General features: G+C 57.1%; 102 protein-coding genes and 5 tRNA genes (1 of these 107 running past the window's edge). 81 read left to right on the plus strand and 26 right to left on the minus strand.

Features of this window, described 5'->3' with window-relative positions; all coding sequences use genetic code 11:
• Positions 1-181: 181 nt before the first annotated feature.
• Positions 182-841, minus strand: a complete 660-nt coding sequence (locus QZR18_RS00885; protein WP_295910039.1) for a hypothetical protein — start codon at positions 839-841, stop codon at positions 182-184.
• A 457-nt stretch (positions 842-1,298) separates the two neighbouring features.
• Between QZR18_RS00885 and QZR18_RS00890 the strand changes: the two genes are divergently transcribed.
• The 3 genes from QZR18_RS00890 (at position 1,299) to QZR18_RS00900 (ending at position 4,846) form a co-directional block, all read left to right on the plus strand.
• A complete protein-coding gene (locus QZR18_RS00890; RefSeq protein ID WP_009408533.1) occupies positions 1,299-2,033 on the plus strand; it encodes a glycerophosphoryl diester phosphodiesterase in 735 nt (244 codons plus the stop codon).
• A 28-nt stretch (positions 2,034-2,061) separates the two neighbouring features.
• On the plus strand, positions 2,062-3,396 hold the full coding sequence (locus QZR18_RS00895) for an MFS transporter (protein WP_178706195.1): 1,335 nt from the start codon (positions 2,062-2,064) through the stop codon (positions 3,394-3,396).
• A gap of 277 nt (positions 3,397-3,673) precedes the next feature.
• A complete protein-coding gene (locus tag QZR18_RS00900) occupies positions 3,674-4,846 on the plus strand; it encodes a hypothetical protein (protein WP_178706192.1) in 1,173 nt (390 codons plus the stop codon).
• Here the strand turns inward: QZR18_RS00900 and QZR18_RS00905 are convergent.
• The gene (locus tag QZR18_RS00905; protein ID WP_178706189.1) at positions 4,843-5,994 is read right to left on the minus strand and encodes an alpha/beta fold hydrolase; all 1,152 of its coding nucleotides are present in this window, start codon (positions 5,992-5,994) and stop codon (positions 4,843-4,845) included. The genes QZR18_RS00900 and QZR18_RS00905 overlap by 4 nt on opposite strands.
• Positions 5,995-6,177: 183 nt before the next feature.
• On the opposite strand from QZR18_RS00905, the gene QZR18_RS00910 reads away from it, so the two are divergent.
• From QZR18_RS00910 to QZR18_RS00930, 5 genes are all read left to right on the plus strand, one after another.
• Positions 6,178-7,467: a C40 family peptidase gene (locus QZR18_RS00910; protein ID WP_178706186.1), complete on the plus strand. Its 1,290-nt coding sequence runs from the start codon at positions 6,178-6,180 to the stop codon at positions 7,465-7,467.
• A 336-nt stretch (positions 7,468-7,803) separates the two neighbouring features.
• Positions 7,804-8,628, plus strand: a complete 825-nt coding sequence (locus tag QZR18_RS00915) for an ABC transporter ATP-binding protein (RefSeq protein ID WP_178706184.1) — start codon at positions 7,804-7,806, stop codon at positions 8,626-8,628.
• Positions 8,625-9,257, plus strand: a complete 633-nt coding sequence (locus QZR18_RS00920; RefSeq protein ID WP_178706181.1) for an ABC transporter permease — start codon at positions 8,625-8,627, stop codon at positions 9,255-9,257. Before QZR18_RS00915 ends, QZR18_RS00920 begins: the two co-directional genes overlap by 4 nt.
• Positions 9,257-9,928 (plus strand): ABC transporter permease, encoded by a 672-nt coding sequence (locus QZR18_RS00925; protein ID WP_178706178.1) that lies wholly within the window; start codon positions 9,257-9,259, stop codon positions 9,926-9,928. Before QZR18_RS00920 ends, QZR18_RS00925 begins: the two co-directional genes overlap by 1 nt.
• A 60-nt stretch (positions 9,929-9,988) precedes the next feature.
• Positions 9,989-10,906: an ABC transporter substrate-binding protein gene (locus tag QZR18_RS00930; protein ID WP_048711474.1), complete on the plus strand. Its 918-nt coding sequence runs from the start codon at positions 9,989-9,991 to the stop codon at positions 10,904-10,906.
• 395 nt (positions 10,907-11,301) lie between these two features.
• Here the strand turns inward: QZR18_RS00930 and QZR18_RS00935 are convergent, their stop codons facing one another.
• Together QZR18_RS00935 and QZR18_RS00940 are read right to left on the minus strand one after the other, a co-directional pair.
• Positions 11,302-11,913 (minus strand): DUF559 domain-containing protein, encoded by a 612-nt coding sequence (locus tag QZR18_RS00935; RefSeq protein ID WP_178706175.1) that lies wholly within the window; start codon positions 11,911-11,913, stop codon positions 11,302-11,304.
• 716 nt (positions 11,914-12,629) lie between these two features.
• Positions 12,630-13,127, minus strand: a complete 498-nt coding sequence (locus tag QZR18_RS00940; RefSeq protein WP_009408546.1) for an inorganic diphosphatase — start codon at positions 13,125-13,127, stop codon at positions 12,630-12,632.
• Between the two features lie 117 nt (positions 13,128-13,244).
• Here QZR18_RS00940 and dacB point away from each other — a divergent pair, with 117 nt between their 5' ends.
• The 10 genes from dacB (at position 13,245) to QZR18_RS00990 (ending at position 24,694) form a co-directional block, all read left to right on the plus strand.
• Positions 13,245-14,624: a D-alanyl-D-alanine carboxypeptidase/D-alanyl-D-alanine-endopeptidase gene (dacB, locus tag QZR18_RS00945; protein ID WP_178706172.1), complete on the plus strand. Its 1,380-nt coding sequence runs from the start codon at positions 13,245-13,247 to the stop codon at positions 14,622-14,624.
• 95 nt (positions 14,625-14,719) lie between these two features.
• A complete protein-coding gene (locus tag QZR18_RS00950) occupies positions 14,720-15,547 on the plus strand; it encodes a hypothetical protein (RefSeq protein ID WP_178706169.1) in 828 nt (275 codons plus the stop codon).
• Entirely contained in the window at positions 15,529-16,644 is a 1,116-nt protein-coding gene (gene tilS, locus QZR18_RS00955; RefSeq protein ID WP_178706166.1) for a tRNA lysidine(34) synthetase TilS, read from the plus strand. Before QZR18_RS00950 ends, tilS begins: the two co-directional genes overlap by 19 nt.
• Positions 16,645-16,710: 66 nt before the next feature.
• Complete coding sequence (gene hpt / locus QZR18_RS00960; protein WP_178706164.1) at positions 16,711-17,265, plus strand: hypoxanthine phosphoribosyltransferase; 555 nt, start codon at positions 16,711-16,713, stop codon at positions 17,263-17,265.
• An 11-nt stretch (positions 17,266-17,276) separates the two neighbouring features.
• Positions 17,277-19,346 carry an ATP-dependent zinc metalloprotease FtsH gene (gene ftsH, locus QZR18_RS00965; RefSeq protein WP_178706162.1) on the plus strand — a complete coding sequence of 690 codons (2,070 nt, stop codon included), beginning with the start codon at positions 17,277-17,279 and terminating at the stop codon, positions 19,344-19,346.
• Positions 19,343-19,915 carry a GTP cyclohydrolase I FolE gene (gene folE, locus QZR18_RS00970; RefSeq protein WP_178706159.1) on the plus strand — a complete coding sequence of 191 codons (573 nt, stop codon included), beginning with the start codon at positions 19,343-19,345 and terminating at the stop codon, positions 19,913-19,915. Before ftsH ends, folE begins: the two co-directional genes overlap by 4 nt.
• Positions 19,912-20,772: a dihydropteroate synthase gene (folP, locus tag QZR18_RS00975; RefSeq protein WP_295910046.1), complete on the plus strand. Its 861-nt coding sequence runs from the start codon at positions 19,912-19,914 to the stop codon at positions 20,770-20,772. Before folE ends, folP begins: the two co-directional genes overlap by 4 nt.
• 7 nt (positions 20,773-20,779) lie before the next feature.
• On the plus strand, positions 20,780-23,278 hold the full coding sequence (gene folK / locus QZR18_RS00980) for a 2-amino-4-hydroxy-6-hydroxymethyldihydropteridine diphosphokinase (RefSeq protein WP_295910048.1): 2,499 nt from the start codon (positions 20,780-20,782) through the stop codon (positions 23,276-23,278).
• Complete coding sequence (locus QZR18_RS00985; protein ID WP_178706153.1) at positions 23,275-23,814, plus strand: DUF3180 domain-containing protein; 540 nt, start codon at positions 23,275-23,277, stop codon at positions 23,812-23,814. The genes folK and QZR18_RS00985 overlap by 4 nt, the downstream gene beginning before the upstream one ends.
• 4 nt (positions 23,815-23,818) lie before the next feature.
• Positions 23,819-24,694, plus strand: coding sequence for a phage prohead protein (locus QZR18_RS00990; RefSeq protein ID WP_295910050.1), 876 nt, complete (start codon positions 23,819-23,821; stop codon positions 24,692-24,694).
• 88 nt (positions 24,695-24,782) lie between these two features.
• Here the strand turns inward: QZR18_RS00990 and disA are convergent, their stop codons facing one another.
• The 4 genes from disA to QZR18_RS01010 all read right to left on the minus strand — a co-directional run bounded on the left by disA (position 24,783) and on the right by QZR18_RS01010 (position 29,674).
• A complete protein-coding gene (disA, locus tag QZR18_RS00995) occupies positions 24,783-25,853 on the minus strand; it encodes a DNA integrity scanning diadenylate cyclase DisA (RefSeq protein WP_178706150.1) in 1,071 nt (356 codons plus the stop codon).
• 70 nt (positions 25,854-25,923) lie between these two features.
• Positions 25,924-27,282: a DNA repair protein RadA gene (gene radA / locus QZR18_RS01000; protein WP_178706147.1), complete on the minus strand. Its 1,359-nt coding sequence runs from the start codon at positions 27,280-27,282 to the stop codon at positions 25,924-25,926.
• A 124-nt stretch (positions 27,283-27,406) separates the two neighbouring features.
• Positions 27,407-28,075, minus strand: coding sequence for a TrkA family potassium uptake protein (locus tag QZR18_RS01005; protein WP_178706144.1), 669 nt, complete (start codon positions 28,073-28,075; stop codon positions 27,407-27,409).
• Positions 28,076-28,126: 51 nt separating this feature from the next.
• A complete protein-coding gene (locus tag QZR18_RS01010; protein ID WP_178706141.1) occupies positions 28,127-29,674 on the minus strand; it encodes a TrkH family potassium uptake protein in 1,548 nt (515 codons plus the stop codon).
• A gap of 189 nt (positions 29,675-29,863) precedes the next feature.
• On the opposite strand from QZR18_RS01010, the gene QZR18_RS01015 reads away from it, so the two are divergent.
• From QZR18_RS01015 to QZR18_RS01025, 3 genes are all read left to right on the plus strand, one after another.
• Positions 29,864-30,082, plus strand: coding sequence for a helix-turn-helix domain-containing protein (locus QZR18_RS01015; RefSeq protein WP_009408561.1), 219 nt, complete (start codon positions 29,864-29,866; stop codon positions 30,080-30,082).
• An 82-nt stretch (positions 30,083-30,164) separates the two neighbouring features.
• Positions 30,165-30,263, plus strand: a complete 99-nt coding sequence (locus tag QZR18_RS01020; protein WP_003792170.1) for a 30S ribosomal protein bS22 — start codon at positions 30,165-30,167, stop codon at positions 30,261-30,263.
• Positions 30,264-30,378: 115 nt separating this feature from the next.
• Positions 30,379-31,044, plus strand: a complete 666-nt coding sequence (locus QZR18_RS01025; RefSeq protein WP_178706138.1) for a histidine phosphatase family protein — start codon at positions 30,379-30,381, stop codon at positions 31,042-31,044.
• Here QZR18_RS01025 and QZR18_RS01030 read toward each other — a convergent pair.
• From QZR18_RS01030 to QZR18_RS01040, 3 genes are read right to left on the minus strand one after another with little or no spacing between them, the layout of a single operon-like run.
• Positions 31,041-31,424, minus strand: coding sequence for a phospholipase (locus QZR18_RS01030; RefSeq protein WP_178706135.1), 384 nt, complete (start codon positions 31,422-31,424; stop codon positions 31,041-31,043). The two genes, QZR18_RS01025 and QZR18_RS01030, sit on opposite strands and share 4 nt — an antisense overlap.
• 22 nt (positions 31,425-31,446) lie before the next feature.
• Complete coding sequence (locus tag QZR18_RS01035) at positions 31,447-32,370, minus strand: 1,4-dihydroxy-2-naphthoate polyprenyltransferase (RefSeq protein WP_178706132.1); 924 nt, start codon at positions 32,368-32,370, stop codon at positions 31,447-31,449.
• Positions 32,367-33,695: an AMP-binding protein gene (locus QZR18_RS01040; protein WP_178706129.1), complete on the minus strand. Its 1,329-nt coding sequence runs from the start codon at positions 33,693-33,695 to the stop codon at positions 32,367-32,369. The genes QZR18_RS01035 and QZR18_RS01040 overlap by 4 nt, the downstream gene beginning before the upstream one ends.
• Before the next feature lie 162 nt (positions 33,696-33,857).
• Here QZR18_RS01040 and QZR18_RS01045 point away from each other — a divergent pair, with 162 nt between their 5' ends.
• Entirely contained in the window at positions 33,858-35,303 is a 1,446-nt protein-coding gene (locus tag QZR18_RS01045) for a L,D-transpeptidase family protein (RefSeq protein ID WP_295910051.1), read from the plus strand.
• An 18-nt stretch (positions 35,304-35,321) separates the two neighbouring features.
• Here the strand turns inward: QZR18_RS01045 and QZR18_RS01050 are convergent, their stop codons facing one another.
• Complete coding sequence (locus QZR18_RS01050) at positions 35,322-35,618, minus strand: helix-turn-helix transcriptional regulator (protein WP_366921404.1); 297 nt, start codon at positions 35,616-35,618, stop codon at positions 35,322-35,324.
• 176 nt (positions 35,619-35,794) lie between these two features.
• On the opposite strand from QZR18_RS01050, the gene fbaA reads away from it, so the two are divergent.
• Both fbaA and QZR18_RS01060 read left to right on the plus strand, forming a co-directional pair.
• Positions 35,795-36,820, plus strand: coding sequence for a class II fructose-bisphosphate aldolase (fbaA, locus tag QZR18_RS01055; RefSeq protein ID WP_178706124.1), 1,026 nt, complete (start codon positions 35,795-35,797; stop codon positions 36,818-36,820).
• A 153-nt stretch (positions 36,821-36,973) separates the two neighbouring features.
• Positions 36,974-38,161, plus strand: a complete 1,188-nt coding sequence (locus QZR18_RS01060) for a hypothetical protein (RefSeq protein WP_178706121.1) — start codon at positions 36,974-36,976, stop codon at positions 38,159-38,161.
• 181 nt (positions 38,162-38,342) lie between these two features.
• Here QZR18_RS01060 and QZR18_RS01065 read toward each other — a convergent pair whose 3' ends face one another.
• Complete coding sequence (locus QZR18_RS01065) at positions 38,343-39,998, minus strand: hypothetical protein (RefSeq protein WP_178706118.1); 1,656 nt, start codon at positions 39,996-39,998, stop codon at positions 38,343-38,345.
• 221 nt (positions 39,999-40,219) lie between these two features.
• A complete protein-coding gene (locus tag QZR18_RS01070; RefSeq protein WP_178706115.1) occupies positions 40,220-41,197 on the minus strand; it encodes a 1,4-dihydroxy-2-naphthoyl-CoA synthase in 978 nt (325 codons plus the stop codon).
• Between the two features lie 93 nt (positions 41,198-41,290).
• Here QZR18_RS01070 and QZR18_RS01075 point away from each other — a divergent pair, with 93 nt between their 5' ends.
• A complete protein-coding gene (locus QZR18_RS01075) occupies positions 41,291-42,655 on the plus strand; it encodes a family 20 glycosylhydrolase (protein ID WP_295910054.1) in 1,365 nt (454 codons plus the stop codon).
• Positions 42,656-42,757: 102 nt separating this feature from the next.
• Here the strand turns inward: QZR18_RS01075 and QZR18_RS01080 are convergent, their stop codons facing one another.
• The 4 genes from QZR18_RS01080 to QZR18_RS01095 are packed head-to-tail and all read right to left on the minus strand — an operon-like array spanning position 42,758 to position 46,329.
• Positions 42,758-43,594 (minus strand): class II fructose-bisphosphate aldolase, encoded by an 837-nt coding sequence (locus tag QZR18_RS01080; RefSeq protein WP_178706108.1) that lies wholly within the window; start codon positions 43,592-43,594, stop codon positions 42,758-42,760.
• 22 nt (positions 43,595-43,616) lie between these two features.
• Positions 43,617-44,543 carry a 1-phosphofructokinase family hexose kinase gene (locus tag QZR18_RS01085; protein WP_178706105.1) on the minus strand — a complete coding sequence of 309 codons (927 nt, stop codon included), beginning with the start codon at positions 44,541-44,543 and terminating at the stop codon, positions 43,617-43,619.
• Positions 44,540-45,460: an ROK family protein gene (locus QZR18_RS01090; RefSeq protein WP_178706102.1), complete on the minus strand. Its 921-nt coding sequence runs from the start codon at positions 45,458-45,460 to the stop codon at positions 44,540-44,542. Before QZR18_RS01090 ends, QZR18_RS01085 begins: the two co-directional genes overlap by 4 nt.
• A complete protein-coding gene (locus tag QZR18_RS01095; protein ID WP_178706099.1) occupies positions 45,457-46,329 on the minus strand; it encodes an SIS domain-containing protein in 873 nt (290 codons plus the stop codon). Before QZR18_RS01095 ends, QZR18_RS01090 begins: the two co-directional genes overlap by 4 nt.
• Before the next feature lie 150 nt (positions 46,330-46,479).
• Here QZR18_RS01095 and gnpA point away from each other — a divergent pair, with 150 nt between their 5' ends.
• The 8 genes from gnpA to QZR18_RS01135 all read left to right on the plus strand — a co-directional run bounded on the left by gnpA (position 46,480) and on the right by QZR18_RS01135 (position 58,692).
• Positions 46,480-48,774, plus strand: a complete 2,295-nt coding sequence (gnpA, locus tag QZR18_RS01100) for a 1,3-beta-galactosyl-N-acetylhexosamine phosphorylase (protein WP_178706096.1) — start codon at positions 46,480-46,482, stop codon at positions 48,772-48,774.
• Positions 48,775-48,929: 155 nt separating this feature from the next.
• On the plus strand, positions 48,930-50,252 hold the full coding sequence (locus tag QZR18_RS01105) for an extracellular solute-binding protein (protein WP_366494424.1): 1,323 nt from the start codon (positions 48,930-48,932) through the stop codon (positions 50,250-50,252).
• Between the two features lie 98 nt (positions 50,253-50,350).
• Entirely contained in the window at positions 50,351-51,283 is a 933-nt protein-coding gene (locus tag QZR18_RS01110) for a carbohydrate ABC transporter permease (protein WP_178706090.1), read from the plus strand.
• On the plus strand, positions 51,280-52,188 hold the full coding sequence (locus QZR18_RS01115) for a carbohydrate ABC transporter permease (RefSeq protein ID WP_178706087.1): 909 nt from the start codon (positions 51,280-51,282) through the stop codon (positions 52,186-52,188). Before QZR18_RS01110 ends, QZR18_RS01115 begins: the two co-directional genes overlap by 4 nt.
• 46 nt (positions 52,189-52,234) lie before the next feature.
• Positions 52,235-54,394 (plus strand): beta-galactosidase, encoded by a 2,160-nt coding sequence (locus tag QZR18_RS01120; protein WP_178706084.1) that lies wholly within the window; start codon positions 52,235-52,237, stop codon positions 54,392-54,394.
• A gap of 10 nt (positions 54,395-54,404) precedes the next feature.
• Positions 54,405-55,466 (plus strand): o-succinylbenzoate synthase, encoded by a 1,062-nt coding sequence (locus QZR18_RS01125; protein WP_178706081.1) that lies wholly within the window; start codon positions 54,405-54,407, stop codon positions 55,464-55,466.
• Positions 55,467-55,489: 23 nt separating this feature from the next.
• Complete coding sequence (menD, locus tag QZR18_RS01130) at positions 55,490-57,214, plus strand: 2-succinyl-5-enolpyruvyl-6-hydroxy-3-cyclohexene-1-carboxylic-acid synthase (RefSeq protein WP_178706078.1); 1,725 nt, start codon at positions 55,490-55,492, stop codon at positions 57,212-57,214.
• Positions 57,215-57,258: 44 nt separating this feature from the next.
• The gene (locus tag QZR18_RS01135; RefSeq protein WP_178706075.1) at positions 57,259-58,692 is read left to right on the plus strand and encodes a S1C family serine protease; all 1,434 of its coding nucleotides are present in this window, start codon (positions 57,259-57,261) and stop codon (positions 58,690-58,692) included.
• A 1-nt stretch (position 58,693) separates the two neighbouring features.
• Here QZR18_RS01135 and QZR18_RS01140 read toward each other — a convergent pair whose 3' ends face one another.
• Positions 58,694-59,986, minus strand: coding sequence for an isochorismate synthase MenF (locus tag QZR18_RS01140; protein ID WP_295910058.1), 1,293 nt, complete (start codon positions 59,984-59,986; stop codon positions 58,694-58,696).
• 74 nt (positions 59,987-60,060) lie between these two features.
• Between QZR18_RS01140 and QZR18_RS01145 the strand changes: the two genes are divergently transcribed.
• Both QZR18_RS01145 and QZR18_RS01150 read left to right on the plus strand, forming a co-directional pair.
• A complete protein-coding gene (locus QZR18_RS01145; protein WP_178706072.1) occupies positions 60,061-60,777 on the plus strand; it encodes a class I SAM-dependent methyltransferase in 717 nt (238 codons plus the stop codon).
• Positions 60,778-60,908: 131 nt separating this feature from the next.
• Positions 60,909-62,090, plus strand: coding sequence for a Gfo/Idh/MocA family protein (locus QZR18_RS01150; protein ID WP_178706069.1), 1,182 nt, complete (start codon positions 60,909-60,911; stop codon positions 62,088-62,090).
• Between the two features lie 62 nt (positions 62,091-62,152).
• On the opposite strand, the gene QZR18_RS01155 is transcribed toward QZR18_RS01150, so the two are convergent.
• A complete protein-coding gene (locus tag QZR18_RS01155; RefSeq protein ID WP_178706066.1) occupies positions 62,153-63,313 on the minus strand; it encodes an ROK family transcriptional regulator in 1,161 nt (386 codons plus the stop codon).
• Between the two features lie 114 nt (positions 63,314-63,427).
• Positions 63,428-65,125, minus strand: a complete 1,698-nt coding sequence (locus tag QZR18_RS01160; protein WP_178706064.1) for a DUF4832 domain-containing protein — start codon at positions 65,123-65,125, stop codon at positions 63,428-63,430.
• A 147-nt stretch (positions 65,126-65,272) separates the two neighbouring features.
• On the opposite strand from QZR18_RS01160, the gene QZR18_RS01165 reads away from it, so the two are divergent.
• The 22 genes from QZR18_RS01165 (at position 65,273) to htpX (ending at position 91,069) form a co-directional block, all read left to right on the plus strand.
• Positions 65,273-66,280 carry a carbohydrate ABC transporter permease gene (locus tag QZR18_RS01165; RefSeq protein WP_295910064.1) on the plus strand — a complete coding sequence of 336 codons (1,008 nt, stop codon included), beginning with the start codon at positions 65,273-65,275 and terminating at the stop codon, positions 66,278-66,280.
• Between the two features lie 11 nt (positions 66,281-66,291).
• Positions 66,292-67,170, plus strand: a complete 879-nt coding sequence (locus QZR18_RS01170; protein ID WP_178706062.1) for a carbohydrate ABC transporter permease — start codon at positions 66,292-66,294, stop codon at positions 67,168-67,170.
• A 31-nt stretch (positions 67,171-67,201) separates the two neighbouring features.
• Complete coding sequence (locus tag QZR18_RS01175) at positions 67,202-68,557, plus strand: sugar ABC transporter substrate-binding protein (protein WP_178706060.1); 1,356 nt, start codon at positions 67,202-67,204, stop codon at positions 68,555-68,557.
• Positions 68,558-68,688: 131 nt separating this feature from the next.
• Positions 68,689-70,185 (plus strand): glycoside hydrolase family 36 protein, encoded by a 1,497-nt coding sequence (locus QZR18_RS01180; RefSeq protein ID WP_178706058.1) that lies wholly within the window; start codon positions 68,689-68,691, stop codon positions 70,183-70,185.
• Between the two features lie 209 nt (positions 70,186-70,394).
• On the plus strand, positions 70,395-71,651 hold the full coding sequence (locus tag QZR18_RS01185) for a geranylgeranyl reductase family protein (protein ID WP_178706207.1): 1,257 nt from the start codon (positions 70,395-70,397) through the stop codon (positions 71,649-71,651).
• A 34-nt stretch (positions 71,652-71,685) separates the two neighbouring features.
• Positions 71,686-72,045 (plus strand): NADH-quinone oxidoreductase subunit A, encoded by a 360-nt coding sequence (locus QZR18_RS01190; protein ID WP_009408598.1) that lies wholly within the window; start codon positions 71,686-71,688, stop codon positions 72,043-72,045.
• Between the two features lie 15 nt (positions 72,046-72,060).
• Positions 72,061-72,615 (plus strand): NADH-quinone oxidoreductase subunit B, encoded by a 555-nt coding sequence (locus QZR18_RS01195; protein WP_009408599.1) that lies wholly within the window; start codon positions 72,061-72,063, stop codon positions 72,613-72,615.
• On the plus strand, positions 72,612-73,307 hold the full coding sequence (locus QZR18_RS01200) for an NADH-quinone oxidoreductase subunit C (RefSeq protein ID WP_178706056.1): 696 nt from the start codon (positions 72,612-72,614) through the stop codon (positions 73,305-73,307). Before QZR18_RS01195 ends, QZR18_RS01200 begins: the two co-directional genes overlap by 4 nt.
• Complete coding sequence (locus QZR18_RS01205) at positions 73,307-74,656, plus strand: NADH-quinone oxidoreductase subunit D (RefSeq protein WP_178706054.1); 1,350 nt, start codon at positions 73,307-73,309, stop codon at positions 74,654-74,656. The genes QZR18_RS01200 and QZR18_RS01205 overlap by 1 nt, the downstream gene beginning before the upstream one ends.
• Positions 74,653-75,351, plus strand: coding sequence for an NADH-quinone oxidoreductase subunit NuoE (nuoE, locus tag QZR18_RS01210; RefSeq protein WP_178706052.1), 699 nt, complete (start codon positions 74,653-74,655; stop codon positions 75,349-75,351). Before QZR18_RS01205 ends, nuoE begins: the two co-directional genes overlap by 4 nt.
• Entirely contained in the window at positions 75,344-76,639 is a 1,296-nt protein-coding gene (nuoF, locus tag QZR18_RS01215; RefSeq protein ID WP_178706050.1) for an NADH-quinone oxidoreductase subunit NuoF, read from the plus strand. Before nuoE ends, nuoF begins: the two co-directional genes overlap by 8 nt.
• A complete protein-coding gene (locus tag QZR18_RS01220; protein WP_178706040.1) occupies positions 76,636-79,200 on the plus strand; it encodes an NADH-quinone oxidoreductase subunit G in 2,565 nt (854 codons plus the stop codon). Before nuoF ends, QZR18_RS01220 begins: the two co-directional genes overlap by 4 nt.
• Positions 79,197-80,519, plus strand: coding sequence for an NADH-quinone oxidoreductase subunit NuoH (nuoH, locus tag QZR18_RS01225; protein WP_178706037.1), 1,323 nt, complete (start codon positions 79,197-79,199; stop codon positions 80,517-80,519). The genes QZR18_RS01220 and nuoH overlap by 4 nt, the downstream gene beginning before the upstream one ends.
• A complete protein-coding gene (nuoI, locus tag QZR18_RS01230) occupies positions 80,512-81,171 on the plus strand; it encodes an NADH-quinone oxidoreductase subunit NuoI (RefSeq protein WP_178706034.1) in 660 nt (219 codons plus the stop codon). The genes nuoH and nuoI overlap by 8 nt, the downstream gene beginning before the upstream one ends.
• Entirely contained in the window at positions 81,168-82,115 is a 948-nt protein-coding gene (locus QZR18_RS01235) for an NADH-quinone oxidoreductase subunit J (protein ID WP_178706031.1), read from the plus strand. The genes nuoI and QZR18_RS01235 overlap by 4 nt, the downstream gene beginning before the upstream one ends.
• A complete protein-coding gene (nuoK, locus tag QZR18_RS01240) occupies positions 82,112-82,411 on the plus strand; it encodes an NADH-quinone oxidoreductase subunit NuoK (RefSeq protein ID WP_009408608.1) in 300 nt (99 codons plus the stop codon). Before QZR18_RS01235 ends, nuoK begins: the two co-directional genes overlap by 4 nt.
• A 13-nt stretch (positions 82,412-82,424) precedes the next feature.
• Positions 82,425-84,401, plus strand: coding sequence for an NADH-quinone oxidoreductase subunit L (gene nuoL / locus QZR18_RS01245; RefSeq protein WP_178706028.1), 1,977 nt, complete (start codon positions 82,425-82,427; stop codon positions 84,399-84,401).
• Positions 84,402-84,430: 29 nt separating this feature from the next.
• Entirely contained in the window at positions 84,431-85,969 is a 1,539-nt protein-coding gene (locus tag QZR18_RS01250; RefSeq protein WP_178706203.1) for an NADH-quinone oxidoreductase subunit M, read from the plus strand.
• Complete coding sequence (gene nuoN / locus QZR18_RS01255; protein ID WP_178706025.1) at positions 85,966-87,537, plus strand: NADH-quinone oxidoreductase subunit NuoN; 1,572 nt, start codon at positions 85,966-85,968, stop codon at positions 87,535-87,537. The genes QZR18_RS01250 and nuoN overlap by 4 nt, the downstream gene beginning before the upstream one ends.
• Positions 87,534-88,544 (plus strand): polyprenyl synthetase family protein, encoded by a 1,011-nt coding sequence (locus QZR18_RS01260; RefSeq protein WP_178706022.1) that lies wholly within the window; start codon positions 87,534-87,536, stop codon positions 88,542-88,544. The genes nuoN and QZR18_RS01260 overlap by 4 nt, the downstream gene beginning before the upstream one ends.
• A 119-nt stretch (positions 88,545-88,663) precedes the next feature.
• Entirely contained in the window at positions 88,664-90,166 is a 1,503-nt protein-coding gene (locus tag QZR18_RS01265; RefSeq protein ID WP_178706019.1) for an FAD-dependent oxidoreductase, read from the plus strand.
• Positions 90,167-90,187: 21 nt separating this feature from the next.
• Positions 90,188-91,069: a zinc metalloprotease HtpX gene (htpX, locus tag QZR18_RS01270; protein ID WP_178706016.1), complete on the plus strand. Its 882-nt coding sequence runs from the start codon at positions 90,188-90,190 to the stop codon at positions 91,067-91,069.
• Between the two features lie 136 nt (positions 91,070-91,205).
• Here htpX and QZR18_RS01275 read toward each other — a convergent pair whose 3' ends face one another.
• Positions 91,206-91,709 (minus strand): YajQ family cyclic di-GMP-binding protein, encoded by a 504-nt coding sequence (locus QZR18_RS01275; RefSeq protein ID WP_026066683.1) that lies wholly within the window; start codon positions 91,707-91,709, stop codon positions 91,206-91,208.
• A gap of 103 nt (positions 91,710-91,812) precedes the next feature.
• On the opposite strand from QZR18_RS01275, the gene QZR18_RS01280 reads away from it, so the two are divergent.
• The 14 genes from QZR18_RS01280 (at position 91,813) to QZR18_RS01345 (ending at position 104,264) form a co-directional block, all read left to right on the plus strand.
• A tRNA-Tyr gene (locus tag QZR18_RS01280) sits at positions 91,813-91,894 on the plus strand.
• 85 nt (positions 91,895-91,979) lie between these two features.
• Positions 91,980-92,052 (plus strand) — tRNA-Thr (locus QZR18_RS01285).
• A 29-nt stretch (positions 92,053-92,081) separates the two neighbouring features.
• A tRNA-Met gene (locus tag QZR18_RS01290) sits at positions 92,082-92,158 on the plus strand.
• Positions 92,159-92,208: 50 nt separating this feature from the next.
• Positions 92,209-92,379, plus strand: coding sequence for a 50S ribosomal protein L33 (rpmG, locus tag QZR18_RS01295; RefSeq protein WP_019126956.1), 171 nt, complete (start codon positions 92,209-92,211; stop codon positions 92,377-92,379).
• A gap of 82 nt (positions 92,380-92,461) precedes the next feature.
• The gene (locus QZR18_RS01300; protein WP_178706013.1) at positions 92,462-93,511 is read left to right on the plus strand and encodes a sialidase family protein; all 1,050 of its coding nucleotides are present in this window, start codon (positions 92,462-92,464) and stop codon (positions 93,509-93,511) included.
• Between the two features lie 150 nt (positions 93,512-93,661).
• Entirely contained in the window at positions 93,662-95,233 is a 1,572-nt protein-coding gene (locus tag QZR18_RS01305) for an ABC transporter substrate-binding protein (RefSeq protein WP_295910075.1), read from the plus strand.
• Between the two features lie 118 nt (positions 95,234-95,351).
• Positions 95,352-96,308 (plus strand): ABC transporter permease, encoded by a 957-nt coding sequence (locus QZR18_RS01310; RefSeq protein ID WP_178706007.1) that lies wholly within the window; start codon positions 95,352-95,354, stop codon positions 96,306-96,308.
• Positions 96,309-96,311: 3 nt separating this feature from the next.
• The gene (locus tag QZR18_RS01315) at positions 96,312-98,366 is read left to right on the plus strand and encodes a dipeptide/oligopeptide/nickel ABC transporter permease/ATP-binding protein (protein WP_178706004.1); all 2,055 of its coding nucleotides are present in this window, start codon (positions 96,312-96,314) and stop codon (positions 98,364-98,366) included.
• Positions 98,366-99,184: an ABC transporter ATP-binding protein gene (locus QZR18_RS01320; RefSeq protein WP_178706001.1), complete on the plus strand. Its 819-nt coding sequence runs from the start codon at positions 98,366-98,368 to the stop codon at positions 99,182-99,184. The genes QZR18_RS01315 and QZR18_RS01320 overlap by 1 nt, the downstream gene beginning before the upstream one ends.
• Entirely contained in the window at positions 99,184-100,101 is a 918-nt protein-coding gene (locus QZR18_RS01325; protein WP_178705998.1) for a dihydrodipicolinate synthase family protein, read from the plus strand. Before QZR18_RS01320 ends, QZR18_RS01325 begins: the two co-directional genes overlap by 1 nt.
• 105 nt (positions 100,102-100,206) lie before the next feature.
• Entirely contained in the window at positions 100,207-101,127 is a 921-nt protein-coding gene (locus tag QZR18_RS01330; protein WP_178705995.1) for an ROK family protein, read from the plus strand.
• An 8-nt stretch (positions 101,128-101,135) separates the two neighbouring features.
• The gene (locus tag QZR18_RS01335) at positions 101,136-101,810 is read left to right on the plus strand and encodes an N-acetylmannosamine-6-phosphate 2-epimerase (RefSeq protein ID WP_178705992.1); all 675 of its coding nucleotides are present in this window, start codon (positions 101,136-101,138) and stop codon (positions 101,808-101,810) included.
• Between the two features lie 105 nt (positions 101,811-101,915).
• Complete coding sequence (locus QZR18_RS01340; RefSeq protein ID WP_178705989.1) at positions 101,916-103,166, plus strand: MFS transporter; 1,251 nt, start codon at positions 101,916-101,918, stop codon at positions 103,164-103,166.
• A 9-nt stretch (positions 103,167-103,175) separates the two neighbouring features.
• Positions 103,176-104,264, plus strand: coding sequence for a UDP-N-acetylmuramate dehydrogenase (locus tag QZR18_RS01345; protein WP_178705986.1), 1,089 nt, complete (start codon positions 103,176-103,178; stop codon positions 104,262-104,264).
• 52 nt (positions 104,265-104,316) lie between these two features.
• Here the strand turns inward: QZR18_RS01345 and QZR18_RS01350 are convergent, their stop codons facing one another.
• The 4 genes from QZR18_RS01350 to QZR18_RS01365 form a co-directional block, all read right to left on the minus strand.
• Positions 104,317-105,183, minus strand: a complete 867-nt coding sequence (locus tag QZR18_RS01350) for a helix-turn-helix domain-containing protein (protein WP_295910082.1) — start codon at positions 105,181-105,183, stop codon at positions 104,317-104,319.
• Between the two features lie 45 nt (positions 105,184-105,228).
• Complete coding sequence (locus QZR18_RS01355; protein ID WP_178705983.1) at positions 105,229-106,320, minus strand: adenosine deaminase; 1,092 nt, start codon at positions 106,318-106,320, stop codon at positions 105,229-105,231.
• The gene (locus QZR18_RS01360; RefSeq protein WP_178705980.1) at positions 106,320-107,129 is read right to left on the minus strand and encodes an alpha/beta hydrolase; all 810 of its coding nucleotides are present in this window, start codon (positions 107,127-107,129) and stop codon (positions 106,320-106,322) included. Before QZR18_RS01360 ends, QZR18_RS01355 begins: the two co-directional genes overlap by 1 nt.
• Before the next feature lie 134 nt (positions 107,130-107,263).
• A complete protein-coding gene (locus QZR18_RS01365; protein WP_178705977.1) occupies positions 107,264-108,478 on the minus strand; it encodes a pyridoxal phosphate-dependent aminotransferase in 1,215 nt (404 codons plus the stop codon).
• Between the two features lie 144 nt (positions 108,479-108,622).
• On the opposite strand from QZR18_RS01365, the gene QZR18_RS01370 reads away from it, so the two are divergent.
• From QZR18_RS01370 to groL, 10 genes are all read left to right on the plus strand, one after another.
• A tRNA-Trp gene (locus QZR18_RS01370) sits at positions 108,623-108,698 on the plus strand.
• Positions 108,699-108,725: 27 nt separating this feature from the next.
• On the plus strand, positions 108,726-109,028 hold the full coding sequence (secE, locus tag QZR18_RS01375) for a preprotein translocase subunit SecE (protein ID WP_178704994.1): 303 nt from the start codon (positions 108,726-108,728) through the stop codon (positions 109,026-109,028).
• Between the two features lie 91 nt (positions 109,029-109,119).
• Positions 109,120-109,932, plus strand: coding sequence for a transcription termination/antitermination protein NusG (gene nusG / locus QZR18_RS01380; RefSeq protein ID WP_178704989.1), 813 nt, complete (start codon positions 109,120-109,122; stop codon positions 109,930-109,932).
• A gap of 234 nt (positions 109,933-110,166) precedes the next feature.
• On the plus strand, positions 110,167-110,601 hold the full coding sequence (gene rplK / locus QZR18_RS01385; RefSeq protein WP_009408634.1) for a 50S ribosomal protein L11: 435 nt from the start codon (positions 110,167-110,169) through the stop codon (positions 110,599-110,601).
• A gap of 65 nt (positions 110,602-110,666) precedes the next feature.
• Complete coding sequence (gene rplA / locus QZR18_RS01390) at positions 110,667-111,383, plus strand: 50S ribosomal protein L1 (RefSeq protein WP_178704986.1); 717 nt, start codon at positions 110,667-110,669, stop codon at positions 111,381-111,383.
• Between the two features lie 371 nt (positions 111,384-111,754).
• Positions 111,755-112,276, plus strand: a complete 522-nt coding sequence (gene rplJ, locus QZR18_RS01395) for a 50S ribosomal protein L10 (protein WP_009408642.1) — start codon at positions 111,755-111,757, stop codon at positions 112,274-112,276.
• 86 nt (positions 112,277-112,362) lie between these two features.
• On the plus strand, positions 112,363-112,746 hold the full coding sequence (gene rplL, locus QZR18_RS01400; RefSeq protein ID WP_019126974.1) for a 50S ribosomal protein L7/L12: 384 nt from the start codon (positions 112,363-112,365) through the stop codon (positions 112,744-112,746).
• A 208-nt stretch (positions 112,747-112,954) separates the two neighbouring features.
• Complete coding sequence (locus QZR18_RS01405) at positions 112,955-113,749, plus strand: MerR family transcriptional regulator (RefSeq protein ID WP_178704997.1); 795 nt, start codon at positions 112,955-112,957, stop codon at positions 113,747-113,749.
• An 86-nt stretch (positions 113,750-113,835) separates the two neighbouring features.
• Positions 113,836-113,907 (plus strand) — tRNA-Asn (locus QZR18_RS01410).
• Positions 113,908-114,113: 206 nt separating this feature from the next.
• Positions 114,114-115,343: the 5' portion of a chaperonin GroEL gene (gene groL / locus QZR18_RS01415; protein ID WP_178704983.1), read on the plus strand. 396 nt of this gene lie beyond the right edge of the window; the window shows 1,230 of its 1,626 coding nt (coding positions 1-1,230); its start codon is at positions 114,114-114,116; the stop codon falls past the right edge of the window.

Below are 115,343 nucleotides of genomic sequence, written 5' to 3' on the forward strand. Positions count from 1 at the left end.
ACACCGTGAAGTGGGGGTCGGCAGGGACCGTCCGGCGCTGATATAGCGCGGTGCCCCGCCAGCTTCGGCTGGCGGGGCACTTGCGTTTCAGGGTACTTGTGTTTCCGGGGTACCTTGCGTTTCCGGGGCACTTGCGGCGAATTTTTATGACAGCCTATGGAGCCAAGAGATCGCCCGAGCGTCAGTAATTCTTGAATCCGCCCTTACCGGGTGGCGGCGGGAAAGCGCCGGGGGCCGGCGTAGGTGGAGTCGCTGGGGGCGAATACGGTGACACGGGCGGTGCATACGATATCGCGGGCGGCGTATAGGGCGACGTGGGCGTGGGACTGCTGCTCTCCACCACCATCACATTGCCGTTGGTTAGCACGATGTTCGTGGGGGAGTGTAGCTGGGCCATAGTCGTTTGCCGTTTGCGCCATGCATAAACGGCAATGATCAGGGCAAGCACAGTATAAATGGCGTGTTTGATGGTTGGATTATCTGCAAGATTGGGTGCGAATTCTTCCAAGAACATCAAAACAACAGTCAGCATGAGGATCAGGCTAGATATAACCACGATCGGGAAACTGACAATCGCATAGATGCGTCGAGAGGCCGCGTACAGCAGGTTATTGAGCTTGTGATAGGCGAATCCGACAATAACCATTGCAACAACAGCCCAAATGAAGTGGGCCGTTTCTGAGGATGTCAGCCATGTCATGTGGCCCATTGTGAAAATGCCGGTAAGCCCTATGGCAAGTACGTAGTCGGGGGAGAAGAGCATCCACAGCAGTAATCGCATGTAGAAAAAGAGGAAGGCGATGATGATCGCGAAAATGAGCAGTATGAACAGCAAGGGCATGCCTTCATCCTAACAATGTGAAATTTGTGCTAGCTGATACCTTGATGAGCGCGGAAATTGGTGCTTGAACAGTATTTGTTCTGCTGGATTTAGCGCTCTTTGCTGGTACCTTTTCCAATTTTTAATCGAGAAATTAAGACCTGACGGGTTGTCCGCTTCTCTAGAGTGGCGAATAGTACAACTATGTATCCGCACATAGGTGCAGATGTCACTGCACATAAGTGCACAAAGCTGGGTAAATGCTGCGCAATTTCTTTGGAATAGCTTTCGACCTGCGAAAATGCAGTTTAGCTATCGATGTTCGCGTTTAGCAAATATGCAAATCTGTGTGCGGGAACACATTTGTAAGCATGAAACTCGAACATACCAGTCACATAATTAACAGCGGAGATCGGAGACTATTAGTCCCTGATCTTTAGGTTTTGTCCATCCTCGACAAGGAAGTCAGTGAACTTCTATGGAACGTCGCATTTTTGCACACCGCGGTTTGAACCGTGTCGCACCCGAGAACAGTCTTGCAGCTTTTGAAAAGACTGCAGATGCTGGTCTCACCTGGATTGAGACTGACGTCGACATCCTTGGTGACGGTACTCCAATCGTCATCCACGACACGTCGCTTGATCGTACGACCAATCGCAGCGGGTCGTACTACGGCCTCGAGAAGGCAGATCTGGCATCGATTGATGCTGGTTCATGGTTCTCTCCGGAATTCGCCGGGCAGCCCCTGCCTACCCTTGAGCAGCTGATCGAGCTCCTCAACCGTCGTGGACTGAATGCCAACATTGAGATCAAGTCGAATGAGGCCGGTGGCGCCATGTCCATGCGCCTCATTGATTCGATTCTTGATGCGCTGACTGGACTCGACCCCGAACGAGAGGTTTTCTTCTCCTCCTTTAATCACGTGTTGCTGGCGAAGATTAAGGAACGCGCACCTCAGTACGAAGTGGGCTGCCTGTACGAGACTTGTGCTCTCTACGACGACTGGAAGTCCATGCTCGAGCTGGTTGGCGCGTCATACATTCACCCCGAGGACCGCGGTCTGACCAAGTCCAAGGTTGAGGCCTTCCGTGAGGCAGGCTTCGGTGTCAACGTGTGGACCGTGAACTCGATTGACCGAGCACATGAGCTCTTCAATTGGGGCGCAACCGGTGTCTTCACCGATGTTGCGGACTCTTTTGCCCATCTTCAGTGAGTGAATCTCGAAAGGTAAATTCAACAACATGTCTGAAACCTCAGTAGGCACAAAGTCGCGCCTCCCTAAGTTCATGCAGAAGGGACGCCTGGGCGGCTTCCTCTCTGTCGTGTTGACCGGCCAGCTGGTCTACGTCTCCTTCGAGGCGTTTAAGGGATCTCTGCTGATCCCCGTGACCAATGCTCTTGGCATTACGGTCGCTGACTTCGGTACCATCATGGGCTGGCTTGGCATCGCCATGTTCATGTACGTGCCCGCCGGCTGGGTGAACAACCGTTTCCCCATCCGTAACATTCTGATCGCCTTCGCCTCTTGGCGACTGCTGACCTTCCTGTTCCTGTGGCTCTCCCCGGTCTTGGGCTACCACCTGAACATCAAGATGCTTGTTGGCATTGCAATTACGTGGGCAATTTGGGACGCCATCGGTTGGCCCGCCGTCGTCAACGGCGTTTCCTTCATGGCATCCGACTCTGACTCCAAGGGCCGTGGCCTCGCAATGGGCCTCCTCGAGTCCATCCGTCGTGGCGTTGAGTTCTGCATGAACCTCATCATCATCGGCTTCATGGCTATCTTCCCGACCCACGCAAACGGCATCATGATCGGCTTCGGTCTTGCATACTCGCTGCTGCTGATCCCGAACATCATCGCCATCCTGCGCTTCGTTCCCGCCAACGCTGTTGCCGAGTCCGAAGGCCACTCCAAGAACACCGCAGCTCTCATGGGTCTGCTCAAGGTTCTGGCACAGCCCGGTGTCTGGTTCGCAGGTATCGCCGGCATGTGTGTTTACTGGAGCTACGTCAACCTGATCTACTCCTCGGCTCCTTACCTGAAGCTGGTCTTCCACGCATCTGACGCGGCCTCTGGTGCATTCGGTATCTTCTCGACCGGTTTCGTTGGCATCATCGCCGGCCTCGTTGCAGGTGTGCTCGCTGACTACGTCTTCAAGTCCTCGACCACCATGGTCGCAGTCGCTCTGACCGTTATCGCCATCGGCGTTGGTCTGGTTTACCTGCTGCCCGCATCCGACTCGATGATGTGGCCTGCAATGATCCTGCTGGTCGTCATGGCATTCGGTGTCTTCCTTGGTAAGTCCGTGCTGCTTGCTCCTATCGCCGAGCTGCACCTGCCCGAGGAAATCAACGGCTCCGCAATGTCGGTCGGTTCCTTCCTGGTCTACGCCTCCATTCTTTGGGGCAACCCGACCACCGCTGGAATCATCACCGCTCACGAGGCCAACCCCTACGATGGCTACCGCATCATCTTCCTGATCACGCTCTGCGTGGCACTCGTTGGTGCTGTTTGCGCCTACGCGCTGGTGTTCTCGAACCGTCGCAAGAAGGCTCTGAGCGCCGAGGTTGAGTGATCCTTTCGAGGACACTTTCCGCTGAATCCAAACCAGTTGGCCTCTCGAGGCTGAACTGACTGAGGCGGGTCCTTATCGTCCCAGGTACTTCGGTACCGGACCTAGACGATGAGGACCCGTCTTTTACATGTCCTCAAGCCCTTGCTTCCCCGTCATCACTCTCAACTTCTCCGGCCCGTCTTCGTCCACGCCTCGGCGTGATTGTGGAACAATAAGACCAGATCGCATCTACCATTCATCAACACATCTAGCATCAGCGCGAGGGGTTGGAAGCTTCATGGCTCTCTTTGAATTCGACGAGGGGCGTTTGATCCCTGCCCAATTCGGCCGCTCAGTATCCGACGGTTTGACCCCCGAAATCGTTGATGCCGTATGTAATCAGGTGCTCGAGATCGTTTCGCGCCCACTTTTCCCCATCACTTGGCGAGATATTTCCCCCTTTGAAGGTTCGGCCTTTGTCGATGGCTCCACAGAAGACGAAGCTCCTCGATTGACTGCCCTTGATCCTTCGGGTCAAGTTGTTTCGGTCGAGATTCTTGATTTCCTTGACTCAGATACGCTGATTCAGTCCCTTTCGCGCCTTGCTGGAACTGCCGCGCTGTCGTGGTCGGATCTGGCTCGTGAATATCCCGGAGGCGTCGCAGCTTTCAAGTCCGGGTGGATTCAATTCCGCGATTCAATGCCGCCCTCGCCCGGTGCGGGGCCGCGTCTGGTCATGGTTGTTGGCCGCATCGATCCCGCAGTTCGTCCGGCGCTTGAAGTTCTGGCTGCCTCCGGCGTTGAGGTTCATGAAATGAGCTTGCGCGAGATGAGCAATGGGCGTTCTTTCCTCGAAGTTCACGCTGTGGGCCCGCGTACCTACGCGCACGCTCCTCACCTGCTGGCCGGGCGCTCTGATGACGTCCCCGCGATCGCCTCGTCAATCCGGGACGTGTCCGCTCCCGTGACCATTGAATCCTCCGCGGCCGTTGACTTTGTTCCTTCCGAGCCTGCTGCCGACGCTGAGACCTTAGAGCCGCAAGCTCCTGAAATGGAAGCTGAGCACGCGCTCGAAGGAAGCGATTTGCATCATCATGCTGCGCCAGTCGTTGGTGAAGATGGTGACGACGACCTCGAAGAGGAGAGCGAAGAGCTCCGCGCCGCACGCGAGGCGGGGATCCCCATCCTCTCGCGAGATGCGGCTGCCCTGCGTGTCCTTGGACAGATTATTGCCGAGGATGTTCCCGCAATTATCGTTAAGGTTCCTCAGGCAGAGTGTGAATTCACTGCCGAGGGTCTGTTCCGCTCGGGCGAAGAGAGCTGGGATGACCCGCAGGATGCGCTTTCCTACTTTGGTGTTTCCGGTAACGGCTGGACGCTGTGGCACCTGGGTGGGGAAGAAGGCCCGACCTTGGGTGAGTCCCTGGCAGAGGTCAACCGAGAGATCATTCGCGAGTACTCACGCGATTAGATAAACGCCTTAATCCAGCGATCCATTGTTTCGTAGACCCGTGCGCGCACCTGAGGGTCAGAGAGCAGCAGGTCGTGCTTGCCCGGGAAACTGGCAATGGTGACCAGTGGCCCTAAGCGCGATGAGCGCTCCAAGATGACTTCCCGATCTAAGACGACGTCACTTGAAAAGGTTTCTGGCGTGAATTCTTCGCTGAAGAAACTTGATGTCGACATCATCGAAAGCACTGGAATATCCAATTTGACCGAAGTTGCAACACTGTCGTGGCCTTCAAGGATTGCCTCGAGCCAGGCTGCGTAAACCGGGTAGGAGCCGGGACGCTTCCACTCCAGCGCGTAATCCCATCCCTGAACAGCGGGGTCGTCGGCGTAGGCCTTGAGAGATTCCGGTAGGGGGGCTTCTAGCGAGTTCCAGCCCTCGTGGAGCGAGCGTGCGTAGTTATCTGGGCCGCTGCCTCCTCCTGGAACCGCCCACATCGGATTTCGAGAGGCAATGCGTTCAAGAATTGGAGCCATGGTTGAACGCATGGAAGCCATTGTCTGCATTTCAAGCCACGCAGAATTCAAGATGAGGCCGTCGATCGCGCCGGGATGGCGATTTGCCCACAGTGTTGCAAGCAATCCGCCCGTTGAGTGACCCATGAGAACAAGTGGAAGGTCGGGATAATCATTGCGGATCAGATCCAGAGCTTCTCCGAGTTCCTCATCGTACAAGCTGAGGTTCGAAACGAATCCCATGCGCTGGCCGGGGCGTAGCGAACGGCCGTACCTGCGTAGGTCGATTGCGTAGAAGGCCCCTGCGCAGTCGGCTATATTTTGGGCTAGCTCGCGCTGGAAGAAGTAGTCGTTGCGGCCGTGAATGTACAGGGTAATGAAACGGGGGGAGGGGGAAGAAGCTGCGTGGCCTTGGTAGCGAACCAAAGTTGCAACAACAGGACCTGCGTCATCATCCATGAGGGGGATGGTGCGCGATTCGTAGCCCTCACCCAGCACGTCGCGTCGCCACTGGCCAACGGGGGCTGGACCTTCTTCTCCCCAGGGGGCCAGCACGGCCTCGTCGACGAGGCCGTCGAAGCCATCGGTGCTGCTTGGGGACTCGGGGAGCTCGGTTTCGTCCACTGTTCTCACTCCTGTGTTGGGGATCTGCATTGATTTTATGTGGATCTTCGCGTGAAAGATATCGTTATTTGGGGCAAATGTTACAAATGTTGCGATCGTGATTTATGTGGCTTCGGTTAAACATTGTTGCGAATGTTGCCTAAGTGAACTACTCTCGAATGCTGTATATGACGACGCACGCCCTTATCCCGGCGTACAACGACAGGTGGACCAGTGAGACGTGAGACAAAGCGCCGCGGTATTCGCGCAATCAGCGTGACCGCGCTATTTGCATCACTCGCTGCAGCAACTCCCGGTATCGCTCTTGCAGCTCCCAGTGACGAAGAGATCGCACGAGCCCGCGAAGCCGAAAATGCGGCAAAAATGTCGGTCGCTCAGATCGAAGTAGAACTTGCAAGCGTAAAAAGCGAAGCTGAAGTTGCACTTCAGAAAGCCATGAGTGCTGAGGAAGAGCTGAATGGTGCCCGCTACTCGCTTGAACAGGCGACTCAGACCGCGCGTCAAGCGCAAGCGGATGCTGATAAAGCGAAGGCTGATTACGAGGCGGGGAAGCAAGAGATCGCCTCCATCGCACAGACAGCATACCGCGATGGTGGTTCATCCCTTGACGCCATCGCCCCCTATCTTTCCGCCGACGGGCTGCGCACGGTCGAAACCAAGCAGGCTACGCTCAACTCCTTCTCGGCCTCGGCGAACGTCAAAATGCAAAAGGTTGCCGCGCTCGAGCAGGTCGCAAACGTCATGAACGACGCTGCGATCCAGGCGCAGGCAAAGCAGGCGGAAGCAACCGCACAGGTTGAAACTCGTACCGCTGCGGCTCAGAGCGCTGCAAATAACGCAAGTAATGCACAGGCAATAACTGCTGCTCGCCGTGATGCTCTGGTTGCGGAGCTCGCGCGCAAGCAGAACACAACCGTTGAGCTGATTAATCAACGCGAGGCCGAGCTTGAGGCGCAGCGTCAGGCGGCAGCAGCTGAAGCCGCACGCCAGGCTGCCGCAGCAGAGGCTGCGCGCCAGCAGGCAGCTGCCGAATCTGCACGTCGCGCACGTGAACAGCAGAACTCGTACACGCCAGCTCCTGCCCCGGCAGCCAGCTATGACGATGACACTCCATCGCGGGGTGGCGGTGGCGGCGGTAATTCTGATGCCGCTGCAGGCGCCATCGCTTGGGCGAAGAGTAAACTCGGTGCGCGATACGTGTGGGCGGGCGAAGGCCCCGGCTATGACTGCTCCGGTTTGGTCACCATGGCGTACCGTTCGCAGGGTATTTACCTGACCCACTGGTCGCAGGCACAGTACTCGGAAGGTACTCGCGTGCCGGTCAGCCAAGCCCAGCCCGGCGATCTGATTTTCTGGAACTGGGATGGTGGCAACATCGACCATGTTGCGATCTACCTGGGTAACAACCAGATCATCGAGGCGCCCACCTTTGGTGTTCCGGTTCGAATCACCTCGATCTACGGATGGAGCGCGGTTCTGCCCTACGCAGTGCGCGTGGTATGACGGTGTGAGTCGGGGGCATTCTCCTCTAATTCACACACGAAGTTGGTGAATGACACGTGGCATAGCCTGTGACATTTCGCGACGTCCTGTGGAGGTGGCTGGACAATCGGCCCGGGCGTTTGGGGAAGACGCCCGGGCCTCGTTTTATCTGCGTGGGACGACTAGTTCTGAGCCGCAGCGCTGAGATGTTTATGCTGAGGGCGCTACAGATCCGTTTGTGAGTTGGCTCAACTTAGAGCAAACAAGAAATAAGTTCCCGTAAATGGTCGTTTTCTCTGGTGACGCCACAAATTGGCAACGACGCATCAGCGTTTCGTCATCGCGAAGAGGAATGTCATGATCACCTTCGACCACGTGTCGAAAACATATTCACCCGATACGAAAGCGGTTGAGGATTTTTCTTTAACGATCGCCCCGCACACAACAACGGTGTTCCTGGGGACCTCAGGCTGCGGCAAGACAACACTCATGCGAATGGTGAACCGTATGGTGACTCCCACCTCCGGAACTGTTACAGTCCGTGGCCGCGATGTCGCGCATGAAGATCCTGTCGCCCTTCGCCGCTCTATTGGCTATGTCCTTCAAGATGGCGGTCTTTTCCCACATCGAAATATCGTTGACAATATTGCAACCGTTCCAGTTCTAGAAGGCGCGTCAAAGGCAAGCGCGCGAGCAGATGCGCTGAAACTCATGGAGCTCGTCGGCCTCGACCCCTCGATGGCGACGCGCTACCCCGCCCAGCTTTCCGGAGGTCAGCGTCAGCGCGTCGGTGTTGCACGAGCCTTGGCAAACCGTGCAGACATTCTCTTGATGGACGAACCCTTCGGAGCCCTTGATCCTCTGGTACGCGCCGACCTCCAGCGCCAACTTCGCCGCATTCAAAAGTCCCTGGGCACCACGATCCTCTTCGTCACTCACGATATTGACGAGGCCATTCTTCTGGGAGATCGCATTGCACTCCTTCGTGAGGGAGCACAGATTGCACAGGAAGGGACTCCGCGCGACCTTCTCTTAAATCCAGCCAATGACTTTGTTCGCGAGTTCCTCGGAACCTCCGCAATCAGCGAGCGCGAACGAATCTTGGAAGGTGCAACCGGCGGAGACCAAGCGAAGAAACCCGGTACGGCCTCGGAAAACCACGCCCAGGGGGAACGCGCGTGAATTGGCTCTCCGCTTCCTGGGCACTCATTGGCGAGCTCACCCTCACCCATCTCACCATCGCAGTGCCCGCGATTATTGCTTCGGTGCTGATTGCAGTTCCTATAGGAGCGTGGGCGCAGCGTTCGAAAGGGTTTGGGGGTGCAGTTCTTTCTTTCCTGACAGTTCTCTACGCGGTGCCTTCGTTGCCCCTCCTGATTGTCATTCCTGTTCTGTCAGGAATTGCTCTTCGCTCGCGAGTCAACATGGTTGTTGTGCTAACGATTTACGGAATCGCCGTGCTGATTCGTCAGTGCGCCGAGGCCTTCGCCGCTGTTCCTGCTGACGTCCTCGAGTCCGCCGATGCACTGGGAATGTCGTGTTTCCGCCGATTCTGCACGGTTGAGCTTCCTTTGGCCATTCCCGTGATCGTTTCTGGGACACGAGTGGTCATTACCTCGACGGTATCTTTGGTCACAATTGGTGCGTTCATTGGTGTGCGCTCGCTGGGAACTCTGTTTACCGATGGCTTCCAGCGTGGATTAACCGTTGAAGTTTTGGCTGGTCTGGTAATGACGATTGCCTTGGCTCTGCTTTTGGATGCACTTGCAGCCGGTCTGGGAGCGCTAATGACACCGTGGAGGCGAAAGTAATGAACCTCCTATTTGAAGCCTTTCAATGGCTGGTGGATGGACACAATTGGCTAGGGCCATCCGGGATTCTCGAACGAGTGGGTCAGCACATCGTCTTCGTTGCAGCTGTTGTTTCTATTTCGGCACTCATTGCATTGCCAATCGGAGTGTATATCGGGCACACCGGACGTTGGAAGAACCTCGTCATGATCGGGACCGGCGCCGCGCGTGCGGTGCCTACTCTTGGCCTCCTCACCCTGGTTGGCTTGTGGCTTGGAATCGGTTGGCAAGCTCCCTTGATTGCTTTGGTTGCACTTGCAATCCCGCCGATTATCGCAGGTGCATATTCCGGTGTGATCTCTTCTCAAGGATCATCCGATGCGGCGCGAGCGATCGGTCTGACTGAAGGTCAGATCCTCACACAGCTTGAGATTCCAGCGGGCGCACCACTGATTCTTGCTGGTGTGCGCTCAGCGGTACTCCAGGTGATCGCGACGGCCACACTGGCTGCATACACAGCGAACCTTGGATTGGGACGTTTCCTCTACACAGGGCTGAAGACGCGTGATTATGGACAGATGATCGGAGGCGCAATCGTTGTCGTTGCGCTGGCACTCGTCACCGACGCCATACTTGCAGGGTTCATACGTCTCCTGCGCTCCAGAACCCATTCGGATTCACAAGCTTTATAACTTCATCACATTCGCTTACAGACTTTTCTGCACTCAGAAGACAAAACCAAAGGAGAGATAATGAAACGCTCTGCTCTCGCCGCCGTTGTAGCGGCATTTACTGCCGTTGTACTCACCGCATGCAGCACAGGGAAGTCCCTAGAAGGTGGTGAAAAAGCAGAGGAAGGTGCGGCCTCGTCAAAGATCGTGGTTGGCTCCCAAGACTACTACTCGAATGAAATCCTGGCCGAGGTCTATGCCCAGGCGCTTGAAGGATCAGGCTTCACGGTCGAGCGTCAGCTGCGCATTGGTCAGCGCGAGGTCTACATGCCCGAGCTGGAATCCGGTTCGATCGATGTTTTCCCCGAGTACACGGGCAACTTGCTCCAGTACTTCGATAAAGATGCGAGTGCTCGTACGGATGCTGAGGTTTACCAGGCACTGGGTGCGGCCCTGCCCAAGGGGTTGCGCGTATTGGACGAAGCCCCCGCAACCGACCAAGACTCCTATGTTGTCACCACTTCTTTCGCTTCCGAGCACTCTCTAAGCTCAATTGGCGACCTGGCGAATGCTGGACAGATCACTCTTGGAGGCAACTCTGAGCTTGCCACGCGTCCGTATGGGCCGAAGGGACTGGAATCGGAATACGGTGTGAAGGTTGGTTTCACGCCGATTGAAGACTCGGGCGGGCCGCTGACGGTAAAGGCGCTGAATGATGGTTCGATTCAGCTGGCGAACATCTACTCTTCGGACCCCGCCCTTGCAGACGGAAGTCTGACGGTCCTCAAGGACCCGAAGGGCCTCTTCTTGGCATCGCACGTTGTGCCAGTTGTTTCCACGAAGATCAACCAGGATGCAGCCGCTGTTATCAACAAGGTCAGTGGGGCTATGGATGCCAAGGATTTGATTGAGATGAATCGGCAGTCGACTGTTGAGGCGCAGTCTGCCTCCGCGATTGCGTCGAAGTGGCTTGAATCAAAGGGGCTGCCGCACAAGTAAAAGGCTTGATGCGCAAGTAAGGCACTTGCTGCGTAAGTGAGGTGCTCGCTGCACAAGTAAGGCACTTGCTGCACAAGTAAGGCACTTGCTGCACAAGTGAAGCGGGCACTTCACGCTTGCTGTGGTTGTTCGGGGGCGCTTGTGTGGTGTCAGGTGCCGCCAGCTCATCCCGAAATGCCACACGAAGTTGGCAATTCTCTCATCTAATTGCACACGAAGTCGGTGAATGTCATGCGCTATAGCCTGTGACATTTGGCGACAACGTGTGGAGGTTAGGCGAGCGTAGAGCTTTCGTGTGGAGGTAGTTGGGGTGCTGCTCGTGATGCTCTCGCCGCTTTCGCAACAGGGCGTTCGTTCTCTGCTGCCACACGAAGTTGGTGAAAGACGCTGGATACTCAATCGATATACCCCTTGTCCCACAGCTGGCTAGAAGTCGTTGGTATGGCCTCGAGCAAGTCGAGCCGTTGGGCAAGATCGATCTGAAGACGAGGCAGGTTCTTTAGCTGCTCCCACGAGTATCGAATGACATTCCATCCGCAGTCGCGCAGGTCCTGTTCTCGACGAATCCACCGTTGTTTTGCGCGGTAGAGGTCTTCATTCGTACTTCCCAGTTTGCTCATCCCATCGAATTCGATCGCGACGTCTTTCTCTGGAAGGGTGAAATCAATGAAGTACCTCCCTGTACTGCCATTAATTTCGAACTGAGTCAGCACGGGACCGCTGTAGATGCTTCGAATCGCGTAGAGCATTGCCGCTTCGGCGGGGTTATCGCATCCTGCATCTGCGTTCTTCACAATGAGCTTCGCGGTAGAGATTCCATATTTCCAGCCGTTTTCCTGGGCAATAGATAATCGTTGAGTAAGTTCCTCGCGTAGGTTGTTTTCACGCTTCCTTGAGTCCCCGATGCACTGTAGCGAAAAATTAGATTCGGTGTGCAGTGTCATGCACATGGCGACAAAAGCCTCAAAGTGTTGCGACCCCATCGCAAGACGAAGAGCTGCATCCAATTTGTCTTCTACGAGAACACCATTCTCTGTTAACCGGTGATCTGTCAGCGGAGGTCTGCGCAGTTTCCTCACCTTCACACGTGGAATGGTGAAACCTGAGTAGCGCACCGATGGGAGAGTGGAATTTGGATAGGGCTGAGGACACCAAAAGGTGATGTCGTGGTTCGATGACCACAGTGGAACTCTCTGGACACAAAGCGAGCTGGTTCCAACGTATACAATCCGCGGATCTCGTGATTGTGCGAGAGAAACAATACGTGCACGATCAATGTATTGATTAACTTCCCACCGAGCTAATCCCGCCGGAATGGTCAGTATAAATCCGCGTTTCACCCTGACTTGTGAGTGAGAGCTTCCGTCTATTGGTGCTAAATGAACTTCTCGTGTCGATCGGGAGAGCACGCTCCCTTCTGTCTCTTCTTCGTTCATCTATTCAGTGTTTAATAGCGGCATCCAAACGTACGAACGTTGGAAAGATCTGTGGAAAACGCCGATTGTATGTACACCCTATGGATCGCTCTTGGGCGAATCGTATGAGTGGCGCTTATGGCTTGGCTGCTCCCGTTCGTTATCTCAGAAAAGTCACATGAAGTCGCTAAACGTCACGGGTTATAGCCTGTGCCATTTGCCGACTTCGTGTGTCTGTTTTGTAAACAGGATTGGGCTGGTGTTCGTGAGAACACCAGCCCAATCCCGTTGAAAAAGTGTTTAAGCGATCAGTGCGCGTTGAAACCGTGCTCTTCTGCGCGCTGGTAGGAACGACGAATTTCTTCCTCGGCCTCTTCGCGTCCAACCCAGTGTGCGCCCTCAACGCTCTTGCCGGGCTCCAGGTCCTTGTAGACCTCGAAGAAGTGCTGGATTTCAAGACGGTGGAATTCTGAGACGTCTTCGATCTCGGTACGCCATGCTGCACGCTGATCGGATGCGGGAACACACAGGACCTTATCGTCACCGCCTTTTTCGTCGCGCATACGGAACATGCCCAGTGCGCGGCAGCGGATCACGCAGCCCGGGAAGGTCGGCTCTTCAAGCAGAACCAACGCATCCAAGGGGTCGCCGTCTTCGCCCAAAGTATCGTCGATGAAGCCGTAGTCATCGGGATAGCGAGTCGAGGTGAAGAGCATACGATCCAAACGGATGCGTCCCGTTTCGTGGTCAATCTCGTACTTGTTTCGGTTTCCCTTAGGAATCTCGATGGTCACGTCGAATTCCATTAGAGCCTCTCCTGACTGGTTGAGTCGTTGATCCACCACGTGGATGTCGATTACGTATTACTACCCCTCGAAGCATTAGGGTTGTTCCTAGACCATTGATGGAAGGACAATCCCCACATGCGACGCGGGACTACTGCTGCGATTGTAGGCGCTACTAGCGCCGTGGTGCTGATCGCAGCCTATTTTGTGGCAGATGTGCATGATATCGCACCTGGCATCTTCACACTTTCTCAAGCATCCGCGCCATCTGCAGCCCCCACAGCCTCTGCTGTGCCCGCTCCTACATTGAATGTTTCACAGTCGCAGAGTGATAGTCAAGCTCCCAGCGCCCAACAACTCCAAGAAGCGTGGGCTCCCGCGGCCTCGGCAGCCGAAGAAGGCGGGTGGAACGCATGGGCGCTCGTCGTTGATGCGAACAACGGTCAGACGCTCTTCCAAAGTAATGCGGAAAGCGCCCACACTCCGGCTTCAATCACCAAGATCCTCACGGCCTATACCGCACTCAGCCACCTGGACCCCAATGCGCACCTGACCACTTCGGTCGCGCAAAGTGATGATGACATCTACCTCGAAGGGGAAGGCGACCTTCTCTTGGGTGAGGGAACCAACTCCCTTGAGGTCAGTGGGCGCGCAGGCCTCGAAACCCTTGCAAAAGACACGGCAAATGCCTTGGTCTCTCAGGGAATTTCTCACGTCGAACTTCACGCGGCTCCCGCGCTCTTTGCCGACACCAAGCGTCCCGCCTCGTGGAGCGAACAGCAGGTTGCCGGCTACGAAGGCCAGCTTGCTCCCTATGCGATCGATGCGGGTCGCACCTACCCGAAGTCCAATGAGTTCTACCCCGACTCAATCTCCAATGTCGCGGAGGTTTTCGCACAAAAGCTCAGTGACCAGGGGATCTCCGTCGATTTTGGTGTCCGAGGCGCAGCCCCGCAGGGTGCGAACCGGATCGCATCCGTTCAGTCTGCAAGCCTTGATGAGCAGATTCGCTGGATGCTCTACCACTCAGATAACACCCTTGCAGACCAGTATTGTCACCTTGCGGCGCGCCAGGCAGGCTCTGAAGTGACATTCGATGGTGCGGTCAAGAATCTTGAAAAAACTTTGGCCGATCGCGGAATTCCCACGGATCAACTCTCGCTGGAGGACTGCTCGGGCCTGTCCTCGAATGACCGGATTGCGCCAAAGACCTTGGCGGCAATTCTTTCCCAGGGTTTTGAGGCCTCGCAGCCCGTTGCGCCACGAGTGGTCCGAAACCTGCCCTGGGCGGGCGTGCAGGGAACCCTCGCACACCGCTTGAATGACGAGGTCGTTGCTGGCAATGCGCAAGCGAAAACGGGATCTCTTTCGCAGGTCTCTTCACTTGCGGGCGTGGTGTCGACCTCGAAGGGACATCAGGTGATTTTCATCGTCGGTTTCGACAAAGTCCCCGATGATGGCGCGTATTCAACTCGCAGCTATCTGGATGATTTTGTCACTGCCATTGCAAAGATGTGAGTGCTTCCAAGCATTCGCTGAGCGGTGCCGGTGAAGCTGTGGCTTCAGTTGAAAAGGCTGCATACAAGCGCAGAGCAATTCGATAGCATAGAGACATGCCGTTGTATCCCTCACTCACACAGATCGCGCGCCTGAGCGCGATGGGCATGTTTTCTGGACCGCGGGCTTCAGCCTCATCGGCGCAGGCGATTGTCTCGCGTCTTCGACGCGGACAAGAATGGGCTTCTGGGCGTCTACCTTCCCTGATCACTCGCTTCGCTGAGTTTTCCTCTTCTGATGTGCAGGACAGCGTGCACGTGGACCTGCCGATCATTGAGCGTCGCAGCGCAATGATCCAGTGGGCAGATTTTGCCGATGAATGGGGAGCGCGCCCGCGCAGTCTTCCCAGCGCAGCCACCCTGTGCACGGCTTTAGGAGTGCTGGCCAAACATTCTCTGAGTGTGAGCGGACCTAGCGGTGCTGCTGCCTATATTGTCGCCCCGAATGTTTTAGAGGCGGGTGTGCGCGCCAAGTTTGATCTGGGAGATTGGGCAAAGTGGGTGTCTTTGCGCGCGGGGGTTGACACTTGGCTGTCCATGCGAACGCCTTTTTATCGGGAGTACTGCCGCGAACTTGTTACCGCCGCGCCGATTGATGCCATTGATGCTGAAGAGCTTGCACGTCAGCTGCTTCTTCGTGAGTGTCTCATCGATGTTTTTATGGATTCATTGACTCCGAAAGATCTGTCTTCGGTCAATTGGATTACTGCGCATCGGCCTGCAGATTTTATGGTTGATGGGGCTCTGATTAGCCTGCTTGGGGGAGTGGCTCCCGGAGGAATTACTCAGCTTCGCCGTGAGATGGCGAATGAAGTCCATCAGATCTTGATCGGTCCTGGCCTTGAATCGATTTTCAACAACCGGATGTGGCCGAGCTTCCAGTGATCACAATTCCCGCTAATCCCAAGGGAGATGTACGTACACTCTCGCTGGAAGTGCGTCCGCACGTTCAGTGGGCCGTTCAGCACTGCGATGCTTTACTCATTGCCGTATCCGGGGGCGCAGACTCAACTGCGCTCGCGGCGGTGACCATTGATCACTGCTTGCGCGCGGGCTCTACTCCCCACACCTTGACCGTTGATCACGGGATCCGTGCTGGATCGGATATCGAGGCGCGTGAGGTGAGTGAGCGCATGGCTTCGCTCGGTGCCCACGCCGAATGGGTGAGCGTCACGCTTGCGGCAGAAGGGGGGCCCGAGGCCTCGGCTCGCGATGCGCGTCGGCGTGCTCTTGTGGACCATGCCAGATCTTTGGGAGGGCGCGTTGCGGTCTTCCTCGGACACACGATGGATGATCAGGCTGAAACCGTGCTTTTGCGTTTGGCGCGCGGCTCTGGAGTTGGGTCATTGAAAGCGATGAGCTCACGTGATGACGCGGGAGAGATCGTCTGGATCCGACCAATTATAAAATGTCGACGTATTGAGACTATTGGTGTATGCCGCGAACTTGGTCTTCCCTGGGTTGATGATCCTTCGAACGCTATGGATGGTCCTTGGAGGGCCGCTGATGGAAGTGCACTCCGTCGAAGCGCGATCCGAGAATGTGCGCTTCCCAGTTTGCGCAGCAGCTTGGGGATCGACCCCGTACCCGCCCTTGCACGCACTGCGGAGCTGTCCGCAGCCGATGACGAGGCCTTGGATCAGTGGGCGAACCAGGTGTGGACATGCGCGTGGGAAGCAATGCCGCCAGGGGAGGATACGGCCTCGGGAATGGGAATCCTCAAAATCGAGTGCCTGCGGCAGGTTCCCCAGGCGGTGCAGATGCGCGTCCTACACCGCTACCTGAGCGCACTTGGCGCACCGAGCTATGTGCATCTGCAGGAAGCGCGCGCACTTATCGACCACTGGACGGGACAAGGGCCCATCTCGGTTCCAGGGGGAACACTCTTACGCAAGGGGAAGGGAAAGCAGGCGTATCTCATTGCCATGACACCTGCTGACTCCTCCTTGTTGCGCCAAGAGCGAGAAACTCTGCCACGCTGAGCGCCTCTTTGCGCACATGTGGCACTCTTATAAAGTCGGGACCCGCACAGGAAAGGACATGGGACTGTGGACGCACAGGACATGGGAAACGCACTCGAACGCATTCTGGTTACGGAAGACGAGCTGGCACGCCGAATGGCTGAGCTTGCCGCTGAAATTGATGCCGATTACCAGGGTAAAGAAATTCTTCTTGTGGGTGTCCTCAAGGGCGCGGTCATGGTTGTCGCCGACCTCTCGCGCCACCTCCACACTCCTCTCTCGATGGACTGGATGGCTGTTTCCTCCTATGGTGCGGGCACTAAGTCGACCGGCGTTGTCCGTATTCTCAAAGACCTTGATGCAGACGTCACCGGTCGTGATGTCCTGATTGTCGAAGACATCATTGACTCTGGACTGACTCTGTCGTGGCTTCGCGAAAACCTTCTGGCTCGAGGCGCAGCCTCTGTGGAAATTGCTGCTGCCCTGCGCAAGCCCGACGCTCTCAAGGTCCCGGTCGAGGTCAAGTACGTCGGTTTCGATATCCCGAATGAATTCGTCGTGGGCTACGGACTGGACTACGCAGAGCACTACCGTCAACTTCCCTTCGTTGGGACCCTGGCACCGCACGTATACGGCGGCTGAAAGGTAAATCCATGGCAGATAACACTCAGAACAAGAAGAAGAGGAATACCTGGGGGCTTGTTGCAATCCCATTGCTTCCCCTGGTGATTGCCCTGTTCTTCCTGTGGACGTGGTTCCAGCCGCAATCGGTGGATACTTCCGAAGGTCTTCAGATCCTGAAGGAAGCTCAGATTGAACGCGTCGTTGTTAACGATGGAACTCAGCAGGTCAACTTGGTGTTGAAGGACCCGTGGACCCACAAGTCCACCGGTGTCAATGACCGCGAACGGAGCCTAGGCCGGAACATCAGCTTCACCTATGCACGCACGCAATCGCAGTCAATTGTTGAGTCGGTTGAGAAGGTTAATCCCGGTAAAGGCTGGGATGCGTACTACCCGCAGTCCTCGTTCCTGAGTTCAACTCTTGCCGCGATCTTTCCCTTGGCGCTGGTCATGGGTCTTTTCTGGTTCTTTATGAGCCGTATGGGTGGATCCCAGATGATGGGTCCCTTTGGCCAGACCCGTACCAAGGACTTTAACCAGGAACGCCCGAACGTTACCTTTGCAGACGTGGCCGGTGAAGACGAGGCCGTTGAGGAACTTGAAGAAGTTCGCGAGTTCCTGATTGCCCCCGAGAAGTTCCGCAAGGTCGGTGCTCGCATTCCTCGCGGTGTGCTGCTCTACGGCCCTCCCGGAACCGGTAAGACCTTGCTGGCGAAGGCTGTAGCGGGTGAAGCTGAGGCTCCCTTCTTCTCCATCGCAGGTTCGGAATTCCTTGAGATGTATGTCGGTGTTGGCGCTTCGCGTGTGCGTGATCTTGTATCTCGGGCAAAGAAGGTTGCTCCCGCGATTATCTTCGTCGATGAAATTGATTCGATCGGTCGTCACCGCGGTTCTGGTTATGGTGGCGGTTCAGATGAACGCGACCAGACCCTCAACCAGCTGCTCGTTGAGATGGACGGCTTTGACGATTCCTCGAACCTGATCTTCATCGCGGCGACAAACCGTCCCGATATTCTTGATCCCGCCCTCCTGCGTCCGGGCCGTTTTGACCGACAGATTGCGGTTGAAGCCCCCGATCTGAAGGGACGCGAGGCAATCCTGCGCGTGCACTCTGCGGGCAAGCCCCTGACCGATGATGTCGATCTGCACATGATCGCAAAGCGCACTCCCGGCTTCACCGGTGCGGATCTGGCAAATGTCTTGAACGAGGCCGCTTTGCTGACTGCTCGTTCAAATGCTGACTTGATTGATAACCGCGCGATTGACGAGGCCATTGACCGTGTGATTGCCGGCCCACAGAAGCGCACTCGTGTCATGAATGACCACGACAAGCTGGTAACCGCGTACCACGAAGGCGGCCATGCCCTGTGTGCAGCGGCATTGCGCTACACGGATCCGGTCACGAAGGTCACCATTCTGCCGCGTGGACGCGCGCTGGGTTACACCATGGTGCTGCCCACCGAAGATCGCTACTCCAAGACCAGGAATCAGATTCTTGACGATCTGGTCTATGCAATGGGGGGTCGCGTTGCCGAAGAAATCGTGTTCCGTGATCCTTCAACCGGTGCGTCGAACGACATCCAGAAGGCCAGCTCTCAGGCTCGTGCGCTCGTTACTGAATACGGCATGTCCGATCGCGTGGGTAACGTCCGTTTGACTGCGGATGATTCGGACCCGATGACCGGTTATGGTACCGGTCGAGGCGCTGAGCGTGCCTATTCTGATGAGCTTGCTTCTGTCGTTGACCAGGAAGTGCGTGCGCTCTTGGATAACGCAACCCGTGAGGCTTGGGAGATTCTGACTAAGAACCGTGCGGTTCTGGATCGCTTGGCCCAGCGTCTTTTGGAAGAAGAAACCCTGGATGAAGCTCAGCTTGCTGAGATCTTCAAGGATGTCATCAAGCAAGATGAGCGTCCGGTGTGGAATTACGGTGCGGAAGGCGCAGTTCAGGGCGCGGTTATGGGAAATCCCATCGCTATGCCCCTCAGTGATCGCGCGCAGTCCGAATCTGCGGATGATCCTTCGGCTGATCCGGCTGCTCCCGCAGAGGTTTTGGATGACCCCGATGGTGGTATCGCGCCCGAGGAGAATGCCCAGTGAGTTACGATCAACAAGGCGTTGAAGAGGCCTCACGCGCACTTCTTGAAGCCGTCGGCGAAGACATTAACCGCGAGGGGCTTCACAATACTCCCGCGCGGATGGGCCGTGCGTGGCGTGAACTTCTCAGCGGCCTCGAAGAAGATCCTCGTGACCATCTCAGAACCACCTTCGAAGTGGGTACTGATGAGATTGTCATGGTCCGCGATATTCCCTTCTACTCTGTGTGCGAGCATCACCTGCTGCCTTTCTATGGGCATGCGCACGTGGGATATATCCCCAAGGGTGGCCGTGTCACGGGGCTCTCAAAGCTCGCGCGCGTCGTCGAAGGCTATGCGCGTCGCCCGCAGGTTCAGGAACGTCTGACAGCTCAGATCGCGGATGCGATCGATGAGGTTCTTGCGCCTCAGGGTGTCATTGTTGTTGTCGAGGCCGAGCACATGTGTATGACGATGCGAGGTATTTCCAAGCCGGGGTCCTCGACCGTGACCTCTGCTCTTCGTGGAATCGTCAAGCGCGACGCCACTCGCGCGGAAATGATGTCTTTGGCATTGGGTGGGGTCCGCCGATGATTTCTGTCGAGGCATCTTCCTCATGGGCGCTCGCGGGAGGTGCACAACCGCCTCGTCTTCCCGAAGGGATTGATCTGCCACGGGATCGAATGCTTGTCATGGGCATTTTGAATGTCACCCCAGATTCCTTCTCGGATGGGGGACGTTTTCTAGATCCGGGAGCGGCACTCGACCACGCTCAGGAAATGCTTGACGAAGGTGCGGACCTGGTCGACTTGGGCGGTGAATCAACGCGTCCGAACTCCACGCGAATCAGCGAGGATGAAGAATGGGAGCGAATCGGCTCGATTATTCAACGCCTTGCTGCATCCGGGGTTGTTGTTTCTGTCGATACCCTGCACGCATTGACAGCGCGTCGTGCGGCAGACGCGGGTGCTGCCATCATCAATGATGTCAGTGGAGGACGCTGGGATCCGCAGATGAATGCGGCCGTTGCATCGACCTCCTGTGCCTATGTTATTCAGCACTATCGCGCGCTTCCGGGGATGCCTGAAGAGTCTTTCGACTACGGTGATCAGCCCATCGCAGTTGCCTTGAGAGAGCGTGTTTCCCAACAGGTTCGTGATGCTCTCGAGGCCGGGGTTGAGCCCGAGCGCATCATTGTTGACCCGGGACTGGGTTTTTCACTGAATAACGAACAATGCTGGTCTCTCGTCGCGTCGCTGCCGATTTTTGCTGAGCTTGGGTACCCTGTTCTTATAGGTGCGTCCCGGAAACGCTTCCTCGGTCAGTCCCCCCTTTCGGACCGAGATGAAGCAACTCTCGATATATCTCGGCGCGCGCTTTCAGAAGGAATATGGGCCGTCAGGGTCCATGCCATAAGCCAACAAGCAAAGCTTGTACGTGCAGGGAGGTGAGGGCACGGTGGGACAGCTCGATGTGATCGCGTTGCGCGGTATTACAGCTGAGGCTGTCCACGGAGTTCTCGAAAAGGAGTGGGACGCTCCTCAAACCTTCACTGTTGACCTGCTTTTGTGGGTTGATACCGATCGCGCTGCACTTAGTGATGATATCGCCGATACGGTTTCTTACGCCGAAATTGCAGAGAAAGCTCACGCGATCCTTGGGGGCCCCTCGGTTCGTCTGATTGAAACACTTGGCCACAAGATCGCTGATGCAGCTCTTGAAGATTCGCGTGTTCGCGGCGTTGAGGTTATTGTCCACAAGCCTGAAGCGCCCATCGACGTTCCCTTTACCGATGTTTCGGTGACAATCCGCAAGGGTGATATCCCACTTCCTTTCGTCGCGGCATCGAATGTTGTTCCCCCCAGTGCTCCCGATACTGATGGGGATCTGCCCCCTGCTCCCTCTGCACCCAGTGCACCATCAGATGTCGTAACTTCCCAGGAAAAGGAATCCCAGCCCCCTGATTCGGATAAGCCTGTTCAGCTGCACTCTCCCGCGGCGCCGCAGCAGCCCGCCACGGCCTCGGAGCTAGTGGCGGACACGGTTCAAGAGGAAAACGAAGCGGCACGCCGCGAAGAGCCTGCCGAGGATGAGCTTGACGCACCCTCGTTTCCACGTGCAGTAGTGCTCGCACTTGGTGGAAATCTGGGCAATGTTCCCGTCACCCTCAAGCGAGCAATTGACGAAATGTCCAGCTGGGATGGCCTGGAAATTACGCAAGTTTCGCCTCTGGTTCGTACTCGCGCGGTATTGCGTCCCGACCAAAAGCCTCAGCCTGATTATTGGAATGCCGTCGTTTTGGGAACGCTGTCCATGGCACCCCTCGACCTTTTGGATCGGATCCACGAGCTTGAAGCACGCTTGGGTCGTGTACGTCATGAAGTCTGGGGCTCGCGCACCATCGATATCGACATCATTCAAATTGACGGTGTGAGCTCGGATGACCCGCGTCTGACGCTGCCACATCCGCGTGCACATCAGCGTGCTTTTGTGCTCTCTCCGTGGCTGATGGCCCAGCCCAAGGCTGAGCTTTCCGGCTTCGGCGCCGCATCGGAGCTTATCGCACAGGCTCCGGATCGTGGTGGAATTCTTGACGCAGTGGGGGACTGGCTCGAAGATCCCGGATCGGTGATCACTGATTCGGATGAACTTCTTCACCGGATGCGCCTTCCTCGCCTCGATCATGCTGAGCAGTTGCGTCCTTTGAAGCTTGAGACAAATTCCCAATCCTCGCGTCCGAGTCGCCTGGACATGCTTCCCGAAGCATCGCGTTCTGGCCTTGCTCCCACTGATGAAGGCGCCGATGTGACCTGGCATCGCTTGTGGGATCGCTGGGGTGCCCCGGTTGAATCCGTTGAATCGCGCCATGTCGAGCTTTCGAAGCCTTCTGCCTCAGCAGTTTCCGCCGCTCAACCCGCGCCTGCGCCCAAAGAAACGTCCGTGTCCTCTCCGGTGGATACTTCCGGTGAGGTACCCGCGCAGCTCGCAAGCCGCCAGGTTCCTGCACCTTCTCCCGTGAGTGCACCTCCGCTTCGTCGACTGCACCTGTCGGCCACCCCGTCTCCGGCAGATACGACTGCGGCTTCCGCCAACCTTGCTCAGGGCATGGTCTCTTTGGAGCCTCGTCGTCCTGTCCCTTCTGCGGAGCCTGAGCGCCCCGTCGTCGAGCGCCAGTCGCTCCTCGAACGCCTGCAGGGCAGCACGCTTCCACACCCCATTCCCGAGGCCGCACCGCAGTCTTCCGATACCCCGAGCGCACAAGAGCCAGCGCAGAATTCTCCCTCAACTTCACCGATTACAGCTGAGGTTCCCGTTGGGCGTCGGACTCGTCGCCCGCGTTGGCGTCCGGTAACCGAAGAAGGAACGGGTATCTCGACGGCTAATTCGCCGCGTCCATTCCGTGCGCGTACTGATCGTCTTGCTGCACAATCTCATCGTGCAAAGCTCTCGCACCGCGCACCTGCTCCTCAAGAGCAACAGACGCTCGGAGTGGAAGCGACCCAGCCAAGGCGGAGCTCGCTCTTTGCTCGCCGTCCCGAGCCGGCCTCGTCAGCGGGAAGTCAGGCCTCGGCTCCCACGCAGGAGCGCGCGCGTACAGAGAATGCTGCACCTGCACAAAACGCTTCGGGGGCGAAGCCTTCGGCTGGCTCTGCCCAGCGGAAGTCCGCTTCACTGGCTCGCGCCTCGCGCGCGCTGCCGGGCTGGAACTTCTCTGAGGACGTCCGTGTTGTGGATGACTCCAGTGCGCTGAGTCCGCGTGAGGAAGTGGATCGTCCTTCGCCGAGCTTGCCGCCTCGCTACAGCCATGTTCTTGATCCCAAGCTCGATGACTCCATTGATCAGGGACCAATGACTCCGGGCTCGCGGACCCCCTCCTCTGTCAACCGCGACGTGACAATCCGTCCAAGCATTACCGGTCAGATTCCAGTCTTCCGTCGTCGTCCTGAGGATTCATGAAGCCGCTGAGTATTGTGCTGTTGATCGCCGAGGCAGCCGCTGCTTCGGCGCTTGCCGCAGCCGCAACCGCCTTTGCGATTCGCCAGGGTGCGGGGCCGTGGATTATTCATCCCGCCCTGGCTCTGGTTTTTGTTGTTGTTGCTGGCGTACTTCTCTGGATGGGAATCCAGGTTCGGCGCTTTCGAGTACATAAGGCTACTTGGGTTGACGCCGTATCGGCCTTCCGAATTGCAATGTTCGCTCGTGCGAGTGCGCTTGGCGGTGTGATCAGTGCTGGACTTTTAGCAGGTATGTCATTGGCCTTCCTCGCTCGCTGGGAAGCGCAGACCAGTGTTTACGCTGGAATTTGCGGACTGATGTGTGCGCTCGGTGCTGGTTTGTGGGGCATTGCCGGAGTGATCGTTGAACGCTGGTGCGTCATCGACCCAAAGGATGATGACACTGAGGTGATGAAGTCGCGCGCTCGGCGTGACAAAGGCGCTCTTGGGGCACAACGGAATGCTCGGAAGAGCGATTTATCTGAGGGGAGAAGGTAGTCTCATGCCCAATAGACCACGGTCTTCTTCAGCCTCAGCATCACGCTCACGCGCTCCTCGCGCAGGACGTCCAGGTGCTCGTCCCACAGTCCGTTCGGCTGGGACTCCTCCAAGAAAACCGGCTGGGGGACAGGTGCCCCCTTCCCTGTGGGTCAGGCGTATTATCACCGGATTTGGATTGCTTGTGATCATCGCACTTGTTGTGTGGGGGATTGCAAAGGCCGTTTCAGCGGTCACTCACTCTTCCGTGCCTAAGGCCACTCCAAGCGCCTCTGCAACCCCTTCGCCGACGCCCACTGCCACAGTGACACGCTCTGGAACCGCAGCGCTTCAAGATGGTGAACAGGCCACAGCCGATGGAATTGTCGATGCGGAAGGGCGAGTTCGTATTCCCGCCTGCGCTTCAGCGGATCTGACTGTTCGACCGACCATTTCTGGTGGCGAGGTTGGCCAAGCCAGGAACATCTCGGTCGCCATTGAAAACCGTGCGGGAGTCGCCTGTTCGTTTGAGTTCGGACACATTGATTTTAAGATCTCTAGCGGCGACGAAACGGTTTATGACGGTTCGAAGTGCCAGCGTGATCGCGAGAGTGCGACGTTGCTCTTGATCCCCGGGGATACCTGGAATGGTGGTCTGACGTGGGATGGTGGGCTCTACTCGGGGTGCGATGCGAAGGACCGGAATTCCGATGGTGCGACCGATCCTGCTCCAGCTGGAACTTATCGTTTACAACTGCTGTTGAATGGCCAGACGGTCGGAGACGAGCGGGTATTCACTCTCACTCAGCCGGTTCAGCCAACGACTGGAGCAACGCCGGAACCTTCGCAATCCAGCACTTCTGAAGCGACTAGCGCTCCGCGGGGTGAAGAAGGACATTAAAATTCTTCCCCACTGAGGTGAGGAGCAATGAGGGATGTCCAAACGTGGGGCTAGTTGAGGTATAGCTTGCAGTCGTATTGCTAGCTAATTACCAGCCGACAATTCCCGTGGCAGCCATTGAGAATTGGTTCTCAAGCGTTTCGCGGATGAGCTTTGCGCGGTAGGGGCCAATGCCTTCGATTTGCTGCAGATCCTCAACTGATGCCTCACGCAGGTCCGCAAGGTTCTCCCAATGGCTGGTGATGTCTTTGATGACATTCCACGGAAGACGAGGAACCAAGGAGAGAGCTCGCACGCCACGAGGTTGGATGGTGCGATCCAGATCAGTAGGATCATAGACGCCCAAGCCCAGCACGTTAGCGATAGCCGCGAGATCAACCAGACGATCGCTGGCAAGCTCCGAGAGGGCAGCTTCTGCGGTTGAGACCGCGGAAGCATCACGGGTGTAGTCGCGAAGAACCAATGCGCGTTCGGACCCTGAACCGCGAACCAGATCATCGACCTGCAGAGCCAAAAGGCGTCCCTCTGAACCGAGTTCTTCAAGGTATTCGTTGATTTCAGAGGTGATGCGTCGGATCATCTCCATGCGCTGCATGACGGTCGCGACATCACGGACCGTTGCAGAATCGCGCATTTCCAAGATCGTCAGCGTCTGAAGGACCTCATCCAGACGCTGGCTGTAGCGGTCTAGGGTGTCGACGGCCAGATTAGCGCGAGACAGCAGTGCTTCGGGTTCTTCAACGATGTGATGGTACTTGCCGACGTAGATGGAAATAAGGCGCATTGATGCCGAAACTGAGAGCACCGGAAGGTGGGTTTGGTAGGCAGTGCGTTGTGCAGTGCGGTGACGCATACCCGATTCATCGGTAGGGATGCTCTGATCGGGGAAAAGTTGGACGTTTGCCTTGCGGATTCGCCAATCGGTGGGGTCAATGATGACGGCGCCGTCCATCTTGCACAATTCGCGCAGACGTGAGGCCGTGAATTCGATATCGAGATCGAAACCACCTGAGCACATTTCCTCAAGCTGAGGAGAGACACCAAGAACAATCAAACCGCCGGTATGGGAGCGCTGGATGCGTTCCAATCCTTCGCGAAGGGGCGTGCCCGGCGCGATATCTTGAAGTGCGCTGCGCAGAAGAGCGGCATCTGATGTCATGAATCCTGCCTTTCGATGCGTGATTCCTGCTCTAAGTGTATTCGAGTATCCGCACAATGAAGGAAGAGACTCAGTGAATAGCGGCACGTAGCGCGCCGGCAAGGTCCGAGATTGGCAGAACCGTAATTCCGTCGATCCCCATGGCTTCTTCACTTCCCTGTGCGGGAATGATGGCAACCTTGAATCCAAGGCGTGCAGCCTCTTGAATTCTGCGACGTACGCCAGTACATGCCCGGACTTCCCCTGTGAGCCCCACTTCACCGAAAGCAATCAGAGCGCTGCGTGTTGGAGTTCCCCGAATGGCCGAGACAATTCCGATTGCTGTTGCCAAGTCGGCAGCCGGCTCACTGATGCGGGCACCTCCGACAGTTGAGGCGTAAACGTCGCAATCCGAGGTATCGATACCCAGGCGTGCCTGAAGGACTGCCAAAATCATCGCTACGCGTGAGTGGTCAACTCCGACGGTGGTTCGACGAGGGGAACCAGCAGAAGTGTGAGCAACAAGAGCTTGGATCTCGGTGGGGAGGGGACGACGCCCCTCAAGAGTGACGGTGACGCACGAGCCTGGAACCGCAGACTGGGACTGGGAAAGGAACAAACCAGAAGGATCTGTCAAACCAACAATTCCAGTGTCACTGAGTTCAAAGCAGCCCACTTCATCGGTGGGTCCATAACGATTTTTAACAGCTCTGAGTAAGCGAAGCCGCGTGTGCCGATCGCCTTCGAATTGGCAGACGACATCCACCAAGTGTTCGAGTAGGCGAGGCCCGGCAATGCCGCCATCTTTAGTCACATGGCCTACAAGGAGAATTGGGATTGACCGTTCCTTTGCAACGCGGATCAGCGCTGTTGCAACGGCGCGAACCTGTGCAACGCTACCAGCACTGCCGTCGAGCTGGTCGGATTGAAGAGTTTGAACCGAGTCGATGATGACCAAAGAAGGGCTGGTCGCATCAATTTGGCCAAGAGCCGTGGAAAGTGATGTTTCATCTGCGAGGAAAAGCTGTGGGTGCAGGGCGCCAATACGTTCTGCGCGCCCCCGGACCTGTGAGGCAGACTCTTCGCCGGTGATGTACAAGACTGGCGCATCCGCGGCGCAGGTCGAAGCAACATCCAGAAGAAGAGTGGACTTTCCGACCCCGGGTTCACCGGCAAGAAGGATGACAGCTCCGGGAACAATACCCCCACCAAGAACACGGTCAAACTCGCTGATTCCCGTCGGCTTGGACCGCGCGCGCTCCGCACTGATGTCGTTGATGGGCTGAGCAGGCTGACGAGGCGTGAGCGCGACAGCGGCACCCGGAACGGAAGCAGAGGGGCCGGACTCTTCCATGGAGTTCCATTGGTGGCATTCTCTGCACTGGCCAACCCATTTGGGTGAGGTCCAACCACATTCACTGCAGCGGTACACACTTTTTTCTTTCGCCATATCCCTACGCTAAACCACACCACCGGCATCTGCGTCCAGTTTGGCCTCGTGCGCACATAAAATTCCTATCCGTGCACGCTAACAACACGGCGCATCCACAGAACAGGAAAAGTGAAGCTGCCACTTAGGGCCGGTTTGCGAAATACTCCAAAAGTCGCGTATCGCCTGAAACCACAATGGTGTCTTCGCGGTTAATTCGAGTCGTCGCGTCGGCGTACTCAAAGGGCGCCCCCGGACGAAGAATCCCCAACACATTGACGCCGTAACGGCCTCGAAGATCGAGCTCGCTGAGGGTAAAACCGCACACTTCTTTCGGCGGACGGAGCTTCATGATGGCAAAGCCGTCCTTGTCCATTTCGATGTAGTCGATCATGCGTCCACCAACGAGGTGGGCCGTACGCTGACCGGCATCGAATTCGGGAGCAACAACGTGCTGGGCGCCGATGCGTCGAAGAATGCGACTGTGTTCGCGCGAGATCGCCTTCGCCCAAATATTTGTCATTCCAATATCGACAAGGTTTGCAGTAATGAGCACCGAGGCCTCCAAGGAGGATCCAATTCCCACGACCGCAGAGTAGAAATCCCTGGCTCCCAACTGGTTCAGTGCTTCGATCGAGGAGGCGTCGGCCTCGACTACGGGAATACGACCCGAGAACTGCTGGACGCGGCGGCTATCTTTTTCAACTGCCAACACTTCGTAGCCAAGCTTGTCCAGAGTGAGGGCAACGGCGGAACCGAAACGTCCCAATCCGATGACCAGGGTTCCCGATGCAAGGGTCTTTTCTTCTGCCATAGTTGTATTCTCCCACGAGTGAGGGCTTTTGCTCGTGGGGCGACGCGGCTCTTAGCCGATCAATGGAGACTCGGCTGGTTGGCGAATTGCCCGAGGCCGATCGCGCAGAGCGAGCGCAGCCGCGAGGGTCATGGTTCCAGTACGTCCGGCAAACATCAGGGCTGCAAGAACGTATTTTGCAATTGCTGGGAGATCGGGAGTAATACCTGTTGAGAGCCCAACGGTCGCAAATGCAGAAATCGATTCAAAGAGAACGACATCAAGACTGTAGCCGGTCAACGTCAGCAAAACGACGGTCGAGAGAGCAACCAAAAGTGATCCCAAGAGGGTCACTGCAACGGCCAGGCGAAGCACCGAGTGGGGGATGCGACGGCTGAAGATTTCGATGTCGCGGTCGCCTCGGGCTTCGGCAGCAGCAGCCAACAAAAGAACGGAGAAGGTCGTGACCTTGATACCACCTGCGGTTGATACGGAACCGCCACCGATCATCATCATGATGTCTTGAATGAAGTGGGTCTGCGGGCGCATATTTGCGACGTCCAAAGAGGATAAACCTGAGGAGCGGGTGTTGACCCCTGCCAAGAGGGAGTTCAACAATCGTGAGGAAATATCAAGATCGCCAAGGGTTGCCGAATTCGTCCATTCGGTGATGGCGAAAGTGATGGTGCCGAAGAAAACCAGAAGAATGTATGTCGAAAGTGTGAGTTTCGTATGCAGGGCCCATCTGGAGGGAGTGCGCCAGTGTTGTGAGAGATCGGAGATGACAGGAAAGCCGATAGCCCCGACAAAGGTTCCCAGAATAATGGGGCTGAGCATCCACCAGTCCGTGTGGTAGGGGACCAAACCACCGCTCAAGATGACAAAGCCGGCATTATTGAACACCGAGATTGCCATAAAAGCCGCATGGAAGAGCGATTCCCATACTGTCTCATGGCCCAGGGTAAGGAAGCGGGGAACGAAAGTAATCGTGAGCAAAATCTGAGCGATAAATGAGGTGCCGATGACCGCTTTCAGCAGAGCGGTCAGCCGCCCCATACCGCTGGTTTTTGTCTCCACAGTTGCCAACATTCGCTGCGTGAGCCCGAGCTGCCGCGAAACGGCGTAGCTCAAAATAGTTGCCAGGGTAACGACACCTAGGCCACCGATAAAGATGCCCATCGCAATGACGGTTTGGCCAAAAACTGACCAATATGTCGCGGTATCAACAACGGTCAGGCCGGTCACGCAGACCGCGGAAATTGCAGTGAAGAGGATATCTACGAAAGGTGCGCGTTCATCAGATGTCGTTGAGATGGGGAGGGCAAGAAGACAGGTGATGAATGCGATGAGCATGACGAAGACGATGAGCACCAGTCGTGCGGGTGAAAAGCGTGCTTCATGTGCAAACCAGACGCGGAAGCGAGTGAGAATTCCGGAATCTTCAAGGATGTAGGGCTTGACTCCGGCGGGATAGACAACGGTAGGTGACGGCCGATCTTCCGGGATGCCTGTTGGTCCGTAGCCTCGGCTTGAGTGAGCAAGCGCACGACGATGTGACGCAGAGGAATGCTGATCGGATGCCCGATCAGGCGTGCTAGGACGCCGATTTCTACGAGCCATGTCACCTCCAAAATCACTCGTAAGCTTCATCCTAATGCCCTAAAAGTCTATTGGCTGAAACGTATGTGAATAACGTGACACAGGGGACAACAGTGATTGAAGAAAATTGAAGTGGAGAAAGTTGCCAAATGGGGGGATCTTTCCAGTATCATGAGACCGAATTAATCTTTGCACGTCTGGGAGTCATCAATGGATCAGCACTCTGCCCCGCGTTTTATGACGGTATCTGAGGTGGCGGATATTATGCGCGTCTCGAAGATGACTGTTTATCGTTTGATTCACAGCGGAGAAATGCCGGCGATTCGTGTCGGTAAGAGCTTCCGAGTTCCCGAGTCTGCGGTTGGCCAGCTGATCCGCGCCGGTCTGACTGATCACATCGATGAACGCGTTGCGGGGATTAACGGGTAATATAAACCTGCTGTGCCTTTTGGCACCTGACGTCAGGCGGTAGTCACCTCTGCCGCACCTACACACTCGAGGGAGGAACCCCATGGGCTCCGTCATTAAGAAGCGCCGCAAGCGCATGGCGAAGAAGAAGCACCGCAAGCTGCTGCGCAAGACGCGTCACCAGCGTCGCAACAAGAAGTGATCTTCTTGAAGGGTCCCTCCACTGGTGGGGCCCTTCGGCATATCTCCCGCAACGCATGCGCTGAATACATCGCAGTATTGCCTCAGCGCAGTGGTACCTCCAGAAAGGCACTGTCATGAAGACTGTTATTCACGTGATGCGCCACGGTGAAGTTGATAATCCCGATGGTATTTTGTACGGCCGCCTTCCCGGTTATGGCTTAACTGACCTTGGAATTGAGATGGCCGAGGCCGTCGCTGAGTATTTTGTCGACAGCGGTGCTGATATTACCCACGTCATCGCCTCGCCCCTGTTGCGTGCCCAGATGACCGCAGCGCCAACCGCGCTTGCCTACGAGCTTGAGATTGAACATGATCACAACCTCATTGAGGCTGAATCGGTTTTTGAAGGTGTAGCGGTCAATGCGAATCCGTGGGTTCTTGCACGCCCTGAATACTGGCGCTACTACGTGAACCCTTTGCGCCCCTCTTGGGGAGAGTCCTATGCGCATGCTGCTCAGCGCATGACCCGTGCGGTTGCTCGCGCATTGCGTGAGGCGCGCGGCCATGAAGCGCTGCTGGTTTCGCACCAAATGCCGATCGTTTCGCTTCAGCGTTTGATCCGTCACCAGCCCCTGGGGCACTCACCGCTGTCAAGGCAATGCTCCCTTGCTTCGCTGACCTCGCTCATTTTTGACGATGATGTGCTGGTTGGAATGGCCTATCACGAGCCGGCTGCGCACCTGCTGTCCAAGGCATCGGATATGGTCCCCGGGGTGTCCGAGGCCCAGCTCAAGCGCTAGTTCGTCGTTTGCCCTTCTTCGGGCCCATCCCCTTCATCCTCAGTGGTGGAGGGGTTTTCTTTATTCTTCCGTTCTTCTTCGCGTTTACGCTTCATCTGAAGATCGCGCTCTATGCGGAAGAGGAATTCAGGATCATCGTCTGGGGCGATTGGGGCTTTGGGAGCGGATTGTGCCTGACGATCCTCGGCATTTGCGACCATCTTGAGGACAATCCACGCAATCGCTCCAAGAGAAACGAATGGAACTGTCACGACCAAGATGACCAGCCAGGTCATCCGAGAAAGCTTCATGGGCATTCTATCGGCAGGCGTTGTTGCCCAATCTGAAATTGCATAAATCGATGCGGCGAACCACGCGACGATGAACAGAATGCGTACCATGTTTTGAGTTTAGAGCAGTTGTTCAGGCAAATGTACTTGAGATCAAGAGCGCACTCACGAAAAGTGCCCACCCCAAGGTTAAAAAGCCGGTGTGCTTGAGGACGATGATGAGGTCCCTTCCCTTCACGCCACTCAACACCAAATAGACCGGCTGGAAGATCGCCAGAATCCACGCGAGCGACGCCAAAATGCAGATGATGACATGGGTGCCGATCGCTGCGGGAAGCGCAAAGAAGACGGAGATTGGTGCCAGTAGGCACAGGGAAAAGAGGATTCGAGAAGCTCGCTGTCCCAAGCGAACAGCCACGGTTTTCTTCCCGGTGACGCTATCGGTAGGAATGTCGCGGATGTTGTTGACCATGAGCATTGCCACCGACATCAGACCCAAGCACGAGGCCATAAGCCACAGCCACCAAGGTGCTGAAGGGATATGCGTCCATGTCGTTCCAACGGTCGCCATCAGTCCGAAGAAAACGAAGACAAAGAGTTCCGATAGGCCGATTCCCATATAGCCGTAGGGGTGTTTCCCACCCGTGTAGAACCAGGCTGCTGCAACCGCAGCAATACCTGCGGCGATCAGAGGCCAAGTTCCACTGATTGCAACAAGGATCAAGCCAAGGACACCGGCTGTGGCAAAGCACCCCAGTGCTGCCTTCAAAACAGTACGAGGCCGTGCAAGCCCAGAACCCGTCAAACGCTGGGGACCGCTTCGCTGGTCATCCGTTCCGCGGATGCCGTCGGAGTAGTCGTTGGAGTAGTTCACGCCAACTTGAAGCAATAGAGCGACAAGAAGCGCCAAGACTGAGCGTTCTGGATGAACAGCGCCCAAGGTGAAAGCAGCGGCAATGCCGACGAGGACTGGGGCTGCAGCAGCAGGAAGGGTGCGTAGCCTGGCACCTTCAATCCAATCGCCCAGGCTTGCTTGTCGCCTATTTTCAGTGCTCATCGGCGCCACTCAGACTCTGTCCCGGTGAGCGATTCAGCGAGCTGGCGTGCGGCAATGCGATCGACCTTGCCGGAAGAAAGCTGTGGAATCGAAGAAACGAAGATCACGCGACGCGGTGCCTGCGGGCGACCGATCTGGGAAGAAACGGCCTCGCGAATGCGATGCCCCTGTTCCTCAACAAATTCAGGTGGGGGAGGGAAGGAAGGAGCGTCCTCGGGGACAACAAGACAGGACAAGGCCTGTCCCCATTTGTCATCGTCTAAGCCCAGCGCCCAGGCGTCCTTGATGCCGGCCACGTTCTTCAGGGCATCCTCGACTCGGATTGGCGGAATGTTGAGTCCTCCGGAGATGATCATGTCGTCGGCGCGCCCCAGAACTTTCAAACGCCCGCCGGCGTCGATCATGCCGGTATCTCCGCTGATAAACCAGTGGGTACCGGCCTCGTCGTGGAATGGGGTGTCGCCGACAAGGTAGCGCGTCAGTAAGACGGGGCCGGCGATAGCAATACGGGTGGCACCGTCCCAATCGAGGGTGCGGACCATAACTCCGGGGAGCGGAACTCCGTCGTATACGCAGCCGCCGCAGGTTTCGGTCATTCCAAAGGATTCGACGATGGTGAGTCCTGCATCCTCGGCGCGTTGGCGCAGCGCAGGATCAAGACGAGTCCCGCCGATCAAGATGGTGTGGAGGCGCGCCAAGGCGCTCACGACTTCATCGCCAGCGTTCAGACAATTAACCAATTGGGTGGGGACTAGTGACAGATAGCCCGGCAGAGAGGGATCGGAGGTTGCCCCCGCAATCGCGGGAAGCAGATCCTTTGGATTGAAACCATGGGAACAATCGACGATCTGAGGTGAAATTTCGGTTGCGGCGGCGCGCATGAGTACCTGAGCGCCCGCGATGTGGTGGGAACTCAGCGCCAAGATCCAACGCCCCGGTCCCCCTAGAACGGAGTGCGTCGCCTTGACCGAGGCCATCAATGCGTCGATGGAGAGGCCAACTAGCCGCGGTTCGCCAGATGAACCAGAGGAGGCTAAGACCAGATCGATGTTGTCAAAAAGAGCGGGGTCGTCGATGCGGTCGGCAAGCTCTGGGTAGAGCTCGGGTGGGAAGGCCTCACGGGGTGTGGTCGCCGCTGTGCGCAAACTCGATGGGGGGACAAGCTCTGGGTCTCGAATAACAACAACGGTGTGCGGCGCAGGATGATCGGGGTCTGCCTGACGCTCTTCATACAACTCTGCGAGCTTGTGTAGCGAGGCATGAGCCATCGCTACAGATGCCGGGGAAGTGCCCCCCGGAACGACAAGAAGACGAAGCTCACTCACGTTTATCCCTCCTGGGGTCCGCCTGCTTTAACAGTACCCCTGACCAGTTGGAATAGGGTAACAGGAAACGATCTGGCCTGTCTGAAGATATATGGGTTACATAGGTGCGTACAATCTGAGAATTTCAAGCAAAAATGATGTGAAATCAGTAGGATGGAAGGGATGTCTGAACATAAATCTTTACGGTCTCGTAAGCCGCTTGTGATCGGTGGGATGCTTGGATGCGTCCTGATTGCTCTGTGTGCGGCTGGGGTTGCTTATGCCCTGCACTATTCGACGCGTGCACTGCCCAACGTCAGCGTGGCAGGTCAGTCGGTATCGGGAATGACCCGGGATGAAATCGCACAGATGGTTGATCAACGTGCGAAGGCGGTGCAGGTCAATGTTGTAGTTGAGGGACATTCGACACCCCTGACGCTTTCCGATATGGGAATAACCGTTGACCCGCAGGGGAGTGCGGACCAAGCGCTTGCCGCGAATTCGAACCTGTTTAATCGGTTCAAGGCGATTTTCGTTCACAATGACGTACCGGCTGCAATCAGCGTCGACGACCTGAAGATGAAAGATCTGTCGAACTCGATCGCCTCCTCACTGGGAACTCCGGTGGTTGACGCTACTGTTCGTCCAGCCGAGGATCAAGAGTCCTTTGTTTCAACCAAATCCCAGGCTGGGCGTGGTGTTCCCTATGACGCCCTGCGCAATTCCTTGGACGAGGCCGCGCGGATGCTCCGTGGGGGAGAAGTGCAGTTGAGTGCAACTAACCTTCTTCCCGTGGTTGATGATGCGAGTGCGAAGACCATCGCCGAGGCCGCAAATAAGCTTGCGCAGATTCCCGTTGAGATCTCCGATGGTGAAGAAACGGTCGAGGCCAGCTCGAAGGATCGGGTTGGGTGGGTGAAGATTGCTCTGGCCGATGATGGTTCCTTGAAACAGCCCGCGGTTGATGAAGAGCGCGTCCGCGAGTGGGTACGTTCTCGGGGTGAAGAAACAAACCGAGATCCTGTGAATGGCCGCCAGAATGTCAACTCTGCTGGCGATATCGTTCAGACTCCGAAGAAGGCTGTTGATGGGCGCAAGGCCAAGGATCTTGATGCACTCGCTACCTCGGTGATTACTTCGCTCAAGGACAACAAGAAGTTCGAAGGAAACTTCAGCTACGACGTCACTCCGGCTACCTATGAACGCAAGCTCATTGCTGACGGAGCTGAAAACCTGGTTTATCAGGCGGCCCCGGGTGAGAAGTGGCTTGAGATCAATCTTGGAAATAACTCCGTTACCGCTTATGAAGGTGCCACCGTTGTCCACGGTCCGGTCGCAATTGTTCCCGGTTCGCCTGGTCATGAGACTGTCACGGGACTCTACAACGTATACCTCAAGTATCAGGCGCAGGATATGGGGTGTACTCCAGATTGGCCCTACTGTGCGAAGGGAGTGCCGTGGGTGACTTACTGGACTGGCTCCTACGCATTCCATGGTGCCCCTTGGCAGCATTCATTCGGCTGGAGTGGACCCGGCGGTTCACACGGCTGCATCAATATGCCAGTTGAAGAGGCGCATTGGGTGTATCAGTGGTCGGAGATTGGCACTCCGGTCATGTCGCACTACTAAATCGCTAGAGTTTTTAGTTTAGAGTCCAGCCTCGGCAAGGAGTGCGGAGACGCTCATACCGAGCGCCTGTGCAATCCCGCTGAGTGTTGTCATGCGTGGATTGGAGGCGCGGGCTTCGCCTTTGCGTCCCGAAGCGCGTCCTGATTCCAGTAGTTGAATTTGGTTTTTCGTCACGCCAGAACGGTAGGCCAAGGTTTCTTGTGAGAGTTCGTGTTCCTCACGAAGTCTGCGGAGAGTAAAGCCAAATTCGCGCGCGTTTGAATCGTTCCAAAAAAGCACCCACCTATATTGAGAAAAGGGACAAGAAGAGTACACCCTATATAGAAGGCGTATTTTAGTAGGTCTAATCCTGGGCCCTGATCAGTGTTGAGCAGGGGGGATGATACCTTGCTCAAACTACTTCGATCTGAGGGCCAATAGTCCAGTGTTGTTCTTCTGCAAATGTGGGACAATATGAAGCGACAGATGTTGTCATCAATTAGGAGGCTCCTGTGCCCATCGCAACCCCTGAGGTTTACAACGAAATGCTCAACCGTGCGCGTGACGGAAAGTTCGCGTACCCGGCAATTAACGTGACCTCTTCTCAGACTCTGAGCGCTGCACTTCGCGGTTTCGCCGATGCCGAATCCGATGGCATCATCCAGGTTTCCGTGGGTGGCGCTGAATACTGGTCAGGTTCCACCGTCAAGGACCGTATCGCCGGCTCGTTGGCAATGGCTGCCTACGCGCGTGAGGTCGCAAAGAACTACGACGTCACCATCGCTCTGCACACCGACCACTGCGCAAAGCAGAACCTGGATTCCTGGACCGAGCAGCTCATGCATATGGAGGCCGAGGAAGTTAAGGCAGGTCGTCTGCCCTGGTTCCAGTCCCACATGTGGGACGGTTCCGCCATCGCTCTCGACGAGAACCTGGAAATCGCCAAGCGCCTGCTCCAGCTCGCAGTTGACTCTCACACCGTCCTTGAGATCGAGGTCGGCGCTGTGGGTGGCGAAGAAGACGGTGTTGTTGGTGAAATCAACGAAAAGCTCTACACCTCGACCGCAGATGCCATCAAGACCGTTGAGGCCTTGGGCCTTGGCGAAAAGGGCCGCTACATCACCGCTCTGACCTTTGGTAACGTGCACGGTGCGTACAAGCCCGGTCACGTCAAGCTGCGTCCTGAGCTCCTGGGCACCATCCAGGAAGAGGTCGCTGCTCACTACGGTCTGGATCACCGCCCCTTCGATCTGGTTATGCACGGCGGCTCCGGCTCGACCGACGAAGAGATCGCACTGGCAGTTGCCAACGGCGTCATCAAGATGAACGTTGACACCGACACCCAGTACGCCTTCACTCGCCCCGTGGTCAACTGGATGATGACCAACTACGAGGGTGTCCTCAAGATTGACGGTGAGGTCGGCAACAAGAAGAAGTACGATCCTCGCGCTTGGGGCAAGGAAGCTGAAGCTGGTATGGCTGCACGCGTTGTTGAGGCTGCTGAGCGTCTGGGCTCGGTCGGCACCAAGATGCGCTGATCGCTTCTGAAACTGCTTCATTAGCACTGTAAGGTGAGGGCACCCGAATGGGTGCCCTCACCTTTTCTGTTGTGATGTGCCTATCAATCGAAAGGACAGGCTAAACTTGTAGCTAGTCGAAGGGTGATTCTCAGGGTCTTCGGAAGGATGACAATGATGACTGATGCGACATGGACTCGCGTTGAGGGAATGATGATTGCCTCCCAGCTTGATCCCGATCAAGTTGCGCACGTGCTTCGTGAACGTTCCGTTTTGGCCCAATTAGAGTGGTTTGAGGCAACTCCTCAGCTTCTGGGTCTCAATATTGCGGTTGGAAACGGGCGAGTCGCGACACTTGCTGAAGGTGCTCAGGATGTGCAAGCAGGAATTACGGTCAGCGAGCTTGCTTCTCAGTTAGCTTCGCACTTCAAAGCAGAAGTGCGTTTGGGCGGAGAACATATCGATGCTCTTCCTCAGGGTGATAGCCCTCTGGCTGATTTCCTTCCTGAACAGGTTGAAGAGTCAGAGTCGGGTGTTCGTGTCGTTGAGATCGGTCGTACCCCCGCCTCCTCGGTCCCGCTGTTGGCCGCACTTGAGGGTGTTGATGTCGCAGATGTCGAGCTGGACAATGGGTATCGCGCACTGTTGGCAGAAATTCCCGAAGATAAGTCAGGGTGGAACTTCGGTGATCTTCCGTTGGTTTCCTTGGCGATGACCGATGGTGATTTGCATCTGTATTTGGTGACCGATGATCATCTCGAGCATGTGCTGACCCATAACTGGGGAATGACGACGCGTATCGTGACCGGTTCCGCTTCTGCCGAGTCCGTGGACCCTTCCGTGGTTGACTTAGTGGGGGATCGCCCCGCCCTGCGCGAAATCGCAGCACATGTCCCGGGCGCTGATGTCGAGGCATTGCTGGCCGCTCAGGACCTTAATGGAGTTCACGCAATTACTGCCGTTGTGAAGGCGCTTGCGCTGCCTCACGGCGTTTCAGAGTTCCTACAGGGCACAATTGAAGCCGGGGATGTTGAAGGTGCGGTTCTCCACAACGCGCGCGGTATCTCGAATGCTATCGGTCGTAGTGTTGACATCATGATGACCGGGAACAGGGAAGAAGATCCCAGCGCTATTCAGAAGGCCTATATGGCGGTCGTTTCTGACCGTCCGTGGATTCTTTCGGCTCTCGCTTCTATCGAAGCAGCGGCCGGTGCGGCGCTACTGGTATCTGCGGTGAAGGCAGCGAAGCCGCGTTCGGGATGGAAGATCTTCTCGGGTGTTTTCGGTGGTGCTCTTCTGGTGGATGCCTTCGCTGAACTTGCCTTGGCGCGCGTGATGCGTGCGAAGTTTGGACGCCGCTAAGGTCATTTGAAACGACATAAGCGCTGGGCTGTACGTGTCAGCCCAGCGCTTCTTTATCTTCTCCGAGAGCAGCATTTGCTTGTGCACCCCAAAAGAGAGAGCGTAAGGAGCTCTTTCGAATCTAAAAGGAAAACTGGTACCTATCGAGTGATAGGTACCAGCGAAAATCAAAGAAAGTGTTTCACTTGCCCTTGTGGAAGGTCGCCAGTGCGCCGGCGCCAGCAGTGACGAGCAGTGCAGCAAGCGCAACCGCGCTATTGGCTTCGACGTCACTCATCAAGCTGCCGCGGCGACCGTTCGCGTTGAAACCATAGCTGGAATCGGCCAGCTGCGAGTTGTCTTGGTTCTCCACAGGAGCTTGGGAAGCAGATGGGGTGGCATCGCTGCTCGATCGCGTGGGAGCGGCGGGTGCAGCATTATTGCGTTGGGCCGCAGCGTTTGTGTTTTGCTGCGGGCGTGCAGCTGCCTGAGCCTGTCGAGCAGCAGCACTGCGACGCGCTGCTTCCTGTGCGGTCGGACGGTTCGGTGAACCGGGAGCGAAGACTTGTACTCGACGAGCCGGGGCAGGCGCAGGGCGAGTCTCGTTCTGTCTGGGCCTGGGCTGGACGCTCGACTGGCTCTCGTGGATGTGTCGGGTCGGTGTTGCCGTCGGTAGGGGCTTCGCAGTTGTAGAACGTGTCTGATCATCACTCGAGGACGCGGTAGGCGTCGGAGTGGGGGAGGAAGTCGCTGAAGGCGTTGCCGTCGCTGTGGGAGTTGCACTTGCGCAGGCAATCCTCGTAGTTAGCTCAAGATCGGTCTGCTTTGATTTGTCAGCACCCAAGCGTTTCCAGGTGAAATGAGTAGTTGTATCGCTGACGACATCGGGGGTGCACTGACTGATTGTTTGGCGTATCTGAGCAGTGATCGTGATGGTGGAGCTCTTTGGCATGTTGACCACGGAATGGAAGGGAGAGAACTCAGGCTTGTCCTGAGTGAGGGTAACTGATTCTGCATACCCATCGGCGCGCTCGGGGCAGGTTGCTCCGCCTTTAACTGAGCACTGGAGGCTCCAAATGACCTCACTGCTGCCGGCGACCTTACTGGAGAAAACGCCTTCAATCTCGATATCCTTCGCATCCTTGCCGACATTGGTCAGCTCGAATGTCAGGGTACGAATATGTCCGTTTTCGACGAGGATCTCAGGGGTTGCAAGCGAAGAATCGATGGCGGGAATACCCTTTTCCTGCAACTCATCGAGAGTCTTAGCATCCTGCTCATCACCTTGCAATTGAGCAATTGAGGTGGCGTTGGCGGAAGGTGTTGCGTTGCTCCCGGCCCAAACCGCACCTTCGTGACCCTTCAGGTCATTCAGAACCGGCGTACCGTCACTGGATGTCGGCTTGGGTTCAAGTTGATCGAAGGAAGCCACCGGAGTCTGATTGGGCAGTGTCGTTTCGGGCGCAAACTCCGCACCTTCAACAATCACCTCTGCTTTTTCATAAGGCGTATGGACAAATTTCTTTGCCAGTGGGGAATCGCTGTCAAGAACAAGGCGATCGGGAGTTGAATGAAGATCCTTGACGCTGAGGGTTGGATCTGCGCTGGGGGCTTCAGCCGTAGCATGTACATCTAGGCTGTCGCCGGCATCATCTAGATGATCAAGAGGACCAGTGGAAACAGTCGTAACGGGCACTGTGTCCGGATGCGCAGATGCGGAAGACCAAGGCAGAGCTAAAAGCGTAAAGGACCCGCCAATCGCGGCAGCTGTGAGAAGAATTAGGGTGCGCGAGAACTTGGAGCCCTGTCGATGCGACAGCGCCCTTTGGGAGTTTCGCGATCCTAAGCGAATTCTCACATAGGCCCCTTCTTTGAACTTAACTTGTGTGATGGGAACAGATACTGCTGGAAAGTTCCTGCAGTCTGTACTGCTAACAGTTTATAGGTTTTATCAAGCTAATGGGATACAGAAGTGTATCTTATGACTACTTTCCCTGATATTTCCGCAGAAATGTCATGCAAAGTAACCATGACTTGAGCTGTGACAAAGCTGCTCGGTTCCTGAAAGCCAAATTACTATTAGAAATAATAAGGGAAGGAAGACCAGTCTGGCGAACGGTGTTCGATGAAGGCATCACGACCTTCCTGAGCCTCGTCCGTCATGTACGCCATGCGCGTCGCTTCGCCGGCAAAAACCTGCTGGCCGGCCAAGCCGTCATCGGTCAAGTTGAAAGCAAATTTAAGCATGCGGATAGCCTGTGGCGACTTCGTCGCGATGATCCGAGCCCACTCCAGCGCGGTTTCCTCCAGCTGAGCATGGGGAACGGCCTCGTTAATGACGCCCCAGCGCTCCGCAGTATCGGCGTCATAGCGCCTGGCAAGGAAGAAAATCTCACGTGCACGCTTATCACCTGCTTGGCGCGCGAGCAGTGCAGAGCCGTAACCGGCATCAAAAGAACCAACATTCGCATCGGTCTGCATGAATGCGGCATGCTCACGAGAAGCAATCGAGAGATCGCACACGACATTCAAGCTGTGGCCGCCACCAGCCGCCCAACCGGGAACCGCCGCAATTACGACCTTCGGCATGGTGCGGATTAGGCGCTGAACCTCCAAAATATGAAGGCGTCCCGCACGGGCGGGGTCAATTTGCTCGCGTCGCTGTTCTACTCCCGCCGAGGCCTCGCTGCCCTCAAGTTCGTAGTGGTAGCCATCTTTTCCTCGGATCCTCTGGTCGCCACCCGAACAGAAGGAATAGCCACCATCGCGAGGGGATGGCCCGTTTCCTGTCAAAATAACCGCAGCGACATCGCTGGTCATTCGCGCGTGGTCCAGGCAACGATAGAGCTCATCGACGGTATGCGGGCGGAACGCATTGCGAATTTCTGGACGATCGAAAGCAATACGGACCACGGGTAAGTCGGCCCCCTTTTCAGTTCCGTCGACGGGGCCTCGGGAAATCCCGCGGTGGTAGGTCATATCGGTCAGCTCAAAACCCTCAACCTCACGCCAGCGCGAAGGATCAAAGGTATCCGAAACGAAATTCAGTGCGCTCATAGCCACAACAATAGCGGCCGATGACCACTTGATGCCTAGAGGGCTAGGATAGGGATGTTCATACAGTTGATGACTAAGCAAAGGAGCTTGTCGATGTCCTCCTCTCTGTCCGCTATTCCCGGACTTCTTCCACTACCAGTCTTCATTGAAGAGGCCGATGCGCATCCGGAAGAAGCCACTTGGGCAGAAATTAGCCCCTCTGTTGTGCTGAAGACTCCTGAGGAGTTTTCGGCGGCAATTGAACCCCTGACGATCCCCGAGGAATGGCAGTTCGCAGAGGCCTACATTTTGATGATTTCCGCTGGAAGCGCGCAGGTGAGCGCTGCTACCGAATTGGGGCTGTCTCGAGGCCTGCGTCGCCTCAATACATTGGCCGTTGCGAATCACAGCCGGGCCCCCATTGCAGTGAAGATCATTGACTATCCCGCTTATAGGCACCGCGGCTTGCACATCGATGTTGCCCGCCATTTCTTTGGCGTTCCCACGATCCTTCGTGTCATGGATGCGATGAGCGAAGTGGGTTTGAACATCTTGCATCTGCACCTGAGTGATGATCAGGGATGGCGCATTGAAATCCCGCAATTCCCCGAACTCATTGAACGCTCATCCGATTGCGCAGTCGGCGGGGAAGAAGGCGGATACTACAGTCTTGAGGACTACCAAACGCTGGTTGAAGAAGCGCGCTCGCGGATGATTGTGATCATCCCCGAAATTGATATCCCCGGACACGTCAATGCTGCTCTCCACGCGATTGAAGGGCTCAACCCCGACGGTGTCTGTCCGCCCCTTTACGAAGGAACGGAAGTCGGCTTCTCGACTCTCTCAACCAAGGCGCCCGCGACCCAAGCCTTCCTCGAGGCCGTTGTCGAGACCCTTGCTCCCTTCTCTCCTGCTGGTATCCACATCGGTGGTGATGAGTCCTTCTCGACCGCAGAAGGTGACTACCCGATCATCGTTGGCAGCCAGATCGAACGCATCCATGCACTGGGCAAGCGTGCTGTGGCGTGGGAAGAAGCCGCGGATCTGCTGGGCGAAGGAGACCTCGTTCAAGTCTGGCATGATGACCTCGAGGGTGACTCTATCGCTCGTGCAGTTGCGCGCGGCGTGCGCGCAGTCATGTCTCCCGGTCCGAAAGCCTACTTCGATATGAAGGAATACCCAGAACAGAAGCTTGGGATTACGTGGGCCGGAATCCTTCCTTTGAAGAAAGCCTGGGATTGGGATCCCGAGAGCATCTGTGAGGGCGTGGACCGCAAGGGAATTGAAGGCGTCGAGGCCTGCCTGTGGAGTGAAACCTTGTGTCGAGAGAAGGATGTCTGGGAGATGCTGCTTCCGCGCCTAGCGGGTCTTGCTGAGGTTGCCTGGGCGGGAGGCCCACGTGGGAGCTGGGAAGACTTCCAAGAACGTTTAGCGGGCCTCGAAGGCCTGTGGCGAGGCCGTGGCTGGTACGTCAAATAAATAGAGCGCAGATGAAAAGCCCTCCCACGCGGAAGCGGGGGAGGGCTGCGTGCTACCGCATCGCATGAAACAAGGTGGGTAGCGAATTGCGTTCGTTGAGTTTTAAGCCTGTGCGTAGAGGCGCATCAGACGTTCAACTTCTTCTTGAACCACATGAGTTGCAGGGCCGACATACTTTCGTGGATCGACAATCTTCGGGTTTTCATCAAGAATCTGACGAACGCCCTGGGTGAAGACGACATTCAGGTGTGTCGATACGTTGATCTTGGTCATTCCGGCTTGAATTGCCGCGACCATGCCCTCGTCGGGAACGCCGGAAGAGCCGTGCAAAACCAGTGGGGCAGGCACGAGTTCGTGGATTGCAGCAATCAGCTGATTGTCCAAAACCGCCTCGCGAGTTGCCATCGCGTGAGAAGAACCGACAGCAACAGCAAGCAGATCAACGCCGGTATCTGCAACAAACTGGGCCGCATCTTCAGGATTGGTACGTGCCGAAGGGTCGTGTACACCGTTCTTTCCGCCAACTTCACCCAGTTCGGCCTCGACGCTGACACCGTGCTCATGAGCGAAAGTGGTGATCTCAGCGGTAGTCTCACGGTTCTGCGCATCTGGAAGCTTTGAACCGTCGTACATGATTGAGGTAAAACCGAGCTCGACAGCCTCACGGCACAAATCGGTGGATTCAGCGTGATCAAGGTGAACGGAAACGGGAACGGTGGAGGCCTCGGCAAGCTCAATAAGCGCGCGCCCCAGGGGACGCAGACGACCACCGTGATACTTCACGGCATTTTGGGACAGCTGAAGAACCAAAGGCAAACCGGTGTTTTCGGCGGCATCGACAAATGCTTCAGCGTGATCGAGAAGGACCACGTTAAAAGCTGCAAGGCCAACCTTGTGGGCGGCGCAATCGCGTGCAAGTACAGCGGTATCAGCAAGCATAGCGACCTACTTTCATAACAAATTAGGACAGGCGAACAGGAGAAATGCGGGAAAGGAGCTCCTCGCGAAGGGGAAGATCAATCTCCCCAGCGACGGGCATCGTCACCGCGGCGGCAGAGGTTGCGACGGCCTCGACAATGGCAGTAGGAATCTGCGACTCAAGGTCGTCCCCAGCCTGAGCGAGCGAGCGAGCGAGGGAGGCAACGCAGGCATCGCCAGCACCGGTGGGGTTGCCCTGAAGGACAACCCCGGCCTCGGCGTGCCAATGGCTCTCGCGAGAGAAGAGGTCCATTCCCTCTTCACCTCGCGATACACACACCCAGCTTGGTCCCTGCTCGATAAGGGCACGTGCGCCCTCTTCGATGGAGGACGCGCCCGTAGCCTCGAGGAGCTCCAAGTGATTGGGCTTGAGGACATCGGCCCACGCTGCGCACTCAACCAAGGATGGCCCTGAGGTATCCAGAATGATGCGACAACCGATCTGGCGGACACGGCGCAGCACCGGCTCGAGGACCTCAAAAGTGCTACTTCCGGGAAGAGAACCCGAAACCACCAAGAGGTCATCGCCGCTCAGGCGGCTTCCCAAAAGATCAACCATCTGCTTCCAGGAATCAGGATCTAGAGCATGACCGGACTCGTTGTATACCGTGGCGGTGTGATCAATCATGGCGATTGAGCGTCGCGTTTGGAAGGGAACCTTAACCCACTCCGGTGTGACCAGAGAAGTCATTTCCTCCATGAGCGAGGCGATCACAGTGCCGGTTGCGCCCCCCAAGAAACCTGTTGCGTGGTTGGGGACTCCGAGCTGGTCCAAGACGCGGGAGACATTCAGTCCCTTCCCTCCCGGACGCTGGGAATACTCCGTAATGCGGTGGACCTGACCGCGGGTTTGGTCAGGAGCCTGCCACGTAATATCCAGAGCCGGATTGGGAGTGAAGGTCCAGATCATGATTCAACCTCGATTCCATGGCTCTGGAATGCCAAAGCTGCCGCGCCCAAGGCCTGCGATGAGGAACCTAAAGCAGCGGAGAGCAGTGCCGGTGCGGGCATGACTGTGCACCCCGATTCCAAGCCTTTACGAAGGGGATCGTAAACAAGCGAGCCACCTTTGCACAGGCCACCTCCCAAAACGACGGGAAGTGAACCAACCTGGTGGCTAACCGTTGCAAGAATCCCGCCCAATAGACTCATCGAGGTCTCGAGGATCTCGCGCGCTTTTCGAGCGTTTTCGCTGGATGAAAGGGCAAGTTCCTCAACTTCGCGGGCCCCCGATCCTTTGGGGACGATCCCGGCTTCGATTGCCCGGCGTGCAATACCGCTGGCCGAGGCAACTTGCTCCACCGGAACAACCTCATAGGGGCGATCGGGGTGCGGAACGGGAACCTGTCCAATTTCACCAGCCCACGGCGGTGCCGGTGCGAGGCGCGAATTGATCACAACGCCCGAGGCGATCCCGGTCCCAACTGCCACATACAGGCAGGAGGGACGGCGAACGCCCCACAGGGCCTCGGCAAGAGCTCCCGAGCGCACATCGTGTCCCAGGGGGACGAAAGAACCCAGTGCCTTGGAAAGCTTTTCGCTTAAAGGAGCGTCTTTCCAGCCCAGATTGGCGGAGAAAATACCAATTCCATGTTCTTCGTCAATAATTCCAGGAACGCACACGCCGACCGGCGCATCGACCGAAGCCGCGCGAAGAGTTCGGGCCAGACGCACGACCGCAGAAACGACATCATCAGCGCCGGTCTGGGGGGTGGCGACGGCCTCGGAAGAGGTAATCACAGTGCCGCGGGTGTCAGCGAGCACCCCCTTGATGGTGGTGCCGCCGACATCGATCCCGATGGCGAGCTTCTGGTCCGAATTGCTCACTTGAGGATCACCGAGCGGGTCAGATGGCGTGGGGTATCAGGGTTGAGACCGCGAGCTTCAGCGCGAGCAACAGCCAAACGCTGTGCAACAACGAGGTGAGCCATGGGATCACCGTCGAAAGTCACCAATTCGGCGCCAGTTGCGGCAACCTGATCGGCCATGCCCTCGGGAACCGGGCCAAAAACCCAGGTCAGGCGACCGGGCTGAGCGATAGAGATCGGGCCGTGGCGGTATTCCATTGCCGGGTAGACCTCAGTCCATGACTGAGATGCTTCGCGCAGTTTCAGGCCCGCTTCGTTCGCCAGACCAATGGTCCATGCGGTGCCCAGGAAGGTGATCTGGTCGGCATCAACCCAACGCTGGGGGATTTCGAGCTCGAGGGCGCGCTGTGCGTCATCCGCAGCTGCAGCGATATCGTCACCCAAGCTGTGACGGAAGTATGCAAGAGCAGTGGTTGCAAAACGAGTCTGGACAACGGATTCTTCATCGGCGAAGTCCAGAACAACCTCAACATCTGCGTAGGGGGTTGCGGGGCCATTACCCACAGCGGTGATCAAGACGTTGGGGACGCCGCGGTCCTTCAGACCGTGCAGGATGTCAATAATTTCAGTTGTCGTACCCGAGCGGGACAGGCACACGACACGGTCGTAGTGGCGATCCCAGGGGAATTCGGTGGCGGTGAAGGCATCAGAGAGACCCTTGCCCTGGCGCTCGCGGGCAACGGTGTATGCCTGCGCGATAAACCACGATGTTCCACACCCGATGACGGCAATGGCCTCACCATCTTGGGGAAGTGCATCAGTGGGAACGTCAAGAACTCGACGCCACAGCTCAGGTTGGCTGTTAATTTCTTCAGAAGTAAGGGACATCGGTGTCTCCATTGTTATCGGGAATGCATCACCACCTCGGTGTGCTTGTACTATCGTACCAAGAAGGAAATAACTTAGGACTAGCTGGATAAGTACCCGAAGTTGTCTACCTCTTTGCAATGACGCTGAAATCAACACATCGGAGTGACAATGACTGACAAATCGACCAAGCCAGGTCGTCTTACCCTTCCAATTGAGCGTGGAATCGATGCCGAAGTGCGCGCTCTTGTTGAACGCCTTGGCGCGGACGCAGTGCGAAATTCCGATGGAACAGAACTTCCTGAGTGGGTCGACCGAGCATTTGCCAAGGTGTACTCCACGTATTTCCCTGCGCGTGGTGATGAAGAGTGGGCGGATCAGAGCGAAGGCGAGCGCATTCACCAATACCTTTCGTCAAACCCTCATACGGCGCCAGAAAGCGGGCCTTTGAGTATCAATGTCATGGAGGGATGGTTCCAAGCGCAATTCCGTCCTGATACTCAATGCGACACCTCCCGTTGGTGGCAGGTCATTGATCGGACCAGTGGGCAGGCTTTGGATCCCTCGGAGTGGAGCGTTCAGGAGGTTGAGCCTTCACCCATCGTTGATCCCGTGCCGATCGTTGGAGAGCTACCGCCTACTGCTTCGAGTGCGGTGGTGACGATTCACGAGCCCATTCCCTTCCATGTGTACACCGTGAGCTTCTTTGCCGTACAGATGTGGGATTCCACCCAGATGTACAACTATTTGACGAATGACTGGGCGCTTGAAGAAGGCCGCGTGAAGGAGCGTCCCTTCGATGTGGCATTCCCGCGGACCTGGGAACACGTGAAGGACGCCTTGGCGATCTGGCTTCAGGCCAACCCTCAAGTGGACGTGGTTCGTTTTACGACCTTCTTCTACCACTTCACCTTGGCCTTTGATTCCCGAGGCCGCGAACGCTACGTCGACTGGTTTGGATACTCGGCCTCGGTGTCGATCCCGGCGATGGAAGAGTTTGAAAAGGAATACGGCTACGCGCTCACTCCCGAGGATTTCGTGGATGGTGGCTGGTATAACTGCCCCTTCCGCACGCCAACACGTGTGTTCCGGGATTGGATTGACTTCACTTCCAAGCGAGTGGCCCAAAAGGCGGGAGAACTGGTTCGCAAGGTCCATGATGAAGGCCGCGAAGCCATGATGTTCCTTGGCGACAACTGGATCGGTATGGAACCCTACGGACCCTACTTCCCTTCGATCAAGATGGATGCGGTTGTTGGATCCGTCGGTTCGGCAGCAACCTGCCGCATGATCTCCGATATTCCCGGTGTGCGCTACACCGAGGGGCGCTTCCTTCCCTACTTCTTCCCCGATGTCTTCCGTGAGGGCGGAGATCCCCTGGGAGAAGCGAACGGGTCGTGGCGCACCGCTCGTCGCGCAATCGTTCGTAGTCCCCTGGACCGTATGGGCTATGGCGGCTACCTTTCCCTGGCGCTCAAGTTCCCCGAGTTCATTGACCGCGTGGAGGAGATTCTTGCGGAGTTCCGTTCCCTTCACGAGGCCACGGGCGGGGAAAAGCCAGCGTGTGCACCCGTACGTGTTGCCGTTTTGAATGCGTGGGGAAAGTTGCGCACGTGGCAGACCCATATGGTTGCCCATGCCCTGTGGTACAAGCAGATCCATACCTACTTGGGGGTTATTGAAGCCCTTGCAGGACTTCCTTTTGACGTGCGTTTCGTATCTTTCGATGAGGTCATCGATGGGGGAGATTCCTCTTTGAAGGATGTCGACGTGGTTATCAACGCAGGCGCTGCGAATACGGCCTTCTCCGGAGGGGAAGTCTGGGAGGACTTGCGACTGCAAGATACCCTGCGTCGCTTTGTCGCCCGCGGCGGCGGTTTTATTGGGGTCGGCCAGCCCACGGCCTCGTTGGGAACTCAAGGGCAAGCGGACAGAGGAGGCATCTGCCGCGGAAGCATCTTTGCGCTCGCGGACGTCTTGGGTGTGGATCAAGAAATCTCATGGTCTCTGTCTAAGGATCGCTATGACGAGATTGTGCCAGAACATTTCATTACTGCTGACCTGGATGGAGACTTTGTTTTCGGTGAAGACCCCGGAGATGTCGTAGTGACAGATCCTGACACTTCTGTGCTTGTGATGGAGCGGGGGAGCGTGCGTGCCTCTGCACATGATTTCTGCTCAGGTAGGGGTGTTTACCTTGCTGGACTGACCTGGTCGACTGTCAATAGCCGGCTTCTGCACCGCGCGATTATGTGGGCAGCGCACCGAGAAGATCAGTGGGATTGTGTCCTTGCGTCATCCAATCCTGATGTTGAGGTTGCTTGGTATCCAAAATCGCAACTTGCTTTTATTTACAATGATTCTGATGCTCCGTCTTCGAGCGTCATTACTGGCTTTAGTCTGGAACGCACCGTGGATCTGGCTCCCGGCGAAGGACGTTGGACTCAGTGGAAGAAAGAAGATTAAGGCTAGTTATTAAATCGTGACCATATAATTGCATTCTCACATGTCAATCTGTGATCAGATACCATCACCGTGATAGCATAAGAAAGCAATAGGTAAAGCTGACAAGAGGTGTCAACTTTATAGATATCCCACAACGGAGAGGGAATAACATGCACATGTCACGCCGCTCCATGAGCGTTGTTGCGCTCATGTCAGTTGCTGCGATGGGTCTGACTGCGTGCTCGGGTTCGGGCGCGAAGACTGACAGCGCCGCAAGCTCTTCGGCATCTGCTGATAAGGGCGCAACCATCACATACATGCACCGTCTGCCCGATGGTGAAGGAATGACAAAGGTCTCGTCGCTGGTTGAGCAGTGGAACAAGGAGCACCCTGACACTCAGGTCCAGGCGGTCAAGTTTGATGGCAAGGCCAACGAAATGATCAAGAAGCTCGAGACCGACGTCAAGGCCGGTTCCGGACCTTGCTTGGCACAGCTGGGCTATGCAGAAATCCCCGAGATGTTCACCAAGGGCCTGCTGGAGGATGTGACACAGTACGCGACCCAGTACAAGGCCAACTACTCCGCTGGCGCCTTCTCGCAGGTTGGCGTGGGTGGCAAGTACTACGGCCTGCCCCAGGACACCGGCCCGCTTGTTTACTACTACAACAAGGCTGAGTTCGAGAAGCTGGGAATCAAGGTTCCCACCAACCTCGAAGAGTTCAAGGCCGCTGCCAAGACCGCAGCTGCAAAAGGCAAGTACATCTCTGCTTTCGAGGCTGACGAGTCGCGCTATAGCCTGTCCGCTCAGGCAGCTGCAGCAGGCGGTGTTTGGTACAAGGCTGAAAACGATAAGTGGACCGTCAAGATCGACGATGCGTCCGCCAAGACCGTGGCAGACTTCTGGCAGTCGATGCTCGACGACAAGACCACTCTCGTCGCCGAGCGCTGGGGAGATTCCTTCACTAAGGCTCTGACCGACAAGACCCTGATCGGCAGCATCGGTGCCGCATGGGAAGCACCGCTCATCTCCGCTGATCTGGAGAAGACCGACAACAAGGGTCAATGGGCAGTTGCTCAGCTCCCTGACTTCGGCAAGGGCGCGTTGACCGGCCCCAACGGCGGTTCCGGCGTTGCAGTCATGAAGGGATGCGCGAACCCCAAGGGCGCCATGGAGTTCAACAACTGGCTGAACACCCAGGTTGACGCTTTGGTCTCGCAGGGTTTGGTCGTCGCAACCACCACCGGCACCATGAAGACCCCGGATTCGGTCAAGGAATTCTATGGTGGACAGGATGTCTTCGCTGAACTGTCGAAGGCAAACGCCAACCTGGCCCCCGACTTCCCGTACATCCCCTACTTCTCGACCCTCACCGATCCCATGACCAAGGCTGCAACCGCAGCTGGTGATGGCTCCGGCAAGGTGATCGACATCTTCAAGGCTGCTCAGACGCAGTCCGTGAAGGCGCTCAAGGACGGAAACCTTCCCGTCGCTGAGTAAGCGCTAATCGCGGAGGGGGTGTGGTTTCTCCGCTGAGGAACCACACCCCTACCGTGTTTAAAGTCCACAATCTGCCAGCAATCGAGGGTGATTGATACATGCAGTCAGACATTCAAAACCGGCGCATCAGAGAACGGCACGATGCGCGTACCGGATGGGCCTTCATGGCCCCATTCTTCATTATGTTCCTCTTGGTTTTTGCCGTTCCGATTTGTGTGGCAATCTACCAGTCCTTCTTCCGTCAGGTCGCAAGTGGCGGAGGCCTGTACGGCGGCGGCGAACTCACCAACCAGTTTGTTGGCCTCGACAACTTCGCTATGGTCATTGCTTCGGGTGATTTCTGGTCCGGCATGGGGCGAGTCGTTGTTTACGCGGCCTTCCAGATCCCGATCATGATTATCTCGGCTCTTGTTCTGGCTCTTGTTTTGGACTCATTCCTGATTCGTCGGGTCGGTTTCTTCCGACTGAGCTACTTCCTGCCATTTGCAATCCCCGGCATCGTTGCCGCAATGGTCTGGCTCTACATCTACACCCCTGAGCTTTCCCCGATCGTTAAGTTCTTTGATTCCCTTGGAATCCATGTCGACTTCATGGCTCCTGGAGCACCAATCCTGGCCTCGATGGCAAATATGACGACGTGGACCTACACCGGTTACAACATGCTGATCTTCCTGGCAGCGCTGCAAGCAGTGCCCCATGAGCTGTACGAGGCCGCACGTCTCGACGGCGCTTCCTCGTGGCAGATTGTGCGCCAAATTAAGATCCCCATGGTCTCCGGAGCTGCCCTCCTGGCGGTTCTTCTTTCCATCATCGGCACAATTCAGCTCTTCAATGAACCCGCAGTTATGCAGTCTGCAAATGGGTGGATGGGCTATGCCTACACGCCGATGATGATGGCCTACAGCACCATGTTCGGAACTATCTCGCCCGGTGGCGATGGCCCGGCCTCGGCAATCTCAATCGTGATGGCACTGGTTGCTGGCGGACTTGCCGTGATCTACGCGCTCTTGCAAAGGAAGACCGTCCGATGAGTACCACTATGCGCACGCTGCCCGATGGACGCCAGTACACACCCTCTCTCGAGGGAATGCCTCCGCGTTCACTCGCACCCTCGAAGGTCGCTCGAATCGTCACTATCGTTGCTCTGACCTTCACCATGCTTTACTTCATCCTGCCGATCATCTGGGTGATGTTCTCGGCAACGAAGTCGAACGCAGATCTCGTTTCTACTAATGGCTTCTGGTTTGGTCACTTTGAGCTGGCGGACAACTACACGAAGCTTATGGGCTGGACTCAAGGCCTCTTCTGGCGCTGGGTGCTCAACTCCCTCTTCTACTCAACGACTGCTGGCGTCATTGGAACCCTGATCTCGGTTGCCGCTGGATACGCGATGGCAAAGTTTGTTTTCCCGGGACGTAATGTCTCTATGGCTTTGATTATGGCCGGACTGCTGATGCCCGTCGCTCTGCTCACCATCCCGCTTTACGTTGTCTTCCATAACCTTGGGTTGACAGACACTGTGTGGGCAATCCTGATCCCTAGCTGTGTCTCTCCCTTCGGTGTCTTCCTCGGCCGTGTCTACGCAGAATCTTCTGTCCCGACAGAACTCATCGAGGCTGCCCGCATCGACGGAGCATCCGAAGCGCGCGTGTTCTTCACGATTGTTCTTCGCCTGCTCGCCCCGGCAATGGTGACAATCTTCCTCTTCATCTTCGTGGCAACCTGGAATAACTTCCTGCTTCCCTTGATGATGGTCTCGACGCCTGAACTCAAGCCTGTCACTTTGGGCTTGTATGGCATGATGAGCTACTTCGCTCCCCAAAAGGGCGCAGTAATGCTGGGCGCACTCTTGGGTGTTTTGCCGCTCATCGTACTATTCCTTGGCCTGCAGAAGTACTGGCAATCAGGTCTGGCTGCCGGTTCTGTGAAGGGATAGTTAGCCCGCTGTTGAGCCACCACGAGGTGCTGGGAAGGATAGGTTAATGGAGACGATTGCCTACGGTGGCGATTGGAACCCCGAACAGTGGGATAAGGAAACTAACCGAGACGATATCGAACGCATGGTCCGTGCCGGCGTCAATCTGATCTCCCTTGGGATCTTTTCCTGGGCATCTCTTGAACCCGAAGAAGGCCACTACGATCTGGAGTGGTTGGCGGATCTCATTGATCAGCTCCACAGCGCTGGAATTGGCGTGGACCTGGCCAATGGGACCGCTTCCCCTCCGGTGTGGATGGCTCAACGCTACCCCCAAACCCTTCCCGTTGACTCTCGAGGCGTGCGTTTAGGATTTGGCTCGCGCCAGCAGTACAACCCCTCAAGCGAGCTTTTTTGCCGCAAAGCTTGTGAGTTGACCGAGGCCATGGCGCGCCGTTTTAGCGACCATCCCGGCGTGGTCATGTGGCACATTTCGAACGAATACGCCTGTCACACGGCAGAGAGTTTCGACGATGAGTCCGCTGCGGCATTTCGACGCTGGCTAGTGGAGAAATACGGGGATATTCAGGCGATCAATCAAGCCTGGGGAACTGCATTTTGGTCCCAAACCTATAGGGACATCCAAGAAATCCAGCCTCCCCGTGCAATGCCCACCTTCTACAACCCCGGGCAGATGCTGGATTGGCGTCGCTTTAGTGACTACGCTCTGCGTTCCCAGATGGAACGTGAACGAGAGGTGATTCGTCGCTATTCGGACCGTCCTATTACGACGAATTTTATGGGGGCCTTCCCGCTTCTTGATTACCGCAAGTGGGCACCGCTGTGTGACATCATCGCCGATGATTCTTACCCAGACCCCGCAGATCCTCAGGCTGCACACGACATTGCTTGGCAGGGCGATGTCATGCGCGGCCTCGGCAACGGCGCTCCCTGGCTCTTGATGGAACAGAGCCCCGGTGCGGTGCAGTGGCGACCCCAAAACTCTCCCAAGCGCCCGGGACAGTTCCTTTTGTGGACGATCGCAAGGCTCGCTCACGGAGCGGATGGAATCCTCCAATTCCAGTGGCGGCAATCCGCTAGGGGATCGGAAACCTTCCATGCAGGGATGGTGCCGCACTCTGGCGAAGATTCACCAATTTGGACGGATGTTGTGAGCACCGGCCAAGCTCTAAAGTCTCTGGCGCCCATTACGGGGACTCGCATGAGCTCACGCGCTGCAGTTGTCATTGACTGGGAGAGCGAATGGGCGCGGCGCTATGCGATCGGTCCGATTAGTTCTGAAAATCCCGCAGATTCGTGGGGGAACTTCGCGCCCGCTAAGTCTTGGCATCAAAGCTTGTGGGAAGCGGGAATCGCTACTGATGTTGTGGGTGTCGACAATGATTTCAGCTCTTACGATCTCATCATTCTTCCCGCGCTTTTCGTTGACTACCCGCAGATGACTCAGGCTTTGCACGCGGCAGCTGAACGCGGAGCACACATTGTCATTACCGCGCCAAGCGGTGTTGTTGATTCCCAGCTTGGGGCAATTCTCGGCGGATACCTCGGCTCCCTTTCTGATCTTGCAGGGGTGCGGGTTCTGGAGCATTCAACACTCACCGGTCCCAGCCAGGGGCGTGTGTATGATGCGCGCGAGAAGGCCGCGAACCGGATTTCTTCCGCAGTAAGTACCCCGGCGGCCTGTGATTGGTGCGGGATCGATACCGATAACGAGGCCCTCAAACGAACCGCGGACCTTCTTGGGGGAGCGGCGACGGACCTGCGCAGTGGTCGCTGGGCTGAAAAGATTGCCCCCGCTGCCGGTTTGCAGTGGCAGATTCCCGGGGATTCCACCTTGGAGGGCGGGCCTGAGTGCGTTGGATACTTTGATGGCCGAGGTGGTGGCCTCGACCTTGCCGGTCTGCCTGCGCTTACCCGCAGGAAAGTTGGCCGCGGAAGTGTCTGGTATGCAGCTGTGGACTTTGACGCGCTGACTCGTTCGGTCCTGCTGCGCTTGTGGACGACCTACACGCGAATTCGCCCTGTGGTCCCAGACCTTCCCGAAGGTGTGGAAGCTCAACAACGTGAAGGCTTCCTCTTCATTCTCAACCACTCTGATCGTGCGGTTGAACTCGCTGGGATTGTGGGCCAAGATCTTCTCAGTGGAGCTGAGTGTACGGGACATGTTCTTCTTGCTCCGCGATCAGCAATGGTTATTGAACGATAGGAGAAGGCCCGTGGGGGATATCGGCAGCGCCTCTTCAGCTGTTCGCCTCCACGAACTTTGTGTGGATTCGCTTGCCACTAAGACCCGAGTGGTTCTCGAGGGCATCGATCGTCTGCTGGTCTACTCAATTCCGATGCGCCTGCGTTTTCGTAATATCGAGGTGCGTGAAGGCCTTCTTCTACACGGTGAATACGGGTGGGGAGAATGTGCACCTTTCTGGGATTACGACCCGCGGGAATCCTCTACCTGGCTTGCTAGCGCATTGGAAGCTGCCCGAGTAGCGCCGCCCAGGCCTCGGCGCGAAAAAGTGCCGCTCAACGTGACAATTCCGGTGATTTCGGCCGAAGATGCGCGCAAGCGAGTATTTGATCATCCGGGTTGTGCGACTGCAAAAGTTAAGGTTGCCGATACACGTTCTGACCTTGAGCGCGATTGCCAGCGTGTCGAGGCCGTCGCTGAGGCTCTGGTTGAATTGCACGCCTCGTCTGCGAAGGTGCGTGTTGATGCCAATGGTGCTTGGGACAGAGAAACTGCTCTGACATGGATTGTGCGTCTGAATCGCGCAGCCCAAGCCGCGGGTGGCCTGGAGTATGTTGAACAGCCCTGCATGGCCGTTGAAGACCTTGCGTGGCTGCGGCGCAAACAAGAGGTTCCTCTTGCAGCCGATGAATCGATTCGCCGCGCGGAAGACCCGCTCAAGGTTGCTCGGCTTGAAGCGGCTGACGTAGCCGTTATCAAAGTTGAACCTCTGGGAGGGGCGGGTGCAGTTCTCCAGTTGGCCGAGGAACTGCCCATGCCTTTGGTGATCTCTTCGGCCTTGGAAACCAGTTTTGGTTTGGATTACGCGGCTCGGGTGGCCTGCGCTCTAGATCAGGAACCACGCGCATGCGGTCTGGGCACGGCCTCGCTATTGAGCGGCGATACGGCGGTTTCCCCAGTGCGTATAGTTGATGGACATATGATTCCAACTGATCTAGCCGTGAACGAAAGCCTGATCACGCCCTCAGCACCCGATTCTCAGCTCTGTGAATCCTGGGTGAATCGGCTAAATGCAATGGCATCCCACCGTTAAAGATCAAGAATAGAAGTAGGAGTATGTACCCCTCACAAGCTTTGGCTGAGTGCATCATTGATTCCCTGATTGCCGGTGGAATTCACGATTTTGTGTACTGTCCCGGATCGCGAAATGCGCCCTTTGCCTATGCGCTTGCGCGGTATGACTCGTTGAATGAGAACCCAATCCGTGTGCACATTCGCCTCGATGAACGTTCGGCTGCGTTTTTTGCCCTTGGACTCACGCTCGGGGAAGGCAGTGGTTCCCCCGCCGCACGTGCCTGCGTGATTACCACCTCGGGAAGTGCCGTCACGCATCTTTATCCTGCGATGAGCGAGGCGTTTTATTCTCATCTTCCTCTCGTTGCTATTAGCGCGGACCGTCCCGCTGAATTGCATGGCGTTGGAGCATCCCAAACCATGACTCAGCAGGGAATTTTTTCCGACCAAGTCGTGGACGAATGGGATTTTTCGTCGGACACCGCTGAATTGGCCAGTGTTCCTGGCCGTGTTGCGCGTGCACTTGCAGCTGCCGCTGGTCGTCCCTCCGGCACTCCAGGTCCAATCCACTTTAACTGCGCCTTCCGTGATCCGCTTACGCCCTGCGACGAGGCCGAGCCTCTTCAAAGCGCTCAGCTGAGGGAGAATTGCGGCGGGGGAGTCGAGGTCTACCCGTCCCAGATTGTGCGTGAACCGAGTGCGGAGAATGCCCTCAAGCCCGATCTTGCAACGGTTGTGATTGCCGGTCATGGCGCACAGGACTCGGTGCTGCGCTGGGCTGAGCGCTCGCGGGTGCCGGTTTTTGCCGAGCCCATGGTTACCGGTGTGAGCACTGAAGTCCTCATCCCCTTCCAGCAGACTCTGTGCGCGGATTCAGATGTTGTCGCACGAATCGGTCAAATTGTTGTCACCGGACGTCCAACATTGTCGCGTCCGATCCAGAAGCTCTTGGCTTCCAATAAGCGTGTCATCATCGTCTCTCCCCATGCGGCGTGGACGGATCTGCATGGCAAGGCAAGCTGTGTTGTTTCGTCTCTCACCGGATCTGATCGCGTGAATGCAGCCATCCAAAATTCTTTGTGTCAAGACTTATCTGCGCGTGCTCAATCGGTGGCACGTGGGGTTGATGAACTGATCAATTCCTATGGTGATGAGCTTAGTGAAATTGGTGTTCTTGATGCCGTATGGCAAGAGTGCTCTCATATTTTCCTTGGCGCATCGAATCCCATCAGAGTTGCGGATCTTATTGCCGGCCGTCAAGGTTACGATCCGCAGGGGAATTCTGAAAGCGATCACCGTTGTCCCCAGCAGGTGTGGTCGAGCCGAGGCCTTGCGGGAATTGATGGAAATGTGTCGACTGCTCTTGGTTGGGCGCGCCTATTGGAAGAAACATCTGAATGCCCGCCAACGGTTCATGCCGTAATGGGGGACTTAACTTTCTTGCATGATGCCTCTGGGATGGGAATGCCTCTTGGAGAGGAATTTCCTCGCTGTCGGATCATTGTCCTGGATGATCAGGGCGGCTCGATATTTAAGAGTTTGGAGCATGGTCAGCGCGCTTCTCAGACGGTGTATGAACGCTATTTCGGAGTCGCTCAGCGTACTGATATCAGTGCGCTTGCCGCGGCATATGGAGCGAAGATTCGTCGCGTGAGTTCAATGTCCGAGCTTCGAGCGATTTTGAATACGGAGACTGAAGGATTAGAAGTGCTGCACCTCTCTATCCCTCGGCCGACCGAAGATATTGCATTTTTGCGGTCGTTGTAGGATGCTAATGTAACGATTTGATAACGAAATGAGATGGGTTGGTCATGAATCCGGAAGAAACCACTCCTCAAGGTGATGCGCGCTTTCAACCTGACGCGCAAGAACCCGCCCAGCAATCGGCCTCGCAAGAGGGCGGCGCGTCTGTGCCGATGCAGCACGAAACTGTGCCGCTGCCTGCAGTAACTCCCGCCACTTCTGAAAGTGAAGCAGCATATACTCCTGCTTCTGCTCAGCCCCCTGCATCCGAGGGCTCGGCAGAAGGTGAAACCCCAACTGGAGTTCCGGCAGGCCCGGTCCCCACTCTTCTTGAGACGCATAGCCCGAGGCGCGGACCCGGCTGGGGAGCGCTTGTGCTGGCGATGGCCTGCACGGCAGGCCTGGCCATTGGAGGCACCCTAGTCATTGGACAAAACCTGCATTCTTCGGTGACAACCCCTCTGGTCAGTCAGACCTCCGCACCGGCTCAGACTAATTCCGCTGGAACTGCAGTCGATTGGGAGAACGTCGCGCAAACCGTGTCTCCCGCTGTCGTCACTATTTCTGTTTCGGCTCAGAACTCCTCGGGAATTGGCTCGGGTGCGATCGTCGATTCCTCTGGAAATATCGTCACCAACTACCATGTCATTTCCTCGGTTGCTGATGGAAGCGGACGGATTCAAGTCACACTCACTGATGGCAGGATCTACGAAGCAAAGATTGTTGGTACAGATAAGAGCACTGACCTTGCGGTGATCCGTTTGGTAAATCCGCCTTCGGATCTTGTTGCTGCACAGTTCGGGCAGTCCTCTGATCTAAAGGTTGGCCAGCCCGTAATGGCCATAGGTTCGCCGCTTGGGCTCTCGAATACGGTGACAACGGGTATTGTCTCTGCTCTCAATCGTCCTGTTCAGGTGCAGGCCTCGGAATCCCAAAACCAGGACAACTCAAAGGATCCCTTCGGTCAGCTTCAGCAGCAGGGTAACCAGAGTCAATCGATCACAACGAATGCCATCCAGGTTGACGCCTCGATCAACCCCGGTAACTCCGGTGGACCGCTATTTAATGAACACGGCCAAGTGATCGGCATCAACTCGTCTATTGCATCGCTCTCCTCATCGTCGAACTCTGAAGCGGGATCGATCGGTCTGGGATTCGCGATTCCTTCTGACTTGGTCGTTTCGGTTGTTAATCAGCTCATTCAAAACGGAACAGTTGATCATGCTCGATTGGGCGTTACGGTCAGTACCGGTGCCGCGCGAGTAGGCAACGACACCCGTGCGGGTGCGCAGATTTCCGGTGTGAGCCAGGGGTCTGGAGCTGAAGTTGCAGGGTTGAAAGCCGGGGATGTCATTACCAAGATTGATGGGAACACTGTCACCTCGGCGCAGTCCTTGGTCGGTTATGTCCGTCGCTACACGGGCGGCCAAGAGGTGAGCGTCACTTACGTGCGTGATGGCGTAGAAAACACTGCAAAAGTCACGCTTCAGTCAGAACACTGAGTTAAAGGTTTAAAACCTCGAGCAACGGCCGCATCTTGGTCTGGGTCTCCTCCAATTCTCTGCGGGATGATGAATCTGGCATGATTCCGCAGCCGGCGAAGATTCTCAAGGTGCGGTCGTTGTTCTCTAATTGGCCACAACGTAGGGCAATGCCGAATTCCCCATTTCCCGCACCGTCAATCCAGCCAACCGGGCCCGAATAACGCTCGCGCTCCGTGCGTTCGTAGGCGTGGATGAGATCCAGCGCATCATCAGTTGGAGTTCCACACACTGCGGCAGTGGGATGCAGTTGTGCCACCGCATCAAGAACGCTTCCCTGCGGGAAAGTTGCGTATACATCAGAACTGAGGTGGGCAATATTGGGAAGAATCAGCACATTAGGACGTGCAGGTGCTTGCACATCCTGCGCCGCAGAAAGGAGTGCGGCCACGACGGACTCGACTGCAAAGAGATGTTCAGAACGATCTTTTAACGACAGCGGGAGCGAATCCGCATCCTCGGGTTTGCTGCTTCCTGCAAGAACGCGCGAATGGAGCTTTCCCTGGTGAAGGGAGACCAGCATTTCTGGAGTTGCACCAATTAATCCTGCAACGGCGAAGGTCCAGGTTTGGGGGTAGCGCTGATGCAGATGCTCAACCAAAGCAGCCTGATCGAAAGGAAAGTCGGAGATGATCGTCATGTCGCGAGCCATGACAACTTTTCCGACCTCTTCGTTGCGAAGGGCATTAATGATTTCATCAACCGCGCCGCACCAAGCTTCCTCGCTCATGGCACCTGGGCCAATATTGAGCGTTTCGGCAGGCGGGAGTTGGTGATCGATAATCTCGGCATCAAAAACAGGCTTGTCACGCGAATCGATTGAACTCGTCACCAAGAAACGTGTCGAACCACGGGTGATGATGAGGAAAGTGGGCACAACTAAAACACGTTCCCCGTCGTCCTCAAAAGCGCAGGATGCAAAAGCAATCGGAAGGACGGGTGAATCAGAACCCCACGCATCGCGCGTGCCTTCAGCCCAGTGGATCTGTGCTTTCTCTCGAACTAAATCCCACACTCGCGCCGCTTCGGTAATCGCAGCGTTCTCCCCGGCCTCGACAAGGGGAGGGCGGTCCTTCCCTCGCTGCCAACGCCACGCCTGCCCCCAGCCGACCATGGCCTCGTCGCGAATCCACGCGCAAAGTCCAGAGGTGGGGAGGAAAGAAGTCAATGGAAGATGCCCCTGAGGAGAGGAAGGATCGATGCGCTCAACCCAGCAGTACAGGGTGGGGATCGATGAAAAGTGTCCGGAGGGCATGTTTCCATGCTAGTGCCTTGTGTGCGCTTCCACTTAAGCGTGCCGATGTGGCGTGTAAATGGGAAAATATGCATATGAGTGAACAGACCGCCTCCCAGCAGCGTCGAGCAGACCTTGGTAAGTCTCAAGATCAAGTGGCCGCAATGTTTGATGATGTCTCTTCGCGTTACGACGTGATGAATGCGCTGCTCAGCGGCGGGATGAATTTTATCTGGCTGAAGGCTTTAACGAAGGCGCTGGCACCGAAGCCCTCGGATCGGATTTTGGACCTTGCGGCTGGTACGGGTGCCTCATCCGCGCAAATCGCGCGCAGCGGTGCGCGCGTTGTCGCCTGTGATCTTTCTGCAGGCATGATTGAGGTGGGACGCAATCGTCACCCCGATATCGAATTCATCCAAGGCGATGCGATGGATCTTCCTTTTGAAGATCAGTCTTTCGATGCGGTGACCATTTCCTACGGTCTGCGAAATGTTCCAGATCCCAAGCGTGCGCTGGAGGAGATGGCTCGCGTTGTGCGCCCGGGCGGGCGACTGGTTGTCTGCGAATTTTCGACGCCGACCTCTGCGCCGCTGCGTGCGGGTTATTCATTGCACCTCCAGTATGTGATGCCGCTGGTTGCGCGCCTGGCTTCTTCCGATGACGTTGCCTATGACTACTTGGCGGAGTCGATTCGCGAGTGGCCCGATGCTCCCGAAGTTGCAAGCTTGATTGCCGAGGCCGGGTGGAGTGACGTCCAATACCGTTACCTGACGGGTGGGATCGTGGCTCTTCATCGCGCTGTGAAGCACTGAAGTTTCGCTGGTTTTTGCTCAAGTGAGGAGCTGGAGCTTCATACTTGGGGACTTTGTCAAGACCTTTGCATAAGTGGGGGTAGAGGGCGCATAATAGGGGTGTCAAAGATGACCCCTGAATGGAGCTAAAAATGTCTGCACCCCTACGTGTTGGCGTGATTGGTTTGGGCGCACGGTGCGTCATTGCCGAAAATTGCCACAAAGCCACGATTCCTGCAGAACTGGTTGGAGGATGCGATCCCAATCCTGCGATGCGCCAGCGCGCGACAGAAGTTTTGGGTGATTACCCGTGGTTTGAGACCCTCGATGAACTGCTGGAACTGGGTATTGATTGCGCAATTGTTACCAGCCCTGATGACACTCACGAAGACATCACCTGTGCGCTCTTGGAAGCTGGGGTTGCGGTTTATCTGGAAAAGCCGATTGCGATCACTATTGAGGGTGCTGATCGCGTTCTTGAAACCGCGTATAGGACCAAGACTGCCCTCTATGTTGGGCACAACATGCGACACATGGCGGTTGTGCGCATTCTGCGTCAAGTTGTCCAAGATGGTCTGATCGGTGAGGTCCGAGCAATTTGGTGCCGTCACTTCGTGGGCAATGGTGGTGACTATTACTTCAAGGATTGGCATGCAGATCGCAGTCGAACAACTGGGCTGCTGCTCCAGAAAGCCGCCCATGACATTGATGTCATGAACTGGCTGTCTGATTCCGTCCCCGAGCGTGTCGTTGGCATGGGAGATCTCATGCTCTACGGAAAGCTCACTGATCGCAGCGGGCAGAAGTCTGATGCGGTCATGAGTGACTGGTTCTCTTTCGATAACTGGCCGCCCGCGTCTCTTACCGGTCTTAATCCCGTGATTGATGTCGAGGACGTCTCCATGCTCATGATGAGGCAGGCTTCTGGCACTCTGATTTCCTACGAACAGTGTCACTTCACTCCCGATTACTGGCGTAACTACACCGTGATTGGAACCGAAGGCCGAGCGGAAAACTTCGGTGATGGTGAAGGTGGGGTTGTTCGCGTATGGAAGCACCGCAGTGGATGGGAGCCCACTGGCGATATCGAGATCCCCATTAAGGGTGATGCTGGCGGACACGATGATGCCGATGTCGCAACGATGGACGAGTTCCTGCGCTTTGTTGCCAAGGGTGATCGGACCGATACGACGCCGCTGGGGGCTCGCGAGGCCGTTGCTGCGGGAGTGCTGGCCACCAAGTCACTGCGTGAGGGTTCTGTTCCCTTTGATGTTCCGCGTGTCAGTCCTGAATTGACGAGGTACTTCGAGAATAACCAGGATCGAGGAGCCTGAGACTCAGGTGAAAAGTGGGGGGTGGCTGCGGCCACCCCCCAATCTTTTAGGACACGATCAATTTAGGAGACGATCTGAATAACTTCCGATGCGGGGAGCAATTGCTCTCCGCACGCGTGGGCTGTAATTTGGTCGATTCCGCGGCATACAGCACCTTGGACCACCCCGCGTCCGCCGAGCTGAGAGACGCGGATTTCGGGCATGTGGATCGTGAGTTCTTCGAGACGTGAAGAAAATTCATCCTTCCACAGATCCGCGGATGCCGAGATACCTCCGCCAAGGATGAGAACTTCTGGGTCAATCGTCAGAATCAAGGCCGCTGCTCCAAGGGCAAGGTCTCGCGCGAATTCTTTGACAATTCGCGTTGCTTCTGCGTCGCCATCTCTCATCCGGTCGCACACCCACCGTGCTGCTGTGCGATGAGAGAGGTCAGCAGGAAGCTGCGAGTGTGTGAAGAAATGTGCGGGCGTTTTGTACCAATTGAGATGGGGGAGTGCACCGATTTCTCCGGCTGCACCGGCAGAGCCCCGACAGACCTTTCCGTCGATCATGAAGGATGCGCCAATTCGTGTACCGGCCATGATGTAGACGGCAGAAGAAACATCTTGCGCCTGACCGAGGTGTGACTCTGCATCCAGAGCGCATTTACAGTCATTCTCAACGGTAACTGGGCGTTTGTAACATGCCTGAAGCTCTTGGACCATTGGCACGCTCTCCCAACCGGGAAGAGGACCGCCGAAAGGCATTCTTCCGGCCTCGTCAACGGGGCCGGTAACTGCGACCGAAATCAGTGCCAGGCCGTCGCGGTAGGACGGGTTTTTCTCAAGAGTGTGGGAAATGGTGTGCTGAACAGCTTCCATTCGCCTTGGCGCAGCCGACGAAGGAGCCAGTTCGGTTTCTTCTGAGCACTTTTCTTCACCGCATAGATCGGTCAAGGAGGTTGCGATTCGGTTTGCCCCGATATCGATACCCAAGACGAAACCCGACTCTGAGCGGAAACGGTAGCGCTTTGCGGGGCGCCCGGTAGGAGGTGAGGTCGGTGGTAGGGATTGGACCCATCCCAAACGCTCAAGATCAGTGATCGTTGCATTGACCGAAGTGCGTGAGAGGCCCGTTGCGGCAGCAATTTGAGAGGAGGTTGTGTCCTCAATAGCGCGCAGGTACGCGAGCACCGCGAGGGAATTCATTTCCCGGATGCGGTCGGGGCCGTAGGTTTGAGTCATGGCTCTCTCTTCGTTGGGATGAGACCAATTCAGCGTAGGCCCAGGAGGGAAATCCTGAGCCTACGCTGATAGGCGAGTCGAATAATTCTGAATATTCGACAGTTGCGACGCCTATCAGGCGCGCGTGCGGCGAATCAGAAGGGCTCCAAGCCCAAGCGCGCCCGCTGCGATTGCAAGGACAGTGCCACCGACGGTGCCGGTACGCGCCAGCTTCGTCTTGGGGGCTTGCGCACTCTTCTTTTCAGAAGAGGCGCTAGCTACCTTGGCTTCAGTGGAAGTGCCGGGTGTGTTCGAGTCATTGCCCTTCGGTGTGGAAGGCTGAGCCGGAAGCGAGCTTTCCAAAGACACCGTTCCCAAGCTCAGGTAGCCGGGAAGGGTTGTGCCCATTGCTTCGTTTGCAAAGGCTACAGGTGCACCATTGGGCAGCGGATTGACAACCCGTAGGACTGCGCTGAGATCTCCGCTTACGGGGGCGGTAGCTGCCTGGGAGGAGCGTTCTCCAGCGCCACTGCTCAGGTCAAGCGTGGCCTCGACAATCGTTGACGATCCGGGCTCAACGGAGGGAAGCGGGGACTCAATGGTCTTGGAAACGACCTTCTCTCCCTTGCTGTTCACCAGCGCGACCTCAATCGGCCAATTTGCGTAGAAGGGGGCGAGGCCGGTGTTGGCGATCTCTGCTTCGACGGTGACGGAGGAATCCTTCACAGTTGTCCGGGCTTTCTTCGCGCTAAGGGTGTAACCCATGAGAGCATTTGCTTCCTTTGCTCGCTCTAGGTCTGCGCCCTTGTATCCGACAAGGAAAGCCTTGTGGTTGATGAGCCAGGTGGCATGAGTGGCCTTGATGGACTCAATCATGTCGAAATTACGGCCCTGTGCCTTTTCTGCTTCTGCGCCCGGGCAGTTTAAAGGCTGAGAGAAGATGCAGGTCTGCAATGGCGGGTAAACCTCGCCACCGATCGGAACGTTCTGCCATGCCTTGTCCTCGCCCTGATTCTTCATGTGTGCCATGAAGTGCCAGTCAACATTGTCAAGGGTTGAGTAGGCGAAAGAGTCATCGTGGTAGCCCATGTGGTGGGCTTTCGTTGCCTCGGTGGGAAGGCGGTACAGAATGTGGGTGTCGTTGAACGCGCTGTCCCATGCGGCAACCAGCTTGGCACGGAATTCGTCGCTGGGCATCCAGTTTTCACCCTTGGGGTTGTCTGCGCTCACTTCGCCGTTCATGGGCCACGTGTGGTCTTCTCCCCAGAAACCAATGAGTCCGGCGGTCAGATAACCCACGCGCGCATCGCCGTCATACTTTTCGCCCAGTGCCTTGACGAAGTCAAGCATCATTTCCTGAATACGGGGGTCGTTGTAGTCGGGCGAGAATGATACGCGATTGTTATCAAAGACCGTGTAGGTGCGGGAAGTGTTGATTCCTTCATCGATGAGATACTGCGGAACTCCGGACTTCCTGGTGGGGTAGTCCAGGTAGAAACGGAATACTGCCTGGTGTCCGCGGGAGGCGATGGCGTCGAGCATCTTGTCGACCTTGCTCCAGTCGTAGACGCCCTTTGCGGTGACAACGTCACTGACGGGGAAGTAAGTCCATTCCATCGTGTAGGGAAGCGCGCCTTCTGCGGCAGGCAACTCGCTTCCATCGTCGGGCGCGAAGGGGAAGAAACCCTTGAGAGGGTTGGAAACGGGGGCCGGGGCGCTCTTGAGTTGCGTCCATTCCCCATTTCCTGCGTCCGAGGCCGTGGCCGGCAGGGCGGCAATCGTCAGTGCCGTCGCGAGTGCGCCTGAGAGAAGAAAAGCTGGTGTTTTTCTCATCGTCGAGAGTCCTTTCGGGCGATTGAGCTCTGTCATTGAGCTCGTGACAAGTAGTGAAGCAGAGCAGGATCAGCTTTGTCAATGGTCTTGACAAACTTTGTTCAAGGTGTTTAATTAGTGCCTGTCACAGCAATGGAGGTGTACTCAATGAAGAGCCCCACACTTGCGGAAGACCGGACAGGGACCGGTTCTGATTCGCAGAAAACCAGCGCGCAACAGGGAGCGCAGCTGGCAGGCAAGAAGCAGGGTCTGCGCTCGAGCGCAGATGCGGCTGGAACTCGTATGCTCAAGCGTCGCGATGATCGCCGGGCAGCAGCTATCTTCCTCATTCCAACCTTCATCGGATTCTTCATCTTCTACGTCTACCCGGCACTTCGGGGCCTGTGGTACTCATTCACAGACTTCAACCTGATCGGCGAGGCCAACTGGGTTGGCCTGGACAACTACAGCAAGGCAATTGCGGATAAGGAAGTCTGGAACGCCTTCAAAGTCACCATTGCTTACGCGCTGTACAACATCGTGGGACAGACTTTCCTCGGATTGCTTCTTGCAGCACTCATGCAGCGATTTGCTCGCGCAACCTGGGTTCGCTCGCTCTTGCTCTTGCCGTGGCTGGTTCCCAATGTCGCCATCGCACTGATCTGGGGATGGCTCCTCGATTCAAATATCGGTTTTGTTACCCACCTACTTTCAACGGTTGGTGTTGATGGCGTGACTTTCTTCAACGCCAACGCAGCAATGCCGATCGTTGCCGGAATTAATATCTGGGCCTACACCGGATACACCGCACTGCTTTTATACGCAGGCATGCTGCAGATCCCCGGTGAACTCTATGAAAGTGCGTCGCTAGATGGCGCTGGTGAGACACGAATGTTCTTCGGAATTACGCTTCCGCTTCTGCGTCCTGTTTTGGTTCTGGTCCTCGTCATGGGTCTGATTGGATCCTTCCAGATCTTCGATACGGTTCAGATCGGTTACGCCGGACACCCAATTCCCGCAGTTCGCGTCATTTACTACTACATCTACCAGCAGGGCTTCACCTTCCTGAAGATGGGCTACGCCTCCGCCGTCGCAATGCTCTTGGTTGTCGTCTTGGCAATCTTCACCGCAATCCAATTGCGCCTCATGCGCGCCGGCTCATCGGATCTGGCCTAAGGGGACTAATCATGCTCAAGAAATTCCAACCTTCCAAAGTTGTCGCGTGGGCAATCATCGCGATCGCAGTTCTTGTCACGGTTTTCCCCTTCTGTTGGATGATCCGCACGGCGATCACTCCGCAGTCCGATCTCATTGCCGAATCAACGAGGCTGTGGCCATCACACCCGACGATGATCAATTTCAAGCGAATTCTTGGACTGGTTTCTGTTGAAGAGGCGATGGCAGCCGGTGGTAGTGGAGCGACGATCAACTTCGCTATTGCAACAACGAACTCGCTGATTTACGCGGGCGGTATTGCCATCATTCAGACCTTCTTCGCTTCATGCGCGGCCTACGCTTTTGCCCGTTTGAAGTTCCCCTTCAAAAACGCGCTCTTTGCGTGCGTCATTGGTGCGCTCATGATCCCCGGGATCTTCTCGCTTCTGCCGAACTACGTGTTGATTAAGCAGCTTGGTTGGCTGAACACGATGCAGGGCATGATGCTTCCCGCACTTTTCATGGCACCCTTCTCAATCTTCTTCCTGCGGCAGTTCTTCCTCTCCCTGCCTCGGGAAGTGGAGGAAGCGGCAATGCTTGACGGATTGGGACCCGTCCGTCGTTTCTTCAAAGTAACCATCCCCATGTCTGCAGGACCAATCATGACGATGACCCTCATTACGATCATCGGCATGTGGAAAGACTTCCTCTGGCCGCTGCTGACCGGGCGCGAAGGCGCTCAGCTCCTCACCGTTGCTCTGGGAATTTTCCAGCAGCAATCGCCCAATAGGGCACCCGACTGGACCGGACTCATGGCAGGGTCAACGCTCAGCGTCATCCCGGTCCTGATCCTCCTGATTCTCATGGGACGCAAGCTGGTTGAGTCCCTGAACTTCTCTGGAATCAAATAGCACGAAAGTGCCTGAAGAGAAAGAACCACACATGAAAACTCGTACCGTAGTCTCAGCGGGGATTGTCGCAGCAATGGCGCTGTCCCTGGGCGCTTGCAACGCCAACTCCTCGAGCACCTCGAGTTCCTCGGCATCGGGTGACGGTGTGACCGTCAGCTACTGGCTGTGGGATGACCGTCAAGCTCCTCTGTACCAGAAGTGCGCTGATGACTTCCATGCAGAAAACCCGAACATCACCGTCAAGATCACCCAGACCGCATGGGGCCAGTACTGGGATACGCTGACCACTCAGCTGGCAGCATCGAACGCGCCCGACACCTTTGTCGATCACTCCACGCGTCTTCTCCAGTTCATTGATTCCAAGCAGATTTTGGATATCACTGACAAGGCAAAGGAAGCTGGAATCGATGATTCCATCTACCAGCCCGGACTTGCTGATCTGTCGAAGTTCGAGGGCAAGCGTTACGGCCTGCCCAAGGACTGGGACACCATGGGTCTGCTCTACGACACCGAGGTCGCAAAGGAAGCTGGCTACACCAAGGAAGATATGGCCAAGCTGACCTGGAACCCCACCGATGGCGGTACCTTCCAGGAATTCGTTGCAAAGACCACCGTTGACGCCAATGGCCACAACGGACTTGACCCGGCCTTCGATAAGAACAACGTCAAGCGTTACGGCTACTACCCCGAGTGGGCAGACGGCGCAATCGGCCAGAACGGTTGGGGCGAATTCGCCGCTTCCAACGGCTTCACCTACGGCGATAAGACCGTGAACCCCACCAAGTTCAACTTCGCCGATAAGAGCCTGGTCGACACCCTCGCTTGGGAACGTCAGCTCATCGAGAAGGGCTACGCCCCCAAGTTCGATAAGCAGTCCTCGCTGGGCACCGACGCAACGATGAACGCAGGTATTGCTGCATCGACCATCGCCGGTTCCTTCACCACCTCCTCCTACCTGGGTGCCGATGCACAGAAGAAGTTCGCTTACGCACCTCTTCCGATCGGCCCCGTTGGACGTCGTAGCGCCATGAATGGCCTGCACGATGTCGTGTGGAGCGGCTCGAAGCACCCCGATGAGGCATTCAAGTGGATCGCTTACATGGCTTCGGACAAGTGCCAGATCAAGGTCGGCGAGTCCGGCGTCATCTTCCCCGCCAGCATCAAGGGCACCGAAGCGTCCCTGAAGGCACGCGAGGCAAAGGGCCAGGACAACTCCGCATTCACCACCGTCGTTGAGAACAAGGAGACCTTCTCGGTTCCCGTCTTCGCACACGGTGACGAGGTCAACGCTCTGATCCAGGACGCTATCCAGGAGATCGCCGGTGGCGCTGATCCTCAGGCGACCATGACCGCGGCCAACGAGAAGGCAAACGCCCTGCTCAAGTAAGCCACTGAGCGGGTCCCGCCCCCGTCGATTACCCAATCGCAGGTCAGCGGGACCCGCTTTCCACACCCAAACCCATAACTTTCCTTTCCTTCTGCGCCGCTTCCCACGGCCTCGTCAATGAAAGAACGATCATGCAACGTCTGGTACTTTCCCTTCCTCACGCCACTTTGAGTGCGTCAGCTGATGCTCAGCTCATCGAGCAGGGTGACAATTTCGCAATCATTGACGCTAGCCGTGTCGCGCTGCTCCACGGAATGGAAAGTGGCCAGTACTACCGCAGTGGGCACAATTCTTGGTCGCCCTCTGGGTGGAATTTGCTCAGTGATGCACCCCTGCGAGTTCCCTCTGATGAACGTCGGACAACCGCCGATGATCCGGGAGCAGATGACGCCGTCCGTCATCACGGTTCGTGGATGGGCGCGGTTGTTGAAGAAGAGGGCGGTGCGGGTTTCCTCATTGGTGCGCTCGCGGGTGGACACCCGAAGGTGCGCGCTGATGAAGATGTTTTTGTTGGCTTCGATGAGACTCGTCCGGCTCGCTGGTTTGTGAGCTGGGGTAGTGAAGCGGAAATTTTCGAGGCCTATGTTGAGCAGCTGCGCCCTCGACGTCGCAGCCCCGGTCAGGCACCGCGTGTGTGGTGTTCTTGGTATTCCTACTACGAAAACGTTTCCTGGGATGTTCTTGCCGGACAGCTTCCCGGGCTTGCAAAACTTGGTTTCACTGCCTTGCAGATCGATGATGGTTGGCAGCTGAACGTGGGCGATTGGCGTCCGAATGCGAAGTTTGGACACGATCTTGCTGCCTGTGCTCGCTATATTTCCGATCTCGGTGTGACTCCCGGTTTGTGGATTGCGCCCTTCATTGCCCGAGAAGGGACACCTTTCCTGCAGGCGCACCCCGAAGCTTTCGTCCATGCGGAGGATGGGAAGCTCGCTATCGCCGGATACAACTGGGGTGGTCCCTACTATGCGCTGGATACAACGCACCCCCTGGCGCAGGAATATCTGCGCGACACCATCGGATATCTGCTTGACGCGGGAATCCGCTACATCAAGACTGACTTTATTAACGCAGCCGCCATTGAAGGTGTGCGCTTTGATCGTGAAGCAAGCCCCGATGACGCATTTATTTTGGGTTCGCAGATTTTGCGTGAGGCGGCAGGGGAGGATACTTACCTGCTGGGCTCTGGTGCTTTGATCATCCCCGCGCTCGGCTTCTACGATGGAATTCGAGTGGGCTGCGATGTCGCGCCCATTTGGAAGAACTACGCGACTAATGATCGTTCCGACGCAGAAGCGCGCAATGCTTTTATGGGTTCTGTATCGCGTCTGTGGCTGCGTGAGCTCATCGATGTTGATCCCGATGTCATCTTCTTCCGTCACATGAAAAACCTGCTCAATGATCAGCAGATCGGGTGGCTTCAAGACGTTGCCGCAGTCGCTGGTTTCAAGTCATCTTCCGATCCTCTGGTATGGCTAACGGAGCAGGAACAGGCAGAGCTGAGCCGATGGCTTGCTCGCCACGAGGATGTCCAACAGATTTCGCGAAACGTCTGGTCTTTGGACGGTCGTGAGGTTGACTTCGGTCCCGGTTTGGCGGAGCCAGAGCACTGCTATCCGGTTTCCTGAGGATTTCCGCGCCGATTAACGTAACAAACATATGTGCAAATTGAATACGGGTGTGTGCTCGCTCACGCCCCTAAAGTGTTGTTCTCACGGACTTTTTGGCGTGCTTTCGCGGCTTCGTATACCGGTGACTATGGTCTGAACTGGACCCGATGTAGGTTCGTCGTTGCGTGGAGCGTGAAGGAGGCGTGGTGAGCCAACAGGCCCAAGACATGAACGCTGATGTCCTTATTGTCGGCGCTGGCCCAGGTGGTGCATCTACCGCCTATCATTTGGCGACCCTTGGTATTGACGTCCTTCTTGTCGATAAAGCACGTTTCCCGCGCGACAAGATCTGCGGTGATGGTCTGACTCCCGCCGCCGTTCAAGAGCTCATCCTCATGGGTGTTGATACTTCTGGTTGGGCACGAAACCGCGGTTTGACGGTGATCGGAGGCGGTCACACTATTCATATGGAGTGGCCCGATCAGGCTTCACTTCCGGGATACGGAATGACTCGCGCGCGTATGGATCTTGACTACGCACTGGTTCAGCGTGCACAGAGTGCGGGAGCTTGCCTCGAAGAAGAACTCACCGTTACCGAGGCCCTCCAAGACAGTGCACACCGCGTCTGCGGTGTTCGCGCGCGCCGAGGCCGTGGCAAGAATGCCCAGGAGGTGACGATCCACGCCAAGCTGGTTGTGGATGCCGGTGGCGTCTCCGCAAAGGTTTCTACCCGCCTCGGAATTGAAAAGAATCCCAAGCGTCCCATGGGCGTTGCGGCGCGCACCTACTTCCATTCCCCTCGTGGCAACGAAGAATGGATGGAATCGCACCTCGAGTTGTGGGCGGGCGAGCCCGGGCATTCAGATCTACTTCCCGGATACGGCTGGATTTTCCCTATGGGAGACGGCGTCGTCAACGTCGGACTGGGCTCCGTCGCCTCGACGGCAAGTGCGACGAACCTGCCCTATCGTCAGGTTTTCGAACAGTGGATGGCCAACCTCCCCGAGGAATGGGGATTTACCCCCGAGAACCAAATCGGCGAGCTTCGCAGCGCAGCTTTGCCGATGAGTTTGAATCGTCAGCCCCACTACACCAATGGATTCGTCATTGTCGGCGATGCCGGTGGAATGGTTTCTCCCTTTAACGGAGAAGGAATCGCACCCGCGATGAAAGCTGGACGCTACGCGGCCGAGGCTATGGCTCAGGCTCTTGCCCGCACGCACCGCGCTGGTATTGACCGAGCGATGAGCGCCTATCCCCAACGGATCCGCGACGAATACGGTGGCTACTACCAGTTGGGACGCATCTTTGTTCGTCTCATTGAAAATCCGCGAATCATGCGCCTGTGCACGACCTACGGTCTGCCCATCCCGCGCCTGATGACCCTGGTTCACAAACTTCTGTCGGATGGCTTCGAACGCCAAGGCGGCGACTTCGACGACCGACTGATTACGACCCTATCCAAGCTGGTGCCATCAGCATGATGGCCACGAAGGTACACCCGATGTGGGAGGAACGATGACAAATCCCTATGTTCCGCTGCTGATCATGGCTGCAGCCGCCATGGTCTTGGCGCTGGGCGGGCTGGGCGCATCCGCAATTCTGGGGCCAACGCGCAAGAACCGCACGAAGGCCGATAACTACGAATGCGGAATCGACCCCACGGAGCAGCACCTGGAGCGCGGGCGCTTCCCTGTGCGCTACTACCTGGTAGCCATGACCTTCATTGTCTTCGACATTGAAGTCGTGTTCATGTACCCGTGGGCCGTGAGCTTCAACCAGCTGGGACTTTTCGGATTGATTGCCATGCTGACCTTCATCGCGGTGATCACCGTCCCCTATATCTACGAATGGCGCCGCGGCGGACTGGATTACTGAGGTAAGAGGAAAACAATGGGAATTGAAGAGAGCCTGCCTGCAGGCATTGCCCTGGCAAGCATGGAGAAGATCCTCGGTCTTGCTCGAAAGCACAGTCAGTGGCCAGTCACCATGGGCTTGGCGTGCTGCGCAATTGAAATGATGGCAGCCGGAACTCCGCGTTTCGACATGTCGCGTTTTGGTTTGGAAGTTTTCCGCGCGTCGCCGCGTCACTCCGACCTCATGATTGTCTCCGGACGTGTTTCCCACAAGATGGCTCCCATCGTGCGTCGCGTCTACGACTCAATGGCGGACCCCAAGTGGGTCATCTCCATGGGTGCCTGCGCCTCCTCGGGCGGTATGTTCAACAACTACGCCGTCGTCCAGGGATGCGACCACATTGTTCCCGTCGATGTGTACCTTCCCGGATGCCCGCCTCGTCCCGAGGCCCTGATTCACGCAATCCTTACACTGCGTGAGCAGATCGGAAGCGAACCGCTGGGCGCACACCGTCGCGAAATTGCTCGCAAGGCTGAAGCAGCAGCACTTGCTGCGACCCCGACTCATGATCTGAAGGGATTGCTGGCATGAGCGAAGAAATTAATCGTTTCGGTGCCGAGCAGCCCGAGGTCATCAAAACCCGTCAGGGGCTGTTCGGGACTCAGGATCAAGGTGATACCACGGGCTTCTCGCAGCAAGTTACTGTTGCGCGTACTGCTCCCGCAGCGCTGCGCCCCTATGGCTCCTACTTCGATCAGATCGTTGACATCCTCGAGGAATTGATTGCCGCCGATGGACTGGCAGTTGCGGATGTTATTGAGAAGGTTGTTGTTGAACACGGCGAACTCAGCATCTTCATCCCGCGTGAGCACATCCGTCGCGTCGCGCGTTACCTGCGTGATGATCAGGATCTGCGTTTCGAGATGTGCCTGGGAACTAACGGCGTGAACTACCCCGAAGATCAAGGCCGTGAGCTCCACGCGATCTACCCCTTCATGTCGATCACACACAATCGCATGATCCGCCTGGAAGTGACCTGCCCGGATTCGGATCCGCACATTCCCTCAATCGTCGATATTTACCCGGCGAACGATTGGCAGGAACGCGAAACATGGGACCTCATGGGGATTGTTTTTGATGGGCATCCCTCGCTGACACGAACTGCTATGCCTGATGACTGGGTAGGTCACCCGCAGCGTAAGGACTACCCCCTGGGTGGTATTCCCGTGGAATTCAAGGGTGCAGTCAACGCACCTGCCGACACTCGGAGGTCGTACAACTAATGACTACTCCTTCACTTCACGCTGCAGCCTCAAGTGCAGGCCTGGATATTGACGAGGTCCCCGAGGTTCTTGCCCAAGGCGGAGACTGGAACGACGTTATCGCTGAGATCGAGCGGATTAACCATGAGCGCGTCGTGCTCAACATGGGTCCTGTCCACCCCTCGACCCACGGCGTTCTTCGCCTGATCCTCGAGCTGGATGGTGAAACCGTTCGCGAAACTCGCGTTGACACGGGGTACCTGCACACCGGTATCGAAAAGACCATGGAATACCGCACGTGGACCCAGGGCGTCACGCTGTGCACTCGTATGGATTACGTGGCTCCCTTCTTCCAAGAAGTGGGTTACTGCCTGGCTGTTGAGAAGCTGTTGGGTATTACGAATGACGTGCCGGAACGCGCAAACCTCATTCGTATCCTGATGATGGAACTCAACCGCATCGCCTCTCACATCGTCGCCATTGGTACAGGCGGTAACGAGCTTGGCGCGACGACCATGATGACCATTGCCTTCAGGGGCCGCGAAGAGATTCTGCGAATCTTCGAGCGCATTACCGGTCTGCGTATGAACCACGCATACATCCGCCCCGGCGGTGTGGTTCAGGACCTGCCCAGCGGTATGGTCCCTTACATCCGCGAAAAGCTCCCGAAGGTCCGAAACGATATTGGTGAGCTCCAGGACTTGGTTCTGGCAAACCCAATCTTTAAGCAGCGCTTCATTGGCGTTGGCTACATGCCTCTGTCAGCAATGATGGCCCTGGGCTTGACCGGTCCGTCCCTGCGAGCCGCGGGCTTGCCCCAAGACCTTCGTAAGGATCAGCCTTACTGCGGTTACGAGAATTTTGAATTCGATGTCCCGACCTATGACTCGAATGACGCGTACAACCGTGTTCGCGTGCGTTTCGACGAGTGCTACCAGTCGCTGCGTATCGTCGAGCAGGTCCTTCGCCGCCTGGAGGCAACTGAAGGCCAGCCCGTCATGGTTGCCGACCCGCATATCAAGTGGCCCGCACAGCTTTCGGTTGCAACGGACGGCCAGGGTAACTCCGCCGAACACATTGCAAAGGTCATGGGAACTTCAATGGAATCTCTGATCCACCACTTCAAGCTGGTCACCGAAGGATTTAGGGTCCCCGCCGGTCAGGTTTACCAGACCGTTGAGCACGCGAAGGGCATCTTGGGTGTCCACCTGGTTTCAGACGGTGGGACTCGCCCCTTCCGCGCGCACTTCCGTGATCCTTCATTCGCAAATTTGCAGTCTCTGGCCATGATGACGGAAGGCGGCCAGTTGGCCGATGTCGTCGTCTCACTGGCCACTCTCGACCCCGTTCTGGGAGGCGTTGATCGATGAGCTATCCCGTGGAAACCTATGAGCGCCTTGCAGGTGAGGCACGCGAAATCATCGCGCGCTACCCCGAGGGCCACGCTCGATCTGCACTGCTTCCCATGCTTCACCTCGTCCAGTCTGAAGACGGCTACGTGAGCGCAAATGGAATTGCACTGTGCGCTGAACTTCTGGGTATCACTCGTGCAGAAGTTTCGGCAGTTGCGACCTTCTACACCCAGTACAAGCGACACCCCACGGGTGAATACCTCGTGGGCGTGTGTACCAATGCCCTGTGCGCTGTCATGGGTGGCGATGAAATCTGGGAGGCCGTCAGCGAAAAGGTCGGCGTCGGAACCGACGAAACCAACGAGGCCGGAACCATCACCCTTGAGCGCCTCGAATGCAATGCGGCCTGCGATTACGCTCCCGTTGTCATGGTGAACTGGGAGTTCTTCGACAACCAGACCCCTGAGTCCGCATGCGCTCTCATCGACGACATTGAGGCCGGTAAGCCCCTGCACCCCACTCGCGGAAGTGCAGTGCTGCCGACCTTCAAGGAAACCGAGCACGTCCTTGCCGGCTTCCTTGACGGACACGAGAACGAAGGACCCAGCGCCGGCGAGGCCTCGACACTGGGACTAAGAATCGCCGAAGAACGCGGCTGGAGCGCCCCTGCTGACGTTCCCGCGGAAGAAGGAAAGGAGAAGGACGGTGAGTGAAACAACCGTGGCCCTTACCCCGATTCTGACCCGCGGATGGGGGAGCGATCGCTCGTGGACCTTGGAGTCCTACCTGAGCCGAGGAGGCTATGAGGGACTCAAAAAGGCCAACACCATGGAGCCCGCTGAGATCGTTGAGACCGTTAAGGCCTCTGGTTTGCGAGGCCGTGGTGGTGCTGGATTCCCCACGGGACTGAAGTGGTCCTTCCTTCCGCCCGATGATGGACTTCCTCGTTATCTGGTGGTGAACGCCGATGAATCGGAACCGGGAACCTGCAAAGATATCCCGACGATTATGGCGAATCCCCACGTGTTGATTGAAGGTATTGCGATTACCTCGCGCGCGATCAATTGCCACCACGCATTTGTTTACCTTCGCGGCGAAGTTGTTCACGTCTACCGCCGCCTGATGGCTGCAGTTAAGGAAGCAACCGAGGCCGGCCTGCTGGGTGATCTTCGCATCACCGCTCACGCGGGTGCAGGTGCGTACATCTGTGGTGAAGAAACTGCTCTTCTGGATTCTTTGGAAGGCTACCGAGGCCACCCGCGTCTGAAGCCTCCGTTCCCTGCTGTCGCAGGTTTGTATGCGCGTCCGACCGTTATTAATAACGTCGAATCGATTAGCCAGGTAACGGGAATCTTCCAGCACTCCGCACAGTGGTACGCCTCGATGGGAACGGAAAAGTCCAAGGGACACGGTCTGTTCTCAATCTCAGGTCACGTGAAGAACCCGGGCCAATTCGAGGCTCCCTTCGGAATCACCATGCGTGAGCTCATTGAGCTGGCCGGAGGTATCCGCGAAGGACACCAGCTGAAGTTCTGGACTCCCGGTGGCTCTTCGACCCCGATCTTCACCGAAGCCGAACTGGACACGCCTTTGGATTACGAATCCGTTGGTGCTGCCGGTTCGATGCTGGGTACCCGAGCCCTGCAGGTCTTCGATGAAACGACCTCTGTGGTTCGCGTGATCACCCGCTGGATTGAGTTCTACCAGCACGAATCCTGCGGCAAGTGCACACCCTGTCGTGAAGGAACCTACTGGCTTAAGCAGATCATGCTCCGCCTGGAAGCAGGTAAGGGCCAGGAGGGCGATATCGATCTGTTGGACGAGATCGCACACAACATTTTTGGCCGAAGCTTCTGTGCTCTGGGCGATGCGGCGGCAACCCCGATCATGTCGGGAATTAAGAAGTTCCGCGAAGAATTCGAGGCCGGGCTGACCACGCCCGCGCGCGAATTGTTCCCCTACGAGGCCTCGAGCAACTTTGCCAAGGGAGGAGTTCGATGAGCGAGAACCTAGTGAAGGTCACGATCGACGACGTCGAATTGGATGTTCCCGCAGGCACCCTGGTGATCCGTGCGGCTGAACAGGCCGGAATTCGTATCCCGCGTTTCTGTGATCACCCGCTGCTTGAGCCCGTCGCCGCATGTCGTCAGTGTCTTGTTGAGGTCGGAATGCCCGATCGTAACACCGGCGAGCTGCGCTTCATGCCCAAGCCTCAGCCTTCGTGTGCTCAGACTGTCACCCCCGGTATGGTGGTCAAGACTCAGCACACCTCCGAGGTGGCCCGTCGCGCCCAGGAAGGCGTGATGGAATTCCTGCTGATCAACCACCCTCTGGATTGCCCAATCTGCGACAAGGGCGGCGAATGCCCCCTGCAGAATCAGGCGATGAGCGAAGGCCGCGAGAGCTCGCGCTTCATCGATGCAAAGCGCACCTATCGCAAGCCTTTGAAGCTCACCTCGCAGATTCTGCTGGACCGCGAGCGTTGCATTCTGTGCCAGCGCTGCGTGCGCTTCGGTAAGGAAATTGCGGGCGACCCCTTCCTTGATCTTCAGGGACGAGGCGGTGGCACCGCACCGACCGAGCACCATTACTTCATGGGTGAGCAGGTTGGATCCTTTGATACCGCGGTCTTGGACTACTTCAACCCGCAGGCAAAGGACAATGTCAAGGCAGGTATTTCCGGGCCTTATGGCCAAGAGGGCATTATTGGTTCCTTCAATGAAGGCGATCTTGCCCCCAACGATCGTGATGTTTCGGGCCGCGCATTCGCCTCGTACTTCTCGGGAAATATCATCCAGATCTGCCCGGTTGGTGCTCTGACCTCGAATGATTACCGCTTCCGCGCACGCCCCTTCGACTTGGTATCTACCGCTTCGGTGACCGAGCACGATGCTTCAGGTAGTGCGATCCGCGTCGATATTCGCCGCGGTGAGGTTCTGCGCCGCCTAGCTGGAAACGACCCCGAGGTCAACGAAGAGTGGATCACTGACAAGGACCGCTTTGCATTTAAGTGGTCCGGTGTTCAGCGCCTCAATACTCCTTTCGTTCGCGAGAACGGTCAGCTTGTCCCGACCTCGTGGTCGGATGCCTTGGACCGTGTCCACCGCGCGCTTGCCGGCCTTTCCGGTGACCAGGTTGGTTTCCTTCCCGGTGGCCGCCTGAGCTTCGAAGATGCTTGGGCGTGGTCGAAGTTTGCGCGTTCGGTTGTTGGATCCGATTCCATCGATATGCGTTCTCGTAGCCATAGTGAAGAAGAGCGTTCATTCCTTGCCGCCCAAGTGGCAGGCAGTGGTTTGGGTGTCACCTACTCGCAGCTTGAGAGTGCCGGCCAGGTCCTCCTGGTTGGACTCGAACCCGAGGATGAGTGTGGCGCGATCTTCCTGCGGATGCGCAAGGCCACTCGCAAGGGCAAGCTCCGCGTTGCTTCTTTGGCTCCCATGACTTCCCGAGGCCTCGCCAAGCTCTCTGGAGAGCTGCTGCGCTGCGCTCCCGGCACCGAGGTTGAGGTTGCCGCTGAGATCCGTGAGGGTGGTGAGTTCGCTGATCTCGCCTCGCGTCTTGACGGGGGAGTGATCCTGGTTGGCGAGCGCGCAAGCCGCACGCCGGGTCTGCTCAGTGAAGTTGTTCGACTTGCAGAACGCACTCACTGCCGTATTCAGTGGGTCCCCCGCCGCGCCGGTGAGCGCGGTGGAGTGGAAGCCGGCCTTCTTCCCGGTCTTCTGCCTTTCGGCCGTGCGCTTGCCTCTCAAGAGGCTCGCGAGTCGCTGGCATGGGGAGAGATTCCCTCTCAGCGCGGTCTTGATGCCACACAGATGCTGGACGCCGCAGCTGATGGTCGCCTGAAGGCGCTTGTCGTCGGTGGCGTTGACCTTCGTGACTTCGATGATCCGGCTGCCGCGCGAAAGGCACTTGATCAGGTTGATTTCTTGGTGAGCCTTGAGGTTCGTCGCAGCGAGGTCACCGATCGTGCAGATGTGATCTTGCCGGTCGCACCTCCGCTGGAAAAGAACGGAACCTTCATCAACTGGGAAGGCCGTTTGCGCCCCTTTGGCCAGGCCATCGCCTCACGTTCACAGACCGATCGACTGGTTTTTGATGCGCTTGCCAGTGAGTTTGGCGTGGATCTTGGTCTGCACGACCTCGTGGGTCTGTATGACCAAGTGAATCCGCTCATGCAGTGGAACGGTCAGCGTGAAGAATTCCTTCCGGCGACGGCCTCAGAATTGGTTGAGGTCGGCCCGGGTGAGGCACTTCTTGCCACCCACAAGCCGATGCTCGACGCAGGTCGTCTGCAAGACGGCGCAACCATGCTGGCGGGAAGCGCACGCCGTCCAGTCGTCTTTGCCTCGCGCGCAACTGTTGCGGGCCTCGGCATTGATGAGGGCGAGGAACTCACGCTCAGTACCCAGCGCGGAAGCATTACGCTTCCCCTGCAATTTGCTGATCTTCCCGACGGGGTTGTTTGGGTGCCCGAGTGCTCCCAGGGATCTATCGTCCACGAATCATTGGGGAACTTCGGTTCTTCTGTCACCTTGAGCGCAAAGGGGGAGGTGGCCCGATGAACCTGATCCCCCTGGATGTTCCCACGTACACCGCTGCGGACTTTACGCAGGAAACCTGGTGGTTGACAGTCCTCAAGGCCGTTTTCATCATCGTTTTCCTGATTCTCAACGTTCTGCTTGCCCTGTGGGTTGAGCGTCGAATGATTGGACGCATGCAGACCAGGCCCGGCCCGAATGTTGCCGGTCCCTTCGGCCTGTTCCAAGCAATCGCTGACGCCGTGAAGCTGCTCTTCAAGGAAGACATGTGGACGCGTAAGGCCGATAAGTTCATTTATCTGCTTGCACCCTCGATCTCGGCATTTGCAGCCTTCTCGATTTTCGCTGTGATCCCGATGGGACCGAATGTTTCGATCTTCGGGCACTCCACACCGCTGCAGCTAGCGGATATGCCGGTCGCGGCCCTGTATGTTCTGGCGATTTCTTCGCTGGGTCTGTACGGCATTGTGCTGGGTGGTTGGTCTGCGTCCTCGACGCTTCCGCTCTACGGTGCGGTTCGTTCCTCGGCCCAGGTGATCTCCTATGAGCTTTCCATGGGAATGTCGCTGGTTGCGGTCTTCTTGATGGCTGGCTCGATGTCGACCTCGCACATCGTGGCCTTTCAGGCGCAGACCTGGTGGTTCCTGCCCTTGGCGCCCGCCTTCGTGATCTATCTGATTTCCATGGTCGGTGAAGTCAACCGTCTTCCCTTCGACCTTCCCGAGGCCGAAGGTGAGCTGGTCGCCGGTCACATGACCGAGTACTCCTCAATGAAATTCGGTTGGTTCTACCTGTCTGAATACGTCAATATGTTCAACGTTTCAGCGGTGGCGACGACCATGTTCTTTGGCGGCTGGCACGCCCCCTGGCCCCTCTCGCACATTGAGTTTCTCAATGGCGGTTGGTTCGGAATACTGTGGTTCTTCCTCAAGATGTGGTTCTTCATGCTTCTCATGATCTGGACGCGAAGCACCCTGCTGCGTTTCCGTTACGACCAGTTCATGCAGCTGGGCTGGAAGCGACTCATCCCGATCTCGCTGGCCTGGCTGGTCATGGTTGCCATTATTCGGGCAATCACTCAGTGGGTGTCTTTGACCCTGCCGCAGCTGATCGGTGGCGTTGCTGGAATCTTCGTTATTGCATTGATCGTCATGTGGTTCGCCGATTCGCGTGATGCTCGTAAGGAAGCCCTTGCGCAAGCTGAGAAGCAAGAACGCTTGGCGAACTTCGATCCCATGGCGGACGGCTTCCCGGTACCTCCGCTTCCGGGACAACAGCTACCGCCCTCGCCGCGCGCAAACCGCGTGGTCACTGCTGCCGCATTGGAGGAGACGAATGACTGATCAGAACGACAGCCAGAATCTGCGTTACGAGCAGGATCCGAAGGGGCCGATCGGTCAGTTCTTCGCTCCCTTCGCGGGCTATGGAGTGACCCTGTCTTCCTTCTTCCGCCCGACCGTGACCGAGCAGTACCCCTTCGAGGGTCCTTTCGTCGAGCCTCGTTTCCACGGACGTCACCAGCTCAACCGCTACGCGGATGGCTTGGAAAAGTGCGTGGGTTGTGAACTTTGTGCGTGGGCATGCCCCGCGGACGCCATCTACGTCGAGGCCGCATCGAATACTCCCGAGGAACAGTACAGCCCCGGTGAGCGCTACGGTCGCGTCTACCAGATCAACTACCTGCGTTGCATTTTCTGCGGATTCTGCATCGAGGCATGCCCGACTCGCGCCCTGACCATGGGGCACGATTTCGAGTTGGCTGAGTATCGCCGCGCTGATGACATCTATGAGAAGGACCAGCTTCTGGTTCCGCTCTCAGAGGGAATGCTTCAGCCTCCTCACCCGCAGGTAGAAGGCTTGAGCGATGGTGACTACTACCGTGGCGCGGTACAGGGCCCCACACAAACTCAGATTGATTGGGTACGCGAGCATCGTCCAGATGATCCCTCCCTTGCAACTGCCCGTCCCGTCAACGAGGAGGCGCGTCAGGCATGACCTTAATGAATTGGCCTGAAATGGCATCAACGGGGGAGGCGATCCTCTTTGGCTGCGTGGCGGTCTTCATGGTCGCATGCGCCCTGGGCGTTCTCTTTTTCAAGAAGGCCGTTTACTGTGCGATCTGCATGGTTGGAGTCATGCTCGGACTTGCGATCTTGTACCTCATGCATGGGGCAGCATTCTTGGGCACAGTCCAAGTTGTCGTCTACACCGGCGCAATCATGGTTCTCTTCCTCTTCGTCATCATGATGATCGGCTTGAGTGCCTCTGATAACTACGCGCGTCAATCGCGTGGACGCATCCTCACCTCAGTGCTGATGGCCCTTGGTTTGGGTGCGATCCTTATCGGAGCGATTGCTCGCTCGCGCACCGCGGGAAGCTCGGCCTCGCTCAGTGACGATCCCTACTCGAACGCGCCAATCACCGACTTGGCGGCAACGCTGTTCTCGCGCTACTGGTTCTCAATGGAACTTGCAGGGATTCTGTTGATTACCGCAGCAATCGGCGCGATGCTTCTCACTCACTCTGATCAGCTTGGTCCGGTACTCACGCAGCGCACGACAGCAGAAGCGAAGATGCGCGCCTTCAAGGCCTCTGGACGTCGAATCGGACAGCTCCCGGCCCCGGGTGTGTACGCCCACTCCAACGCGGTCGATGTCCCCGCACTTTCGGGCGAAACTCACGAATCCGTTGAAGAATCGGTTCCCAGGGTTCTGCGAGTGCGTGGCTTGGATCGTGTTGTTGGTCAGGTCGAACCCGAAGTTGCACAGTCGCTGGCACTGGCCAAGGGCGGCTCTCTCTACCACACGATCTTCGATCCGGCTCACCCCAGCACTCACGAGCGTTCTCAGGCATGGGGTATGCCGGGTGCCGCAGCTCCCACTGGTCTGAAGCAGCCGCAGGCGCCCCAGACCACTGAAGAAGGGAAGGAAGAAGAATGAGCCTTGCAGCCTACTTGGTGCTCTCGGGGATCCTCTTCGCGATCGGAGCAGCCATCGTTCTGGTCCGTCGCAGTGCGGTGATCTCCCTCATGGGAGTCGAGCTCATGCTCAACTCCGCCAACCTTGCCTTCGTGACCTTCGCACGAATCCACGGAAATGTGAGTGGCGAAATCATGGCCTTCTTCGTCATGGTCGTTGCCGCCGCGGAAGTTGTTGTCGGCCTGGCAATCGTCGTGTCCATCTTTAAGTCACGCGTCACCACAAACGTTGACGACCTCGATCTGCTGAAGAACTGAGGAGTAAGCCGGAATGACATTGACACTTTTCAGCACCGCGGCACAGGTCGCAGCTCCTGGCCAGCCCACGGGAATCATTTCCTTGGCGTGGCTCATGATTGCGATCCCCGCCGTTTCCAGTGCACTTCTCCTTGTATGCGGACGCCGCTCCGATCGCTGGGGTCACCTTCTGGCCACTCTGGCATCGTGGGCATCCTTCGCTGTTGGACTCGGCGTCATTATCGCCATGCTCTCCGCAGTCCCCGATACTCGCCGCTTTGAGCTCCCTCTGTTCTCGTGGATTCCCGCGGGCGAGTTCTCGGTGAACTTCGGCTTGATGATCGACCCGCTGTCGATGACCTTCGTCATGCTGGTCACCTTCGTTGGTTCGCTCATCCACGTCTACGCCATCGCCTACATGGCTCATGACGATGCGCGTCGCCGTTTCTTCGCCTACCTCAACCTCTTCATCGCCGCCATGCTCATCCTGGTGCTTGCGGACTCCTACGCGGGTCTCTTCGTTGGATGGGAAGGTGTGGGCTTGGCCTCGTACCTGCTCATCGGTTTCTGGAACTACGTTCCCGCCAATGCAGTTGCCGCGAAGAAGGCATTCGTCATGAACCGCGTCGGTGATATGGGTCTGCTCATTGCGATGATGGCGATGGTCGCTAACTTCTCAACCGTCAACATCGAGGAAGTGAACGCAGCGGCCGCGGCGGTTTCTCCCGTTCAGGCAACCATCATTGGTTTCTTCCTGCTGGTGGGCGCTTGCGGTAAGTCCGCGCAGTTCCCCCTGCAGGCTTGGTTGGGTGACGCAATGGCCGGTCCGACCCCGGTGTCCGCGCTCATTCACGCGGCAACGATGGTCACCGCCGGTGTCTACCTGATTGTTCGTTCGGGTGCGATCTTCCAGGCATCACCGATTGCCGCCACTGCGGTTGTCATCGTTGGTGCGATCACGCTGCTCTTTGGTGCGATTGTCGGTTGTGCCAAGGACGATATGAAGAAGGTGCTTGCGGCCTCGACCATGAGCCAGATCGGTTACATGATGCTGGGTGCAGGTCTTGGACCCATCGGTTGGGTTTTCGCAATTTTCCACCTCTTTACTCACGGTTTCTTCAAGGCGCTCATGTTCCTTGGTGCAGGTTCTGTCATGCACGGAATGAATGACCAAGTCAATATGCGTCGCTTTGGTGCCCTGCGCACCGCCATGAAGGTCACCTGGCTGACCTTCGCCTGCGGCTGGTTGGCAATCCTTGGTATTCCTCCCTTCTCGGGATTCTTCTCCAAGGACAAGATCATCGAAGCAGCATTCGGTGCGACCTCCTTCGCCGGTCACGAGGCCGTCTGGGCAGGTTGGGTCTTCGGTATCGTCACCATGGTTGGCGCTGGCATCACCGCCTTCTACATGTCGCGACTGTTCTTCATGACCTTCCACGGCACTGCTCGTTGGACCACCGAAGCCGAAGGCAATGGTGTCCACCCGCATGAGTCGGGTCCGCTGATGACTATCCCGATGGTGATCTTGGCGATCTGCGCAGCTGTGGTCGGTGGCCTCCTCTCAATTGGCGATGTCTTCACGACATGGCTTGAGCCTTCGCTTGGCGTTGCTGAGCACGCTCACCCGGTTGCTCCTGAAATTGCTATCCAGATTGTCACTTTGCTTCTGGTGCTTGCCGGCGCAGCAATTGCCTGGGTCATGTACGGTCGCCGTGAGGTTCCCACCGCCATCCCGGCAGGCAATGCGCTCACGCGTGCTGCTCGCGTTGACCTGTACCAAGACACCGTTAATGAAGCGCTCTTCATGACCCCGGGTATTGCACTGGTGAAGACCGCCACCCTTGGTGATAACAAGGCGATCGACGGTGTTGTCCACTTGGTTGAAGCGGCATCCACCGGTACTGGCCGAGCGCTTGGATTCACTCAGTCCGGTCGCGTGCGTACCTACGCCTCTTACATTCTTGGCGGGGTCGTGTGTGCCCTTGCCGCTGTCCTGGCATTTTCGCTGTGAGGAAGTAAGGATCTATGCAGATGTCTCAAATGCTCAGCGCACCACTACCGTGGCTGTCGATTCTTGTTGCACTTCCCGCACTGGGTGCTGTGCTTCTTCTGGCGATTCCAGCCCTGCGGCAAGCGGGGCGTGCCTTCGCGCTCATTCTTTCGCTGTGTGAGCTGGTCGTAGCCATCGTCGCTGCGGTTGCATTCGACTGGTCGCGTTCCTCCGCCTACCAGCTTTCCGAGGCCTATTCCTGGATTCCTCAGATTGGCCTGAGTTGGGCGCTGGCCGTGAATGCTCTTGGCTTGGTGATGGTCCTTCTGGCCGTCGCCTTGGTTCCCCTGGTCGTTGTGGCCGGATGGAATGAGGACGAGGATCCGGCTCGTACGGGTGCTTACCTCGGTTGGGTTCTGTTCTTGGAATCCTTCATGGTACTGATCTTCGCCGCTTCCGATGTCCTGCTCTTCTACCTGGCATTCGAAGGAATGCTGGTTCCGCTCTTCGTGATGATCGGTCGTTACGGAGTTGGTGAAAAGAAGACGCGTCAGCGTGCAGCAATGAAGTTCTTGCTCTTCTCGCTGGCTGGCGGTCTGGTCATGCTCGGTGGCTTGGTAGCTATTTGGGCCCTTGCTGCTCGCCGTGGCGACACGCTCTTCATGATCGATACTCTGTCGGCTGGAACCGTTGGTCTTCCGGTGGGAATCCAAGTCGGTCTTTTCGCGACCTTCTTCATTGCCTTTGCTATTAAGGCTCCAATGGTGCCCCTGCACACCTGGCTGCCCGACACCGCTGAAAATGCGCGTCCGGGAACTTCGGTGCTGCTTGTCGGCATCCTGGATAAGGTCGGTACATTCGGCATGATCACCCTGTGTCTGCGTCTGTTCCCGCTGGGAGCCGCAAGCCTGCAGTGGTGGATCTGCGGATTCGCTGTCCTGTCAATCCTCTGGGGCGGTTTGGCTGCTATTGGCCAAAACGACATCATGCGCCTGGTTTCTTACACCTCGGTTTCGCACTTTGGTTTCATGGTTCTGGGTATTTTCATCGGCTCGCAGATCGCGCTGACCGGTGCCATGGTCTACATGGTCGCCCACGGTGTCTCAATCGCCGCGATGTTCCTGCTGTCCGGTTGGCTATCAAGGCGAGGCGGAACTCAAGATATGCGCCAATACGGTGGTATGCAGCGCGTGAGCCCCGTCTTGGCTGGCCTGTGGCTCTTCTCTGGCTTGGCCTCGATCGCCCTTCCGGGCCTCTCGGGCTTCGTCCCCGAGTACTTGGTTCTGATGGGCACGTGGAAGGTTTCAACCCTTCTTGCACTCTTTACAGTGCTGGGAGTGGTCCTGGCCGCGCTGTACATGCTCATGCCTTACCAGCGAGTCTTCACCGGCCCTCCGCGTGAGGATAAGAAGCATATTGCTGATCTGAACGGACGTGAAAAGACCGTTATGACCCCGCTGGTCATTGCAATGCTTGTTCTGGGTATTTGGGCGGCACCTCTTGTTTCTGCTCTTGCACCCATCGCCGATGAGGGTTCACATCTCCTCACCGCAGCGACCGCAACTCTGAGTGAAGGGAGCGCACAGTGAATTCTGTTGCAACGGCCGTTAACTTTACGGTCCCCGAAATTTCGTGGGCCGCGCTTGCACCGGTTCTATGCGTTCTTTGCGGCGGGATCCTTGCGGTACTGGCCGAGTCCTTCGTACCGGTACGTGTGCGCCGTGCCTCGGTCTTCGGAATTGCTGTCGTCGCGCTGATCGCTTCCGCAGTCGCTCTGGTGATGCGTTGGGCTGCCGTTCTTGGATCTCCTCACTCCCTGGGGGAGTACATTGAAGATCCTTTGACGGTTGCAGCTCAAGGAATCCTGGTCCTGATCGCCTTCTTCGCCGTTCTGGTTATTGCCGATCGTTCCGAGGCCGGAGACGGTGCTTTCGCTGGACAGCCTTCGGATCGTCCCGGTTCCTCCGATGAGGAGCGTTCCGATTCAAAGGGCTACCAGCGTTCGGAAATGTTTGCTCTGGTACTCTTCTCTACCGGTGGCATGATGATCTTCCCCGCGGCGAACTCCTATATCGCGCTCTTCGTGGCTCTGGAAGTCATGTCTTTGCCGCTGTACATCCTGGCCGCAACGGCACGCCGTCGCCGTCAGCTCTCGCAGGAAGCTGCCCTGAAGTACTTCATCTTGGGCGCCTTCTCCTCTGGCTTTATGCTCATGGGTTCCGCCTTCCTTTACGGTTACTCAGGTTCGCTGCTGATCTCCGATGCGGCGACTCCTACGGCTCAGACCGCTGGAATGCAGATTCTTCTGCTCATGGGCACGGTCATGGTCATGATTGGCCTGCTCTTCAAGGTCGGTGCTGCTCCCTTCCATGCATGGACTCCTGATGTCTACACAGGCGCGCCGACTCCGATCACCGGTTTCATGGCTGCTGCCGTGAAGCTTGCAGCTTTTGCTGCGATGCTGCGCTTCTTCCAGGTTGTCGCAGCACCTCTGCAGTGGAGCCTCATCCCGATCATGGTTGTTGTCATCATCTTGACCATGCTGGTGGGCACTTTCGCCGGTGTCGTCCAGATGGATGTCAAGCGCATGCTGGCCTACTCCTCGATCGCCCACGCGGGCTTCATCCTCATGGGTGTGATCTCGCTGCTCCGCTACTCTGCAGGACACGTTCTCTTCTACGTTCTTGCCTATGCGGTTGCAACTATCGGTGCTTTCGGGGTGATTACCCTGGTGCGGACGCGCGACGATCAGGACACCATTGGTGGGGAAGTAACGGACCTGCGTCGCTGGGCAGGACTTGGAAAGACCAACCCGGCCTTGGCCTCGGCAATGCTGATCTTCCTGCTGTCTTTCGCGGGTATCCCCTTCACCGGCGGTTTCATTGCCAAGTTCGTCGTTTTCTCGGATGCTTTCGCGGCCGGAAATGCCTGGCTTGTTGCGCTTGCGCTGGCGTGCTCGGCGGTCACGGCCTTCTACTACTTCCGTCTGGTTCGCGTGATGTTCTTCTCGGAGCCGCGTGAAGACGTTGCGGTTGTTCGCTCCGAAGGTTTCACAGGTGTTGCCATTACCGTGTGTGCTGTGGGTACGATTGCACTGGGACTCTTCCCGAGTCCGGTTCTGTCTCTACTCAATCAGGTGGTTGTGCTTCTCCCGTGAGCGCCGTAATCGACTTACACGTTCCTGATCTCGAGGCCCGAATTCTTCCGGGCCTCGAGGCCGTTGAGGACCGTTTGCACCAGGCCGTGTCCCACTCTCGGGACCTGGTTACAGAATTGACGTCTCACTTGGCCCAGGCCGGTGGCAAGCGTATGCGGCCCCTGCTGACCTTGGTTGCCGCGCAGTTTGGTGATCCCGAGCGTGCGCTGAGTAACGAAGTCCTCACAGCAGCAACGGGTATCGAATTGACGCACCTGGCCTCGCTCTACCATGACGATGTCATGGATTCTGCGCCCACCCGCAGGGGTGTTCCCTCGGCTCAGCATCTGTGGGGGAATAACCGCGCAATTCTTGCAGGAGACATCCTCTTTGCGCGCGCCTCGGCCATGATTGCCACTTTGGGTAATGAAACGGTCCGTCAGCACGCCGTTACCTTCGAGCGCCTGTGCATGGGGCAGCTTAATGAAACTTTCGGTCCCCAAGAGGGGGATGACCCGCTGAAGTTCTACATCCAAGTGCTGGCTGATAAGACCGGTTCTTTGGTGGCATCTGCCGCGGCATTCGGTGCGATGCATGCGGGTGCGGATCAGGCGACGATTGATGCTCTCACCCAGTTCGGTGAGCGTTTGGGAGTCGCTTTCCAGATCGCTGACGATGTCATTGATTTGGGGCCCGAGGCCGGCGCTTCGGGGAAGACCCCGGGAACTGATCTTCGCGAAGGCGTGGATACTCTTCCGGTGCTTCTTCTTCGCCGCGCGCAGTCAAATGGCAATCTTGACCCCGAGGGGCAAAAGATTTTGTCCATGCTGGGTGGGGATCTTTCCTCCGACCAGGCTTTGGCTGCCTTGGTTGAACGCCTGCGTGAACATGATGTTGTGTCGCAGACACGCGAGCTTGCTCGTCAGTGGTGCGATAGCTCTCTCGAATGCATTGCCGACCTTCCAGATGGGGAAGCCAAGCAAGCTTTGATCTCTTTTGCCCACCTGATGGTGGACCGCGTCGCCTGATTACGGGCACCCCTCTTGAGGTGCGCCTCGACCTTCTCAGCTGCCCTGCAGGTCGTCTAATTGTAGGATTGGGACAGGATTAGGGTCGCCTTCCTTGGTGGCCAGAGAAGAGGATACGAGTGAGCACCTACAACGTGGCCGTTATCGGCGCTGGACCTGCTGGCATCTATGCATCTGATATCTTGTCCAAATCCGGTTTGGACGTAAATATCGACCTGTTTGAACGCCTTCCCGCCCCCTACGGCCTGGTCCGCTACGGTGTAGCTCCCGATCACCCGCGAATCAAGCAGATCATTGTCGCCTTGTACAAGATCCTTCAACGCGGTGATATTCGTCTTTTGGGCAATGTTGAGATTGGCCGCGACGTTACGATTGAAGATTTGCATGCGCACTACGATGCGATCATCATCGCAACCGGCGCTGACCGAGATGCCCCGCTCAATATCCCCGGTGTTGATCTGCCCCAGTCCTACGGTGCTGCCGACTTTGTCTCCTGGTACGACGGACATCCGGATTACCCCCGTACGTGGCCTCTTGAAGCCAAGTCCGTGGCCGTTTTGGGCGTGGGAAATGTTGCACTGGATGTTTCCCGTGTCTTGGCGAAGCATGCAGAAGACATGCTCGTGACCGAGATCCCGGAAAACGTTGCACAGGGTCTTGCTGAAAATCCGATCACTGATGTTCACGTCTTTGGTCGTCGTGGCCCCGCCCAGGTGAAGTTCACGCCGCTGGAACTGCGCGAGCTGGGGCATGTTCCCGATGTCGACATCATTGTTTCTGAGGATGACTTTGACTTCGATGAAGGTTCTGAAGAAGCCCTGCGCGCATCCAACCAGCAGCGCCAAGTTGTCAAGACTCTGACGAATTACGCGATGGAGGATCCCGAGTCTCACACGGCTTCGCGTCGCATCCACATTCACCTTTTCCAATCTCCGGTTGAGATCCTTTCCGATGAAAATGGCAATGTCAGCGCAATCCGCACTGAGCGAACCGAGCTGACGGGCGATGGATCCGTACGTGGAACCGGTGTCATGACCACCTGGCCCGTCCAGGCTGTCTACCGCGCAATCGGCTACTACTCGTCGCCGGTCCCCGGGCTGCCCTTCGATAAGCGCGCTGGTGTTGTTCCCAATGTCGAGGGGCGCGTGATCGATTCTGATACGACGAAGAATGAAGATGCTCCGGTGATTCCGGGTATCTATGCGACCGGGTGGATTAAGCGCGGTCCCGTTGGCCTTATTGGCTCGACGAAGTCCGATGCTCAGCAGACGATTTCCCACTTGGTTGAGGACGCCGAGGCCGGTCGCCTGCATGCGACTTCTTCCGACGTTGGTCACGAGGCCATGGTTGCGTTGCTGCGTGAACGTGGCGTTGAGTTCACAACCTGGGAGGGTTGGGAGCTTCTTGATGCCTACGAGGCCGCGCTGGGTGAGCAATTCGGTGAGGTTCCCGGTGGTCGCGGAACACGCGAGCGCGTGAAGGTCGTGTCGCGTCGCGCGATGACTGATATCTCCCAGGGCAAGGATGAGGTTCACGAGGACCTGATCGGTGAAATGGGGGAGATGGGCGTTCCTTCAGCCCCAGAGCGTTTTGAGGACTACTCGGGGCCGGCCCGCGCCTGAGACGGTTGCTAAGGAGGCGTTATGCATATGCGTCACTATCACAATGGTCTGAAGACCACCGTGCTTTTGGGTGGCATGTGGGCTCTGCTCCTGGCAATTGGCTATGCCATTGCCCTTGGAACCAGACAGTCCATGTGGATTTTCATCTTCGCCGGGATCGGACTAATCCAAATCGTTTGGTCCTATTGGAACTCTGCGAGTATGGCACTGCGTTCAATGAATGCCTATCAGGTGACTGAAGCGCAGCAGCCTGCGATGTATCGGATTGTTCGCGAGCTGTCACAAAAAGCAGGTCAGCCAATGCCGACGCTGTGGGTGGCTCCCACAATGACGCCGAATGCTTTTGCAACCGGTCGTAACCCATCGCACGCGGCGGTGTGCTGCACCGAGGGTATTTTGCACCTGCTCAATGAGCGTGAGCTTCGCGGAGTCCTTGGCCACGAGCTCATGCACGTCTACAACCGCGATATCCTGACGTCCTCCGTCGCAGCAGCAATGGCGAGTATCGTGACTTCGGTTGCCCAATTCATCATGTTCTTTGGTGGTGGAAGTCGTGATGATCGCGAGGGCGGACTTCTTTCGGCAATTGGTGGAATCCTGCTGGCGCTCCTCGCTCCTTTTGCGGCCACACTGATCCAGTTCTCTCTTTCGAGGACCCGCGAATACGATGCGGACGAGGATGGTGCCTACTTGACTGAAGATCCGCTCGCCTTGGCCTCGGCACTGAAAAAGCTCGAGTCGGGAAATGCGCAGGATCCTCTTCCGGTGACGCCGCAGACGCAGAATGTCTCCGCGATGATGATTGCAAATCCCTTCAGGGGACGGGGCTTGCGTAATCTCTTCTCGACTCACCCTCCGATGGATCAGCGTATTGCGCGCCTCGAACACATTGCGGGTTACTAGGAAGTGACTGACTTTTATAGGCAGTGACCTGTGAGAGCCTCGAGGCAAAACGCGATCATCTTAAAGTCATGAATAACCTGTGGGGGCATCTAGCAGCGCTAGATGCCCCCACAGTGTTGCTGTCAGTCGATCTCTATCAGCGGTAGTTCACAAACTGAAGTGCGACCTCGAGTTTTTCTCCCGAGGGGCCTTTGAGCAGTGCGATGACTGCCTGGAGATCATCACGAGACTTTGAAGAGACGCGAATTTCATCACCCTGGATCTGGGCTTTAACCCCCTTGGGTCCTTCATCGCGGATCAGTTTTGTGATTTTCTTCGCAACGTCCTGTTCGATTCCTTCACGTAGGGGTGCAACCAGGCGGTAGATCTTGCCCGATGCCTTCGGCTCGCGATCCTTGAGATCAAGAGCTTTCAGGGATACTCCGCGGCGAATGAGCTTGGTCTGGAGAACATCGACGATGGCCATGACGCGTTCGGGAGTATTGGCTTCCATCTCGATTGCGTCTCCGCTCAGGCGGATCGAGGCGTCGACGCCGCGGAAGTCGTAGCGCGTTGATACCTCTTTTGCGGCTTGATTGACCGCGTTGTCGACTTCTTGGCGATCTAATTTGGAAACAATGTCAAATGATGAATCGGCCATGACCATCCTCTCTTTGTGCTCTATGGCGCACTTGGGTCGCTCTGATTGGCGCGCGACCCGTTCATTCTGCTATTCTTCCACAGCACCGATTTTTTCGACGCATGGCAGGTTTCCAGAGCGGCCAAATGGATCTGACTGTAAATCAGACGCTTCGTGCTTCGGGGGTTCGAATCCCTCACCTGCCACCGTCTCGTAGAGACTCGTTGTGATGTCATTCTCACTGACAGGAATTGCTTCGCAGTTCGGTTATGAGTTAGGCTTCTCGGCGTTGCCCCGATAGCTCAGTCGGCAGAGCGTCTCCATGGTAAGGAGAAGGTCAAGGGTTCGATTCCCTTTCGGGGCTCAGGTCGCGGTTTCGACCGCAGCCGCTGCGGCGGGGTAGCTCAGCTGGTTAGAGCGCACGACTCATAATCGTGAGGTCGCGGGTTCGAGCCCCGCCCCCGCTACCAGACCAACAGAGTCGCACGCCGACATAAGCAATAGCAAAAGGGGAATCACCGTGGCAAGCAAGTCTCAGGACGTTCGCCCCAAGATCACTCTGGCATGCTCGGAGTGCAAGGAGCGCAACTACATCACCAAGAAGAACCGTCGTAACACGCCGGATCGTCTTGAACTGCAGAAGTACTGCCCGCGTTGCCGCAAGTCTACGCTTCACCGCGAGACCCGCTGACGGCGTCGCGCTAAACCCCGAGGAACGCAAGGTCCTCGGGGATTTTTGTTATCTGTATCTACTTTTCCGGTAGGGTGGCCCCATGAATACCCGCACGGATTGTCGTCAGATTGTCGCGCCGCTTGAAAGGGGCGAGGTTCGTATTCCTGCCCTCACGGTGCTTCCCGATGGACGCATGCTTCTCTTTTATGACGAGCGGCCAGCCCCGGCCTCGGGAAAAGGGTCGGACTTTAACGGGCTGACGATGGCCTCGGACCTTCCCAACCCGAATCGAATTCGTTGGGTGGAGCGCACGTTCCCAGCCGAAGGTGACAATGCGTCAAGGTGGAGTACTCCGCGCGATCTTCCTCTTACCCTCCCTGCGATTACCTCTGATGCGTGTGTGGGGATCGATGGTGACGGTCTTCTTCATCTGGCTTGCGCCTCGACGCAGGGGCAAGTGGGATATATGGATTCGCGTGCCGATGCTGAGCATCTTCAAGCGATCCTTGCGTGGGGGAGTGGTCCGGAGGACCTGCAAATGCGTGATCTGGCGGATGAGCTCTACTCTCGCACGGGCGCTGATGCGCTCTTTGCGACTTCTGGTTCGACTGTGACGTGGCAGGGAGCAGTTCTTCTTCCCTACGTTGTGCGAGTGGGTAATCGCACTCATGTGCAGGTGGTTGCCGTACGTGGCGGTGCGATTCAGTGGCTTACAGATCCCCTAGTTGGTCCGAGGGGCGTTCTTCTTGATGAGACGACGCTGGCGCTTTGGGATGGACGCCTTGTTGCCAATTGTCGTTTGCAAGGATTTGAAGGCCGAGGCTCGGGAGCTCGTTATCTTGCCTGGGGGGATGGGCACAGCTGGAACGGCGGGCAATTGTGGGATTGCGAGGACCCGGGGTGCAATGCGAAACAGCTTGCGGACTTCTTTATTCACCCGCATTCGCTCAGTTCGCGTCGTGCGGGTAGCGTTTTGCGCTTGACTCCTCCTTGGGAGGGGAGTGTGCGCGCCGAGGCCCTGGCTGCCTTGGGTGGGGGAGAGTTTGGGTATAGCGATGTCTGCGTCCGTGGTGACGAGCTTGTTGTTGTGTTTGAACGAGACCGTGGCCTGTGGGACGTAGTGCTTTCTATGACCGAGCTCGTGTCCTAGAGTTTCTGTGCTCTGTGGGGCAGATCTCAAGGGGTGTATGAAATTGTTATCTGAATATCTTGCGGGTATTTGTCAGACAACATATGCTTGCTTCAGCGGACGTGATAAACGGCCCGCACATCCCATTTCTCGAAGATGAGGAGCGAGAATATGCGTATGCGCAAGCACTTCGCAACCGGTGCTGCAATGGCAGCAGCGGCTAACCTGGTCCTGACCCCATGCGGTGGCGGATCGTCCACTTCAACATCAATCAGCAGTAGTAGTTCAGATTCAGGTGCACCCAAGGGCACCATCACCGTTGGTTCCGCCTACGAGACCACTGACTACAGCCCGATCACCACTTCGGCACTCGGCATGGGCGCAAACTGGCAGGTCCTCGAAGGCCTGTACCGCTTCGACATGTCCGACTACTCGGTCAGTCCCGCGCTGGCTGCCGGTGACCCCGTGAAGGTCTCCGACACCGAGTACGAGATCGCCCTGCGCGACGGAGCCAAGTTCTCTGACGGCACGGATGTCAAGGCAGCAGATGTCGTGAGCTCCTACGAGCGCACCACTGGTGACAAGTCCATCTTCCGTCAGTTCTTCACCTTCGTGGATTCCGTTTCCGCAAAGGATGACAAGACCATCACTGTTAAGCTCAAGTACCCCTTCTCCAACCTGAAGGAGCGCTTCGTCAATGTTCACGTCGTTCCCTCGACCATGAGCGAAGACGCACTCAAGGCCAAGCCGATCGGCTCTGGCCCCTACAAGTACGACAACATCTCGGCCACTGAGGTCACCGCTGTTCCCAACGAACACTACAACGGCAAGACTCCCGCGAAGGCAGCCACCCTCAAGTGGAGCGCCCTCAAGGACGACGCAGCACGCCTCTCCGCTGCTCTCGGTGGCAGCATTGACATCATGGAAGCCGTTCCCGCCGCAGCGCAGGATCAGCTCAAGGCAGCAGGCTGGAACGTCGAAGCCAAGCCCGGCTACGGTAACCCCTTCATGATGTTTAACACCCAGAAGGCTCCTTTCAACAAGCCTGAGGTGCGTCGTGCATTCCTCAAGGCCATCGACAAGCAGAAGCTGATCTCTTCGGCTCTGAACGGTCAGGCTGTGGAAGCTAAGTCCTTCCTGCCCGAAGCAAACCCGTCCTACAAGAAGCCCGCAACCGACCTGTCCTACGACAAGGATGCAGCCAAGAAGCTGCTCGCCGATGCCGGTGCTTCCGGTCTGACGGTCAACCTGGTGACGACGGACCACCCGTGGGTTCTCTCCCTGGTTCCCCAGATCAAGTCCGATCTCGAAGCTCTGGGCCTGAAGGTCAACCACCAGCAGATGGCTTCTTCGGCTCTCTACTCGACCGTGACCGACGTTGACAACCCGACCTACGATGTCGTCCTGGCTCCCGGTGACCCCTCGGTCTTCGGTGTTGACCCCGGCATCATCGTTTCTTGGTGGAACGGCGACAACGTGTGGACCAAGAAGCGCGACGGCTGGCAGGTTTCGGATCCCGATTCCTTCAAGAAGCTGCAGGGCCTAATGGACGAGGCTGTTCAGCTTGACGGTGACGCTGCCAAGGCTAAGTGGGGCGAGGTTCAGGATCTGCTCGCCGAGCAGAGCGTGATCTACCCGCTGGTCTTCCGCAACATGATTACCGCATCTAACCCCAAGAAGGTCGATGGCTTCAAGGCAATTTCCGCCACCAGCGTGCAGCTGCTTGGAGTAAGCGCGAAGTAAAGCCCTAACAGGCTTTCGACGAAAGGAGGGGTGGGATGCCCACCTTGGGCTAAGGCCACAGTGGGACCCCCACCCCTCCTTCATTTTGTTCAATTCCGCTTGACATGGAGGTCTAGCAGTGAATAACCTTCTGCGCCTTATCGCGCGACGACTGGTGGCGCTGCCGATCATGGTGGTCGGCGTGTCATTCCTCGTCTTCTTCATCATGTCGCTGTCTCCCATTGACCCCGCCTACTCGGCACTGGGTGAGACAGCCACTCCCGAAGCTCTCGAAGCGTACCGCGTTGAACGCGGACTCAACGAGCCCTTCTTCATCCAATACGGAACGTATCTGTGGAACATGCTTCACGGTGACCTCGGTCTGTACGCAACTGGCACGGAGTACCACGTGAGTGATCTGGTCGCACAGGCGCTGCCTGTCACTCTTCAGCTCACCTTCTTGGGTCTGTTGTTCGCAGTCGTTATCGCTTTCCCCCTCGGAGTCATCGCCGCGCTCTACCGCGATCGCTGGCCTGATCAGCTGATCCGCGTGATCTCGGTTATTTGCATTGGTACCCCTTCCTTCTGGCTGGCAGCGCTGCTGGTCTTGGCTTTCGTCGGTGGTTCCATCCCGGTTTCCGGTCCTATTCCTGCATTCAGCGTCGATCCCTTGGGTTGGTTCCTTCGATTACTTCTTCCCGCCATCGCATTGGCTGTTCCCGTGATCGGCCAAATGACCCGCGTCGTGCGTACCTCGATGGTTGAGGAACTCGACCGCGACTACGTTCGTACCGCAATTGGCGCAGGCATTCCCAAGCGTGTCGTCGTTGCCCGTAACGTCCTGCGCAACGCCCTCATCACTCCTGTGACTGTTCTGGGTCTGCGTATCGGCTACCTCATGGGTGGTGCCGTCGTCATTGAAATCATCTTTGCCATTGATGGCATGGGTAAGCTCGTGCTCCTCAAGGGCATCCAAGAGAACTGGGTGACCCTGGTGCAAGGTGGTGCCTTGGTCGTCGCAATCGCCTTCATCGTCGTCAACATCATTGTTGACATGCTCTACCTGCTCATCAACCCGCGTATTAGGTCGGTGTGAGTCATGAACCAAAAAGCAAAACTCGCAAAGGTCACCGCGAAGGGTGCGCATTTCTCACGCATCAGTGCGATGTCTTTGGGATCCAAGATCGCAATCGGTGTTTTGGCGCTGATCGTTCTTGTATCAATCCTTGCGCCCTTCGTGGCGCCCTATTCACCCGAATTTATCGATACGCCGTGGCAGGGGCCGTCTTCGGCTCACCTCTTCGGTACTGACCACGCGGGCCGAGACATTCTGTCTCGCGTCCTCTTCGGTGGTCGCTACTCACTGCTCATCGGCTTGTGCTCAACCGTGATCGCACTCTTCTTCGGCGCAATCATCGGATCGATCGCAGCTGTGACGCGCAAGGCCATCTCCGAAACCATTATGCGTATCTTGGACATCATCATGGCTGTCCCCGGTATCGCAATGGCGGCTGTTACGGTTCTGGTCTTCGGACGCACACTTGCCCAGTCCGACAACAAGATGGGCATTGTCTTCGTCATCATCTTCTCGATTGCATTCGTCTACATTCCGCAGCTGGCACGTATTGTTCGCGCAAACGTGATGGCCGCATACGGTGAAGACTACGTGCGTGCAGTGATCGTCTCCGGTGCCCGTGCACCGTGGATCCTCATCAAGCACGTGATGCGTAACACTGCTGCTCCGGTTTTGGTCTTCGCCACGGTCTTGGTCGCAGATGCGATCATCCTCGAGGCCTCGCTGACCTTCATCGGTTCAGGCCTTCCCGCAACCATGGTCCCCACCTGGGGCAATATCTTGTCCGAGGCTTCGTCCTACCTCTCGGTCCTGCTGGGCTACTGGTGGACCGCCTTCTTCCCCGGCTTGTTCATCATGGTCACCGTCTTGTGCTTGAACATCCTCTCCGAAGGCATCACCGATGCCATGGTTGCGGCTCCCTCCACGGCAGCTGTTGCTCAGGTTGACAAGAACTCTGAGCGCGAAGCCGACCGTATCCTTCTGGATCCTCGCCGTGCATACGCCGAGCAGGCCGAGTCCTTGCAGCAACGCTTGGATGATCTGGAAGTTGTCGAAGGCAAGCGTCACGATCGTTTTGTCTCTACTTCGCACGAAGCACCTCTGCTCGAGGTGAAGGACCTGTGCATCAAGTTCGAGCGTCACGGCGATGTCAATGTCGTCGATCACGTGTCCTTCAAGGTACGCCGCGGCGAGACCATGGGCCTCGTCGGTGAATCCGGATGTGGTAAGTCCATTACGGCACTGACCATTATGGGCCTCATTGACCCGAAGGCAGAGATCACCGGTGAGATCCTCTACGAAGGTAAGAACTTGCTGGAGATGAAGCATGAAGAGCGTCGTGCGCTTCTGGGCCACGAGATGGCAATGATCTACCAGGATGCTCTCTCCTCGCTAAACCCGGCCATGCTGATCAAGGCTCAGATGAAGCAGCTGACCAAGCGTGGAGGCACTCGCAGCGCAGAAGAACTCCTTGAGCTGGTGGGCTTGGACCCCAAGCGCACCCTGGAGTCCTACCCGCACGAGCTTTCCGGCGGCCAGCGTCAGCGAGTTCTCATCGCAATGGCACTGACCCGTGACCCGAAGCTCATCATTGCTGACGAACCGACCACCGCTCTGGACGTGACCGTTCAAAAGCAGGTCATCGACCTGCTCAACGAGCTGCGTGAGAAGCTCGGCTTCGCAATGATCTTCGTCTCCCACGACCTGGCTCTTGTCGCAGAGGTTGCCCACAACATCACCGTCATGTACGCCGGTCAGGTCATCGAGCAAGCTCCCACTCAGGAACTGCTCACTCACCCGACCCACGAGTACACCCGCGGCCTGCTGGGCGCAGTCCTTTCCATCGAGTCCGGCTCCGGACGTCTGCACCAGGTCCCCGGGACTGTGCCTTCACCTCGGGACTTCCCGATCGGCGACCGTTTCGCCCCGCGTTCCTCGCACCCCGACTACGGCCTCGATATTCGCCCGGTCCTCACCGAGGTGGGCCCCGAGCACGTGTATGCGGCACTGCCGCCTCGCGAAGAGGTCCGCGTCTCCAGCGAAACCATCGTCATTGAAGAAGGTCAGGAGGAAAACTGATGAGTACTGAAACTCCGATCATCGAGCTCAAAGACGTTGAGGTGACCTTCAACTCCCGTACCGGATCGCTGTTCCGCCCCCACAAGGTGCACGCGGTTCGCGGTGTTGACATGCGCATTGAGCGTGGACAGACTCTGGGTATCGTCGGTGAATCCGGCTGCGGTAAGTCCACGACTGCAAATGTTATGTGCGGCCTGCAGATGCCAACGAAGGGCCAAGTGTTCTTCAACGGTGAGGAAGTCACCAAGCGCGGTGCGGATGCGCGCAGGCGTATCGGACGTGTTGTTTCCGTGGTCTTCCAAGACCCCGCAACCGCTCTCAACCCGCGTATGCATGTTGCTGATCAGCTTGCCGATCCGCTGCGTGTGCACAAGATTGGTGACGAGGCCTCGCGCTCCAAGCGCGTTCGCGAACTGATCTCTTTGGTGGGTCTGCCTTCGAGCGCCTTGGATGCACTCCCCGGTCAGCTCTCCGGTGGTCAGCGTCAACGTGTGGCGATCGCCCGAGCCCTGTCCATCGGCCCCGATGCGATCATCGCTGACGAACCGACCAGTGCTCTGGACGTCTCGGTTCGCGCTCAGATCCTCAACCTGCTTACGGACCTGAAGAAGGAACTTGGCTTGGCGATGGTCTTCATCTCGCACGATATTCAAACTGTTCGTTACGTTTCTGACCGGATCGCCGTCATGAACGGTGGGAAGGTCGTTGAAGAGGGACCGGCAGCTGAATTGCTGGCGTCCCCGAAGGATCCTTACACCCGCAAGCTCCTGGGGGCTGCACCCTCGCTGCTGCATCCAACACTCGGAGGAGAGAACTAATGAGTTCACAGATTCGCGGCGTTGTCCCGCCGTTGGCTATCCCGCTGAAGAACGGCGAGCTGGACGTTGTCTCGCTGGAACGACACATCAACCGCATGATTGGTGCGGGGCTGAACGGCCTCTTCGTTTCCGGCTCGACCGGTGAGGTTGCATTCTCGACCTCCGAGCGTCGTCAGCAGATCCAGCGCGAGGTTGTTCGCATTGTCGACGGCCGCGTTCCGCTGCTGGTTGGTGTGATCGATACCGAGACCGAGCGCGTCATTGAGAACATCAAGGCAGTTGAGGAAATCGGTGGAGCTCTGGGCGTCGTTGCAACCGCTCCCTTCTATGCGCTGGGCGGCCAGGCGGAGATCGAAAAGCACTTCCGCATCCTCAAGGAGAACACCAATCTTGAGCTGTGGGCCTACGACATTCCCGTCTGTGTCCACACGAAGCTGCAGAATGATCTTGTTCTTCGCTTGGGTAAGGAAGGCGTTCTTGACGGCGTTAAGGATTCTTCCGGTGACGATGTGGGCTTCCGCTGGCTGTCCCGTGCGAACGAGGCCGCTGGCCACCCGCTTCAGCTGCTGACCGGCCACGAAGTGGTTGTCGACGGTGCTTACATGTCGGGCGCAGATGGCTCGGTCCCCGGCCTGGCCAATGTTGACCCCGATGGCTACGTCCGTCAGTGGCAGGCTTTCGAGCGCGGTGACTGGGAAGCTGTGCGCACCGAGCAGGACCGCCTTGCGGACCTCATGCGCATCGTTCTGGTGAAGGGCGTTCAGGGCTTCGGCGCCGGCGTTGGTGCCTTCAAGACTGCTCTGCAGCTTCTGGGTGTCTTTGATTCCAACGAGATGCCGCGTCCTGTCGCTGCCCTCGAAAGTGACAACGTCGAGCACGTTGCTTCCGTCCTGCGCGAAGCCGGCTTGCTCTCCTGATCATCAGCGAGGCTGAGGTGGTCCTCCTCTCGCGTACGCGCGAGCGTGCGCCCGCCTTGGCCTCGCTGATTACCATTTTCATCCGTTCTTTAGTGGAGAACTTTCATGACTACGCTCCTCGCCCTTGATATCGGCGGAACCAAAGTCGGTTGGGGCATTGTCGAAGTTGGACAAAACTCTACGGTTGTTGAGCGCGGCTCAATTCCTACTGAGGCTTCCCGCGGGGGCGCCGACGTCGCCGAGCGAATCTGCTCGCTGGCCTCGTCTCTCAAGGAAGCTCACCCCGAGGCCTCGGGCGTCGCAATTGCTTCTGCTGGGGTTGTTGACCCCGTTGAGGGAAAGATTGTCTCGGCAACCGACATCATGCCAGGGTGGGGAGGAACCCCTCTGGGCAAGCTCGTTGCGCAGCGCACGGGACTTCCTGTGCGCGTTCTTAACGACGTCCACGCACACGGCTTGGGCGAAGCAACCTTGGGAGCCGGTCGCCCCTATTCCTCGGTCCTTTCGATCGCAGTAGGTACGGGAATTGGTGGGGCTCTGGTCGAAGATGGCCATGTCACTTTTGGTTCCCGAGGGATCGCCGGGCATGTCGGTCACATCCATCATCACTTCGCCCCCGATATGGTGTGCTCCTGCGGCCGACTTGGTCACATCGAGGCATTCTGTTCAGGGTCAGGAATTACTGCTTGGTACAACTCGCTGCGTCCTCAAGATGCTCCCGAAGTTGATGGCGGTCGTGCGCTGCAAGAACTCGCCGATGCGGGTGACCCACTGGCTTGCGCCTGCTTCTCGCGCTCCGCGTACGCACTGGGTGAGGCCACGGCCTCGCTGGTCAACTGCGTGGACCCGGCAGCGGTCATTATCTCCGGTTCGATGACTCGTTCGGGAGATATCTGGTGGGATGGTCTACGTGAAGGTTTCGTGGCCAGCGCGATGACTCCCGTTGCCGATACACCGATCCTCATTGGTTCCCTGGGCGGTGATGCGCCGCTGCTCGGAGCCGTTTCATTCTTCCTCAACGCATAGGAGAAACCATGCATCCGCTTATTGCCGGCCTGAAGGGGAAGCTCATTGTTTCCGTTCAGGCTTACCCCGGAGAGCCCATGCGGCACCCCGAAACCATGGCTCAGATTGCGCGCGCTGCCGAAATCGGTGGGGCCGCGGCAATTCGCTGCCAAGGGCTGTCTGATATTTCCGCAATCAAGGGACGCGTGGATGTTCCCGTCATTGGTTTGTGGAAGGAAGGCCACGAAGGCGTCTACATCACTCCCTCGCTTCGTCACGCTCGCGCGTGCGTGATGGCTGGGGCCGATATTGTCGCCCTAGATGCGACCGGTCGCCCGCGTCTTGATGGTCGTAGTTTTGCCGAGACCGTTGCAGCTCTTCGCGAAGAAGAGACTCTGGTCATGGCTGACTGCGGATCTTTTGACGACGCGCAGCGTGCAGTTGATGCCGGTGTCGATATCGTCTCGACCACCCTTGCCGGTTACACCGGTGATCGTCCGAAGACCGATGGCCCCGATTTGGAGCTTCTCCAGCAGACGGTTCAGGCATTCCCGAATGTTCCTGTGATTTGTGAAGGGCGTATTCACACTCCGGAGCATGCCGCAGCTGCCATGAAGCTCGGTGCCTTCGCAGTGATCGTCGGTACCGCAATTACTCACCCGACGTCGGTAACGGGTTGGTTTAAGGCCGCAGTCGAAAACTGACGTTATTCCCGATTTTCAACCGGTGTCCGTGTGGAGTTATTTCACACGGACACCTCTTTTTTGGGCATTTAACCACGGGCCTTTCAGCGAGTAAAATTTCGAACCATGTCTATTCCCTCGTCGCGTGCTCACAGTGCTCTTCGTGCGACCTTCGTGGTCTACGCGGGCCTTGGTTCTGCAACCTCGGCGTGGCTGTCGCGGCTGCCAGACGTGCGTGATCACCTGGGGCTGACTCCAGGAACCATCGGCATGATGCTCTTGATCGCCTCCTTGGGATCTTTGCTGACTCTTCCCACTTCCGGCCCAATCGTCATGAAGATCGGTGCGCGGTGGGCTGGACGAATCGGCGTATTCGTTTGGGCATTAGGCATTGCCGGTGCAGCAAGTGGAACCCTGACGGAATCCCTTCCTGTCTTCACAGCATCTTTGGTCTTGATGTCTGCGGGAACGGGTCTGTGGGGCTCGAGCATGAACATCGAGGCCGGCCTTGTACAAGCTGCTGTGCGGCGCTTGGTTGTTCCCGTCATTCAGGCGATGTATGCCGTGGGTATGCTCGGCGGTGCGCTCGTAGGCGCGCTTGCCGCACGCGCGGGACTTCCTGTTGCGGCTCACCTTTTCGGCCTGGCCGCACTTGAGCTTATGGCCTGTGGAATCGCTGTCGGTTTCTACCTCAGTCAAGATGAGGTCGCCACTCTTGAATCCGCGAAGGAAAGTTCCCTGGGCGAAGGGGACGAGGCCTCGGCGGGCAATGCGAAGAAGGGGCTGACCCGCTTGGCATGGCGCGAGCGTCGCACGGTCCTGATCGCGCTCATGGTGATGAGTGGCGGACTCCTAGAAGGCGCCGCTAACGACTGGCTGAACCTGTCGATGGTCGATGGCTATGGCTTCGCGACTTCTTCCGCGTCGGCGATCTTTGCTTTCTTCTTGCTTATGATGACGCTAATGCGTTTTGCTTCGCCGCGTTTGGAAAGACGTTTTGGCGCGCCGCATTTGCTGAGATGCACCATGGGCTGTGCGGTTGTCGGCTTACTGCTTGTTGCTTTCGCTCCGCATCATATTTTGGCGATTGTTGGCGTTGCATTGTGGGGTATTGGGGCTTCTTTGGTCTTCCCGTTGGGTATTTCCGCACTCAGTGTTGATCCCGTGATGACTCCGGCTCGTGTCTCGGTGCTCTCGACGGTGAATTATGGTTCGGCGCTCATTGGACCGCCGGTTTTGGGCTTGATCGCAGATCATGTCGGTTACCACCGCGCGCTTGCCTTCGTCGTTCTTCCCGTGCTTCTGGCGATCGTTTTGGCCGGTCAGGTTCCGGACCAGCGGGGGCGAGTGCGAGCCGTTGCACCCCTTGGCGATTAATCTTGAGTTATGACGACTCTTGCTGAATTGACGACCTTTCGCGTGGGCGGAGAGGTTTCTCGCCTTGTTCGCGTGGCTTCCAGTGAGGAATTGGTTGCTGCCGTTCGCACGGCTGATGAGGAGCTGCGCCAGCTTCTAGTTTTGGGTGGCGGATCGAATCTGCTTGCATCCGATGCTCCATTTGATGGAACCGTCATCGCTGTGCGTCCTGGTGCACAAATCGCTCGCATCATTGAAGAGGACGGGCCTGACTCGGTGATCGTCCGCGTGTGGGCCGGCACGATCTGGGATGACTTTGTTGCGTGGACCGTCGAAGAACACTTGTCCGGTATCGAGGCCTTGTCGGGGATCCCCGGAAGCGCGGGAGCATCCCCGGTACAGAACGTGGGCGCCTACGGACACGAGGTTGCTGAAACGATTCACAGTGTCGAGGCCTACGACCGCCTCGAACAGCGCATCGTCCGGCTGCTTCCCTCCGAACTTGGTTTTGCCTACCGTTCCTCCGCGATCAAGCACAGCATTGGTCAGCCCGGTCTTCCCGGCCGCGTCTGGGGGCCGACGGGGCGTTGGGTTGTGTTGAGCGTCGACTTCCGACTCGAGCGCTCATCCCTGAGCGCGCCTGTCATGTACTCCGAACTCGCGCGGCGCCTCGGAGTGGAGGCTGGGGAGCGTGCCCAGGCGTCCTTGGTCCGCTCGACCGTGCTCGAGCTGCGCGCGGGGAAGGGAATGGTCTTAAACCCCGAGGACCACGATACGTGGAGCGCGGGATCTTTCTTCACCAACCCCATCCTTCCCGAGGCAGCAGCTGCAGCGCTCCCTGAAGAGGCGCCTCGTTTCCCGGCGGGGGAGGGACTGGTGAAAACCAGCGCCGCTTGGCTCATTGACCACGCGGGCTGCCCCAAGGGCTTCCATCTTCCCGAGGCCGGAGACCCGCCGCGCGCGTCCCTGTCCACCAAGCACGTGCTCGCGCTGACGAACCGTGGGGGAGCAAGCGGCGCAGATATCGAGGCCTTGGCGCGCGCTGTGCGCGGGCGCGTGTTTGACGCCTACGGCGTGACTCTTGTTCCTGAGCCTGTTGCGATCGGTATTGAGTGGTAGCGCGGATCTTCGTCAACCTTGCGAACAGGCTAATAGTTTGCCCGAGAGGCTGTCATCTATCTGCTTGAACTGCACTGCGCAGGCGTTCGATCATATCGGGAACATTGCGGGTAACGGCCGTCCACAGAAGCTTGTCATCCATGCTTTGGTACCCCGAATGCGCCGCGATGTTCCGAGTCGTCCGCAGCGTGCGCTTCTCGACTGAGGTGAGGGTATCCATGTATGGTGCGTATTCCTCACGCTCCAGGAAACCGGCCAGTCGGATGATCACCATGCACGCGGAGTCATATTCGGGGCAATCGCTGGTGAAGGTCTCGGCGGGGACCCCAGCAACCCGCTCGATGCGTCGGGTGATAACGTCAAGTTCACGTAAGAAGTTATCAACGTCGAAGCTAAGTGTTTGTCTCTTTGCCGCGCGTGGCCGAGGCGTGAAAGACGCAGGGTCGCTCACAAGTGGTACCGCCTCGTCAATGATGTTCCGCAGATCTTCGGGTACGTGTGTATCCGCGTGGACTTCGGTAGGAAATCCCGTGAGTTCGCTTGTAAACGAGGCGATATCTGCCAGCTCAAACAGTGACAGCTCGCGGGTGGGTGTACCGATCAGATCGATATCCGATTCAAAACCGTCCGTCCCCTGAGCGACGGAGCCAAAGACTCGGAGGGATTCTAGTCCTTGTTCCGTGGCATAGCGGCTGATAGAGGGGGCGTAGCGGGATAAAGGGATGGAGGGGCGATAGTCGGCAGCGCGAAGAATTTTCTCTAAAAGCTCGGCGGATACCGCACGTTTCCCAGCTTCGATTTGTGCGAGGGTTGACTGGCTCATCCCGGTCATCCCCGCTAGTTCAGCCTGTGTAAGCGAAGCATCGGTGCGCGCTTCGCGCACAAGCAATGGTGCGTGTTCCCGATTAAAACGCGTCATAAGGGCATGATAGTGCACGGATGCACTATTGGTGAAGAGAAATACTTAGGCTGCGGGCGGGGTTGCAAGCCACTGATCGATTTCCGCTTTCCACACGCGTTTCGATGCCTCGCTGGCCAAGGAAGCGTCAATCGATTGACGGGCCAAATCTGCCAGCTGTGCGTCAGAAAGCCCAAAAACATCACGCGCAGCCTCGTACTGGTCAACCACACGCGAATGGAATAACAAGGGGTCATCAGCCGAAAGAGCAACGCGCGCGCCGGCCTCGATAAAGCGCATGAGTGGAACAGATGCGAAATCTGGGAAGACCCCCAGGTGAATATTCGAGGTCGGACACACTTCGAAAGAAATATCCGCGTCAATCAAACGCCGCAGTAAATCGGGATCTTCACTGGTGCGCACGCCGTGCCCCAAACGCGTTGGGTGCAGGGCTGAAACAACGTTCATCACCGATTCCGGGCCCAAAAGCTCCCCGCCGTGAGGAACCGAGGCCAAACCGCCATCACGGGCAATGCGGAAGGCGGGAGCAAAAGCCGAGGTATCGCCAACGCGCTCATCATTGGACAGACCAAAACCCACAACTTTTCCGGGGCTGTCGCCGGCATACTGAACCGCCAGACGAGCAAGCGTGCGTGCGTCAAGGGGATGGCGAATTCGTGAGGCCGCAACGATCAATGCAACTTCAACGCCCGTGCGTTTCCCCGCAGCGATCGCCTCGTCAATGATGATCTCCAAAGCGGGAGTAATCCCGCCAACCCAGGGCGCGTAAGACGTGGGGTCGACCTGCATCTCGAGGCGACGCGAGCCTTCGGCCGCATCATCTTCCGCGGCCTCGGCAACGATTCGTCGCATTGCGGCTTCGGAACGCACTAAAGCTCGAGCGGCATCGTAGGAACGCTGGAAACGGAACCAACCGCGGGCGTCTGCGGGCACGGTTAAGGGATCCAGGTCCAACAGGTGCGGGGGAAGGCGCGTGCCTTTTTCCTGCGCCATATCCACCAGCGTCTGTGGGCGCATCGCACCTGTGAAGTGCAGGTGAAGATGGGCTTTGGGGAGTGTGGACAGCGGTCGTCGCCCAGGGGGAGTCGGTGCTGGAACAGTAAGAGAAGGCTGGCGAGGAATAGATGTCGACGCCATCAGTGCCTCTCGACCCACAGGAGCAGGTCACGTAGGACCATATCCTTCTCGGGCTCATTTAAGACTTCGTGGCATGCCCCGTCGATGATTCGCAGGTGGATATCTGCGTCGGGATGTGCATCACGCACGCGCTCAACAAACTCTGCAGAGCCCTCCGGCGAGGTCAGCTCATCGGCGCTACCGTGGAAAATCAGCGTGGGGCAGGTCAGGCGATCCGCATGATCAAGTGCCTTCTTGCCCTGAATCACCATGGTCGAGGCCGTCAGAAGCGGGGGAGCGCCGTGGTAGTTGAGGGGATCGGCATCGAAAGCTTCTTGGACACTGGGATCACGCGAAAGCAAGGAATGTTCGGGCGTGGACTGTGCTGCTGGAACCTGTACTCCCGGCAGATAGCGAGCCAGTTTCCCGAGGCCTCCAACCACCGGCATAGGAAGCTGGGGGAGTGGAATGAAAGCGGGCCCGGTGAGGACCATGCAGCGCAGATGCTTGCGGTAGATCAGCGCAGAAGCAGCGCTAATCAAACCACCCATTGAATGCCCAAAGAGGATCAATTCATCGCAGCGTGAATTGTGAAGAGCCTGTTGGCGAGCAACGATGTGGTCCTTGATCAGCAGACCGACGTCGACTTGGGCGCGAGGACCTGGAGAAGCGCCATGACCGTAGTGGTCGTAGGTTGACACATCGTAGCCAGCCTGGAGAAGCGCATTGACCAGCCCTTCAAAACGTCCCGAATGCTCGCCATAACCGTGGGCGACAAGGACGTGTCCATTGGGTTGGTCGAGGTGTGTTCGCCGCGTCGAAAGGTCCATATGTCAATTGTGACAGCTCAAGCTCAATTTTGGATAGCGCTATTGGGGTATTTATTGACGCGGAGTAAGAAAAACCCGGGCGGTGGCACTGTGCCGCTACCGCCCGGGTGTATTGGAATTTTGATTCAGCTGTATCAGTGAGCTTCTGCCAGAAGTTCCTGAATTCGTCCCACGCCCTCAACAAGGTCCTCGTCTGCCAAGGCGTAGGACAGGCGAATGAAACCAGAGGGGCCGAAGGCCTCGCCGGGAACGACTGCGACCTCGACCTCATCCAAGATCAGGTCGGCCAATTCGGCGGAAGTAGTTGGGATCTTCCCGCGAATTTCTCGCCCAAGAAGATCCTTGACTGCCGGGTAGGCGTAGAAGGCGCCCTTCGGTGTGGGAACCTGAAGTCCGTCGATTTCGCGAAGCATCTTCACCATGGTCTGGCGACGTCGATCGAATGCCTGACGCATATGTTCAACGACATCCAGTGGCCCATTAAGAGCAGCGATTGCTGCGCACTGAGCAATGTTGTTGACATTCGACGTCAGGTGCGATTGGAAGGAGGTTGCTGCACGGATCACGTCGCGAGGCCCGATCATCCAGCCCACACGCCAACCGGTCATCGCATAGGTCTTCGCAACACCGTTTAACACAATGGTTTGGTCGGCAAGTTCGGGGACAAGCTTGACGATGTGTGCGCTTTGCGCACCGTCGTAGAGCAGGTGCTCGTAGATCTCGTCGGTGATCACCCACACGCCGTGCTTGAGAGCCCACTGACCGATCGTCGTCAGCTCAGCGGGAGTATAAACAGCACCCGTTGGGTTCGAGGGTGAGCACAGAAGAAGAAGCTTTGTGCGAGGGGTGCGTGCGGCCTCGAGCTGGTCAACGGTGACCTTGTAGTCCTGATCGGCACCCGCGAAAACTTCCACCGGGGTTGCGCCCGCGAGCTTGATGACCTCGGGGTAGGTGGTCCAGTAGGGGGTGGGGAGGATAGCCTCGTCTCCGGGGTTCAGTAGCGAGGCGAATGCCTGAAAAACCGCTTGCTTTCCGCCGTTGGTCACCAAAACTTGGTCGGGGCTGACCTCGTATCCGGAATCGCGAAGAGTCTTGTGCGCGATTGCTTCCTTGAGTGCAGGAAGGCCCGAGGCCGGAGTGTAGCGGTACATCGCGGGGTTGCGTGCTGCTTCGAGCGCCGCCTCGACGATGTAATCGGGGGTTGCGAAATCAGGTTCGCCCGCACCGAAACCAACGACGGGGCGACCCTGAGCCTTCAGTGCTTTAGCCTTAGCGTCGACGGCAAGGGTTGCGGATGGGGTGATATTGGCGAAGCGCGTTGAGATACGCGGAGCTGATTGAGTATCCACATCAGTATTGTGACATGGTCGCAGTGATTTATTGGTCTGAGTCACAATTTGAGCTTTTGCGGGGCAATGTCGCGCGGATGAGTTGGACATGGGACGCGTTCTCCCCTAAACTCAACCAGGCAACACTTTTTAAAGAGTTGCAGTAGGGCAGTGGCGCAATTGGTAGCGCACCGGTCTCCAAAACCGGCGGTTGTGGGTTCGAGTCCCGCCTGCCCTGCCACTTAGGTGCAGAACTATTGGAGGAACGATGAGCGGATCCCAGGCTCGCCGTGACGAATCGCCCAAGGCGGATCGCACAAAGAGCAGTGCAACGCGCTCTCGTAAAGCCTCCTCCTCTGAGAAGACCCAGGAAAAGCGTCCGAATATTTTCAAGCGCATGGTGATCTTTGTCTCTCAGGTTGTCGCTGAGATGAAGAAAGTTGTTTATCCCAGCGGATCAGAGACGTGGACCTACTTCATCGTTGTGATTGTGTTTGTTGCCGCAGTTATGGCTTTCACTGGAATTCTTGATTTCCTATTCGGTAGACTAGGTTCCATCGTATTTGGCTGAAACCGTGACCCGCCCGCAGGAATGCAGGCGGGTTTCTTCTACGGCTCGGCCGTGAAGCACCGCGCAAGCGGTAACCACAGGAGGAAAACCCGTGAGCCAGGACAAGATCGAGGGCCAGGAACCCGATACTTTTGATGGTGGAATCGCCCCCGAAGGTGAGCTGGAAACCGCTGCACAGCGCGAGGATGAGCGCGAAGAGCGCCTTGAAGACGCCCCCGAAGAGCGCAAGGAAGCTCTTGAAGAAGGCGAAGCGATTGCTGGCGTTGAGGAAGCAGCTGCGGAAGCGGCCTCGAGCGAGGATGATCCCATCGAGAAACTGCGCCGTGAGCTCTACATGTCTCCCGGTGACTGGTACGTCATCCACACCTACTCCGGCCACGAGCGCAAGGTGAAGGCAAACCTTGAGCAGCGCATCACCAGTCAGAACATGGAAGAGTCGATCTTCCAGGTTGAGGTTCCCGATGAGTACGTCATGGAGTACCGCGGCAATGTGAAGAAGCGTGTTCGTCGTGTGCGCATCCCCGGATATGTCATCGTCTGCATGGACTTCAATGAAGACTCCTACCGTGTCGTGAAGGAGACTCCCGCGGTTACCGGCTTCGTTGGTGATCAGCACAATCCCGTGCCGCTGTCGATCGACGAGGTCGTTATGCTGCTGACCCCGAACGTGCTCGAGGCTGCTGCCGCTGAGGAAAAGAGCGCTCCTGCTCCCGTTCAGGAAGTTCGCACTCAGTTCGAGGTCGGCGAGGTCGTCACCGTCACCGATGGTGCATTCGCCACCATGAGCGCAGTGATCTCCGAGATCATGCCTGAGACTCAGCGCCTGAAGGTCTTGCTGACCATCTTCGAACGTGAGACTCCCATGGAACTCACCTTCGATCAGGTCGAAAAGATCGAAGAGTAAATTCACTGAAACGCAAGTGGGTGCTCCCTTTTTGCTGATGAAGTGAATGTCAGCTGATCTCTCGGTCGGCGTGAGCTGCAGCACCTAGACTTGGGGAGTCACCCACATCGCGTTATCATGTAGATTCGTGCGTCTGGGTGGACTTTGTCTACGGGTTGCTCTTCCTGTAGATCCCACGTGGACGTATGCCGCGGTAGTCTCCGCGGCTGAGTAAGAAATAGAAAGACCCGAAATATGGCACCGAAGAAGAAGAAGGTCACCGGCCTCATCAAGCTGCAGATTGCTGCAGGCGCCGCGACCCCGGCTCCGCCCGTTGGTCCTGCACTGGGCCAGCACGGCGTGAACATCGTTGAATTCACGAAGGCATACAATGCTGCAACTGAGTCGCAGCGCGGTTCGATCGTCCCGGTTGAAATCACCGTTTACGAAGATCGTTCCTTCACCTTCGTTCTGAAGACCCCTCCGGCCTCCGAAATGATTAAGAAGGCTGCAGGTGTTGCAAAGGGTTCGGGCACCCCGAACACCGCCAAGGTTGGATCGATCACCATGGACCAGGTGCGCGAAATCGCCCAGGCCAAGATGGTTGACCTCAACGCCAACGACATTGATGCTGCATCCAAGATCGTCGCGGGCACCGCACGTTCCATGGGCATCACTGTTCAGGATTGACCCTTTAATTTCCGTGGTAGGGCAGGCGCTGCCCGACACCCACACCTGCAAGGAGAAGAAGCAGAATGACGAAGCGCTCTAAGAGCTACCGCGCAGCGGCGGAGAAAATCCACGCTGGCGAACTGTACAGCCCCCTGGCCGCAATGCGTTTGGCCAAGGAAACCTCGGTCACCAAGTTCGATTCAACCGTTGAGGTTGTTATGCGACTGGGTGTTGATCCCCGTAAGGCCGATCAGATGGTCCGAGGCACCGTTTCCCTGCCGCACGGCACCGGTAAGACCTCCCGGGTCTTGGTCTTCGCCGTTGGCGAGCGCGCACAGGAAGCAATCGACGCCGGAGCCGACGAAGTCGGTGGCGACGAGCTGATCGAGAAGGTTGCCAAGGGCTACACCGACTTCGATGTCGCCGTTGCAACCCCCGACCTCATGGGCAAGGTTGGCCGTCTGGGCCGCGTGCTTGGTCCCCGTGGCCTCATGCCGAACCCCAAGACCGGCACCGTCACCATGGATGTCGCTAAGGCCGTTAAGGAAATCAAGGGCGGTCGTATCGAGTTCCGTGTCGACAAGCACTCGAACCTGGCATTCATCGTCGGTAAGGCTTCCTTCACCGCCGAGCAGCTGGTCGAGAACTACGCTGTCGTCTTGGAGGAGATCCTGCGCATGAAGCCGGCTTCCGCAAAGGGCCGTTACATCCTCAAGGCTACGGTCGCCACGACCATGGGTCCTGGTATTCCGCTGGATGCCACCAAGACTCGCGCCCTGACCTCCGAGGATGCTTCCTGAAGCACTAGAGGTTAACGGCAGATAGTCGTTTCACGTGGGTCCCCACGAGCGTTGCTCGTGGGGACCTTTGCTTTGGTTCATAGGGAAGTCGAATAAGACGTCATACTGAGGAAAGTGACTCCGGCCATGCGTGACGTGTGTATTGAACCGTGTGCTGATACACACATCCAAAGCTGGAACCCCGACCGCGATGCGTGTTAAGCTACTCGTTGCCGAAGACCGTCGGTCATCCACCTCGGTGGATTCCAAGTGCGAAAGCTTCCGACGCAGGTGAGTGACTTCTTGAGAAGTGGGTTTCATTTGAGCCCGGCCGCTTTCCTGCGTGCCGGGCTTTTTCGTGCGTCCGGCGGTGAATTTTTGAAAGGAGGACCATGGCGAAGTCCGACAAGGTGGCAGCAGTTGCCGAGCTCGTGGAGCGTTTCCGCGCAGCCGACGCTGTCCTGCTGACCGAGTACCGCGGTCTGACCGTTGGCCAGCTCAAGCAGCTGCGTCGCGGCCTGGCTGGCAATGCGACCTACGCCGTGGCAAAGAACACGCTGGCGATCCTGGCGGCTCGCGAAGTTGGTCTCGATTTCCTCGAGGCTGACCTGAAGGGCCCGACCGCTATCGCTTTCGTCACCGGTGAGCCCGTTGAGGCTGCCAAGACGCTGCGTGATTTTGCCAAGGAGAATCCTCAGCTGGTACTGAAGTCCGGTGCTATGGAGGGCGCACAGCTCTCCGCTGAGGCTGTCAAGAAGCTTGCCGATCTCGAGTCTCGCGAGGTCCTGCTGGCCAAGGCTGCAGGCGCTCTCAAGGCGAAGATCTCTCAGGCGGCATACGCCTTCAACGCGCTTCCGTCCAAGGCGGTGCGCACCATCGATGCTCTGCGTGAAAAGCAGGGCGAAGCGGCCTGACGTGACAGGCCCGCGAAGGCACTTGCCTTTGCGATCACATCCACAATCTGCTCACGTAGCAGGCCAAAATCGAAAGGATGCCAATCATGGCTAAGCTCTCCAACGACGAGCTCATCGAAGCTTTCAAGGAAATGTCCCTCATCGAGCTCTCCGATTTCGTGAAGCTCTTCGAAGAGACCTTCGACGTTACCGCTGCTGCTCCCGCAGCCGTTGCCGTTGCTGCTCCTGCAGCAGGCGATGCTCCCGCAGCTGAAGAGAAGGACGAGTTCGAGGTTGTCCTCGAGTCCGCAGGCGACAAGAAGATCGCCGTCGTCAAGGCTGTCAAGGCTCTGACCGGCCTGGGCCTCAAGGAAGCCAAGGACCTGGTTGACGGCGCCCCCTCGACCATCTTCGAGAACGCCAAGAAGGAAGACGCCGAGAAGGCTAAGGCTGAGATCGAAGAGGCCGGCGGCAAGGTCACCCTTAAGTGACTTTCCCCGTCTGATTCATTCAGACTTTTGCCCGTCATGGGCCACGAAACCCCGTTCTGCTTCGGCAGGGCGGGGTTTCCGCTTTTGCTGCCGCCCTGCCGTCGCTCGCGGCCACGCAACCGAGCGCGGCCTCGTGAAGTGGAAGTTTCGCAATTTCCTGCGCATTCGACTTGACCATGACGTGACGTGAGGCTTCACAATGATTGACATGAACAACGACGGAATTCTTTACACTGTTGGCGAACTAGCCAAGCACTTTTCGTTGACTGTGCGAACGCTTCGTCATTGGGAAGAACAGGGGCTTCTCGTGCCCTCGGGGCGAAGCTGGTCAAACTATCGGCTCTACTCGCTTGAAGACTGTGCGCGCGTGCAGAGAATCATTATTTATCGTGCGACGGGCATGAAATTGATGGATATCAAGGAGCTCCTTGATTCCGGTGACTCTGCGATTGTGCACCTCAAACGTCAGCGAGAGAGCCTTATTGCCCATCGCCAACAGACGGACAAAATGATCGCAGCAATCGATACGCTATTGGAGGAAGCAATGAACGACAATGCGCTCAACGCGGAAGAAATTGGGGCAATCCTTGGGGATGCTGACTTTGCCACGCATCAGGAGGAAGCTGAACAACTCTACGGTGGCAGTGATGACTGGCAGGAATCTCAGCGCCGCACTGCGTCGTGGAGTGCGGCGGACTGGCAGGGGAATGCTGAAGCTTTTGAGCAGGTCGAAAAGGACATGATCAACGCGATCCGCAAGGGAGTTTCTCCTGACAGTGGCGAGGCGGCACGTCTTGTGGCCTTGCATAGGGAACTGCTCAGTGCCTTTTTCCCAGTGACCCCCGCAAAGCACTACGTGATTTCGCGTTCCTACATTCACGACGAGCGTTTCCGCTCGCACTACGACTCGCAGCTCGACGGTTTTGCCCAATGGCTCGCGTCTGCAATTGAGTACGTTGCTCATCAGAGCGGTGTCGATACCGACAAACCCGAATGGAAGTGATTGGTTTGTGAGGCAGGCCATGAGCGCAGGATGCTTTCGGATTTGCTCTTAGCTCACTTCATCGCTACTATTTCTTTTTGTCGCTTTCCCGCGTAGCTCAACGGCAGAGCATCCGACTGTTAATCGGACGGTTACTGGTTCGAATCCAGTCGCGGGAGCTTCTCCCCGGTACTTGGTACCGGGGTTTTCTTTTTCAGCGAACTCCAAACTGCCCATCTTGCACTCTGGGGCTGAGAGTGCCAGACTTGGATTTAGCACTCGGGAGTGCCGAGTGATAAGCACTAAGGCCGGTGAGGCTTAGGAGTTACCTGAGTCGTCCGTCGCGGGCATCGGTCCAATCCGCATCGCGGAAGGATAGAAGAACATGACGAAGCTCATTCACTTCGATGAGGAGGCGCGCCGCGGCATGGAGCGCGGTCTGAACCTTCTCGCCGACACCGTTAAGGTCACCCTGGGCCCCAAGGGCCGTAATGTCGTCCTCGACAAGAAGTGGGGCGCCCCCACCATCACCAAGGATGGCGTTTCCGTTGCTAAGGAAATCGACCTCGAAGATCCCTTTGAGCGCATCGGTGCAGAACTGGTCAAGGAAGTTGCCAAGAAGACCGATGATGTCGCAGGTGACGGCACCACGACCGCTACCGTTCTGGCACAGGCACTGGTTCGTGAGGGTCTGCGTAACGTTGCAGCCGGTTCGAACCCCATCGCCCTGAAGCGCGGCATCGATGGTGCCGTTGAGGCAATCGTTGCCCAGCTGCACAAGGATTCCAAGCCTGTTGAGACCACCGAGCAGATTGCTGCCACCGCCTCGATCTCCGCAAATGATCCCGAGATCGGCAAGCTCATTGCTCAGGCCTTCGAGAAGGTTGGCTCTGAAGGTGTTGTGACCGTTGAAGAGACCAACTCTTTCGACACCACCCTTGAGACCACCGAAGGCATGCGTTTCGAGCGCGGCTACCTCTCTGCATACTTCGTTAACGATGCAGATCGCCAGGAAGCCGTCCTCGAGGATCCCTACATCCTGCTGGTCGACACCAAGATCACCAACGCCAAGGAACTGCTGCCTGTCCTGGAAAAGGTCATGCAGACCGGTAAGCCGCTGTTCATCATTGCCGAGGACGTTGAGGGCGAAGCCCTGGCAACCCTGGTTGTCAACAACATCCGCGGCACCTTCAAGTCGGTCGCCATCAAGGCCCCCGGCTTCGGCGATCGCCGTAAGGCCATGCTGAAGGACGTTGCAATCCTTACCGCCGGTGAAGTGATCTCCGAGACCGTTGGCCTCTCTCTTGAGAATGCCACCCTTGAGGATCTCGGCCGTGCGCGCAAGGTCATCGTCTCCAAGGATGAAACCACCATCGTTGACGGTCTGGGCGCAAAGGATGACATCCAGGCACGCATCCGTCAGCTGCGTAAGGAAATCGAGACCACCGATTCCGATTACGACCGCGAGAAGCTCCAGGAGCGTCTGGCAAAGCTCTCCGGCGGCGTGGCAGTCATCAAGTCCGGTGCTGCAACTGAGGTTGAGCTCAAGGAACGTAAGCACCGCATCGAGGACGCGATCCGTAACGCTCGCGCAGCCTCTGAAGAGGGCTTGGTT

The sequence above is a fragment of the uncultured Actinomyces sp. genome, assembly GCA_900541895.1.
In the GTDB taxonomy this organism is placed as follows: Bacteria; Actinomycetota; Actinomycetes; order Actinomycetales; family Actinomycetaceae; genus Pauljensenia.

What these genes read in the sequence shown, in the direction of transcription:
- QZR18_RS00930 (WP_048711474.1), top strand. Translation starts at nt 9,989, where the DNA reads ATGAAACGCTCTGCTCTCGCCGCCGTTGTAGCGGCATTTACTGCCGTT.
- QZR18_RS01025 (WP_178706138.1), top strand. Translation starts at nt 30,379, where the DNA reads ATGAAGACTGTTATTCACGTGATGCGCCACGGTGAAGTTGATAATCCC.
- QZR18_RS01160 (WP_178706064.1), bottom strand. Translation starts at nt 65,125, where the DNA reads ATGAGAAAAACACCAGCTTTTCTTCTCTCAGGCGCACTCGCGACGGCA.
- QZR18_RS01110 (WP_178706090.1), top strand. Translation starts at nt 50,351, where the DNA reads ATGCAGTCAGACATTCAAAACCGGCGCATCAGAGAACGGCACGATGCG.
- nuoH (WP_178706037.1), top strand. Translation starts at nt 79,197, where the DNA reads ATGAACCTGATCCCCCTGGATGTTCCCACGTACACCGCTGCGGACTTT.
- QZR18_RS01020 (WP_003792170.1), top strand. Translation starts at nt 30,165, where the DNA reads ATGGGCTCCGTCATTAAGAAGCGCCGCAAGCGCATGGCGAAGAAGAAG.
- rplJ (WP_009408642.1), top strand. Translation starts at nt 111,755, where the DNA reads ATGGCGAAGTCCGACAAGGTGGCAGCAGTTGCCGAGCTCGTGGAGCGT.
- nuoI (WP_178706034.1), top strand. Translation starts at nt 80,512, where the DNA reads ATGACTGATCAGAACGACAGCCAGAATCTGCGTTACGAGCAGGATCCG.
- QZR18_RS01195 (WP_009408599.1), top strand. Translation starts at nt 72,061, where the DNA reads ATGGGAATTGAAGAGAGCCTGCCTGCAGGCATTGCCCTGGCAAGCATG.
- menD (WP_178706078.1), top strand. Translation starts at nt 55,490, where the DNA reads ATGTACCCCTCACAAGCTTTGGCTGAGTGCATCATTGATTCCCTGATT.
- QZR18_RS01080 (WP_178706108.1), bottom strand. Translation starts at nt 43,594, where the DNA reads ATGCTTGCTGATACCGCTGTACTTGCACGCGATTGCGCCGCCCACAAG.
- QZR18_RS01335 (WP_178705992.1), top strand. Translation starts at nt 101,136, where the DNA reads ATGCATCCGCTTATTGCCGGCCTGAAGGGGAAGCTCATTGTTTCCGTT.
- htpX (WP_178706016.1), top strand. Translation starts at nt 90,188, where the DNA reads ATGCATATGCGTCACTATCACAATGGTCTGAAGACCACCGTGCTTTTG.
- QZR18_RS00985 (WP_178706153.1), top strand. Translation starts at nt 23,275, where the DNA reads ATGAAGCCGCTGAGTATTGTGCTGTTGATCGCCGAGGCAGCCGCTGCT.
- QZR18_RS01155 (WP_178706066.1), bottom strand. Translation starts at nt 63,313, where the DNA reads ATGACTCAAACCTACGGCCCCGACCGCATCCGGGAAATGAATTCCCTC.
- QZR18_RS01180 (WP_178706058.1), top strand. Translation starts at nt 68,689, where the DNA reads ATGCAACGTCTGGTACTTTCCCTTCCTCACGCCACTTTGAGTGCGTCA.
- QZR18_RS01005 (WP_178706144.1), bottom strand. Translation starts at nt 28,075, where the DNA reads ATGGCAGAAGAAAAGACCCTTGCATCGGGAACCCTGGTCATCGGATTG.
- QZR18_RS01175 (WP_178706060.1), top strand. Translation starts at nt 67,202, where the DNA reads ATGAAAACTCGTACCGTAGTCTCAGCGGGGATTGTCGCAGCAATGGCG.
- QZR18_RS01340 (WP_178705989.1), top strand. Translation starts at nt 101,916, where the DNA reads ATGTCTATTCCCTCGTCGCGTGCTCACAGTGCTCTTCGTGCGACCTTC.
- QZR18_RS00885 (WP_295910039.1), bottom strand. Translation starts at nt 841, where the DNA reads ATGCCCTTGCTGTTCATACTGCTCATTTTCGCGATCATCATCGCCTTC.
- gnpA (WP_178706096.1), top strand. Translation starts at nt 46,480, where the DNA reads ATGACTGACAAATCGACCAAGCCAGGTCGTCTTACCCTTCCAATTGAG.
- ftsH (WP_178706162.1), top strand. Translation starts at nt 17,277, where the DNA reads ATGGCAGATAACACTCAGAACAAGAAGAAGAGGAATACCTGGGGGCTT.
- QZR18_RS01095 (WP_178706099.1), bottom strand. Translation starts at nt 46,329, where the DNA reads ATGTCCCTTACTTCTGAAGAAATTAACAGCCAACCTGAGCTGTGGCGT.
- QZR18_RS01190 (WP_009408598.1), top strand. Translation starts at nt 71,686, where the DNA reads ATGACAAATCCCTATGTTCCGCTGCTGATCATGGCTGCAGCCGCCATG.
- secE (WP_178704994.1), top strand. Translation starts at nt 108,726, where the DNA reads ATGAGCGGATCCCAGGCTCGCCGTGACGAATCGCCCAAGGCGGATCGC.
- QZR18_RS01070 (WP_178706115.1), bottom strand. Translation starts at nt 41,197, where the DNA reads ATGAGCGCACTGAATTTCGTTTCGGATACCTTTGATCCTTCGCGCTGG.
- QZR18_RS01145 (WP_178706072.1), top strand. Translation starts at nt 60,061, where the DNA reads ATGAGTGAACAGACCGCCTCCCAGCAGCGTCGAGCAGACCTTGGTAAG.
- QZR18_RS00895 (WP_178706195.1), top strand. Translation starts at nt 2,062, where the DNA reads ATGTCTGAAACCTCAGTAGGCACAAAGTCGCGCCTCCCTAAGTTCATG.
- QZR18_RS01075 (WP_295910054.1), top strand. Translation starts at nt 41,291, where the DNA reads ATGTCCTCCTCTCTGTCCGCTATTCCCGGACTTCTTCCACTACCAGTC.
- QZR18_RS01170 (WP_178706062.1), top strand. Translation starts at nt 66,292, where the DNA reads ATGCTCAAGAAATTCCAACCTTCCAAAGTTGTCGCGTGGGCAATCATC.
- QZR18_RS01120 (WP_178706084.1), top strand. Translation starts at nt 52,235, where the DNA reads ATGGAGACGATTGCCTACGGTGGCGATTGGAACCCCGAACAGTGGGAT.
- dacB (WP_178706172.1), top strand. Translation starts at nt 13,245, where the DNA reads ATGCGACGCGGGACTACTGCTGCGATTGTAGGCGCTACTAGCGCCGTG.
- QZR18_RS00940 (WP_009408546.1), bottom strand. Translation starts at nt 13,127, where the DNA reads ATGGAATTCGACGTGACCATCGAGATTCCTAAGGGAAACCGAAACAAG.
- nuoE (WP_178706052.1), top strand. Translation starts at nt 74,653, where the DNA reads ATGAGCTATCCCGTGGAAACCTATGAGCGCCTTGCAGGTGAGGCACGC.
- QZR18_RS01315 (WP_178706004.1), top strand. Translation starts at nt 96,312, where the DNA reads ATGAACCAAAAAGCAAAACTCGCAAAGGTCACCGCGAAGGGTGCGCAT.
- QZR18_RS01165 (WP_295910064.1), top strand. Translation starts at nt 65,273, where the DNA reads ATGAAGAGCCCCACACTTGCGGAAGACCGGACAGGGACCGGTTCTGAT.
- rplK (WP_009408634.1), top strand. Translation starts at nt 110,167, where the DNA reads ATGGCACCGAAGAAGAAGAAGGTCACCGGCCTCATCAAGCTGCAGATT.
- QZR18_RS01060 (WP_178706121.1), top strand. Translation starts at nt 36,974, where the DNA reads ATGATGACTGATGCGACATGGACTCGCGTTGAGGGAATGATGATTGCC.
- QZR18_RS01325 (WP_178705998.1), top strand. Translation starts at nt 99,184, where the DNA reads ATGAGTTCACAGATTCGCGGCGTTGTCCCGCCGTTGGCTATCCCGCTG.
- QZR18_RS00905 (WP_178706189.1), bottom strand. Translation starts at nt 5,994, where the DNA reads ATGCAGATCCCCAACACAGGAGTGAGAACAGTGGACGAAACCGAGCTC.
- QZR18_RS01360 (WP_178705980.1), bottom strand. Translation starts at nt 107,129, where the DNA reads ATGGACCTTTCGACGCGGCGAACACACCTCGACCAACCCAATGGACAC.
- QZR18_RS01200 (WP_178706056.1), top strand. Translation starts at nt 72,612, where the DNA reads ATGAGCGAAGAAATTAATCGTTTCGGTGCCGAGCAGCCCGAGGTCATC.
- QZR18_RS00890 (WP_009408533.1), top strand. Translation starts at nt 1,299, where the DNA reads ATGGAACGTCGCATTTTTGCACACCGCGGTTTGAACCGTGTCGCACCC.
- QZR18_RS01205 (WP_178706054.1), top strand. Translation starts at nt 73,307, where the DNA reads ATGACTACTCCTTCACTTCACGCTGCAGCCTCAAGTGCAGGCCTGGAT.
- QZR18_RS01015 (WP_009408561.1), top strand. Translation starts at nt 29,864, where the DNA reads ATGGATCAGCACTCTGCCCCGCGTTTTATGACGGTATCTGAGGTGGCG.
- disA (WP_178706150.1), bottom strand. Translation starts at nt 25,853, where the DNA reads ATGACATCAGATGCCGCTCTTCTGCGCAGCGCACTTCAAGATATCGCG.
- QZR18_RS01355 (WP_178705983.1), bottom strand. Translation starts at nt 106,320, where the DNA reads ATGGCGTCGACATCTATTCCTCGCCAGCCTTCTCTTACTGTTCCAGCA.
- QZR18_RS01300 (WP_178706013.1), top strand. Translation starts at nt 92,462, where the DNA reads ATGAATACCCGCACGGATTGTCGTCAGATTGTCGCGCCGCTTGAAAGG.
- QZR18_RS01235 (WP_178706031.1), top strand. Translation starts at nt 81,168, where the DNA reads ATGACCTTAATGAATTGGCCTGAAATGGCATCAACGGGGGAGGCGATC.
- radA (WP_178706147.1), bottom strand. Translation starts at nt 27,282, where the DNA reads ATGGCGAAAGAAAAAAGTGTGTACCGCTGCAGTGAATGTGGTTGGACC.
- QZR18_RS01150 (WP_178706069.1), top strand. Translation starts at nt 60,909, where the DNA reads ATGTCTGCACCCCTACGTGTTGGCGTGATTGGTTTGGGCGCACGGTGC.
- QZR18_RS01030 (WP_178706135.1), bottom strand. Translation starts at nt 31,424, where the DNA reads ATGGTACGCATTCTGTTCATCGTCGCGTGGTTCGCCGCATCGATTTAT.
- QZR18_RS01220 (WP_178706040.1), top strand. Translation starts at nt 76,636, where the DNA reads ATGAGCGAGAACCTAGTGAAGGTCACGATCGACGACGTCGAATTGGAT.
- nuoK (WP_009408608.1), top strand. Translation starts at nt 82,112, where the DNA reads ATGAGCCTTGCAGCCTACTTGGTGCTCTCGGGGATCCTCTTCGCGATC.
- QZR18_RS01350 (WP_295910082.1), bottom strand. Translation starts at nt 105,183, where the DNA reads ATGACGCGTTTTAATCGGGAACACGCACCATTGCTTGTGCGCGAAGCG.
- QZR18_RS01010 (WP_178706141.1), bottom strand. Translation starts at nt 29,674, where the DNA reads ATGGCTCGTAGAAATCGGCGTCCTAGCACGCCTGATCGGGCATCCGAT.
- QZR18_RS01345 (WP_178705986.1), top strand. Translation starts at nt 103,176, where the DNA reads ATGACGACTCTTGCTGAATTGACGACCTTTCGCGTGGGCGGAGAGGTT.
- QZR18_RS00915 (WP_178706184.1), top strand. Translation starts at nt 7,804, where the DNA reads ATGATCACCTTCGACCACGTGTCGAAAACATATTCACCCGATACGAAA.
- QZR18_RS01320 (WP_178706001.1), top strand. Translation starts at nt 98,366, where the DNA reads ATGAGTACTGAAACTCCGATCATCGAGCTCAAAGACGTTGAGGTGACC.
- QZR18_RS01035 (WP_178706132.1), bottom strand. Translation starts at nt 32,370, where the DNA reads ATGAGCACTGAAAATAGGCGACAAGCAAGCCTGGGCGATTGGATTGAA.
- QZR18_RS01405 (WP_178704997.1), top strand. Translation starts at nt 112,955, where the DNA reads ATGAACAACGACGGAATTCTTTACACTGTTGGCGAACTAGCCAAGCAC.
- nuoL (WP_178706028.1), top strand. Translation starts at nt 82,425, where the DNA reads ATGACATTGACACTTTTCAGCACCGCGGCACAGGTCGCAGCTCCTGGC.
- QZR18_RS01115 (WP_178706087.1), top strand. Translation starts at nt 51,280, where the DNA reads ATGAGTACCACTATGCGCACGCTGCCCGATGGACGCCAGTACACACCC.
- QZR18_RS00900 (WP_178706192.1), top strand. Translation starts at nt 3,674, where the DNA reads ATGGCTCTCTTTGAATTCGACGAGGGGCGTTTGATCCCTGCCCAATTC.
- QZR18_RS01135 (WP_178706075.1), top strand. Translation starts at nt 57,259, where the DNA reads ATGAATCCGGAAGAAACCACTCCTCAAGGTGATGCGCGCTTTCAACCT.
- rplL (WP_019126974.1), top strand. Translation starts at nt 112,363, where the DNA reads ATGGCTAAGCTCTCCAACGACGAGCTCATCGAAGCTTTCAAGGAAATG.
- QZR18_RS01185 (WP_178706207.1), top strand. Translation starts at nt 70,395, where the DNA reads ATGAACGCTGATGTCCTTATTGTCGGCGCTGGCCCAGGTGGTGCATCT.
- folP (WP_295910046.1), top strand. Translation starts at nt 19,912, where the DNA reads ATGATTTCTGTCGAGGCATCTTCCTCATGGGCGCTCGCGGGAGGTGCA.
- QZR18_RS01140 (WP_295910058.1), bottom strand. Translation starts at nt 59,986, where the DNA reads ATGCCCTCCGGACACTTTTCATCGATCCCCACCCTGTACTGCTGGGTT.
- QZR18_RS01330 (WP_178705995.1), top strand. Translation starts at nt 100,207, where the DNA reads ATGACTACGCTCCTCGCCCTTGATATCGGCGGAACCAAAGTCGGTTGG.
- QZR18_RS00950 (WP_178706169.1), top strand. Translation starts at nt 14,720, where the DNA reads ATGCCGTTGTATCCCTCACTCACACAGATCGCGCGCCTGAGCGCGATG.
- QZR18_RS01045 (WP_295910051.1), top strand. Translation starts at nt 33,858, where the DNA reads ATGTCTGAACATAAATCTTTACGGTCTCGTAAGCCGCTTGTGATCGGT.
- QZR18_RS01105 (WP_366494424.1), top strand. Translation starts at nt 48,930, where the DNA reads ATGTCACGCCGCTCCATGAGCGTTGTTGCGCTCATGTCAGTTGCTGCG.
- rplA (WP_178704986.1), top strand. Translation starts at nt 110,667, where the DNA reads ATGACGAAGCGCTCTAAGAGCTACCGCGCAGCGGCGGAGAAAATCCAC.
- QZR18_RS01085 (WP_178706105.1), bottom strand. Translation starts at nt 44,543, where the DNA reads ATGATCTGGACCTTCACTCCCAATCCGGCTCTGGATATTACGTGGCAG.
- QZR18_RS00990 (WP_295910050.1), top strand. Translation starts at nt 23,819, where the DNA reads ATGCCCAATAGACCACGGTCTTCTTCAGCCTCAGCATCACGCTCACGC.
- QZR18_RS00925 (WP_178706178.1), top strand. Translation starts at nt 9,257, where the DNA reads ATGAACCTCCTATTTGAAGCCTTTCAATGGCTGGTGGATGGACACAAT.
- QZR18_RS01275 (WP_026066683.1), bottom strand. Translation starts at nt 91,709, where the DNA reads ATGGCCGATTCATCATTTGACATTGTTTCCAAATTAGATCGCCAAGAA.
- QZR18_RS01305 (WP_295910075.1), top strand. Translation starts at nt 93,662, where the DNA reads ATGCGTATGCGCAAGCACTTCGCAACCGGTGCTGCAATGGCAGCAGCG.
- QZR18_RS01250 (WP_178706203.1), top strand. Translation starts at nt 84,431, where the DNA reads ATGCTCAGCGCACCACTACCGTGGCTGTCGATTCTTGTTGCACTTCCC.